The 114,280-nt window shown below is 58.7% G+C and carries 113 protein-coding genes, 1 tRNA gene and 1 pseudogene (2 of these 115 only partly in view); 55 read left to right on the top strand and 60 right to left on the bottom strand.

Translation table 11 applies throughout. The features are described 5' to 3' along the window. Both WDN02_RS14820 and WDN02_RS14815 read left to right on the top strand, forming a co-directional pair. On the top strand, positions 1–632 hold the 3' portion of the coding sequence (locus WDN02_RS14820) for a DUF3891 family protein (protein ID WP_337294224.1). 163 nt of this gene lie to the left of the window's left edge; the window shows 632 of its 795 coding nt (coding positions 164–795); its start codon lies beyond the left edge, outside the window; its stop codon occupies positions 630–632. A 41-nt stretch (positions 633–673) separates the two neighbouring features. Further along, the gene (locus WDN02_RS14815) at positions 674–1,621 is read left to right on the top strand and encodes a hypothetical protein (protein WP_337294223.1); all 948 of its coding nucleotides are present in this window, start codon (positions 674–676) and stop codon (positions 1,619–1,621) included. A gap of 77 nt (positions 1,622–1,698) precedes the next feature. Here the strand turns inward: WDN02_RS14815 and WDN02_RS14810 are convergent, their stop codons facing one another. The 5 genes from WDN02_RS14810 to WDN02_RS14790 all read right to left on the bottom strand — a co-directional run bounded on the left by WDN02_RS14810 (position 1,699) and on the right by WDN02_RS14790 (position 6,399). Further along, positions 1,699–2,496: an ABC transporter ATP-binding protein gene (locus WDN02_RS14810; protein ID WP_337294222.1), complete on the bottom strand. Its 798-nt coding sequence runs from the start codon at positions 2,494–2,496 to the stop codon at positions 1,699–1,701. A gap of 37 nt (positions 2,497–2,533) precedes the next feature. Continuing rightward, the gene (locus tag WDN02_RS14805; protein WP_337294221.1) at positions 2,534–3,568 is read right to left on the bottom strand and encodes an ABC transporter substrate-binding protein; all 1,035 of its coding nucleotides are present in this window, start codon (positions 3,566–3,568) and stop codon (positions 2,534–2,536) included. 66 nt (positions 3,569–3,634) lie between these two features. Next, the gene (locus tag WDN02_RS14800) at positions 3,635–4,399 is read right to left on the bottom strand and encodes an ABC transporter permease (RefSeq protein ID WP_337294220.1); all 765 of its coding nucleotides are present in this window, start codon (positions 4,397–4,399) and stop codon (positions 3,635–3,637) included. 109 nt (positions 4,400–4,508) lie between these two features. After that, on the bottom strand, positions 4,509–4,871 hold the full coding sequence (locus tag WDN02_RS14795; RefSeq protein WP_337294219.1) for a Rieske (2Fe-2S) protein: 363 nt from the start codon (positions 4,869–4,871) through the stop codon (positions 4,509–4,511). Beyond that, positions 4,858–6,399 carry an amidohydrolase family protein gene (locus WDN02_RS14790; protein WP_337294218.1) on the bottom strand — a complete coding sequence of 514 codons (1,542 nt, stop codon included), beginning with the start codon at positions 6,397–6,399 and terminating at the stop codon, positions 4,858–4,860. Before WDN02_RS14790 ends, WDN02_RS14795 begins: the two co-directional genes overlap by 14 nt. Positions 6,400–6,596: 197 nt before the next feature. Here WDN02_RS14790 and WDN02_RS14785 point away from each other — a divergent pair, with 197 nt between their 5' ends. The 18 genes from WDN02_RS14785 to WDN02_RS14700 all read left to right on the top strand — a co-directional run bounded on the left by WDN02_RS14785 (position 6,597) and on the right by WDN02_RS14700 (position 23,388). Next, positions 6,597–7,343, top strand: coding sequence for a glucose 1-dehydrogenase (locus WDN02_RS14785; protein ID WP_337294217.1), 747 nt, complete (start codon positions 6,597–6,599; stop codon positions 7,341–7,343). Positions 7,344–7,437: 94 nt separating this feature from the next. Then, on the top strand, positions 7,438–7,698 hold the full coding sequence (locus tag WDN02_RS14780) for a GntR family transcriptional regulator (RefSeq protein WP_337294216.1): 261 nt from the start codon (positions 7,438–7,440) through the stop codon (positions 7,696–7,698). A 334-nt stretch (positions 7,699–8,032) separates the two neighbouring features. Then, positions 8,033–9,466 carry an IS4 family transposase gene (locus WDN02_RS14775; protein ID WP_337294215.1) on the top strand — a complete coding sequence of 478 codons (1,434 nt, stop codon included), beginning with the start codon at positions 8,033–8,035 and terminating at the stop codon, positions 9,464–9,466. A 118-nt stretch (positions 9,467–9,584) separates the two neighbouring features. Continuing rightward, positions 9,585–9,938, top strand: coding sequence for a transposase (locus WDN02_RS14770; protein WP_337291549.1), 354 nt, complete (start codon positions 9,585–9,587; stop codon positions 9,936–9,938). Further along, the gene (tnpB, locus tag WDN02_RS14765; RefSeq protein ID WP_337292070.1) at positions 9,935–10,279 is read left to right on the top strand and encodes an IS66 family insertion sequence element accessory protein TnpB; all 345 of its coding nucleotides are present in this window, start codon (positions 9,935–9,937) and stop codon (positions 10,277–10,279) included. The genes WDN02_RS14770 and tnpB (WDN02_RS14765) overlap by 4 nt, the downstream gene beginning before the upstream one ends. Before the next feature lie 73 nt (positions 10,280–10,352). Then, the gene (locus tag WDN02_RS14760) at positions 10,353–11,951 is read left to right on the top strand and encodes an IS66 family transposase (RefSeq protein ID WP_337294214.1); all 1,599 of its coding nucleotides are present in this window, start codon (positions 10,353–10,355) and stop codon (positions 11,949–11,951) included. A 147-nt stretch (positions 11,952–12,098) separates the two neighbouring features. Then, positions 12,099–12,920 (top strand): cytochrome c oxidase assembly protein, encoded by an 822-nt coding sequence (locus WDN02_RS14755; RefSeq protein ID WP_337294213.1) that lies wholly within the window; start codon positions 12,099–12,101, stop codon positions 12,918–12,920. After that, positions 12,917–13,873, top strand: coding sequence for a cytochrome c oxidase subunit II (gene coxB, locus WDN02_RS14750; protein WP_337294212.1), 957 nt, complete (start codon positions 12,917–12,919; stop codon positions 13,871–13,873). Before WDN02_RS14755 ends, coxB begins: the two co-directional genes overlap by 4 nt. Positions 13,874–13,883: 10 nt before the next feature. Then, entirely contained in the window at positions 13,884–15,824 is a 1,941-nt protein-coding gene (gene ctaD / locus WDN02_RS14745; RefSeq protein WP_337294211.1) for a cytochrome c oxidase subunit I, read from the top strand. Next, complete coding sequence (locus WDN02_RS14740; protein ID WP_337294210.1) at positions 15,821–16,435, top strand: cytochrome c oxidase subunit 3; 615 nt, start codon at positions 15,821–15,823, stop codon at positions 16,433–16,435. Before ctaD ends, WDN02_RS14740 begins: the two co-directional genes overlap by 4 nt. Before the next feature lie 5 nt (positions 16,436–16,440). After that, positions 16,441–16,890: a hypothetical protein gene (locus WDN02_RS14735; RefSeq protein WP_337294209.1), complete on the top strand. Its 450-nt coding sequence runs from the start codon at positions 16,441–16,443 to the stop codon at positions 16,888–16,890. Beyond that, entirely contained in the window at positions 16,887–17,255 is a 369-nt protein-coding gene (locus WDN02_RS14730) for a c-type cytochrome (protein ID WP_337294208.1), read from the top strand. The genes WDN02_RS14735 and WDN02_RS14730 overlap by 4 nt, the downstream gene beginning before the upstream one ends. Before the next feature lie 37 nt (positions 17,256–17,292). Further along, positions 17,293–19,062: a methanol/ethanol family PQQ-dependent dehydrogenase gene (locus WDN02_RS14725; RefSeq protein WP_337294954.1), complete on the top strand. Its 1,770-nt coding sequence runs from the start codon at positions 17,293–17,295 to the stop codon at positions 19,060–19,062. Next, on the top strand, positions 19,037–19,615 hold the full coding sequence (locus WDN02_RS14720; RefSeq protein ID WP_337294207.1) for a c-type cytochrome: 579 nt from the start codon (positions 19,037–19,039) through the stop codon (positions 19,613–19,615). Before WDN02_RS14725 ends, WDN02_RS14720 begins: the two co-directional genes overlap by 26 nt. A 32-nt stretch (positions 19,616–19,647) precedes the next feature. Beyond that, complete coding sequence (locus WDN02_RS14715) at positions 19,648–20,421, top strand: substrate-binding domain-containing protein (RefSeq protein ID WP_337294206.1); 774 nt, start codon at positions 19,648–19,650, stop codon at positions 20,419–20,421. Positions 20,422–21,376: 955 nt separating this feature from the next. Next, positions 21,377–21,886 (top strand): ATP-binding protein, encoded by a 510-nt coding sequence (locus tag WDN02_RS14710; protein ID WP_337294205.1) that lies wholly within the window; start codon positions 21,377–21,379, stop codon positions 21,884–21,886. Positions 21,887–21,899: 13 nt separating this feature from the next. Next, positions 21,900–22,358, top strand: a complete 459-nt coding sequence (locus WDN02_RS14705) for a response regulator (RefSeq protein WP_337294204.1) — start codon at positions 21,900–21,902, stop codon at positions 22,356–22,358. A gap of 22 nt (positions 22,359–22,380) precedes the next feature. After that, positions 22,381–23,388, top strand: a complete 1,008-nt coding sequence (locus tag WDN02_RS14700) for a PP2C family protein-serine/threonine phosphatase (protein WP_337294203.1) — start codon at positions 22,381–22,383, stop codon at positions 23,386–23,388. Between the two features lie 69 nt (positions 23,389–23,457). Here the strand turns inward: WDN02_RS14700 and WDN02_RS14695 are convergent, their stop codons facing one another. The 22 genes and pseudogenes from WDN02_RS14695 to WDN02_RS14590 all read right to left on the bottom strand — a co-directional run bounded on the left by WDN02_RS14695 (position 23,458) and on the right by WDN02_RS14590 (position 44,301). Beyond that, complete coding sequence (locus WDN02_RS14695; protein WP_337294202.1) at positions 23,458–26,211, bottom strand: ATP-binding protein; 2,754 nt, start codon at positions 26,209–26,211, stop codon at positions 23,458–23,460. A 4-nt stretch (positions 26,212–26,215) separates the two neighbouring features. Beyond that, positions 26,216–27,325 carry a chemotaxis protein CheB gene (locus WDN02_RS14690; RefSeq protein ID WP_337294201.1) on the bottom strand — a complete coding sequence of 370 codons (1,110 nt, stop codon included), beginning with the start codon at positions 27,323–27,325 and terminating at the stop codon, positions 26,216–26,218. Continuing rightward, on the bottom strand, positions 27,315–27,740 hold the full coding sequence (locus WDN02_RS14685) for a chemotaxis protein CheW (protein WP_337294200.1): 426 nt from the start codon (positions 27,738–27,740) through the stop codon (positions 27,315–27,317). Before WDN02_RS14685 ends, WDN02_RS14690 begins: the two co-directional genes overlap by 11 nt. After that, positions 27,733–28,728: a protein-glutamate O-methyltransferase CheR gene (locus tag WDN02_RS14680; protein WP_337294199.1), complete on the bottom strand. Its 996-nt coding sequence runs from the start codon at positions 28,726–28,728 to the stop codon at positions 27,733–27,735. Before WDN02_RS14680 ends, WDN02_RS14685 begins: the two co-directional genes overlap by 8 nt. Positions 28,729–28,748: 20 nt before the next feature. Beyond that, a complete protein-coding gene (locus tag WDN02_RS14675; protein WP_337294198.1) occupies positions 28,749–29,846 on the bottom strand; it encodes a methyl-accepting chemotaxis protein in 1,098 nt (365 codons plus the stop codon). Between the two features lie 67 nt (positions 29,847–29,913). After that, a complete protein-coding gene (locus tag WDN02_RS14670; protein WP_337294197.1) occupies positions 29,914–31,581 on the bottom strand; it encodes a Na/Pi symporter in 1,668 nt (555 codons plus the stop codon). 75 nt (positions 31,582–31,656) lie between these two features. Continuing rightward, complete coding sequence (locus tag WDN02_RS14665) at positions 31,657–31,980, bottom strand: STAS domain-containing protein (RefSeq protein ID WP_337294196.1); 324 nt, start codon at positions 31,978–31,980, stop codon at positions 31,657–31,659. 370 nt (positions 31,981–32,350) lie between these two features. Beyond that, a complete protein-coding gene (locus tag WDN02_RS14660; protein ID WP_337294195.1) occupies positions 32,351–33,934 on the bottom strand; it encodes an IS66 family transposase in 1,584 nt (527 codons plus the stop codon). 73 nt (positions 33,935–34,007) lie between these two features. Continuing rightward, a complete protein-coding gene (gene tnpB / locus WDN02_RS14655; protein ID WP_337292070.1) occupies positions 34,008–34,352 on the bottom strand; it encodes an IS66 family insertion sequence element accessory protein TnpB in 345 nt (114 codons plus the stop codon). Further along, on the bottom strand, positions 34,349–34,702 hold the full coding sequence (locus tag WDN02_RS14650) for a transposase (protein WP_337291549.1): 354 nt from the start codon (positions 34,700–34,702) through the stop codon (positions 34,349–34,351). Before WDN02_RS14650 ends, tnpB (WDN02_RS14655) begins: the two co-directional genes overlap by 4 nt. A gap of 422 nt (positions 34,703–35,124) precedes the next feature. Beyond that, the gene (locus tag WDN02_RS14645; protein WP_337294194.1) at positions 35,125–35,496 is read right to left on the bottom strand and encodes a hypothetical protein; all 372 of its coding nucleotides are present in this window, start codon (positions 35,494–35,496) and stop codon (positions 35,125–35,127) included. Between the two features lie 61 nt (positions 35,497–35,557). Next, positions 35,558–35,839, bottom strand: a complete 282-nt coding sequence (locus WDN02_RS14640; RefSeq protein WP_337294193.1) for a hypothetical protein — start codon at positions 35,837–35,839, stop codon at positions 35,558–35,560. Beyond that, complete coding sequence (locus WDN02_RS14635; protein WP_337294192.1) at positions 35,839–36,513, bottom strand: hypothetical protein; 675 nt, start codon at positions 36,511–36,513, stop codon at positions 35,839–35,841. The genes WDN02_RS14640 and WDN02_RS14635 overlap by 1 nt, the downstream gene beginning before the upstream one ends. Positions 36,514–36,516: 3 nt before the next feature. Then, positions 36,517–37,920 (bottom strand): APC family permease, encoded by a 1,404-nt coding sequence (locus tag WDN02_RS14630; RefSeq protein ID WP_337294191.1) that lies wholly within the window; start codon positions 37,918–37,920, stop codon positions 36,517–36,519. A gap of 2 nt (positions 37,921–37,922) precedes the next feature. Beyond that, positions 37,923–38,084, bottom strand: a complete 162-nt coding sequence (locus WDN02_RS14625; protein WP_337294190.1) for a hypothetical protein — start codon at positions 38,082–38,084, stop codon at positions 37,923–37,925. Between the two features lie 30 nt (positions 38,085–38,114). Then, positions 38,115–38,540, bottom strand: a complete 426-nt coding sequence (locus WDN02_RS14620) for a hypothetical protein (protein ID WP_337294189.1) — start codon at positions 38,538–38,540, stop codon at positions 38,115–38,117. A gap of 10 nt (positions 38,541–38,550) precedes the next feature. After that, positions 38,551–38,856, bottom strand: coding sequence for a hypothetical protein (locus tag WDN02_RS14615; RefSeq protein ID WP_337294188.1), 306 nt, complete (start codon positions 38,854–38,856; stop codon positions 38,551–38,553). Between the two features lie 688 nt (positions 38,857–39,544). Continuing rightward, positions 39,545–40,168: a response regulator gene (locus WDN02_RS14610; protein ID WP_337294187.1), complete on the bottom strand. Its 624-nt coding sequence runs from the start codon at positions 40,166–40,168 to the stop codon at positions 39,545–39,547. Then, positions 40,168–41,223: an ATP-binding protein gene (locus tag WDN02_RS14605; RefSeq protein WP_337294186.1), complete on the bottom strand. Its 1,056-nt coding sequence runs from the start codon at positions 41,221–41,223 to the stop codon at positions 40,168–40,170. Before WDN02_RS14605 ends, WDN02_RS14610 begins: the two co-directional genes overlap by 1 nt. Before the next feature lie 577 nt (positions 41,224–41,800). Then, the gene (locus tag WDN02_RS14600; RefSeq protein WP_337294953.1) at positions 41,801–42,214 is read right to left on the bottom strand and encodes a CAP domain-containing protein; all 414 of its coding nucleotides are present in this window, start codon (positions 42,212–42,214) and stop codon (positions 41,801–41,803) included. Between the two features lie 66 nt (positions 42,215–42,280). Then, positions 42,281–43,624: pseudogene (locus WDN02_RS14595) on the bottom strand (IS5 family transposase); the annotation flags it as partial. Positions 43,625–43,947: 323 nt separating this feature from the next. Then, positions 43,948–44,301, bottom strand: a complete 354-nt coding sequence (locus tag WDN02_RS14590; RefSeq protein ID WP_337294185.1) for a hypothetical protein — start codon at positions 44,299–44,301, stop codon at positions 43,948–43,950. A 217-nt stretch (positions 44,302–44,518) separates the two neighbouring features. On the opposite strand from WDN02_RS14590, the gene WDN02_RS14585 reads away from it, so the two are divergent. After that, positions 44,519–44,731 (top strand): hypothetical protein, encoded by a 213-nt coding sequence (locus tag WDN02_RS14585; protein WP_337294184.1) that lies wholly within the window; start codon positions 44,519–44,521, stop codon positions 44,729–44,731. A gap of 160 nt (positions 44,732–44,891) precedes the next feature. Here the strand turns inward: WDN02_RS14585 and WDN02_RS14580 are convergent, their stop codons facing one another. Together WDN02_RS14580 and WDN02_RS14575 are read right to left on the bottom strand one after the other, a co-directional pair. Further along, positions 44,892–45,218: a hypothetical protein gene (locus WDN02_RS14580; protein WP_337294183.1), complete on the bottom strand. Its 327-nt coding sequence runs from the start codon at positions 45,216–45,218 to the stop codon at positions 44,892–44,894. Positions 45,219–45,307: 89 nt separating this feature from the next. After that, positions 45,308–45,778, bottom strand: a complete 471-nt coding sequence (locus WDN02_RS14575) for a DUF308 domain-containing protein (RefSeq protein WP_337294182.1) — start codon at positions 45,776–45,778, stop codon at positions 45,308–45,310. Positions 45,779–46,143: 365 nt separating this feature from the next. Between WDN02_RS14575 and WDN02_RS14570 the strand changes: the two genes are divergently transcribed. After that, positions 46,144–46,335 (top strand): hypothetical protein, encoded by a 192-nt coding sequence (locus tag WDN02_RS14570; RefSeq protein WP_337294181.1) that lies wholly within the window; start codon positions 46,144–46,146, stop codon positions 46,333–46,335. Between the two features lie 41 nt (positions 46,336–46,376). Here the strand turns inward: WDN02_RS14570 and WDN02_RS14565 are convergent, their stop codons facing one another. Further along, positions 46,377–46,700: a hypothetical protein gene (locus tag WDN02_RS14565; protein WP_337294180.1), complete on the bottom strand. Its 324-nt coding sequence runs from the start codon at positions 46,698–46,700 to the stop codon at positions 46,377–46,379. Positions 46,701–46,802: 102 nt separating this feature from the next. Continuing rightward, positions 46,803–47,561: a metallophosphoesterase family protein gene (locus WDN02_RS14560; RefSeq protein ID WP_337294179.1), complete on the bottom strand. Its 759-nt coding sequence runs from the start codon at positions 47,559–47,561 to the stop codon at positions 46,803–46,805. A 267-nt stretch (positions 47,562–47,828) separates the two neighbouring features. Between WDN02_RS14560 and WDN02_RS14555 the strand changes: the two genes are divergently transcribed. From WDN02_RS14555 to WDN02_RS14540, 4 genes are all read left to right on the top strand, one after another. Then, entirely contained in the window at positions 47,829–50,027 is a 2,199-nt protein-coding gene (locus WDN02_RS14555; RefSeq protein ID WP_337294178.1) for a TonB-dependent siderophore receptor, read from the top strand. After that, positions 50,028–50,846, top strand: a complete 819-nt coding sequence (locus WDN02_RS14550) for a substrate-binding domain-containing protein (RefSeq protein ID WP_337294177.1) — start codon at positions 50,028–50,030, stop codon at positions 50,844–50,846. Positions 50,847–51,088: 242 nt separating this feature from the next. Then, entirely contained in the window at positions 51,089–52,663 is a 1,575-nt protein-coding gene (locus WDN02_RS14545) for a 2-isopropylmalate synthase (protein WP_337294176.1), read from the top strand. 136 nt (positions 52,664–52,799) lie between these two features. Beyond that, positions 52,800–52,875 (top strand) — tRNA-Lys (locus WDN02_RS14540). Positions 52,876–53,067: 192 nt separating this feature from the next. Here WDN02_RS14540 and bcsS read toward each other — a convergent pair. From bcsS to WDN02_RS14525, 3 genes are all read right to left on the bottom strand, one after another. Then, positions 53,068–54,537: a cellulose biosynthesis protein BcsS gene (gene bcsS, locus WDN02_RS14535; protein WP_337294175.1), complete on the bottom strand. Its 1,470-nt coding sequence runs from the start codon at positions 54,535–54,537 to the stop codon at positions 53,068–53,070. A gap of 106 nt (positions 54,538–54,643) precedes the next feature. After that, on the bottom strand, positions 54,644–54,985 hold the full coding sequence (locus WDN02_RS14530; RefSeq protein ID WP_337294174.1) for an HdeA/HdeB family chaperone: 342 nt from the start codon (positions 54,983–54,985) through the stop codon (positions 54,644–54,646). 290 nt (positions 54,986–55,275) lie between these two features. Continuing rightward, positions 55,276–55,485, bottom strand: a complete 210-nt coding sequence (locus tag WDN02_RS14525) for a hypothetical protein (protein ID WP_337294173.1) — start codon at positions 55,483–55,485, stop codon at positions 55,276–55,278. A 179-nt stretch (positions 55,486–55,664) separates the two neighbouring features. Here WDN02_RS14525 and WDN02_RS14520 point away from each other — a divergent pair, with 179 nt between their 5' ends. After that, a complete protein-coding gene (locus WDN02_RS14520; RefSeq protein WP_337294952.1) occupies positions 55,665–56,192 on the top strand; it encodes a 4'-phosphopantetheinyl transferase superfamily protein in 528 nt (175 codons plus the stop codon). A gap of 16 nt (positions 56,193–56,208) precedes the next feature. Beyond that, positions 56,209–60,228, top strand: coding sequence for a Pls/PosA family non-ribosomal peptide synthetase (locus WDN02_RS14515; protein WP_337294172.1), 4,020 nt, complete (start codon positions 56,209–56,211; stop codon positions 60,226–60,228). A gap of 613 nt (positions 60,229–60,841) precedes the next feature. On the opposite strand, the gene WDN02_RS14510 is transcribed toward WDN02_RS14515, so the two are convergent. Continuing rightward, complete coding sequence (locus tag WDN02_RS14510; protein WP_337294171.1) at positions 60,842–61,294, bottom strand: hypothetical protein; 453 nt, start codon at positions 61,292–61,294, stop codon at positions 60,842–60,844. Between the two features lie 406 nt (positions 61,295–61,700). Between WDN02_RS14510 and WDN02_RS14505 the strand changes: the two genes are divergently transcribed. The 4 genes from WDN02_RS14505 to WDN02_RS14490 are packed head-to-tail and all read left to right on the top strand — an operon-like array spanning position 61,701 to position 66,446. Beyond that, positions 61,701–61,904 (top strand): YtcA family lipoprotein, encoded by a 204-nt coding sequence (locus tag WDN02_RS14505; RefSeq protein ID WP_337294170.1) that lies wholly within the window; start codon positions 61,701–61,703, stop codon positions 61,902–61,904. A 1-nt stretch (position 61,905) separates the two neighbouring features. Then, the gene (gene mdtN / locus WDN02_RS14500) at positions 61,906–62,958 is read left to right on the top strand and encodes a multidrug transporter subunit MdtN (RefSeq protein ID WP_337294169.1); all 1,053 of its coding nucleotides are present in this window, start codon (positions 61,906–61,908) and stop codon (positions 62,956–62,958) included. Then, positions 62,936–64,918: an FUSC family protein gene (locus WDN02_RS14495; protein WP_337294168.1), complete on the top strand. Its 1,983-nt coding sequence runs from the start codon at positions 62,936–62,938 to the stop codon at positions 64,916–64,918. Before mdtN ends, WDN02_RS14495 begins: the two co-directional genes overlap by 23 nt. Next, entirely contained in the window at positions 64,905–66,446 is a 1,542-nt protein-coding gene (locus WDN02_RS14490; RefSeq protein ID WP_337294167.1) for a TolC family protein, read from the top strand. The genes WDN02_RS14495 and WDN02_RS14490 overlap by 14 nt, the downstream gene beginning before the upstream one ends. A 154-nt stretch (positions 66,447–66,600) precedes the next feature. Here WDN02_RS14490 and WDN02_RS14485 read toward each other — a convergent pair whose 3' ends face one another. From WDN02_RS14485 to WDN02_RS14470, 4 genes are all read right to left on the bottom strand, one after another. Continuing rightward, complete coding sequence (locus WDN02_RS14485) at positions 66,601–67,695, bottom strand: IS5 family transposase (RefSeq protein WP_337292413.1); 1,095 nt, start codon at positions 67,693–67,695, stop codon at positions 66,601–66,603. An 88-nt stretch (positions 67,696–67,783) separates the two neighbouring features. Next, the gene (locus WDN02_RS14480; protein WP_337294166.1) at positions 67,784–68,290 is read right to left on the bottom strand and encodes a copper chaperone PCu(A)C; all 507 of its coding nucleotides are present in this window, start codon (positions 68,288–68,290) and stop codon (positions 67,784–67,786) included. 89 nt (positions 68,291–68,379) lie between these two features. Beyond that, on the bottom strand, positions 68,380–68,721 hold the full coding sequence (locus WDN02_RS14475; protein WP_337294165.1) for an antibiotic biosynthesis monooxygenase: 342 nt from the start codon (positions 68,719–68,721) through the stop codon (positions 68,380–68,382). A gap of 48 nt (positions 68,722–68,769) precedes the next feature. Further along, on the bottom strand, positions 68,770–70,995 hold the full coding sequence (locus tag WDN02_RS14470) for a TonB-dependent hemoglobin/transferrin/lactoferrin family receptor (RefSeq protein ID WP_337294164.1): 2,226 nt from the start codon (positions 70,993–70,995) through the stop codon (positions 68,770–68,772). A 248-nt stretch (positions 70,996–71,243) separates the two neighbouring features. Here WDN02_RS14470 and WDN02_RS14465 point away from each other — a divergent pair, with 248 nt between their 5' ends. From WDN02_RS14465 to WDN02_RS14450, 4 genes are all read left to right on the top strand, one after another. Continuing rightward, the gene (locus WDN02_RS14465; protein WP_337294163.1) at positions 71,244–71,411 is read left to right on the top strand and encodes a hemin uptake protein HemP; all 168 of its coding nucleotides are present in this window, start codon (positions 71,244–71,246) and stop codon (positions 71,409–71,411) included. 72 nt (positions 71,412–71,483) lie between these two features. Further along, positions 71,484–72,302, top strand: a complete 819-nt coding sequence (locus WDN02_RS14460) for an ABC transporter substrate-binding protein (RefSeq protein ID WP_337294162.1) — start codon at positions 71,484–71,486, stop codon at positions 72,300–72,302. Positions 72,303–72,346: 44 nt separating this feature from the next. Then, the gene (locus WDN02_RS14455) at positions 72,347–73,384 is read left to right on the top strand and encodes an iron ABC transporter permease (RefSeq protein ID WP_337294951.1); all 1,038 of its coding nucleotides are present in this window, start codon (positions 72,347–72,349) and stop codon (positions 73,382–73,384) included. After that, the gene (locus WDN02_RS14450) at positions 73,381–74,205 is read left to right on the top strand and encodes a heme ABC transporter ATP-binding protein (protein WP_337294161.1); all 825 of its coding nucleotides are present in this window, start codon (positions 73,381–73,383) and stop codon (positions 74,203–74,205) included. The genes WDN02_RS14455 and WDN02_RS14450 overlap by 4 nt, the downstream gene beginning before the upstream one ends. Before the next feature lie 12 nt (positions 74,206–74,217). Here the strand turns inward: WDN02_RS14450 and der are convergent, their stop codons facing one another. Then, positions 74,218–75,618 carry a ribosome biogenesis GTPase Der gene (gene der, locus WDN02_RS14445; RefSeq protein ID WP_337294160.1) on the bottom strand — a complete coding sequence of 467 codons (1,401 nt, stop codon included), beginning with the start codon at positions 75,616–75,618 and terminating at the stop codon, positions 74,218–74,220. 2 nt (positions 75,619–75,620) lie between these two features. Beyond that, complete coding sequence (locus WDN02_RS14440) at positions 75,621–76,280, bottom strand: tetratricopeptide repeat protein (RefSeq protein WP_337294159.1); 660 nt, start codon at positions 76,278–76,280, stop codon at positions 75,621–75,623. Positions 76,281–76,456: 176 nt separating this feature from the next. Here WDN02_RS14440 and WDN02_RS14435 point away from each other — a divergent pair, with 176 nt between their 5' ends. Then, on the top strand, positions 76,457–77,263 hold the full coding sequence (locus WDN02_RS14435) for a DUF72 domain-containing protein (protein ID WP_337294158.1): 807 nt from the start codon (positions 76,457–76,459) through the stop codon (positions 77,261–77,263). Between the two features lie 74 nt (positions 77,264–77,337). After that, positions 77,338–78,372, top strand: coding sequence for a bifunctional DNA-binding transcriptional regulator/O6-methylguanine-DNA methyltransferase Ada (gene ada / locus WDN02_RS14430; RefSeq protein ID WP_337294157.1), 1,035 nt, complete (start codon positions 77,338–77,340; stop codon positions 78,370–78,372). A 3-nt stretch (positions 78,373–78,375) separates the two neighbouring features. Here the strand turns inward: ada and WDN02_RS14425 are convergent, their stop codons facing one another. Continuing rightward, on the bottom strand, positions 78,376–79,764 hold the full coding sequence (locus WDN02_RS14425) for an MFS transporter (protein WP_337294156.1): 1,389 nt from the start codon (positions 79,762–79,764) through the stop codon (positions 78,376–78,378). 2 nt (positions 79,765–79,766) lie between these two features. After that, the gene (locus WDN02_RS14420) at positions 79,767–80,702 is read right to left on the bottom strand and encodes a LysR family transcriptional regulator (protein ID WP_337294155.1); all 936 of its coding nucleotides are present in this window, start codon (positions 80,700–80,702) and stop codon (positions 79,767–79,769) included. Between the two features lie 93 nt (positions 80,703–80,795). Between WDN02_RS14420 and WDN02_RS14415 the strand changes: the two genes are divergently transcribed. Beyond that, positions 80,796–81,515, top strand: a complete 720-nt coding sequence (locus WDN02_RS14415; RefSeq protein WP_337294154.1) for an SDR family oxidoreductase — start codon at positions 80,796–80,798, stop codon at positions 81,513–81,515. A 6-nt stretch (positions 81,516–81,521) separates the two neighbouring features. Here WDN02_RS14415 and cynS read toward each other — a convergent pair whose 3' ends face one another. The 3 genes from cynS to WDN02_RS14400 all read right to left on the bottom strand — a co-directional run bounded on the left by cynS (position 81,522) and on the right by WDN02_RS14400 (position 83,445). After that, entirely contained in the window at positions 81,522–82,004 is a 483-nt protein-coding gene (cynS, locus tag WDN02_RS14410) for a cyanase (RefSeq protein ID WP_337294153.1), read from the bottom strand. Beyond that, the gene (locus WDN02_RS14405) at positions 82,001–82,597 is read right to left on the bottom strand and encodes a TetR/AcrR family transcriptional regulator (RefSeq protein WP_337294152.1); all 597 of its coding nucleotides are present in this window, start codon (positions 82,595–82,597) and stop codon (positions 82,001–82,003) included. Before WDN02_RS14405 ends, cynS begins: the two co-directional genes overlap by 4 nt. A gap of 98 nt (positions 82,598–82,695) precedes the next feature. After that, positions 82,696–83,445: a glucose 1-dehydrogenase gene (locus WDN02_RS14400; RefSeq protein ID WP_337294151.1), complete on the bottom strand. Its 750-nt coding sequence runs from the start codon at positions 83,443–83,445 to the stop codon at positions 82,696–82,698. A 91-nt stretch (positions 83,446–83,536) separates the two neighbouring features. Here WDN02_RS14400 and WDN02_RS14395 point away from each other — a divergent pair, with 91 nt between their 5' ends. Continuing rightward, positions 83,537–84,448 (top strand): LysR substrate-binding domain-containing protein, encoded by a 912-nt coding sequence (locus tag WDN02_RS14395; RefSeq protein WP_337294150.1) that lies wholly within the window; start codon positions 83,537–83,539, stop codon positions 84,446–84,448. A 34-nt stretch (positions 84,449–84,482) separates the two neighbouring features. On the opposite strand, the gene WDN02_RS14390 is transcribed toward WDN02_RS14395, so the two are convergent. Then, on the bottom strand, positions 84,483–84,839 hold the full coding sequence (locus WDN02_RS14390; RefSeq protein ID WP_337294149.1) for an ArsC family reductase: 357 nt from the start codon (positions 84,837–84,839) through the stop codon (positions 84,483–84,485). Between the two features lie 67 nt (positions 84,840–84,906). Continuing rightward, on the bottom strand, positions 84,907–85,821 hold the full coding sequence (locus WDN02_RS14385; RefSeq protein WP_337294148.1) for a LysR family transcriptional regulator: 915 nt from the start codon (positions 85,819–85,821) through the stop codon (positions 84,907–84,909). 120 nt (positions 85,822–85,941) lie between these two features. Between WDN02_RS14385 and WDN02_RS14380 the strand changes: the two genes are divergently transcribed. From WDN02_RS14380 to WDN02_RS14370, 3 genes are read left to right on the top strand one after another with little or no spacing between them, the layout of a single operon-like run. Further along, complete coding sequence (locus tag WDN02_RS14380; RefSeq protein ID WP_337294147.1) at positions 85,942–86,331, top strand: DUF427 domain-containing protein; 390 nt, start codon at positions 85,942–85,944, stop codon at positions 86,329–86,331. A gap of 23 nt (positions 86,332–86,354) precedes the next feature. Then, complete coding sequence (locus WDN02_RS14375; protein WP_337294146.1) at positions 86,355–87,101, top strand: SDR family oxidoreductase; 747 nt, start codon at positions 86,355–86,357, stop codon at positions 87,099–87,101. Positions 87,102–87,129: 28 nt separating this feature from the next. After that, a complete protein-coding gene (locus WDN02_RS14370; protein ID WP_337294145.1) occupies positions 87,130–87,873 on the top strand; it encodes a 3-oxoacyl-ACP reductase family protein in 744 nt (247 codons plus the stop codon). A 50-nt stretch (positions 87,874–87,923) separates the two neighbouring features. Here WDN02_RS14370 and WDN02_RS14365 read toward each other — a convergent pair whose 3' ends face one another. Continuing rightward, positions 87,924–89,522, bottom strand: a complete 1,599-nt coding sequence (locus tag WDN02_RS14365) for an oleate hydratase (protein ID WP_337294144.1) — start codon at positions 89,520–89,522, stop codon at positions 87,924–87,926. A 151-nt stretch (positions 89,523–89,673) separates the two neighbouring features. Between WDN02_RS14365 and WDN02_RS14360 the strand changes: the two genes are divergently transcribed. Beyond that, positions 89,674–90,303, top strand: a complete 630-nt coding sequence (locus WDN02_RS14360; RefSeq protein ID WP_337294143.1) for a helix-turn-helix domain-containing protein — start codon at positions 89,674–89,676, stop codon at positions 90,301–90,303. Between the two features lie 3 nt (positions 90,304–90,306). Next, complete coding sequence (locus WDN02_RS14355; RefSeq protein WP_337294142.1) at positions 90,307–91,626, top strand: dienelactone hydrolase family protein; 1,320 nt, start codon at positions 90,307–90,309, stop codon at positions 91,624–91,626. Between the two features lie 9 nt (positions 91,627–91,635). On the opposite strand, the gene WDN02_RS14350 is transcribed toward WDN02_RS14355, so the two are convergent. After that, positions 91,636–92,673: an aldehyde reductase gene (locus WDN02_RS14350; protein ID WP_337294141.1), complete on the bottom strand. Its 1,038-nt coding sequence runs from the start codon at positions 92,671–92,673 to the stop codon at positions 91,636–91,638. 77 nt (positions 92,674–92,750) lie between these two features. On the opposite strand from WDN02_RS14350, the gene WDN02_RS14345 reads away from it, so the two are divergent. Beyond that, positions 92,751–93,140, top strand: coding sequence for a MerR family transcriptional regulator (locus WDN02_RS14345; protein ID WP_337294140.1), 390 nt, complete (start codon positions 92,751–92,753; stop codon positions 93,138–93,140). 67 nt (positions 93,141–93,207) lie between these two features. Then, positions 93,208–94,749, top strand: coding sequence for a cation:proton antiporter (locus WDN02_RS14340; protein WP_337294139.1), 1,542 nt, complete (start codon positions 93,208–93,210; stop codon positions 94,747–94,749). Between the two features lie 39 nt (positions 94,750–94,788). Here WDN02_RS14340 and WDN02_RS14335 read toward each other — a convergent pair whose 3' ends face one another. Then, complete coding sequence (locus WDN02_RS14335; protein WP_337294138.1) at positions 94,789–96,180, bottom strand: NAD-dependent succinate-semialdehyde dehydrogenase; 1,392 nt, start codon at positions 96,178–96,180, stop codon at positions 94,789–94,791. A gap of 203 nt (positions 96,181–96,383) precedes the next feature. On the opposite strand from WDN02_RS14335, the gene WDN02_RS14330 reads away from it, so the two are divergent. The 4 genes from WDN02_RS14330 (at position 96,384) to WDN02_RS14315 (ending at position 99,157) form a co-directional block, all read left to right on the top strand. Beyond that, the gene (locus WDN02_RS14330; RefSeq protein ID WP_337294137.1) at positions 96,384–97,094 is read left to right on the top strand and encodes a glutathione S-transferase; all 711 of its coding nucleotides are present in this window, start codon (positions 96,384–96,386) and stop codon (positions 97,092–97,094) included. Between the two features lie 270 nt (positions 97,095–97,364). After that, complete coding sequence (locus WDN02_RS14325) at positions 97,365–98,108, top strand: lytic murein transglycosylase (protein WP_337294950.1); 744 nt, start codon at positions 97,365–97,367, stop codon at positions 98,106–98,108. 7 nt (positions 98,109–98,115) lie between these two features. After that, on the top strand, positions 98,116–98,625 hold the full coding sequence (locus WDN02_RS14320) for a hypothetical protein (protein WP_337294136.1): 510 nt from the start codon (positions 98,116–98,118) through the stop codon (positions 98,623–98,625). A gap of 196 nt (positions 98,626–98,821) precedes the next feature. Next, entirely contained in the window at positions 98,822–99,157 is a 336-nt protein-coding gene (locus WDN02_RS14315; protein ID WP_337294135.1) for a glutathione S-transferase C-terminal domain-containing protein, read from the top strand. A gap of 27 nt (positions 99,158–99,184) precedes the next feature. Here the strand turns inward: WDN02_RS14315 and WDN02_RS14310 are convergent, their stop codons facing one another. The 3 genes from WDN02_RS14310 to WDN02_RS14300 are packed head-to-tail and all read right to left on the bottom strand — an operon-like array spanning position 99,185 to position 101,377. After that, positions 99,185–100,078, bottom strand: a complete 894-nt coding sequence (locus WDN02_RS14310) for an alpha/beta hydrolase (RefSeq protein WP_337294134.1) — start codon at positions 100,076–100,078, stop codon at positions 99,185–99,187. Positions 100,079–100,130: 52 nt separating this feature from the next. Next, entirely contained in the window at positions 100,131–100,508 is a 378-nt protein-coding gene (locus WDN02_RS14305; RefSeq protein WP_337294133.1) for a hypothetical protein, read from the bottom strand. A gap of 56 nt (positions 100,509–100,564) precedes the next feature. After that, on the bottom strand, positions 100,565–101,377 hold the full coding sequence (locus WDN02_RS14300; protein ID WP_337294132.1) for an SDR family oxidoreductase: 813 nt from the start codon (positions 101,375–101,377) through the stop codon (positions 100,565–100,567). A 277-nt stretch (positions 101,378–101,654) separates the two neighbouring features. On the opposite strand from WDN02_RS14300, the gene WDN02_RS14295 reads away from it, so the two are divergent. Beyond that, entirely contained in the window at positions 101,655–102,290 is a 636-nt protein-coding gene (locus WDN02_RS14295; protein ID WP_337294131.1) for a TetR/AcrR family transcriptional regulator, read from the top strand. A gap of 127 nt (positions 102,291–102,417) precedes the next feature. On the opposite strand, the gene guaA is transcribed toward WDN02_RS14295, so the two are convergent. Further along, positions 102,418–104,013: a glutamine-hydrolyzing GMP synthase gene (guaA, locus tag WDN02_RS14290; protein ID WP_337294130.1), complete on the bottom strand. Its 1,596-nt coding sequence runs from the start codon at positions 104,011–104,013 to the stop codon at positions 102,418–102,420. Positions 104,014–104,193: 180 nt separating this feature from the next. On the opposite strand from guaA, the gene WDN02_RS14285 reads away from it, so the two are divergent. Next, positions 104,194–104,409 (top strand): hypothetical protein, encoded by a 216-nt coding sequence (locus WDN02_RS14285; protein WP_337294129.1) that lies wholly within the window; start codon positions 104,194–104,196, stop codon positions 104,407–104,409. On the opposite strand, the gene WDN02_RS14280 is transcribed toward WDN02_RS14285, so the two are convergent. Beyond that, the gene (locus WDN02_RS14280) at positions 104,381–105,670 is read right to left on the bottom strand and encodes an RsmB/NOP family class I SAM-dependent RNA methyltransferase (RefSeq protein ID WP_337294128.1); all 1,290 of its coding nucleotides are present in this window, start codon (positions 105,668–105,670) and stop codon (positions 104,381–104,383) included. The genes WDN02_RS14285 and WDN02_RS14280 overlap by 29 nt on opposite strands. Then, positions 105,667–107,157, bottom strand: coding sequence for an IMP dehydrogenase (gene guaB, locus WDN02_RS14275; protein ID WP_337294127.1), 1,491 nt, complete (start codon positions 107,155–107,157; stop codon positions 105,667–105,669). The genes WDN02_RS14280 and guaB overlap by 4 nt, the downstream gene beginning before the upstream one ends. 270 nt (positions 107,158–107,427) lie before the next feature. Between guaB and WDN02_RS14270 the strand changes: the two genes are divergently transcribed. After that, positions 107,428–108,864, top strand: coding sequence for an MFS transporter (locus WDN02_RS14270; RefSeq protein WP_337294126.1), 1,437 nt, complete (start codon positions 107,428–107,430; stop codon positions 108,862–108,864). Here WDN02_RS14270 and WDN02_RS14265 read toward each other — a convergent pair. From WDN02_RS14265 to WDN02_RS14255, 3 genes are all read right to left on the bottom strand, one after another. Then, positions 108,861–109,559, bottom strand: coding sequence for an RlmE family RNA methyltransferase (locus WDN02_RS14265; protein WP_337294125.1), 699 nt, complete (start codon positions 109,557–109,559; stop codon positions 108,861–108,863). The two genes, WDN02_RS14270 and WDN02_RS14265, sit on opposite strands and share 4 nt — an antisense overlap. Next, the gene (locus WDN02_RS14260; RefSeq protein WP_337294124.1) at positions 109,556–110,614 is read right to left on the bottom strand and encodes a Ppx/GppA phosphatase family protein; all 1,059 of its coding nucleotides are present in this window, start codon (positions 110,612–110,614) and stop codon (positions 109,556–109,558) included. The genes WDN02_RS14265 and WDN02_RS14260 overlap by 4 nt, the downstream gene beginning before the upstream one ends. Positions 110,615–110,955: 341 nt before the next feature. Then, positions 110,956–112,641: a caspase family protein gene (locus tag WDN02_RS14255; protein ID WP_337294123.1), complete on the bottom strand. Its 1,686-nt coding sequence runs from the start codon at positions 112,639–112,641 to the stop codon at positions 110,956–110,958. 161 nt (positions 112,642–112,802) lie between these two features. On the opposite strand from WDN02_RS14255, the gene WDN02_RS14250 reads away from it, so the two are divergent. Next, positions 112,803–114,280, top strand: the 5' portion of a protein-coding gene (locus WDN02_RS14250) for an ABC transporter permease subunit (protein WP_337294949.1). Its footprint extends 256 nt past the window's final position; 1,478 of the gene's 1,734 nt are visible here — the first part of the coding sequence; the start codon lies at positions 112,803–112,805; its stop codon lies beyond the right edge, outside the window.

Here is a 114,280-nt window from a genome sequence, read left to right as displayed (position 1 = left end):
GGAATCGATACGAATCCGCACCGACTTATGATCCGAAAACCAAAACTGCTCCGACATTTTTCGAGGTGCCCAATTCCGATGCGCAGCTGACTGAGTTTGGCAACGCAATTCATTGGATGATGAATATCGACGAATATGCGGGGCTGCTTATGAGCCGGCATCGGACAGGGCTTTGGCGTCAGCGCTATGGACTCGTTAGGCAACCAACGCCGCTGAATAAAGCGATCGTCGAACCCCAAGTGCAGGCATTCATCGCAAAATTCGAAGCGGAACAAGACGCTTTCATGGGCAAATATGACAGCCAGGAGTTTTTGACGAATTATCGGCTGCTACAGTTTCTCGACGTCTTCTCATTGGCATTTTGCGTGAAGGAATTCACGGGTGCGACCTTCGATCCTGTCCCGCTAGGCTATGGGGATACGTCGAAGACAGTCCAGATCGATATGTCCCTCCACCCGGATGGCGCCGTTGTGGCCTCGCCTTACCCGTTCGACAAGACCGAGCTTCGTTTTAGCTATGTATTTCGTCATCTTCCGCGTTCGGATTTTGTGAGCGAAGAGGCTTTCCGCGAGGCCTATTTTGGAGCGCCCCTGCAGCTCAAAGAGATGACCTTCATTGCACCCGCAATTTAGCCGAGACCGACGCGACCTGCCCAATATAGCTGAGGATTACTATGTCTTTGATATTGACGGCCGCCTGCGACCCCTTCGAGATCGCGCGAGCTTTGGAAGATGGCTCCGTTCGCCCGCGTGACGTCGAGCTTCGGTTTCAGCCCGAAATGACAAATCCGGCACGCCATAAAGCCATGGTGCGCGATTTGGCTTTCGATATCTGCGAACTCAATATTTGCACATATCTGATAGCGCGCGAGGCCGGCGTACCAATTACTGCGTTGCCTATTTTCTTATTCCGCAAATTTCGCCACGGAAGCATATTCGTCAATCCAGCCGGACGCGTAAAGCAGCCGACTGATCTGGCACATGCGAAGATCGGCTGTCCCAATCTTCAGGCCGCTGCTGTCGTGTGGGCGAGCGGTGTTCTGAACGACGATTTTGGCGTCAATCAACGCGCGCCGACATGGGTAACGGAACGCGATGAGGACATTGGCTTTTCCGCCCCTGCCGATCTTAAGCTTGCGCGCGCCCCGGCGGGGACGAATGTCGTTGAAATGCTGCTACGCGGCGAAGTCGACGCAGTCATCACTCCACAATTACCGGAAGTCTTTACCAGAGGCGATCCGAATATCGTGCGGCTCTTTCCGGATTATGCCGAGCGTGAGCTTGCCTATCATCGGACGACAAGCCTATTTCCTATTATGCATGTCACCGCCATCAAAAGCACGCTGATAGCAGACAACCCGTGGTTGACTGGAAGCTTGACCGCGGCATTTGAAACGTCGAAGCGCTACGCTTACGATCGAATGCGTCGCGATCGTACTATCCCTCTCGCCTGGTTCGGCGCACGATGGGAGGAGGAGCGTTGCATTCTTGGCGACGACCCCTGGGTTTATGGTCTCGGCGATCAAAACCGGAATAACATTGAAACGATCGCGCGCTACACTCAAGGACTAGGCCTTATTTCGTCGGTACCCCCGGTCGATGAACTCTTCGTCAGTACTTGATAGACCTGTCTGAATATGCAGGTTTGGCTCGGTGCATGTTGACGCCGTTAGTTTTGCAATGCCACCTTTTCATAACGTTAGTTTTGTTTGATTTCACCTTTGAAGTGTTTCCATAAGGCGGCGTAGGTTTCGTCGAATCCCGGCTCTAGAAATATCTCGAAAACATTGCGCGGTCGCTTCAACGGTACTTTGACGATCTCTTTAATCCGCGCGGGCCGGCGTGTCATGACGACGACCTGATCCGACAGAGTGATCGCCTCGACAAGGTCATGAGTGATAAAGAACATCGTATTCCGGCGGTTATGCCATAATTGAAGAAGTTGATGATGCAAAGACATTCTCGTTTGCGCATCCAACGCGCCAAACGGTTCGTCGAATAGGACAACCTCCGGCTCGTAGACTAGCGTTCTGACGATCGCCGCCCGTTTCTGCATGCCGCCAGAGAGTTGCGACGGATAATGGTTTTCAAATCCGTCGAGGCCCACCATCTGCAGCCAAGACATTGCGCGCTCGCGCCGCTCCTTCTTCGGCACGCCCCTGATCGCGAGCGGAAACTCGACATTACCCAAGGTCGTCAACCACGGAAAAAGGTTGCTTTCCTGTGTGACGAATCCGACTTTTGTATTCAGTCCATCGATCACACGACCATGTTGCAGAACGTGGCCGCCGGATGCCCGGATAAGCCCCGCCGCCAGACGCAGTAGCGTCGTTTTTCCGCATCCTGACGGCCCCACCACCGTCGTTATTTGTCCTGGCATCACATCGAAACTGACGTGATCGAGAATGAGCGCATCGTTCCCTTGGCCGCCGTAGGCGAGCTTCACGCGGGAGAACGCAAGTGCAGGATCTTCGTTTGATGCTTCGATCATCGTCATCAAATAATATTCCTTGCGGGAGAACCAGCGCCTCCCACTAAACGGTGAACTTGTTGGTCCAGAAAGTCCCCTCGCGCGTGGGAAGTGGTGCGGTGATCATTTTGAGATCCGTCGCGACCTTGTTCATATTTACCCACATCGCCTCAGTCATGCGACCGCCCGGCGGGAAACTCGACTTGTCTCGTTCAAGCGCGCGCTCGATAGCCCGAGGGTCAACAGATTTATAAACACCGCGCATGACGTCCACGACCTTGCCGAAATTAGCGTGGTAGTAATTATTCGCCTGACCGATTGTATGCGCGATACGCCTTACGACATCGGGGCGCTTGTCTGCGAACTCCGGCGATACGGACAGAATCGTGTAAGGAAATTCCGAGTAGATCGGAACGTCCTGGCTGCAGTTGATGAACAGATGCCCAAAGCCATCGAGTTCGACCTGGTCAGCCTCTGGCGCATCGCCAACTGTGATATCGACTTGATTCGTGCGCAAAGCCGCGACGCGCGAAGGGCCAAAGCCTACCGCCAAAATTTTGACATCCGTATTCGGATCCACTCCCCCCTGGCGAATGAGATATCGCGCATATTGCGCTGGACCGCCGCCAATCGTGGAAGCGCCCAAACGCGCGCCCTTGAAAGCCTTCAATTTTTCCGAAAGTGGGCTGCTCGGGGAGACGCCCTGTCGCGCAAGCCAATCGTTACGCGCGGTGAATTGCATTGCAAGGCGCCCGGTGAAGGCGGCAACCGTCAAGGTCTCTATGCCCTTCCCCCATCCAATAACCGGATCACTTGACGCGATCCCGCAGAACTGCGCATCCTTATTCGTAAGCGCGGCCATGGCGAGAGGGCCGCCCTGTACTCTCTGCACCTTTGCCTCGAGGCCATTTTTCGCCCACAGCTTTTCTGCGTCCGCGATATAAAGTCCGGAATAGGTGATCCCCGGCGCCGAATAGACACCCTGCGTTGGCACCAGAGCAGATTGAGCTGAGGCCCAACGTCCCCAGGTCGGCATCGCCAAGCCGATGGATGCAACGGCTGCAGCACCCTGCTTCAATACAAGCCGACGTTCGATCATTTCTTCGCCCCTCAGAATGCCACAGCGCATCCTATACGGTCGGTCGAATCCGGCCGTATAGAACAATCAGATTTGAACGGTTTGGCCTTGCTGCGAACTCCGCCAGCGAATGATGCGTCCCTCAAAGGCTGAGAGGATGCTATTCGCTATGAATACGATCGCGACTAGGATGATAATTCCTGAGAATAGCGCCGGAGTGTCATAGGTCTGGGAAGCATAGAGTATGAAATATCCCAGCCCCTCGCTCGATCCTATATATTCGCCAATTACCGCGCCTATTACAGCGTAAGGCACGGCTGTCTTAAGACCAATGAATATCTTGTCAGCCGCCGCTGGCAGAATGATCCGAACGACCGTTTGCGGCCACGATGCGCCCATGATACGTGCAAGCCGCACCAACTCTTCGTTTATGGTTTGTAGGCCGGAATACGTGTTGAAGAAAATCAAGAAGAAGCTCGAAAGGAAAACAACCGCCACCTTCGAGCTCAACCCAAGCCCGAGCCAGACAATAAATAGAGGCGCCAATGCGATTTTTGGAACGCTGTAGAGCCCCATGATAAAGGGCTGGAGTATATCCGACAGAATTGCCGATCGGCCCAGAATGAAGCCAAGCGAAAGCCCGACGACGGCCCCCAACAAATAGCCGAGCGCGATCTCGACAAACGTCACCCATATGTCGCGATAGATTTCACGACCGCGCAATAAATCTACCAACTTGCGCGCCACCGCGTCCGGGTGGCTAAAATATGGGACCGCGTTTTCGGGTACAAGAAACTGCCATGCGAGAATAAACGCCGACATGATTACAATCTGCGCGGCAAGAATCTTCATTCGTCTACTTATGTGCGGCCGCCGATGCCTCTCGGCGGCCGTGACATTGATATCTTCCACACCCGCAACCGCCATCTTTATGTCGCCCCTACTCGACCCCGTCGTGCTTTTAGTCCGCGGCCCGCGCATACAATGCGCCCTCACGTTCTTCGACCTCATAAATGTCCAACTGGAACCCAGGACAATTGACACCTTTCCCATCGGAGAGCCGGAACGTGAAGACATGGAGCGGGCAACGCACCATCGTTTCATTCACCGCGAGCTCGGCCTTCAACATCGTCGCGAACATATGCGGGCACGCGCGGCTCGTGCCGCGATACCCGTGCTTGGTACGGAAAATCACGATTGACTCGCTTCCGTAGCGGGCACGCGCAGGAAATACTCCATTCGGATCAACTTCCACCAGGTGCTGCCAATTCTCGACGCCTGCAACCGCACCTGCATCCTGCTCTTGGCTGCTAGTTGCTTGCATGAGAGACCTCTTGGATTTTGCTCGAAGCAAAATTCTTCATTTCTGCAATTTCCTTCATTCGATTGACGGCAAATGCGCGATCGAGACGCATGAGAAACAGCCCGATCTGCATCGTGAATTTTTGGTCGATAAAGCTGTCATAGACAGCATTGAGTCCGTCACGCAGTGATAAGCCATTTTTCTCAAGCGTAGCGTGGAACGCAGCCTGCAATTCTAATGCCTTTTCGACATCAAGATATTCCGCGGAGGATAAAACCCAATCGCGGGTCGAAAGCACGTCTGCAAGGGAACCGAGGAATTCCCTTTGCTGCACGTTCAGGGTTGTTGCAGCTCGCGGGACGTGATCCTCAGCCACCTGAAGAAACCAATTCGATTCGTCTTGCCCTTTCGCCATATCGACGTCGAACCGCTTGCCATTTTTGAAGGTCATCACGGGGACGATCTGCCGCCGCGCAGTTCGCGTGCGGGAGTAACAATCGCTCAACTCGAATTCGCCGTCTTCGACTTTGAAGATTGTGATGTCCGCCGGGAATCCCTCGACGAGACCGCCGGCCCTGTCATTCAACGATATTGCTTGCGCAGCATTTGACGTCACGCAGGCAATGAGCTGCGGCAAAGTCATGCCGAGATGCATCATCACGCTCAGCACGTTCGCGAGTGACTTTGCCGGCCGCACGACATTGAACTGCTGCAGGTCCGAACTGATCGTATAAGGCAGGAGCCCCTCGGCGTAGGCCTGTTCCGCGACGTCCCACGAGAAATTATAACCGCCGAAGCCGAGATCAAAGAGCACACCGCGGCGTTCAGCCTCTCGCACGACCGGATAAAGCTTACCTTTTTGGTCGACGACCCGGCCGAGATTCCCGTGATAAATATGCGTGATCATATCGCCGGGCTCGGCGATCTTGAACGCTTCATATGCAAGGAGAACTTCGGGCTTCTGATTCTGGAATTCGCCGATATGCATATAGAGGGGCAATTTCAGAATCTGCGCGAGCCCCTTCGTCACGTTCAAAGTGCCCGGACCATAATCACCCATCGCATTGCACTTCAGATAACGTAGGATATCGCGGTGTTCCTGGGCAAAGTCGATCCATTTGGTGATCGGTACTTCACCAAGTGTTCTGACATTGCCTTCAATGAAATTCAGGCCCAGCAGGCCCATTGGCCGAATGAATGGCCCGACATAAAGGCTGGTTTCGAGTCCGTCCATCAGCGCGACAAACTCGTCAAGCGTCCCGATACCGGGACCGCCCGCTTCCACAAAGCTCGTAACGCCTTGATAGACGCCGACACTATCAGGATTGGCAAAACCAAGCGTGCCATATGCGTGGACGTGAATATCCACCCATCCCGGGGAGAGGTAGAATCCCGCAAGGTCGATAACCTGCGCCTCGGCTTCGTTGACGTCCGCGAGGGAGCCAATTTTCCCGTCGCGAATGACGATGTCCTTTACACGATCGATTTTATGCAGGGGATCGATGACATGGGCATTCCTGAGAATGATGACATCTTTAGTTTTTTGCATCAGTCGTCCCGTCTCAGACTGCATTATTGATATGGCAGTAAAACATCACAGATATAGAAGAGTCAATTGGAGCTGAACGTAAGGAATTAAAAAACAAAACCACGCGGTTCGTCGCAGATGAAATATGCGGCGGCTATCGCATACAAAATCGGCAATTCGCTCGCGCGATGGGCGCCTCTACTGACGGAAGGAAGGTCATGGATAATCCGGTTGTCTTGATCACTGGCGCGCTCACGGGTATCGGCCGCGCTACGGCATTGGCATTTGCAAGCGAAGGCGCTCACGTCGTGGTTTCTGGGCGCCGCGACGAAGCTGGCACCGAATTGGCTGCCGAATTACACAGACTGAGCGGCGATTCGCTCTACATCCACGCCGATGTGAGCAGCGAGGCAAATGTTGAGCGCCTCATCAACGAAGCCCATACCCGTTTCGGGCGAATTGACGTTGCGGTGAATAATGCCGGCGTTGAGGGGAGGCTCGGGCCTTTGATCGACCAGACGGTCGATAGTTATTCCTCAACATTCGGTACGAACGTGCTTGGGACTATATTGAGTTTGAAGCATGAGCTTCTGGTTATGCGCGCGCAAGGACACGGCAATATAATAAATATCTCGTCCACGCTCGGCCACAAAGCCGCGCCGGGCACTTCGATATATGCGGCGAGCAAACATGCCATTGAAGGGTTGACGAAAGTCGCCGCTTTAGAGGCCGCGACCTTTGGTGTCCGCGTCAATGCGATCGCGCCAGGGCCTGTTGAGACAGAGATGCTTCATCGTTTTGCCGTCACACGTGAGCGGCGCGACGCCATGCTTGCAGGCGTGCCCTTGAAACGCGCCGGAATGGCCGAGGAAATCGCCCAGGCGATCCTTTTCATCGCCTCGGATAAAGCCGCGTTCGTCACCGGCCATATCTTTGCCGTAGACGGCGGCCGTTCGGCAACATGACCCAGGAGGGAGATATGCGAGCCGTAGACGAGCATAATCCTTCACACAACTGGCAGATCCAAACATATATCGCTGCAACATTGTCTGAGGCACGATGGATCTCAAAATTTTGACCCAAAGCATTCAGACTCAGGCCGTGCGAAACCTTCGCGAGGCAATTATTTCACGCGTGTTTCAGCCGGGTGATCGTCTCATCGAAGCGGATATTTGTGCGCGTCTTGGCGTGAGCCGCCCCTCCCTGCGCGAAGCATTGCGAAGCCTCGAGGCTGATAGGCTGCTCATCATCGTTCCAAGCACGCGGCCAATCACGTCGTTGCCACCGATGATATCCAGTTCACCGCCGCTGATGGCATAAGTCCCGATACCACCCTTGTTGCCGATGTTGATTGAGGCGCAGCTCCCAACAACGCCGCACAAAGGCGTCACGACCACAGTGCCGCCAGTCTGATTGACGGCGCCCTGGCCGCCGAAATCGCGCACCATGGACTCCGGCCCTTTCCCGCAAGAATGGGGCGCGTAGGCTTGAACAGCCATCCCGTTCGCTGTTGAAACGTAAGCGGCAAGGTGATCTTTCAATTACCCATAAATTAGCGGCCGCTCTGCGCAGGGTATCCCGGGCGGGATCTTGTATTGGCGGAATCTGTTGTGATTCATTGTTGAGCACCTGATTCGAAATCACGGGGTGCTCAATGGGTTTGAAGTTGAAGGAGCGCGGGGCGGCGTCTATTCAACGACTGACATCCGATATCGAGACGTGGATTGATCGGGAAGTTGCGGGATGCGAGTTTAAGGACGAGCGTCTTGGGCGACGGTTTTGCAAATTGCTCGGGCAGATCGGGAGCGACATGGGTCAAAGCATCCCGCAGATTTGCCGGGATTGGGCCAACACGAAGGCTGCCTATCGCTTTTTCTCCAACGAACGGGTCAACGAGGCGGATATTCTTCGCGGCCATTTCGAGGCGACGCGTGGGCGCGTGACCGAGGCAGAGGGACCGATCCTCGTCCTCCATGACACGACGGAATTCAGTTTCAAGCGCGAGAAGCCGGATTTGATTGGCTTTACGGGTAAGACGGCAGGGCGCACGCAGTGCGGTGTTCTCATGCATTCGAGCCTGGCCGTGACGACCGAGGGGCTTCCGTTCGGCCTGACTGCCATCAAGTTCTGGACGCGCAAGAAGTTCAAAGGGACGACGGCGCTGAAGCGAAAGGTCAATCCGACGCGGGTTCCGATCGAGCATAAGGAGAGCATCCGCTGGTTGGAGAATTTGCGGCAATCGACCGACCTTCTCGCTGCCCCCGGACGATGTGTTCATATTGGTGATCGCGAGAGCGACATTTATGAGCTGTTTTGCTTGGCTGAGGAGGTTGGAACGCATTTTCTTGTGCGAACCTGTGTTGATCGGCTTGCCGGGGACGGCAATCATACAATTGCCGACGAAGTGGACGAGATTACGATCAAAGGCCTACATCGGATCGAAGTCAAAGACAGCAATGGTGATTCAGATGAAGCACTTCTCGAAATCCGTTTCTGCAAACTTCGAGTCCTCCCACCAATTGGCAAGCAGAAGAAATATCCAGCGCTTAATCTAACCGTGATCCATGCTCAAGAGCGAGGAATGCCAAAGCGACGAAAGAAGATCGAGTGGAAACTTCTCACCAATCTCCCAGTTAAATCGCGTAAGGACACCATCGAGAAGCTCGAATGGTACGCGATGCGGTGGAAAATCGAGGTCTTCCATAAAATCCTCAAATCAGGCTGCAAGGCGGAGGAGTCGAAACTGCGGACCGCTGAGCGTCTAGTGAATCTGATCGCGGTTTTCTGTATTGTGAGTTGGCGCGTCTTCTGGATGACGATGCTCAATCGTTCCACGCCGAATGCGCCGCCGCAAATGGCGATGACCGAGATCGAAATTAAGCTTCTCGATCATCTAGTGAAAGATCGGAATGGTGATAGTACTCGGCGAAAAACGCTCTCGCACTACGTCGTTAAAGTAGCGCGGCTTGGAGGATACTTAGCGAGAGCCAGCGATCCACCTCCGGGAAATATCGTGATATGGCGCGGTCTATCCAAGCTAACGGATATCGAATTGGGTGCTGCGATCGGGACAAAAATTTATGGGTAATTGAAAGCAAGGTGATCCCATCTGGCATGGGATTTTGGGAGCAGTTATTGATGCTGGATCACAAGCATTGATGTGAGCTTCTATGTCTGCGCCTAGTTCTAGTGATAGAAGCTTCCATATGATCGAGGCGGTTGCGGAACGTCTTGAGGGCGCTCCGGTTCGTCTGCGCCGGCGATGGTCAGATGAGCTCAAAGATCAAGCGATAGCCGACTCTCTGGTGCCTGGCGCGAACGTGTCGGAGATCGCGCGTCGCATCGGTATTGGCCCTTCGCAGCTCTTCGATTGGCGTCGGAAGGCGCTGCGTAAGGGATCGGTCAGCCTGACGGCGCCGCAGCTGGATGCCTCGCCTGAACCCGCGACGTCCGCGTCGGCATTTATCGAAATCGTTGTCGGCGATATTGTCATCCGTGCGGACGCCATGGCTGATGAGGCACATTTGCGGCGCGTGGTGCGCGCGGTTCGCTCGGCATGATCCCGTCCGGCGTCAAAGTTTTTCTGGCCAGTCATCCGATCGATTTTCGAAAAGGCATGGACGGGTTATTGTCGCTGGTGCGGGACGCCGGCAGTGATCCGTTCGACGGCGCTCTTTATGTTTTTCGTGCCAAGCGGGCCGACAGAATCAAGATCGTCTTTTGGGACGGGTCCGGGGTTGTTCTTTATGCGAAGCGCCTGGAGACAGCGCAGTTCTGCTGGCCGAAGATCGGGCATCATCGGGTTCAACTCAATCAGGCGCAGCTGATGGCGCTTGTCGACGGCATGGATTGGAAGCGGGTTCATGCGGTGACAGTGAAGCCGCCTGAGTTTGTTGGGTAAATCGCTGCGGCAGAGTGAATCACGCGGCCGAAAATGCGCGCCACCGGGGTGAAAATATGCTCTGATCTGCGTCATGCCGGCGCCGGTTTTCGATCTCCCCGACAATGTTGATGCGCTCAAAGCCATGGTGCTGGCCATGGCTGAGAAAACGGATGCTCTCAAGGGTGAAGTTGCCGAACTTCAAGCCCTGAATGCGAGCGCCGAAGAACGGATCGCGCGCCTGACCTCGATCCTCAAGACGCTGGAGCGGGCAAGGTTCGGGCGCCGCTCCGAAAAACTCGGCTCCAATGCGCTTGACGATGAACAGAGTGCCTTCGTCTTCGACGAGGTTCAAACCGGGCTCGGGGCCATCCAGGCCGAGCTCGATAAACGGCAGGACCCTGACAAGGCCAAACGAGCCGCACGGCCTCGCAAGGGTTTTGCGCCGCATCTCGAGCGGGTCGAGATCGTTATCGAACCGGCTGAGCTTCCGGAGCACGCCGGCAAGCAGAAGATCCTGATCGGCGAGGATGTCTCGGAGCGGCTCGATGTGGTCGCGGCGAAGTTCCGTGTCATCGTCACGCGCCGGCCGAAATACGCCTTCAAGAACGAAGATGGTGTCATTCAAGCCCCGGCGCCGGCCCATATCATCGAGGGCGGCATCCCGACCGAAGCGCTTCTGGCGCAGATCGCGGTCTCAAAATATGCCGACGGCCTGCCGCTCTACCGCCAGGAAGCGATTTACGCCCGCGACAAGGTGGACCTCGACCGAGCCCTGATGGCGCAATGGATGGGCAGGCTCGGATTTGAACTCGATATCCTCTCCGAACATGTCCTCACGCTGATCAAGAAGGCCGAGAGGATCTTCGCCGACGAAACCACGCTGCCAACCTTGGAACCAGGCTCCGGCAGCACCAAGACAGCCTATCTCTGGGCTTACGTGCGAGATGACCGGACCTTCGGCGGCAGCGGTCCGCCGATGGTTGCCTACCGCTTCGAGGATAGCCGGTCGGGCGAATGTGTCGCCCGCCATCTCGACAATTATCGGGGCATCCTGCAGGTGGATGGGTATACGGCCTATAATCGTCTTGCGCGGCCCGACCGCGGCAATGATGCCATCACGCTCGCGGGATGTTGGTCCCACGTTCGAAGAAAATTTTACGAACTGCACATCGCCGGCAGTTCCAAACTCGCGACCACGACAATCGAACGCATGACCCAGCTGTGGGAGATCGAGGAGAAGGTGCGCGGCAAAGATCCAAATGCACGCGTCGCAGCCCGCCAGGAAACCTCGGTCGCGATCGTCGCCGATCTGTTCAAGCTTTGGCAAGACGCGCTTCCACGTATCTCCGGCAAGTCCAAATTGGCGGAGGCAATCCGCTACGCCATCTCACGGCGGGCGACGCTCGAACGCTTCCTCACCGATGGCCGCGTCGAGATTGACTCCAACATTGTGGAACGTGCCATCCGGCCGCAAACAATCACGCGAAAGAACTCGCTCTTTGCCGGCAGCGACGGCGGCGGACGAACCTGGGCAACCATAGCGACATTGTTGCAGACGGCAAAAATGAACGATGTCGATCCGCTCGCCTGGCTCGCGCAGACGCTCGAGCGTCTCGCCAACAGCTGGCCCAACGCCGAGATCGATGCTCTCATGCCCTGGCGCTTATACAGCCTGAACGGCCGCGGCTAACCGCTTACCTTGCAGCAAGCGTCTGGCGCGGCTCTCCCCCGTCGCGTTGCGCCAAATCGAGCATCTTATTGAGAAACTTTCCGCGCCGTGCCGAGTTTGGTCACTGTTGACATCGTGTGTTGCAGCTCCAGTTCGGATTTATAGTGTATGTCCACGCAGGTCCTGCAGACCCCTTATTGTGGTCTACCGCCAGCGCCCGCTGACCTTTGGGCTCGCTGGAATTTTGATCCGATTCTGATTAGCGTGCTTGTTGTCTGCGCCGCTGCCTATGGGTGGAAAGCGACCGCGGCACGCCGTCAGGGCCAAGCAATAGCTGCTTGGCGGCAGGCCTCGTTTTATGTCGGCTGGGCGATTACGGCTCTCGCATTAATCTCACCGCTTTGTCCCCTATCTGTGTCCTTGTTCGCCGCCCGCGTCGGCCAGCACATCATTCTGGCGCTGATCGGTGCTCCTCTTGTTGTGACCGGTCGTCCCTTCACGCGCGTCGAAAATGTCTCAAACCCAGCAACTAAACCGAGGGGCATTGCGCCGCTCAGTGCGGCGGCGTTGTTTGCAGCTAGCATCTGGTTCTGGCATGCGCCGGCGCCCTATGCTGAGACGTTCCGCAGCAGCTTCGTCTATTGGTCCATGCATGTATCCGTCTACGGCGCGGCGCTGTGGCTTTGGGCCAGTCTGATCGACGCGCCTCCCGCGAAAGCGATGCACGTCGTCCTTGCCGGCCTGTTCTCATCCATCCAAATGGGCTTCCTCGGTGCGCTCATCACCTTTGCGCCGCGCGCGCTCTATACGCCGCATCTCCTCACCACGGTCGTGTGGAATCTGACGCCGCTCCAAGATCAACAACTCGGCGGTGCCATCATGTGGGTGCCGGGCTGTGTTCTCTTCTTCATTACCTCGATGCTCATCCTCTGGCAGGAGATCATTCGCAGCGAGATCGCACCGGCCCGCGCGAATGCGGTGTCCCGATGACTCCGTTGTCGTATCTGACGGGTTACGGCACCAAAGCCTATCCGGTGACTGCGCTGACGTGGGGGCTGTTGATCATCTCGATCGTCGTCGTCGTGATCGTCACCGGCCTTGTCGTGGTGGGCGTCATAACTCGGCGGGTGCGGCCAGAAACGCCGCTAGGCGAAGTTCCCGTCGATAGGCGCGGCTCGGGCTTGGGCCTGCTTGGCGTGGGCGTCGGCATTTCGACGTTTGTGCTGATGATTTCTGCGGTCTGGACCATGGCCGTCATTGCGAAAATCAACGCACCACCGCCGGGCCAGAAACCGCTGGTGATCGAGATCACCGGCGGCCAATGGTGGTGGAAGGCGCGCTATCTCAACGACGATGCGAGCAAGGTTCTCACCACAGCAGATGAGTTTCACATCCCGGTCAGCCGGCCGGTTCGTATCGAACTTATTGGCGCCGATGTCATCCATTCCTTCTGGGTACCTGCGCTGGCTGGCAAGACCGATACAATTCCCGGCCAGACGAACGAAACCTGGCTGCAAGCCGACAAGCCAGGACGCTATCGCGGCCAATGCACGCAATATTGCGGCGAGCAGCACGCGCATATGGCATTTTACGTCATTGCCGAGCCGCCTGCCCAATTCGAGCAATGGTTGAAGGATCAGTTGCAACCGGCGGTGGCGCCGACGTCTCCCCTGATCGCGCAAGATGAACATGTCTTCGTCGAACATTGCGGCGCTTGCCATACGGTGAGAGGCAGCACGGCCGGCGGTTCCGTCGCACCCGACCTTACGCATCTCATGAGCCGCCAGACACTCGCAGCCGGGATGCTCGAGAACACGCCGGGTGCGTTGGCCGGCTGGATCGCTGAGCCATCGGCGGTGAAGCCCGGCACGAAAATGCCCGATCTTTATTTGTCCGGGCCGCAGCTCTCCGCGGTTACGACCTATCTGGAAACATTGAAATGAGGCCGTCGCCATGACTTTCGAGCGTGTCCCGGCGACCGGCACCGCATCGCCGGGCTATCTGGAGAGATTGACGAAGATCTGGGAGACGGAGCCCGGCATCCTCGGCTGGTTCTCGTCCGTCGATCATAAAGAGATCGGCATCCGGTACATTTTCACGGCTTTCATCTTCCTCGCACTGGGTGGTGTCGAGGCTCTGATCATGCGCGTTCAGCTTGCACGGCCGGATCAGCATCTTCTGACACCGGAGCAATACGATCAGCTCTTTTCGACGCATGGCATGACGATGATCTTCCTCTATGCCATGCCGATTCTGTCCGGTTTCTCCAACTACCTCTGGCCGCTTCTGCTCGGCGCGCGCGACATGGCCTTTCCGCGTGTGAATGCGCTGTCCTATTGGCTCTTCGTCGCCGCTGGCATCTTTATGTATACGGGCTTTGCGATGGGCGCGGGGCCAAACGACGGCTGGTTCAATTACGTCCCTTATGCGAACAAGGAATATAATCCCGGCCTCAACATGGACTTCTACGCGCTGGGGATGATCTTCCTCGGCATCTCGACGACCGTTGGCTCGGTGAATTTCGTTGTCACCTTCCTGCGTCTGCGCGCACCCGGCATGTCGATCAACCGCGTGCCGATTATGATCTGGGGAACATTTACCGCCTCAGTCGCCAATATCCTCGTCGTCCCTAGCGTCAGCCTCGCGTTCTTCCTGCTGTGGATGGATCGCAATTTCGGCACGCATTTCTTTGATGTCTCGGCGGGCGGCCAGCCGCTGCTGTGGCAGCATTTATTCTGGATTTTCGCGCATCCCTGGGTTTACGCGATAGTCCTGCCTGCGATGGGAATGGTCTCCGACGCACTGCCGGTCTTCTGCCGCCGTCCGCTCGTTGGCTACACCGCCGTGGTTCTCTCGACGCTCGCGACGATGACGCTCGGCTTCGGTGTCTGGGTGCATCATATGTTCACGACGGGCTTGCCGACTTTGGCGTTGTCGTTCTTTAGCGGTGTGTCGATCATCATCGCCATCCCGAGCGCCGTCGCTGTCTTCGCCTGGACATTGACGATCTGGCTCGGCCGCCCGGTCATCACCACAGCGTTCCTTTATTTCGCCAGCATGATCGTTCTGTTCGTCATTGGCGGCGTCAGCGGCTTTATGACAGGCTCCGTGCCCGTCGATTGGCAATTGCACGACACCTATTTCGTGGTCGCGCATATTCATTACGTGCTGATCGGCATCAATCTCTTCCCGGTCATTGGCGGCCTCTACTTCTGGTTCCCGAAATTCAGCGGCAAGATGATGAACGAGACGCTCGGCAAATGGAGCTTCTGGACATCGTTCATCGGCTTCAACGTCGCCTTCCTGCCGATGCATCTGACCGGCCTCCTCGGGATGCCGCGCCGGGTCTATACCTACCCCGCGCATATGGGCTGGGACACTCTCAACATGGTGACCAGCATCGGCGCGTTCGTCTTCGCGATTGGTATCGTGCTGACGTTCATCAATGTACTTGTGAGCCTGCGCTCTGGCAGAATTGCGGGGCCCAACCCCTGGGATGCACCGACGCTCGAATGGTCGATGTCCTCGCCGCCGCCGCCTTACAATTTCGCCGTCCTGCCGACCGTCGCCAGCCGCCACCCCTTATGGGAGCAGCGGCTGGGCGACAGCCACGGCACGTCCACGCTTGACGAAGGATTCACGCTTGACGACAAGCGCGAGACGATCGGCACCACCGCGCTTGACAGCGAGCCCGACGTAATCCTGAAAATGCCGTTCGACAGTCCGGCCCCATTCATTCTCACCGTCGGCACGTCATTAATCTTTGCTGGCATGCTGATTCCGTCGCGGCTTTGGGCTGTGACCGCGGTCGGCTGCCTCGTCGTGATCGCGGCCATTCTCATCTGGCTTTGGCCGGAACGTGAACTTGGGCAAAGAGTGGAGTCGTCACAATGAGCGACGTGCCTATGCACGAGACCACGCCGGTCCAGCGCGCCCTGCCCATCGGCACTGTCGCTTATCACGCCTCCGGCTGGTACGGCATGCTCGGCGTAATTGTGACGGAAGGTGCGCTCTTCGGCTATCTGCTGTTCAGCTATTTTTATTGTGCCGTGCAATTGCCGCCGTCATGGACGCCGGAGCCGCATCCAAGTCTCACCTATGCGCTGCCGGCCACCCTTGTGATGTTTCTGAGCAGCACAGCCATGTGGTGGGCTCAACGCGGTTTCTATCTCGGCGCAGCGCCCCGGTATCGTTTTGGTCTCGTTGCCGCAATACTGTTGGGGCTCGTGTTCGTTGCGCTCGAATTGCTCGAATGGAAAAGCAAGCCTTTTGCACTTACCGACAGCCTTTATAGCTCGCTGTATTTTACCACCACGGGCATCGATCTGGTTCACCTTATAGTAGGAATTATTGCTGTCGCCGCCGTCCTTGCCTGGTCGCTGCTTGGCTATGTCGATGCAAGGCGAGATACACCGACCCTCATCGTCGGCGCCTATTGGCATTTCGTGACCTTGGCGTGGCTCGCCGTTTTCGTGACTTTCTACATCTCGCCGTATCTGAGGTGAGTACGATGCAGAACGGCACATCACTTTCAGAAGCAGAACACCCCGCCCCGCAGCGCGGCAACGTGTCGACCGTTGCGCTTCTCGGGGCGCTTTTCGCAGGCCCGGTTGTCTGGGGCCTTCAACTCATCATCGATTACAGTTTGGCGGCCCACGCATGTTATCCCGGAGACATGCCGTTGCATGAGGTCGCGCCCGGATTCCACTCGGCGCGAACGATTGTTCTGCTGTTGAATCTCCTTGCGGCTGTTCTTGCGCTCGCGGGCACGGGCCTCTCTTATCAGCATTGGCGCGCAACGCGGGCGGAGCAACGTGGTGATGCTGAGCACGCCGTCGAGTCCGGCGAAGGACGCACCCGCTTCCTTGCGCTGTGGAGCGTGATGGCTGGACTCGGTTTCTTCATCGGCATTCTCTTTAACACGCTCGCTCTCCTGATGGTGCCGACATGCGCCGGATGATCGCCATACTCCTACTTCTTGCCGCGGCGCTCGTGCTCGCGGGCTGCGATTCCAGACAGGGCACAGCCGAAACCTCGCCGGTCGGTGGAAACCCGCGGCACGGCGCGGACCTCATCGTCAAATCGAACTGCGGTCTCTGCCACGAAATTCCCGGCATCGCCGGCGCCGAAGGTCATGTCGGGCCCTCGCTCGACCATATGGCGATCCGTACGATCATCGCGGGCTTTCTACCGAACACCCCAGAAAACATGCGCGCGTGGATCAGGAACCCGCAAGCAGCCGTTCCTGGCAACGCAATGCCGAACATGGAGTTGAAGGACGATGAGGCAGAAGACATCACCGCCTATCTCTACACGCTGCGCTAAAAGCGCGGCCGGCTTTGCGGCGTGTGCGCTCCTGAGCCTGCCAAATCTGGCGTTCGCGCAGAATAGCGCGGCGTCCGCGCTGCCGACTGCGCCCATCGCAGCCGCGCCCGCTGACGATGGCCAATGGACCATGCCAACCAAAAATTACGCGGCGACGCGTTATTCGACGCTCGACCAAATCAACGGCAACACCATCAAGAACCTGCGTGTCGAGTTCACTTTCTCGACCGGCACGACGCATGGCGAGGAAGCCGCCCCGATCGTCGCAAACAATACAATGTATATTGTCACGCCTTGGCCGAATTGGGTCTATGCGCTCGATCTGACCAAGCCCGGCGCGCCGATGAAATGGAAATACGAGCCGCCGCCGGTCGCGGCCGCACAAGGTGTTGCCTGCTGCGACACCGTCAATCGTGGCGGCGTCTTCACAAACAACAAATTCATTTTCAACACGCTTGACGGGCGCACGATCGCGATCGACGTGAATGCCGGCAAGGCGCTGTGGACCACGCAGCTTGGTGACATCAGCAAGGGCGAAAGTATTACCGGCGCGCCGTTCTTGGTCAAAGACAAAGTGTTCGTCGGCGTCGCGGGCGGCGAATTCGGCGTCCGCGGCTGGACACAGGCTCTCGACGTCAACACCGGCAAGGTGGTCTGGAAGGCATTCCACACCGGGCCGGATAAGGACGTGTTGATCGGTCCGGACTTCCATCCGTTCTACGCGCAGGACCGCGGCAAGGATCTCGGCGTTTCGACCTGGCCGCCGGATGCGTGGAAGATCGGCGGCGGCACCAACTGGGGTTGGATGGCCTACGATCCGGACCTCAACCTGCTCTATGAGGAAGCGGCCAATCCCGGTCCGTGGAACCAAGAGCAGCGGCCCGGCGACAACAAATGGACCGATGGCATTTTCGCGCGCGATCCGGATACCGGCGCGGCGAAATGGTATTACCAGTATAACCCGCACGACGAGCACGATTACGATGGCATCAATGAGATCATTCTGCTCGACGTGCCTGTCAATGGCAAAGTGCGCAAGGTGCTGCTGCACCCGGACCGCAACGGCTATCTTTACATGCTCGATCGCGCTACCGGCGAGATCGTCTCCGCGCATCCTTACGGGTACGTGAATTCGATCAAGACGATCGACAAGAAGACCGGCCGCCCCGTCGTCAATCCGGAGAAGAACACCAGGGTTGGCACGATCGTCCACGACATCTGCCCGACGGCGTCCGGCGCCAAAGACTGGGAACCGTCGTCGTTCTCGCCACGCACCGGCTATCTTTATATTCCGCATGAGAATCTGTGCATGGATTGGGAGAATGTGCAGGCGAATTATATCGCCGGCACGCCGTATGTCGGCGCCAACGTCGTCATGAAACCCGGCCCTGGCGGATTCCGTGGTGAGGTCAGCGCCTGGAATCTCGAAACCGGCAAGCCGGCCTGGCAGATCAAAGAAGATCTACCGGCGTGGAGCGGCACGCTCGCAACCGCGGGCGATCTCGTCTTTTACGGCACGATGGATGGCTGGTTCAAAGCGGTGGACGCGAAGACCGGCGCACTCAAATGGCAGTTCAAGACCGGGTCTGGAATCATCGGCCAACCCGTTGCCTATCGGGGCCCAGATAAACGCGAATATATCGCCATTCTGTCCGGCATCGGCGGCTGGTCCGGCGCCATCGTTCCCGGAAATCTCGACGCGCGCGACCCGACGGGCGCGCTTGGCTTCGTCGGCGCCGTTGCCGATCTGAAGCAGCGAACCGCAGCAGGAGGGACGCTTTATGTCTTCGCACTTCCGCCAACTTAATCCACGCGGCCCGGCGTCTCTGCTTGCACTGTCGCTTGTTTTGGCTGCGGTCAATTATGCGGACGCCGATCCGGCACCGCCGGCCGCGGCGCAGCCCGCCGCGCAAGCGGCGCCGGATGGCGGTGTGGAAAATGTGCCGGTCACAGGCCTCTTCGTCAACGGGCAGAAGGAGCCGCCGCTGAGCCAGCTTGGCAAGCAATATGAAGGCAATGTGCAAGCGATCGCCATCGGTGCCACCTTGTACGATTGGTACAATTGCTCCGGATGCCATTTCCACGGCGCCGGAGGCATTGGGCCTGCCTTCGACGATTCGGTCTGGCTTTACGGCGGCCGCATCGATCAGATCTACGATTCGATCTATCAGGGACGTCCAAACGGCATGCCAATGTGGGGCAAGCTTCTGCCGAGTTCAGCGATCTGGCAGCTCGCGGCCTATGTGAAATCGCTTGAGACCGAGGCGGCAAAGAAACCGATTCCGACAAAGCCCGTGCCTGCCGCGCCCGGCCCGGCGAGTCTCGAGACGGATCCGCAGGAAGGCGCGCCGAATCCATGAGAACAGCGCGCTTGGTCTTGGGAAGTTTTTGTTTGGCGCTGGGCTTCGGCAGCGCTTTCGCGGATGTGCACGCCGCCGAGCTGCGCGTCTGCGCCGATCCCAACAATCTGCCATTCTCGAACGCCAAAGGCGAAGGCTTTGAGAATAAGATCGTCACGCTCGTCGCCAAGGACATGGGCGCGACTGTCTCCTACACGTGGTGGGCGCAGCGCCGTGGCTATGTGCGTAACACGTTGAAGGCAGGTCTGTGCGATCTTTGGCCGGGCGTCGCGACGGCGGTCGATATGCTCGCAACGTCGCGGCCCTATTATCGCTCGGGCTATGTTTTCGTGACGCGCGCCGATCGGCATCTGAAGATCGCCTCCTTCGATGATCCGCAACTCCGTGGCTTGAAGATCGGCGTGCAGATGGTCGGCAACGACGCGATGAACACGCCGCCCGCGCACGCCCTGGCGCGGCGCGGCATCATCAACAATGTACGCGGCTACATGCTTTATGGCGATTACGAGAAGCCCAATCCGCCCGCGGCCATCGTCGATGCCGTCGCTAAGGGCGACATTGATGTTGCCGTCGTCTGGGGCCCGCTTGCCGGCTATTTCGCCGCGAAGGAGCCGAAAGCGTTGACGCTGACGCCGGTCGAACCCGCGATCGACGGCGCGCAATGGCCGATGGTCTTCGACATTTCCATGGGAATGCGCCGGCACGAGCGACCGTTCAAAGATAAAATCAACGAGATTTTAGAGCAGGAGCGGCCACAGATCGACGCCATTCTCGCCGCATATCATGTGCCGCGGATGGGCGGCTGACTTGGCAGGCCGACTCGGCCGCACCCGCGACGAATCCACACGGCGGCTTGGAACGACCGGGAGGGGCGCATAGCGGCGACGACCAGCGCGCGATGCGTGGCCGCGATAGTAGAGAATCGTCGATTCGCGGCATGAAGCGCAAATCCGCACGTATAGCCGCGCCCGATCACGCTAACTCGAATAAGCGCGGGGCTGTGTATGAATAATAAGTCGCGGAATGGCCTGTCCCGGGTGTTTTGCCGGGAGTCAGCCCGGCCCGCGCGATCCAGGCCAGCGTGTCAGCCGTGCCTGCTTGGTTAGGAATGTGAGAGCGGGAGGAGCCCGCTTTAGTTACCTGAAATCACTCGGTATAATGCAAGTTGCAGGAGCCCGTCGGCTTGCGACAAAAATGTGGCTGCCGACGCAGTTCGGTTCGAACGAGTCTCCCTGTTTTGCCCTGTTTTTCTGGAAAAACAGGGCGCCTTCGAACATGAAAGCGATCTTCCTATCGCATATTCAAAGGCTTATCTGCCAACGAAACGCGGTTAAGAACAGGGTGGCCGTGATGCGATAACAGGGAAGAGATAGGTTCGTTGGAGGGAGAACAAGGGGAGAAGAACCCCTCGGCACCTCGCGCAGCTTTGGCGAATCTCAGTCGAGTCGGACACGCGCGAAGCCTAGGCTGATGTAGTGTGGTGGGCATGCCGAGGCGCCCAACCGTCTCAAGGCGGAATGGCAGCGCTGGATGAACGTGCTGGCACGCATTCTGGATGATTGGAGCTGACCGAAAGCAGAAAGGCAGCTTTCGAGCATATGGTGGCAAAGCGGACGATAAAACGACCAAGTACGATCTCGTCCTAACTAAATTTAGCCGGTTCAATAAACGGTTGAAACGCGAACTGGGTTTTCGCAAGTTGTGTTCGTCAGTCGGCCCGCGTGAGCAACTTTATGGGCGCGCCTCTCAACGGAAATTTTTGTGAACTTCGGCGATTGGGGCCGAGAACAACTATGGGGCCGGGCGGGATCTCCTACGCGACTTATGTTGACCATGGGGCAGATATTGGATGATAATTTTCGCGTAGCGGTCAAAAGTCTCAGTGAGATTGACGACGTTCTTGCGTCAATCGAGGAGTTTGGCCAATGGCACAAGTTGCCGGTTGAAATTGTCTTTCATTTGCAACTTGCCTGCGACGAGCTCTTAACAAATGCGGTGTCCTATGGTTTTCCTGACGGCCACCCACCGCAAATTTATCTTTTAATCTCTCGCAAGAACAATACGATTGAGGCTGAGATCGTTGATAATGGAATCCCGTTCAATCCGCTTGCCCAATCCGAACCCGATCTGACCTCTTCGCTCGATGACCGCAAGATCGGCGGTCTCGGAATCCATTTCATTCGTACCGTGATCAGCGACCTGAAATATCATCGAACTGAGGGGTGGAACCATATAGAAATGGTGCTGCCTATACCCTCAGATTTTCCATAAAGAGCGATAATTCATGGGCCACCCAATCCTGATTGTCGATGATTCCGGCTTTATGCGGAACGTTATCAAACAGATTCTCGCGGTTGACCCTGACCTTGAGGTCGTGGGTGAGGCTGAGGATGGTCAGGTCGCGCTTGAAAAGGAAAAAGCCTCGAAGCCGGCTGTTATCCTTCTCGACATCGAAATGCCGCGACTTGACGGCCTCAGCGCGCTGAAGCGCCTGAGACTCGTCAGTAAGGCAAAGGTCGTTATTCTGTCTTCTGTCGCGCAATTGGGCTCACCTGCCGCGATCGAGGCTCGCCGCCTCGGTGCCTTTGATGTAATTGCCAAGCCATCCGGCGCTATCAGCCTCGACCTCAAGGCTAAGCGCGGACACGAAATATTGACTGTCGTTCGCGCCGCGCTCAGCCTGCCGCCGCTCGACGTTTCTGCGATAGCACGCCGCTCACAGCCAAATGACCAAAGCCGATGACTTTGAGCTTCGAGTTCAAGGAATGAGCACGTCCGACCCTCTCCGTCATATAGCAATCTCATTAGCGGCCATTTTGGAGGATGGTCCGCGTAAAATGTTTTTGAACGATTTGAATGGTTCAGACGCCGATGCCTTGACGGTGCTCGAAACACTTGGACGGCACTTGCACGCCCGCAACTCCGAATTGTTAAAGCAGATTGATGAGCGCACGTTTCAACTTAATCTCGCTCTGAGTGTTCTGCGAAACCGCGACAGCCACGCAGCCGAACAGGCGGGATGGGATTTCGCCACTGATCTGCAATATTCCGCTCTTCCTCAAGATTTCCCGCCTTTCCCCGACCGCCATGAGTTTGACCTGCATGCGGGTATGGTTACAGCGAAAGAAGTCGGTGGTGATCTCTATGATTTTTTTCTGCTGACGCCGACGCGGCTGGGGTTCGTCATCGCTGATGCCGCGGGCAAAGGCCTTCCCGCAGCAATCTTCATCACATTGACGCGCACATTATTGCGTGCGGCGGCTGAAAAGCTTGAGCAACCCGGCGACTGCTTACGTATTGTCAACGAGATGTTGTGTATCGACAATCCGACCCTGATGTTTACAACGGCTTTTTATGGCGTACTCGATACCGAGACGGGTGAAGTCCATTACGCCAACGCTGGCCATAATCCGCCCTATATTCTCCGCACGAATGGTGATGTGAACGCGCTTCCCCGCGATGGCGCTATCGCACTCGGTGTCATAGAGGCTTTCAAGTATCAGACATGGCGCATGAGATTGAACCCAGGCGATCTTCTCGTCTGTTTTACCGACGGTGTCACGGAGGCGATTAATTCTGCCGGCGCGCTCTATGGCGATCTTCGACTTATCGGCACGCTCGCGGGGAGTGCGGGCCAACATCCGAGCGTAGTGCTAGGGACCGCCATCGCTGATGTTGATTCTTATATGGGACTCACGCCCATGGTGGACGATGTGACGCTCCTAATCGTCCGTTATAATGGCGCAAAGAACACAACCGCGATGGGCGGCTGAACAATCGCCCCCACAGCGATAATCGGTTGCCCAAAGACATCACAAAAACCGAGTAGAGCTGCATCAATGCTATACATTGCCATTGATCATTTCGGTGCCTGCTAAAGATCTCGGATCTAACACAAGCACCGGCCGCCCATCGCCAAGCACGGCCGCGCCAACGACAGCGGGAAGCATCGCCAAAACTGGATGCAACTCTTTTAAGAATAAATCCTGGAACGTCAGGATCCGGTCAACACGCAGGCCAAGCATATTCGTACCTGCGAGAACGATGACCATATGCACCGTCTCTTCTGGCAACAGCGGCCTCGCGGCAAAACCAAGCGCGCATCGGAGGTGATATAACGGAACCTGGGTTTCGCCGTGAAGGGTGACACTTCGGCCGCCTGCGACCTCAATCTCGTTCGCCGCGGCTTCACGAACCGCGATGACCTGACGCTCGGGAAGAGCAAATATCTGGTTATCGACTTCGACAAGCAAAGTGCGAAGCAGTGCCGCCGATATTGGAAGTTTCAAAGTAAATTTCGTGCCGATATCAGACGACGATCTGACTTCGATCGTGCCTCCGAGTCGTTGTAAACTTCCTTGAACCACATCCAGACCGACGCCGCGCCCGGAAACTTCCGTAACCGAGTCCGCCGTCGAAACACCGGCCCGGAAAATTAACGCGTCGACGTCATCATCCGTCATCCGCTCTGCGTCATCAGCCGAAATGATACCAAGGCGAATGGCTTTCGCGGTGATCTTGGACCGATCCAAGCCACGGCCGTCATCGGCAATAATTATTTCGACGTGATTGCCGCTCTCCAGCGCTGCAATCGTGAGAGTGGCACGGGCATGTTTATGTGCCACCGCTCTTAAGGCTGGCGCCTCGATGCCATGATCAATGGCGTTGCGCACCATGTGCATCAAAGGATCAGTAAGTAAATCCACAACACTTTTATCGACGCGAACCTCGCGGCCCTCAACGACGACGTTGATTTCTTTTCCGAGCTTTTCGGCAAGATCACGCGCGGCGCGTGAAAGTCTGCCAAACAGACCATCGATCGGAATAACACGCAACTTCAGGCCAACATCCCATATCCGGTGGTGCGCACCTTCGAGCTTATCTCGCAACGCGCGGATGTCGTATAAATCGGTGTCAACCGCGCCGATATATTCGCGCCAAATAGCATTATCAGCCGCGGTACCAAGCACCGAGCGTCCGCTCTTCCGCGTCGCTCTGGCAATTTCTCCATTCTGCAAGATCTCCGCAAGAGCTGCCAGGCTGGATCTCATTTCTCCAATCTCAGCCATGAGGTCGTCAATTGTCTGGCTGGGTACTCGGATAAGCGGCGTTTGTAATGAAGCGATCGGCGTGACATCGTTGACTTGCACAGACGCGACGGGCACCGCTCCGACAAACTCTCTCACGCCGCGTAGACAAAAGCCCTCCGGATCAAGCGCAGCCGTCTCCGAACTGATCCAATCGAGCGGATGTTCGGAGGCGATCAGAAAATCAAAACAATCCGCGCCGCGGTGAAGCGCGGTATGGCTGGTGATGGATTGAACACCTGCCGAAAGCCACCCGAGTACATCTGCGGCAATGTCGGGGTTGCGTTCGAGATCTAACGAAACTTCGTACAAACGATTGCCATCGGCGATGGCCTTCTCGAGCTTAAAATGCTGCTCCAGCGACAGTGTTTCGAGAAATTCCGGGCTCAAGCGCGCCGCGAGACCGTCCTCCAAGCTGGTATCACCCGGTCCGGCGCGAAGTATCTCGGCCCATCGCGCTGCTAACACGTCGGACTGGTTTGCCGTGATATCGGCCCCTGTGTCTAGCGAATGTCTCAGTAAGTTTACCGTCCCCTTGATGAGATGAGATATCTTCGTTTCATCGGAATATCGCTGCATTCCTACGTGTGACGCTTCTTCCAGAAGCAAGAGAAGACGCCCCGCCCACTCGAAGCCTTGGGACATAGCGAGGACCCGTACGGAAACCGACATGTCGCCTACAGCGGATAGACCAGAAATCGCCGCCGCTTCAAGTGCGTCAAGGCCCCCCGAATAGTCAGGCTTTAGCTGCGGTATAAGTGCTTCCGCGAGTAAGTCTGCGCCGGATCGATTGCCGGTCAGTTCTTCGATAGTTTTGACTCGTTCACGTATCTCGCCGAGGAGGTAAACTAGACGTGCGCGATCTGAAGTCCCCGCCGTCGCCTCAACCGCGAGCGTCTCAAGATGGCCAGACAAGGCGTCGAAGCCCATCATGCCCGCGCCGTGGGCAAGCTCAGAGCATGTTTCCGTCGCCGCGGCGCGATCACCCGCAAATTCCGATAGAGCTTGGGCCGTCGAAGGAAGTCTCTGCTCCAGCAGCTCGCTGTAGATGCCTAGCATTTCGGCGTCGTCGTGAAGCGCTATGCTTTGCGGTACCGCGGTTGGGGAAATGGCTTCCTGCGTTTTGTCTATAGCGACGTATGTCTCAAGCTCAGAGATAAGGTCTACCGCCGGTCGTGCGTCCTCCCGCGTCGCCAAGACATTGTCGCGCATGCTTTTGAGCGTGTCAGCGGCGCGGAGCAACACCCTTACGGAAGAATCGCCAAGCCCTGCCCTTCCCTCGCGCACGAGGCTGAGGATGTCCTCACAATGGTGGGCAACGGCCTCAACGTTGTTGAACCCCATGGCCAGAAAAGTGCCCTTCAAAGAATGAAAATATCGAAACAGCGCACCGATTTCGGCCGGCGACCAGTCGCCGACATGATCCGACAGCAACCTCGATAGACTATCGAGATGATCTTCGGTCTCGGCAGCAAATTCGCTCCAAAGTGCGTCGAGTTCTGAAGCCATGGCGTTAAGACCTGGTATTCCGCGCGACATCAGATGACAATTCGCCCGTCGCGTGGCCGGACCATTTTTGGATGCGGCCGGCCATCCGTTCAATCGTCAGAACTTCGCAACCCGCCGCCGCCGCGAGAGCGGCCTCAGGCATGCCTGCGACAATACAGGTCGCGGGCGCCTGAATAAGAACGGGGACGCCCTTGCGGCGCAACGCGGCCGTCCCTTTCGCCCCGTCGTCGCCCATACCGGTGAGGACGATCCCCGCGGGCGCAGAGGCGACAAGAGCAGCGGATTCAAAGAGTGCGTTGACCGACGGATGCAAATTGCCGCTGCCGTTGACCAGGCGCAATTCAAATCCCCCAGTCTGGCATGGAGCAATAATGCCATCTCCTGCGCCAGGGATGAGCGTCACGCTGCGCGGAGTCAAAGCGAGACGATGCGACCCTTCTTGTACGTCCTGCCTCGTGTCGTGCGCAAGAACCTGCGCCAGGCTCGCGGCGAAAAAGTCGGGCATATGCTGCGCGATAACGATTGGCATCGAGGCCGGCGCGTGGTTTGCTAAGAGCAAAGTTAGCGCCTGCAAGCCCCCGGTCGAAGCGCCGATAACGATGAGGTTGGGACGCCACCCAGCGCGTTCGTCAGTCGCGCGCGACTCGTCAAAGTCATCTTGAGGAAGCGCTCGCGGCTTTACCCATGCTCGCACTTTGAGACGCAGTTCGGAATCGATATGCGCAAGATCCGTCGTTGCGAAGCCAGAAGACTTCGAGACAAAATCGACCGCACCGAAACGGAGCGCTTTCACTGCCGCGTCAGCGCCGGCCTGGGTGTGAGCACTGACCATGATGATGACAGGACGCGGGCTGGCATCGCGCAAGATTTCGGTACAAGCCTGAAGCCCATCCATGTTCGGCATTTCAACGTCAAGCGTCACCGCATCTGGTTTCAGCTCGCGTGCCATCTTTACAGCTTCGATGCCGTCTCTGGCTTCCCCGATAACATAAATATCGCCGTCAGCTTCCAGAATTTGTCGAAGCGCAATTCGCATAAAGCTCTGATCGTCAACCACAAGCACGCGGATGGGCGTTGTCGACCTGTCACCGGGCTTGGGCGTTTCAGTTTGCATCGCGCTCGACATCGAGCGGGAGCGAACCTGATGTGCGAGGGCCGTTGCGACGCACGCATGCGACGAGTTCCGTGATATCAACGATTTGTGCAGCCACACCCAAAGAGGCGATGACGCTCTCGTCTGCTATCCGCAGAGCGCGATCGGCGCGCACGCCGTAATCTTCATCCTCGTATTTCAAAAGTACGAGTTCGCGAGCGTCGCTATCCGCGTTGAGCAGAGTCAAGATGGGTATGACTTTCCCACCGACCGCCGCGATGCCATCTACGCCCTCTGGCAAAAATGGGAGGGATGTGACGGGGGGCATAGGGATAATCTTGATAACGTTATCCATCGCGACGGCGAAAATGGTGCCGCTGAGAGAAAAAAGAAGCCGAGAAACGGAGTTGCCCGGCATCGATTTTTGCTCAGGCATCGCCGATCCTCCTCCGGTAAATAATCGCACCCGGCGCCCACAGGGTTTCATAGGCATCGACGTGCGCCAAAGGGTCAGTTGGTCCAAGCAGAAGCAATCCGCCGGGCCGGACGGCTTGATCGAACCGGTCTTGTGCGTGGCGTCGTGCACGGTCACTGAAATAAATGAGGACGTTCCGACAGAACACGGCATCGAACAATGGGGCGGGCACCTCTCCATCCATGATGTTAAAGCGTTCGAAACGGACAACTCGTCTCAAAGTCTCGCTGGCGACCCGTGACATCCGGCCCGTCTCTTCCCGGCTGGGTGTGGACGGAAAATGATGCAGTAAAGGGACTGATTCCGCCCGAAAGGATGACAGCGGACCCGTTTCGTAGACACCTTCAGGTGCTCGAGCCAAGGCCTGTCGAGAGATATCGGACCCAATCACCTCAAGCTGCCAGGGCCGCGATAAAGTTATTCCGTCATCGGTCGCCGTGGCTCTTCCCGCTGCGACCATCGCATCCAATGCCAACGCGGCAATAGAATAGGCTTCCTCGCCGGTTGCACAGCCAACCGACCAAAACCTCAGGTGATAGGAGCGCGCCGATGCTTGCTCAATCATCTCCGGCAGAAGAGCCGAGAAGAACGCAAACTGATGCGGGTCACGCATAACATAAGTCTCATGTACCGTGAGACTTTCTATCAAGCGCAGCCACTCTGGATCGACGGCAGGTAAAGACTCGAGCCTCGTAGTGTAGGCGTCCAAATCAGCGGAACTCTTGTTTTGGAAAGTGAGAAGTAGCTTTTCCGCGTTTGAGCGAGAGACATCGATGCCGGCGCGCTCTTCCGCGGCAATTAACAAACGAAGCACAAATTCATGGCGGCGATCGCGATGCCCGGAGAATTCAAAGAGCACTCGCCTCTCCGGTTCGCGCGCCAAGTCGTTGCGATGAGCATTCATCGCACTTTGCAATTTCGCGAGCGTTCTCTCGATCGGTTGCGCCATCGGCGACACCTGGCCGGGCCCTACACCCAGATCTCCTTGAATTTGTCGAGTTCGCTGCGGGAATGTCCAGCGAGCTTACTGAGGTCCAGCATCGTCGCCGTAATCTCCTCGGCGGCCGTTGCGTTTGATTGTCCGATCCGCGTCAATTCGTTGAGGCTCGCGTTTATCTCGGATATTGTCGCCTGTTGTTCGGCCATAGCCGTGGCGATTGAGCCGATCAATTTGTCGCTTTCGCGAGCAGCGTCTGAGATGCGCCGCATCTTGTCGTTGACTCCGCCCGCCATCGCGACCCCATCTCCCGCTTGGGCTGTGGACCGGCTAACCAGTTCGCCGATCTCCTGCGCGAGCGAGGCGGAATTCTCCGCTAGCTTACGCACTTCCTCTGCCACCACAGCAAAACCTTTGCCGTGGTCGCCTGCCCGCGCGGCCTCGATCGCCGCGTTCAGAGATAGCATGTTTGTCTGGCTTGCAATTCGCGCGATCGCATCCGCGATGTAACGAACTTTACTGCTGCTTTCCGCAATGACATTCACGATCACGACCATGTCCGACATGCGGTTCATTCCGTCCGCCGCGAGTGCCACGACGGCGCCAGCCTGTTCACTGGCGAGATGCGTGTTTTTGGCGACATCCGCGATTGCCAACGTGCTTTGATTAACCGCGCCGGCGGTCTTTCGCAGTGAATTAAGCTGGATGTTCGAGCCGTCCGAAACCTGGCTCACCGCATTGCTCGCCTGCCCCGCGGCGATGGCGATCCGGCCCACATCATGAGTGACCTCGGCCGTCAAGGCGTCGGCGGCCACGGCCTGGCGCTGGAAACTTTGGATCGCTTGCGCCATTTCGCCCAACTCGTCATCACGTCGGTCTGGGACGGGTGCCTTAACGTCACCTTTGGCCAGTCGCTGGATGGCGTCCGCCACCATGCTCAGCGGCCTTGTGATGGAATGGCTTACGAAAAATATCACCCAGGCGGTGGCTGCCACCGCAGCGACGAAGGCGCCAATTCCTAGGATGTGTAATTGTTGTTGATAGAAAGCGGCGGTGATGCTCACACCCGCGATCGTCGCGGCAAGTGCGAGGAGAGCCATCATCGATAGGATTTTAAGCCCTAGCCTCATCACGTCCTCTCCGGATATAGCTTTTATGATGATATTATACTGCTAGAGAATAATCCGCATCCATTGCTTATGATTGTGCCATCGCGTGGCCCTGCGTCTCGAGTGTAGCCGTCGGCTCTTCGCGGTCCGCATCGACGACAAGCAAGGCCCCGAAGCGCCGTAACATCCAAACGATACGCTCGAACAGGCTTGTGATCGCATACAATGTCTGCTGGTCCCGCGCCGATAGGGATTTGTCTGCCGAAACAACCCGACGCCGCATCTGATCGACGAGGCTGTCACGATCAGCAGTCAATTTTTGCAAAAGCGCGAGATCGTCGGCATCGCCATCGCGCACAGCTTCGTAAGCCACCATCAACAACGCCGCGAGCCCTTCGGAAAGATTTTCGGCAAGCGATTTCAACGACGGCAATTCGAACGGACCCGCCAGCGCCTCGCCAAGCTCGTGCAGAGCTTCGTGAAGTGATTGTAAGAAGGTACTGCGCGCTTGACGGTTTGCGATCGCGACCTGAATGTTACGACTCGCGCCTGCGTCTGCCAGTTCAGTCAAGAAACGTGTAACTGCCTCGTCAAGCGAGGTTGCAGCGGCGAGAATCGTGTGCCGATCGCGGATCGTCTCTTCACTTTCCAGCCGGTCAACGACGTCTAAATGGAGGGGCAAAAAGCCGAAAATTCGGACCTGCTCTCGATCGACCAGGGCTAGAGCGGTTTCAGGCTCCGCAAGCGCCTGCTCGTAAATATAGCGCGGCTTGGAGGCGGTTTCCTCAAGGGAGGGTGGCGCAAGCCGGCTAAGCAAGGGTTGAAGCGCACGATCGAAAAGAACCTGAACGATCACCGCCGCGATCTGGCACGTCAAATAGACGAGCGCGACCTGCTTCGCTACGTCTCCTGCGATCACCCGATATAAATGGGCCAGAAGAGGGACGTGCAAGGTACGCTCGACGACAACCAGAAGCACCAAAACCGCGACGGCGAGAATTTTAATAAGCGCTTGAAGAATTGCGAGCTGACGCGAAGATCCCTCCATGCCGGAAGAATCGAGATAGATGCTGACTCCAGAACCGGCGGTCGCCCCCAAAACCGTGAGCATTGCCTGCTCCAGCGTCAATAAACCGGCCGCAGACATTGAAATCGCAATGACAGCGACCGTCGAGGAGGATTGCAAGGCCAGCGCAAGCACGGCGCCGATTATGAAGGCTGAGATAGTCCACCGCGCTGACATCTCGAAGAATTCTCGCACCCATTCAATATTGCGCAATTCATGATTGCCGCTGTGCATCAGTTGCAGGCCAAGAAACAGCAGACTGATCGCCAGGAGGGCAGCGACGAACGGGCGCCACCGCGGCGCGCGGTCGAGATTTAGATAGTAAAACATTCCCGTCGTCGCCGTGAGCAGCAGAACGAAAATGTGAATGTCAATAGCGACGGCGAGCACCAAGATTGACGTCCCGACGTTGCTCCAAACTAGAATGGGGCGAGCCCGGCTCGGCGTAATAAGATCCGCTTTCACCATGCTCATCAGAATGACGGTGATCGCGTTCGCGCTCTGGACGAGAGCGCCAGCAAGGACACCGATAGCCGCGCTCATCAGATAATTGCCCGTCGAGCGAGCAACCCACTGCCGCAAGCTCCGGCCCGCAAGCTGCCCGAGGTTCGCTGCTAACCCCTTGGTGCCGACAGAAAAAAGCCCGAGACCCGCGAGAATAGTTGCGAAGGTATCAAGGGTCAGCATCATTTATCGCTATTTGGACGAGACAAAAGATTTGCGACACAGGCGGAGCGTTGCACAAGCCGCCACCGCGCAAACACTTCACGTTGTCGAGAGAATTGAAAGAGCGGCATCACGAGACGGCAGAATATCAAGGATGCGGCTAAAGCCGCTGATCTCGAAGACTTCATTGATCTGCGGATTGAGCGAACAAAGAACGAGCCGGCCACCGGCGGATTTCATGCGTTTCGCAGCAAGCAAAACGATGCGCAAACCGGCGCTGCTAATATAGACGAGGTCTGCAAAGTCGAGGAGCAAGCGTCTATGACCGCCTTCGATCTGCTGCAGGACATCTCGCTCAAATGCCGGCCCGGTGGCACTGTCAATGCGTCCCTGGGGCCTCACCTCGCATACATCATCGCTCATGCTGCCCAATTCCGAATGTATTGTGGTGTTGAAGCATTATATTGATTCGGAATCATAACTACAAAAATTATGAACTACAAATATTATCAAAGATCGTAATGTTGACAGAAATTTAAACAAGCTGCGGCAATTGAGTCGAGAAATCAAGTAGATTGCATCAATAGCGTCTACACCTTGAGTTTAAATCCGCGCCACCGGCAAGGATAGTCTGGCCGATTTCGGAAGCGGCTTTTGCCGCCCTGGATGGCGTGGTTGGGCGCGAGTCTGAAGTCCAGCGTTTCACACCCCCTGTTCCCACTCTTGTACGTACGGCCGTTTTTGGGAAGCCCCGTGCCGACTTAAATGACTGTAAGCGGTTAGCCGCGGCCGTTCAGGCTGTATAGCGCCAGGGCATGAGAGCATCGATCTCGGCGTTGGGCCAGCTGTTGGCGAGACGCTCGAGCGTCTGCGCGAGCCAGGCGAGCGGATCGACATCGTTCATTTTTGCCGTCTGCAACAATGTCGCTATGGTTGCCCAGGTTCGTCCGCCGCCGTCGCTGCCGGCAAAGAGCGAGTTCTTTCGCGTGATTGTTTGCGGCCGGATGGCACGTTCCACAATGTTGGAGTCAATCTCGACGCGGCCATCGGTGAGGAAGCGTTCGAGCGTCGCCCGCCGTGAGATGGCGTAGCGGATTGCCTCCGCCAATTTGGACTTGCCGGAGATACGTGGAAGCGCGTCTTGCCAAAGCTTGAACAGATCGGCGACGATCGCGACCGAGGTTTCCTGGCGGGCTGCGACGCGTGCATTTGGATCTTTGCCGCGCACCTTCTCCTCGATCTCCCACAGCTGGGTCATGCGTTCGATTGTCGTGGTCGCGAGTTTGGAACTGCCGGCGATGTGCAGTTCGTAAAATTTTCTTCGAACGTGGGACCAACATCCCGCGAGCGTGATGGCATCATTGCCGCGGTCGGGCCGCGCAAGACGATTATAGGCCGTATACCCATCCACCTGCAGGATGCCCCGATAATTGTCGAGATGGCGGGCGACACATTCGCCCGACCGGCTATCCTCGAAGCGGTAGGCAACCATCGGCGGACCGCTGCCGCCGAAGGTCCGGTCATCTCGCACGTAAGCCCAGAGATAGGCTGTCTTGGTGCTGCCGGAGCCTGGTTCCAAGGTTGGCAGCGTGGTTTCGTCGGCGAAGATCCTCTCGGCCTTCTTGATCAGCGTGAGGACATGTTCGGAGAGGATATCGAGTTCAAATCCGAGCCTGCCCATCCATTGCGCCATCAGGGCTCGGTCGAGGTCCACCTTGTCGCGGGCGTAAATCGCTTCCTGGCGGTAGAGCGGCAGGCCGTCGGCATATTTTGAGACCGCGATCTGCGCCAGAAGCGCTTCGGTCGGGATGCCGCCCTCGATGATATGGGCCGGCGCCGGGGCTTGAATGACACCATCTTCGTTCTTGAAGGCGTATTTCGGCCGGCGCGTGACGATGACACGGAACTTCGCCGCGACCACATCGAGCCGCTCCGAGACATCCTCGCCGATCAGGATCTTCTGCTTGCCGGCGTGCTCCGGAAGCTCAGCCGGTTCGATAACGATCTCGACCCGCTCGAGATGCGGCGCAAAACCCTTGCGAGGCCGTGCGGCTCGTTTGGCCTTGTCAGGGTCCTGCCGTTTATCGAGCTCGGCCTGGATGGCCCCGAGCCCGGTTTGAACCTCGTCGAAGACGAAGGCACTCTGTTCATCGTCAAGCGCATTGGAGCCGAGTTTTTCGGAGCGGCGCCCGAACCTTGCCCGCTCCAGCGTCTTGAGGATCGAGGTCAGGCGCGCGATCCGTTCTTCGGCGCTCGCATTCAGGGCTTGAAGTTCGGCAACTTCACCCTTGAGAGCATCCGTTTTCTCAGCCATGGCCAGCACCATGGCTTTGAGCGCATCAACATTGTCGGGGAGATCGAAAACCGGCGCCGGCATGACGCAGATCAGAGCATATTTTCACCCCGGTGGCGCGCATTTTCGGCCGCGTGATTCACTCTGCCGCAGCGATTTACCCAACAAACTCAGGCGGCTTCACTGTCACCGCATGAACCCGCTTCCAATCCATGCCGTCGACAAGCGCCATCAGCTGCGCCTGATTGAGTTGAACCCGATGATGCCCGATCTTCGGCCAGCAGAACTGCGCTGTCTCCAGGCGCTTCGCATAAAGAACAACCCCGGACCCGTCCCAAAAGACGATCTTGATTCTGTCGGCCCGCTTGGCACGAAAAACATAAAGAGCGCCGTCGAACGGATCACTGCCGGCGTCCCGCACCAGCGACAATAACCCGTCCATGCCTTTTCGAAAATCGATCGGATGACTGGCCAGAAAAACTTTGACGCCGGACGGGATCATGCCGAGCGAACCGCGCGCACCACGCGCCGCAAATGTGCCTCATCAGCCATGGCGTCCGCACGGATGACAATATCGCCGACAACGATTTCGATAAATGCCGACGCGGACGTCGCGGGTTCAGGCGAGGCATCCAGCTGCGGCGCCGTCAGGCTGACCGATCCCTTACGCAGCGCCTTCCGACGCCAATCGAAGAGCTGCGAAGGGCCAATACCGATGCGACGCGCGATCTCCGACACGTTCGCGCCAGGCACCAGAGAGTCGGCTATCGCTTGATCTTTGAGCTCATCTGACCATCGCCGGCGCAGACGAACCGGAGCGCCCTCAAGACGTTCCGCAACCGCCTCGATCATATGGAAGCTTCTATCACTAGAACTAGGCGCAGACATAGAAGCTCACATCAATGCTTGTGATCCAGCATCAATAACTGCTCCCAAAATCCCATGCCAGATGGGATCACCTTGCCGCTTACAAATGACTTGCCTAGACGCAAAGCGGTCGGCGCGAAGTGGCCGATGCGGCAACGGGTAATTGGCAGCACGAGATGAACGCGCCAGAAGACCGGAACTGGCTGAAAGCCGTCAATCTGCTTTGAATAGTCTGAGTGCAGAAGCGAAAATTCGCTCAGCTGCGGACTTCCGCCCCGATATTAATTAAACTGACCCGAGAGCATACTTGGCGCTGGCGGGGTAATACGAGCTCCGCGTCTTCAACAGCGACGAAGGCGCTTCAACAGGCTTGTATTTTGTGCGTTACCCTCAATCGGGCAGGAAGCTCAGTTAAGATTAACGACCGTCGGTAAATGCAGTTTTGAAAGAGACGTCTCTCCTGCCGGCGTTTTGGTCGCGCTTTTATCTTCCCGCGTCTCTCGCTGGGCTCCCGAGCGCTTGGCTGTTGTAGCAATACGAGCGGATGAAATCGCCTGCAATAGACGGGGGCCGGTGAACGGCAACTGGCCGGCGGCAGTTATTACAGCGAAGCAACCGATGGCAAGCATCAGGTCTGCAAACCATAAAGATAATTCGCTTCCCTGAGCACAGCAGTTTTCGCCGAAGACCTGGCTGTCTTCGTCAACGAAGGCGTTAGAATCTTGGGTGCTTGTCTCGACTTCCGAAATATTCGCCTGGGAACGTCGGATCGACCGCATGAGGCATCAACCCTTATTTGAAATAACTCGGAGGCTCTGATTCCTTTCGATATTCCGTATCCTATGTCTGAGCCGCAGCGACCAGTCGTAGCTTCGCCAGTCGATAGGCCTCTGGAATGGACACCGTGTAGACAAAGAGGCCGCCCGCAAGCCGGCCGACCAGGCTTTGCGCTGGCGTCGTCAAATGCCAGGTGATCATCGCCATCAGGATCATGAACATCTGCATGGTGAAGCCACGTTTCTGTTGGCCGACGAGCACATGCCCCATACCGGGCAAAATGACCGCGACGGCCAAAACGAAATAAGGATTGGGTTCGCCCAACAGCCCGCGCAATTTATTCATCACGCTGCCTCGGATTCTTTGGCAGGCGCCGCATCAAGAGTCGCGGCGATGGCGATCAACCGGTCGAGCAGCGCCTGCACCAAAGCGGGATCGACGCTTGGCTCGGTGAAAGTTGCCTGGCGCAGCACGAGATAATCGGCACGTTCGGCCTGCGCCGCCTGATAGACGAGACGGATGCCATGTGGGGTGACAACGAGCTCTTTGGTCTTCTGATCGTCGAAGACCTCAATGTGCGGTGTGAGTTGATCGAGTGATGGAATAGCCGCGCCAGGCAAAGTCGCAAGCAGGGCATTTTGCGGCCAACTAGCGGGAACCCGCAAGTGCTCATGAAAATCATAGGACGGCGAATAGAATTCGACGCCTTGCGGCCGCACGAGGAAATCGAGCATACCGCGCGTCGGGTTCGGCACCAGCAATGACGCTTTGAGCCAAAGGGATGGCAACTTGCGCCAGCCCATATTGTCGATCACGGGCTCAAGGCGCACAGACAAGCCCTGATAGCGTGCCTCAAGGACTGGATAGTTCATTCCCTCTTGCGTCACCCGGTAGGTTTCGAAGAGCCGCGTGCTATTGGCGAAGAATTCGCCGCGGCGCTGGCGCGCCCGCCGTGCGTCCCTGGCATAAAACCAGGGAAGAACGGCCAACGCCGCCAAGGTGAGGAGGAAAGCCACCATCGCTCAATATCCAATCGGCTTCGGCCAGGACATCGTAAACTGTGCTCCGCGACGCACGTAACGATAGCGGTAGAAGGCGAACCAGACCGAGGCGATGATGTAGAATGCCATCATCGCGAGCAGCTGACGGCCGTAGCCGAGGTACACGGCGAAGAACGTCGTGATGCAGAGGAACATCAGCGTAAACGCCGGCACCGGATGGAACGGATGCTCGAAGCCGCGACGGATTGTGCCAAGCGGCCATTTGCGCCGGAATGCCCACATGTTGAGCGGCATGAACGTGTAGTTCAACAGCCCTGACAGGATCGAGAAAGTGATGATCTCCGCGAGCGGAATATAGAGGGCAAAGACCACCGCAATCGGCGTCAGGAACAGGATCGAGCGGAACGGCGTCCGATATCTCGGATGCACGGCGCCAAACCATGTCGGCAAATAACGATCCCGGCCCATCGAAAACCAGGCGCGCGCCGAGTCGTTGATGCAGCCGTTCGCCGAAGCGATCGCCGACAATAAGGTCCCGATGAAGAGCAGCACCGTGAGGAAATTACTGCCGGTCACACGGGCCGTGTCGTAAAGCGGCGCGAGCTCATTATCCCAGCCGATATATTCCCAAGGCAGCAGGCCGCAGGAGACATACCAAGTGATCGCGGCTGCGATAAGCAGAGTAATCATGCCGCTCATCGTGCCAAGCGGCAGAGCCCGCCCCGGCGAGCGTACTTCCTCGGCGGCCTGGCAGGTGCCCTCGATACCGAGGTAGTACCAGATGCCGAAATGCAGCGCCGCGATCACGCCGAGCCAGCCGTAAGGTAGGCCGGTGAGCAGATCCTTATGCAGCAGCATCGCCGTAGGATTCCACGGCTGTATGCCGATGAAGAGGATGATGATTGTGGTGAAGGCCGCGGCCGTGATAATGAAGTTGACTGTCAACGTCGCAAAGACGCCGCGATAATTGAGCCACGTTAATACCGCGAGGCAAAGCACAGTAAAGGGCTGCCAGGGGATATCGTGTCCCAATTGCTGCGCACCGATCTGCACAAGTTGCCCCGCCACTTGAATATCGCTGGCGTTCAGCATCGTATAGGTTAGCACCATGAACAAGCCGACGTTGAAGGCCATCAATGGCCCGATTGTATGCTTGGCTTGCGCATATTGACCGCCAGCCGCGGCCACAGTGGATGTGATCTCGGAATCGATCATCGCCACGCAAGTGTAGAGAAGGCCGGAGACGAAGCAAGCGATCAGCGCGCCGAACGCGCCGCCCTTGCCGACACCATAGTTCCAGCCCATGAACTCGCCGACGAGGACGATGCCGACGCCCAGACCCCAGACGTGGATCGGCCCCAGAACCTTGAGCAAGTTGATGTCATGTCCGAAGGACGGCTGCGGAGTTGCTGCAATATCGGACATGATTATTCCCCCGGCTCGGTCGGAAATAGCTCATCGACGCCCTCGCGCGAGCTGAGCAGAACGTCTTCGTTATATTTGAGGTTGACGCGGAAAAAGTCCCACACCAGCCAAATGAAAATGGCAGCGGCTATAATCCACGCTACCCATCCGGAGATCGCCCACATGTGCTACCCTCAATTTGATCGAGTGGCGGTTCAGTCGAATTTCTCGGCGATGACTTGTTTGTATTCTCGCCCAGACATGACCATCAGGAATATAAAATAGCCCAAGATGACTGCAGCGGTGACAAGCACGCCGATCGTGTCGACGTCGTAGTAGAACGGCATGGTAATAATGTCGGCGGCACTCTCTTTGGTATAGCCAAGCTTTTTCCACTGCCGCACCATTACTGGATTTTGCCCGAGAGATTCCCAGGTCAGGCCTTTCCATACCTTCGTCGTCTTGTCGGCGGCCATCGTATAGCTAACGCCCGTCGGCAGTTTTTCGACACGCGACGGTACGGCGATGCCGAGCCAGATCGGCAGGAATAGGGACGCGAAAACGAGCGCGAGCAGAAAGCCAACATCGAACAATTGACCGAAAAGGCCTTGCTTCGGCGGGATGTAGGTGGTCGTTGCCATCGGATGCTCCTCAGTGACCGGCGTCGAGATGACGAATGTCGATGGCGTAGATGTGCGCTTTGTCTTCTCCGTAGTGCTTGATCATTGCGATGATCGAGCTCGTGTTGAAGATCAATAAGAGCGCAGCGCCGATCCAGCAGACGACCTCAACAGACTTCTCCGCGATGAAGCCGCGGACGGCGAACATGACGAAGAAAACGGTGAGCCAGAGGACGACAACGAGGAACCCTGCGGTCAATTTATCACGCGTGAACATCGCCTCGATGCGGTCTTGCATACTTTGGGAAGTGGGAAGGGATTCCGTGCTGATCGTCATATGTGGCACTTTCTTCGCGGAGTCGGGAAGCTTACGAAGCAGTTCCTCCAAAGAAACTGATTTTCTCCTAAAACAAACGCCGTGCCATGTTCTGGGGCTCTCTGACGCGCGAGAAATTCGGAGATTGAGACCTGCCCTACTTTGAGGCAACTGCCTTAGTGAATTGCAATCACTGCTTAAATCTCGCTCATAAATTATACGACAGTATATTGAAAGTGCTCTCTATGGACGCATTGCAGCACAATTATTGCGCCGCAATATACTAACGTATAGCGTGGACTAGGCCGCTTTTGGATACGTTCTGGCAGAAGATTTGCGTGCAAACCTGCGCTTCTTCGGGTGCGGGTTAATTAAATTGCTGACTAACAGGCAAATCGAAAATCGGTCTGTCCAACCAAGCTGCGTTCTTGAGAAAGCCCTTATAGCGATACTGGCTAGCATGATCTTTCTTCGAACTATGGACACCTTCTCCCCGGTGCCGAGCCGGGATCTTGGCTGCACCCCAAAGCTCGCTAGCCGCGCTGTGGTTCTTTGCGCGACGCGCGACATTCCGCAATGAAATGCCTGCTCTCGGCGGAGTCGCCACCCAAAAATGGTGCCTACTGAACTCGTGGTCCGCTTTCCCTCAGGCCGAAGCGGCGCATGATTTTACATGCAACGCATTTGCTATAACTGATGCTCAGCGAGACTATTTCGCGAGAAGCAGATCAATGCCCTGGATCTTCTTGACCAATTCAGCGACGGAGCGAGTCTTCATCTTCCGCATCGCGTTCGCGCGATGCACCTTGATAGTGACCTCTTGAAGGCCAAGCTCTTTAGCGATTTCCCTGTTCGTGAGACCACAGCAGACATAGGACAATATTTCGCGCTCGCGGCGGGAGAGCAGGCTGACGCAAGCATGCACGTCTGCGGCGTCTTGTTCTGCCTGACGTCGTGAACAATCCTGATCTATGCCGTCGCGAATCGCATCAAGCAAATCCTGCTCGCGAAACGGCTTGAGAAGAAAGCTTATCGCGCCGTTCTTCATAGCACGCACAGACATTGGAACGTTTCCGTGACCTGTGATGAATATGATAGGAATATGGTCTTGGCTCTTATGCAGTTCCCGTTGAAAATCGAAAGGGTCGCGGCCTGGCATTCGAACATCGAGAAGAAGACACGATGGCGTCGCAACGCGCGAGTGCTTGACGAATTCGTCAACTGACCCAAAGCTAAGTGCTTGGCAGCCAATCGACCGTAGCCAACTATGAATGGCCTCTCGAAAGGCACTATCATCATCAACAATGTAGACGAGCGGTGCTACTTCAATCATCAACCATGGCTCGATCTGGCAGGCGTGGGAAGTCGGATAGTGATGATGGTTCCAGTAGGTTTATTGTGCGAAGCTTGGATCGAACCGCTATGTGACGTGACAATCGAGCGGCTGATAGCCAATCCGATACCCAATCCTCGCGCTTTGGTCGTATAAAACGGATCAAAAATCTGCTCAAGATGTTCTGAAGATATTCCGGCGCCAGTGTCTTGTACCTCTATCGAAACCAAGCCCCCGGAAGCACTCGTTAGAAGTGTCAAATTACGGTTCTCGCTTTTGTCATGGCTCATTGCCTCGATGGCGTTGTTGATGACGTTGATAAGGAGTTGCTGAATCAGCGTGCGATCCCCGTCAATCAAAAGTGAGTTCGGATGTAAACGCATGCTCACGCGAATTCTATGTTGCTCGATCTCGTCAGAAAGAAAGGCAATCGCCTCTCTCATCAGCTCCGCGACATCGAATACATTTCGATCTGTTAATGAAACGCTGGAAAGACGTCGAAGCCCTTGAATGACGCTTTCAGCACGCTGGGTATTGAGAGTTGCGGAGTCAATCGCCGCCCGGGCTTCGCGAAAGTTTGCGGGCGTCATGTCCAGCCAACGTCGAGCAGCAGCGTTGTTCATGGCCGCCGCGCCTATTGGTTGACTAATCTCGTGAACTACGGATGTAGCCAACTCGTTTATCGACACGTTGAGCATGGTTCGAGCAGCTTGATCGCGCGCTTTGCGCATACTCGCTTCAGAATGTACAATCTTGATGCTCAAGTAAGTCACACTCGCGATAGCGAAAAGACTTATAAGAACGTCGATCAATCCCGCCTCATTGAACTTTGTGATGTTGAAGCCAGTGCCCTTCCAGTAGCTCGCGATTGTCAAAATGCAACAGGTCAAGCCGGCGATTAAAATGTCTCTGGCGGTACCAGATCGCAGAACGATCATTATCAACGTTACGTACAATACAGAAATTGGGATATCGACGCTTGTGACCGCGTCTAAAGTAAATATTGCGACCGCTGTTGCACAGAAGAGAAACCAGACAAAACGACGCTTTGCCATCTTTAAGTCTCAGCCATTTTATGTGCCTAACTTGCCAATAGACACTTGACGCCGGAACTTCCTAACGTAAAGGCGGCATCTTTGGCTCTACATATGGGCGCAACGTTAGCTGAGCCGCGAAAGTTTTCTAGCCTCTCGCAAGTCCTTGTAATTGCTTGCAGTAATTTTCGCGATATAAAATTGTTAGACGCTGCTCATGTCGTTCGCACTACGGCGGCGAGCCACTCTTCGTGCTTGGGCTTCCTTGAGATGTATACTTGGGCACGTCTTACCTTCCGCGTCGGCGGAATCCGCCCCGCCCCCACGATGCCAGGCGGTAAGGGAGGATCCGGCAGCAGACCAAGCTCTCTTGCCGCCTCGATCGCGACAAGTCCAAGCAGATAATGCAGTACGGCAAGCCGGTGAGTAAACTCGCAAGCGCGCTCCGGCGCGCCGCGGCGGCGCATGGCCAACACGAGAAGCGGATCGGTCGACAAGATGCGAATTGGCCGGATTGGTACGCTGACTATATCGTTCGAGAGCAAGCGGGAGAGCAACTCCCGTCTTGAGCGGTGGTTTTTGTCGCTCGTCTTGCCGGCTAATTGCTCATATCGAGTGCCCAGAAGACGAGATAACGCGTGCCAGGTGCGTAGGCAGTCGCAATGCCGAGGTGCCGCATCTTGGTGGCAAGAAGGTTGGCATTATGCTCCGGCGAATTACGCCAGCCAGCGAGTGCGGCCGGTAGAGAGAAATAACCGGCCGAGACATTCTCGACCGCGGTGGTTTGCGCGAGGCCAACTGCATCAAACCGCGCGCTGAGCGTGCCGTCGATCGTATGGCTGAGGACGTTGTGCGCAGCCATTGAATCGGCTTGCGCCTGCGCCAATCCTTGCAGGATCGGGTCAGGCGTGACAGCGCCCAGACCATGCGTATCGCGATATTGCGAAATCAGGCTGGCGGCTTGTGCCGGATCGACGCGAACGTCACGCGCAGCGCGTTCCCGATCGGTCAAGTTGTCGTCTGTGAAGAAGGCGTCCCAAGCGGTTTCGTAATGTGTTTCCGGGGCGTTTGCGGGGCTGATGGCGATCCAGATTGCGGACAACAAAAGGTTGAACCAGGCCAAGAGGCGGCGGAAGTTGTAGCCAGCGGCGGCGAGCACGGCGTTGATCGCGTCGCCGGCCTGTCCGGCAAGATAATTGCGGCCCATGCGATGTTCAGATTTGGCATGGCCGATGACCGGCTCGACGGCCGAGCGTCTTCGCATCTCGCGCTTGATGGCATCGGTCATGCGGCGCTTTTGGCCGGCGGTATAGACCTTGAAGCGATGTTCCTGCGGCGCATTGTGACCTTTGTAGCCGGCGTCGGCGATAATGCGCTGAAGGGCGGCGCCGACGATGCGTTCGATGGCGGGAATGACGGTGGCAAGCGTATGGCCGTCATAGGGTTTGCCGGGCAGAGCCTTGGCGTGAACGATAAATTGGCCGCCTTTCGAGTGCGCGAGCGTCGTCGCGACCGAGACCTTCACGCCGAACTCGTAAGGCTTGTGCGCCTTGCCTTTGCCGATGCATTCGACCTCTGGCGCATGCAGGCTGAAGACGCGGAGATCGGCATCGGCCGGGGTGCCTTTGATGCGGCGCAGGTTCCTGTTCTGCGCGTGAACCCGGCGCGCCAGCATCAGCTCCTTAGCGAAGGCGTCTTCGAGCGGCGCGTGGGCTTTGATCTTGCGGGCGATGTCGCGGATGGTGCGGCCGAGCTGGGTCTTCAACGTCTTCAGCGCCCGCTTTGCCCGCTTGAAGTGCTTGGCATGCGCATAGCGCTGCTGCTGGATCAAAGCGAACTTGCCGACGCGCACATAGGATTGGCGCAGCCCGACGCCATGTTTCTTGGCGAGCCGCACCAGCCGCTCGCGCGCACGATGCATCAACCGCGCATCGGTCGGGAAGGCGACCGCCTTCGGCTGCACCGTCGTGTCGACAATGACCTTGGTGAAGTCGGCGGGTTTTGCTGCGCCAACGCGCGTCGCCGTTGCAAGGCTCTCCTGCAAAAGCGCGACGAGCCTTTCTTCACCCATCCTTTGCCGCCAGCGCGTGATCGAGGAGCGATCGAAGCGAAGCTTGTGGCGGAAAAACTCCTCGCCACAGAACAGCTGATAATAGGGGTTCTCGACCCAACGATCACACAAAACCTCGTCGGAAAGATCGTGCATGTGCTTCAGGATGGCGAGCCCCGCCATCAGCCTGGTCGCCAGCGGCGGATGTCCCGGCTTGTCGCTGTAAGCGGTACCGAAGCTTGTTTCGAGAAAGCCCCAATCGATCGCCCCGGCGAGCTTCGCGAGCGGATGGCTCATGTCGACGATCTGGTCGAGCCGGGCTTTGAAAAGATCCTTCTGCCCAGTCTCGCGCTGCTCTTTCGGCCGCATCAGAATCACCCTCCGCTTCGTCCCCGAAACGAAGAGAATCACGAGCAGAGCCGCCGATCAATTTGCAAGAAAACCCATCCCCAAGCCGCCAAATCCGGCAAAAACCAATACTGGCCGAGACCCAAAAATCACTCTTAATCAGTAGCTTGGTTGTTCTTCACGGACGACCAAGTTGACTGGTGGCTCCGCGACCGGCTGAGACGGCGGCGGTGCGCAGGCGGCGAGCGTGAACAGCGCGGCGAAGGCGATCTTGCGGCTATATATGTGTGGCATCGTGGATTTAAACGCGGAAGGGTATCAGCAACGCTCTACACCAAGAGGCCGTGTTACGCGAGCTTACGCAGCAAGTCCGTGACTTGTGAAGATTGATAGGGCTTGGGAATAAACGGCACGTTGCGCAGACGCGCCGGCATATCTTTGTCGCGCGAGATACCGCTTATGAATGCAAAGGGAACGCCGTGATCCTGGAGGATTTCGGCAATCCTGTAGCTTTTGCCGTCGGTCAAATTGACGTCGAGAAAAGCAAAATCGAAATAAGGATGCAGCAGCGCATGTTCAGCGGACGCGACCGTGGGCGTGACTACGACATCGGCCTGCCGCACATGTTCAAAGATCATCGATTCCAAAACGATGGCCATCAGCGTTTCGTCTTCGACAACCAAAATGCGCGGTCTGGTCATTGCCCTCTACCCGCAATTTTTCTCCACAGCGACTGTGGACGACGTCTAACGGCATAGTTTCAGCTGACATCGCAATGCCGTATATCGTTCTAATCGCACGCATTGAGCTCAGTTCCATATTCCCTTCTTAAGTCGCGACCATGACGCTTTGCAGCAATGGGGAACTGCAATGCAAAAGCGGCGTTAACCAGTCGAAATGCAGAGATGGAGCACGGCCATGGAGCACAAATCTCCCAAAAGTTTTCGCACCGTCGATTATGTGATTTCGCCGGAAAAGCGTGAGATCAAGCATGAGGCGACGGGAATTTCTTTTCGTTTCAATCACAGCCGCGGCCTCGCCATGCTGAGCCGGCCTGAAAGAAATTTCGAGGAAGAAATTCAGGCCGAATTCGGCGCGCGCACGGCTCTCGATCGCCTGAGCGCCTGGTAACACGAGGGCGTACACTTCGCCCGATTGGCGGCGATCAAGGGGCGCCCATATCGCTGCGAACAGAGTTGAGCAGCTCAATCAGACTGCCCTGTTCGAGGGACTGATCGAAATCCGTTTCGACTTCCGCCATCCAACGCGGTAGACCCGGCAAGGCTCCCGATCAGAAGCTCAACCCCATGCTCGGCGTGAAACCGCCGCCCGGCTTGCTCGGGGCCGGGGCGCCGGGGCCGCCATTGTCCATCGTTGTCGATTGCTCGAAGAATTTTTTTCGCCCCTCCGAGACCGGATCGTCTTTGCCAAGGTCGGTTGTTTTGGACGAATTCGGCGCCGCAATGTCCCAATCTTCGACGCTATCGTTGGTCTTTGGCAGTTTCTTCGCATGCGCCTTATGCGCAGTGTGAGTCGGCACGCCGCTGCTTTGCGCGAAAGATGCCGTGCTCAAAGCACAAAGAATGACGACAGCGATCCCAATGCGAAACTGAAGCATCACGCTTCCTCAAGAGAAATGACCACCGATCTTTTAGCGCAAATCAGGCCCCGATGCTCTCAAATCTCGGAGAGCACCATTGCCCCGTCTCAGCCGCTGATCGCCAAAGCCCCCTTACGCGCCTCCAGCGCCATGACGACGAGCGTCAGGCCACCCAACGCCAGATCCAGGCCGACAAGCAGGGCAAGCGCCCAGAGCGCCGAATCCGGCAAGCCTGTCAGAAGGAAACCGGCCAGCGCGAAATCGACGACGCCATGAACCAAAAGCAATTCCCACCAGCCTGATTGCTCGCGACGATGCGAAACCGCGTAGACGATCATAAAGAAGCCGTCGACGATGAAGAAAAAGGTCAGCACATGCGCCAGCGTTGTCAGGTTGTGAGGCAGTGAAGCGAGACTCTGGAGCGGATTCAAAAGCAGGAAAGCCGCGACCAGCAGGGCCACAACCGCCGAAAGCAGCGCCCAACCGAACCCTGGCGCGTTCCGTCCCTGCAGCGTCGAGATCAGCCCGACGACGCCCGCGAGGAGGAAAAAACCATCCGAGGAAGAAAATCGATACATTGCCGGCGATAAAGGGAATGGCGATTGCCGCCAGCCCAAGCACGAGTAGTGCGGCGCCTTCAGCGAGAAAAAGCTCCCAATGATCGTGGATCGCGCGCGTTGCGTCCGCATCAGTCGATGATTGAAACGTCACCGCCCCCTCCTCCATCAATTGAATTGTGAGCGCCTCTATAGCATCGCTCCGAACCTCAGCCATCCCGAATTGCGCGGAGGCCCGGGCATGCGGCATATCGGCAACAATGAATCTTGACGGTATTGCGGAGGTCCGCGGGATATTCTTCTCCGTGAGGAGCGGCCTCTTGCCTTGCGCAAAAATCGCCGTAGGGTCCCGCCCGGCTGTTCGAAAAGGCCCACAAGGAGTTCCAATGCCCAATGCTGCCGCGCTCGCCGCGCTGGATCAGGAAATCGCCGCCGTTCGTGAAAATATTCGCGATCTGACAGAACAGTCCGCTGCCTATTCCGGCGCCGAGGACGACGCGCTCACCTCCGACCGTCTGGCCGAACAAGAGGCCTTGCTCGCACGGCTTTTGAAAGACCGCGAGGCTGCGGCGAATTAGATTGACGGATATCCCGCCCTAGTCTTACTGCGTCAGAAAGACTAGGCCTTGCCGGCCACTTTGAGCCATCGCAGATCGGTGTACTGCTTCGCTTCCATTGCAATGGCGCGTTGGAGCGCCTCGATATCCGGGTCCGTCTGCGGCTCCCAGCCACACGGACAATCGTCGTTGCATATGTGCGCCGTAGCGACGTCCTTATAGATCGCCCCGATAGCGGACGCGGCAAGGCCCAGCACGGCCATCGGTTTCAAGCCTGTCGTCTGCACAACATGGCAGAAGGCACACAGCACCGCGTGACGCATCTTCTCGCGCGCCATCGCCTCCCGTGTCTCCAGAACGTCTTTATATTCGCCTTTGAATTGCATAATTTGCTCCGTCGCCGCGCCCCGCATCAACGAATAAGAGCCTTATATAATATCTACAAGCCTATGATTTTATTTGATAAATAGAATAATTTGAAACTGCTGTCATGCCGCTTGGACATCGGTTTTTGCGGTATCGATGATGCGCAGGCCGCTGTCCTCGATGACGAGCGCCGTGAGCTTGCCGGTCGCGTAAGCCGCTGTGTCGATGGCAATGCGGTTGAGATGATATTCCACGTCATGGACGGGGCTGTGCCCGTGGATGACGATTTTGCCGAAATCGCCGCCGTGGCGTAGAAATTCGTGCCGTATCCAGATGAGGTCCTCTTCCGCCTGAAGCGGGAGATCGATGCCGGGCCGCACCCCGGCATGAACGAAGAAGAAATCGCCCTCGCTGTAGGAAAGCTTCAGCTCGCGGAAAAATTTCCGGTGGCTTTCTGGCAGTGCCGCCGCAAAGGCGCGTCCGAGATCGCTGAGCCGGCTACCCGCGACGGTCGCCGACGTCAGCCCATAGGAGGCTAAGGTCTCGACTCCGTGCATCATGAGCCAGTCACCCATTGCGGCAGGATCATCGATCGCCTGAAGCAAGAGCGCATCGTGATTGCCCTTGAGCGCAACAAGCTCATGCTGTTGCGCCCGCGCCAGAATCAGATCGATCACTTCGCGCGACGCAGGCCCGCGATCGACGTAATCACCGAGCATGACCTGAATCGCGCGCTCCACCGGGCGTTGCTCGAGATCGGCATCGATCAATGCGAAAAGACGCTCCAACAGGTCCGCGCGGCCGTGCACGTCCCCGATGGCATAGATGCGCAAAACCTTCAGCGAGTTGCGGCACGTGATCTTCCCAATTCGAGCCCCCAAGAATAGCGCGATTCGGTCCGCTCGCCACCCCACGATATGAGGAGAACGCAGGTCAGCATTGAGCTAAGCGTCTGGGTCTAAAGAATAATTTAATTGCTATACCCTCGTGTATATAGCTAGCTCTGCCGGCGTGTGCTGCACGGCTTGCATAAGCCTGCAAAATCTCAGAACGCAGCGGCCGGGGGGCCATCCTAAATGCTGTTAAATCGGATGCGCGCGCCGCGAGGCCGCGTACAAAGAGCCTTTGCGCGTTTCGCCGACTTTAGCTTGATCTCCGCTTTACTTGGTTTCGTGAATTGCTCCGCTCACGCCCAGCAGGCGACAGCGCCTTCCGCGTTGCCGACGATCAATATTCAGGGCGCTCAGGCAACGAACGTCGCCAATCCCATTCCAGCGGATGCTTATCGCGCGCCCTATCAACCACCGCCGGCCGATCTCGGACCGTTGGGCAGCAAACAGAGCGTGGCTGATACGCCGCAATCTGTGACAATCGTTCCCGAATCCTTGATCGAGAATGCGGAGGCCCAATCGGTCAACGATTGTCTGCGCTATTTGCCGTCGGTCGAGGTTCGGGATCAGCAAGGTCTTGAAGTGTCGCGTCCGCAGTCGCGCGGCTTCGAAGGCTCGATCGTCCAGAATGTCCGCCTCGACGGCCTCAATTATATCGGCACGTCGGCCATTGATTGCGAAAACCTTCGCGGCGTCGAGGTTCTGAACGGTCTTGCTGGCGCGCTCTACGGACCAGAATCCCCTTCCGGCGTGTTCAATTACCTTCTCAAGCATCCGACCGATCAGAGCTTCTTCACCTATCGAGAAGATTACGATTCACAGAGCATATTCACCGAGCAGATCGATGCCGGCGGCCGCGTCGGGCAGGATGGTCGCCTAGGCTACCGCGTCAATATCGTCCATGGCTCCGGCGAGGGCTATGTCGACGAAAGCAGTACGGACCGTACGCTCGGAAGTATCGATCTCGACTATCGTTTCGACAACAACACCGACGTTGAAGCCTATTACAGCCATTACGCCACCGACGTTACCGGGATGCCCGGTGAACTCGTCTTCGGCAGCAGCCAGACGAGTAAAACGAACCACAGCACGTTTTTGCCGCAGGCGGTCAATCCTACGCAACCGGGCTTAGGACAGCCGGGTGCTGGCGACAACCTCGTCAGCGATACGGGCATGCTCAAAATTCGGCATCAGATCAATCAGGACTGGACCTTCGAGGCTGGTGGCCTTTACGAGAACGCCAATCGCGGCCTCTTCGGCATTACTGACGTGCTGCAAGACAACAGCGGCAATTACAATGTCGTAAAAAACTTTACCGCCGTTCCGCGCTTTACCGTTGGGAGCAACAGCGCCTATCTCAATGGCCGTGTCTGGCTCTATGGGATGGAAAACGACATCGCGCTCGGCACAAACGGTTTCATCAACGGCCAGTACAATTACAATCCGGCAGTGGCGACGCCGACGATCGGCACCGGAAATCTTAATGCGCCAAGCGCGCTTGCCTCGATTCCGGGCTTCCCGGCGCACGGGCCGCAATACGAAGCTGGAAAGATATTCTCACAGTCGATTATCACCGGGGATACGCTCCATTTCAATCGGCAGTGGGCGCTCCAGGCTGTATTGAGCACCGCATGGATCCACTCGTCGAGCTTTAATCCGACAGGCGCGACCACAAGTTCGACGGGCGCCAACGCGACTCTCAGCCCGACCGTAAGTCTGATCTATAATCCCATCTCGCCGCTGACGACCTATTTCACCTGGGCCAACAGCACCGAACTCGGCGATCAGGCCCCGAGCGCCGGCGTCACCAATCCCAACGTGTTTATGTCGCCCTATCACGACACGATGTACGAACTCGGCGCCAAATACGCCTTCAATCCGAACTTCCTTGTTACGGTCGATGGCTTTCGCATGACACGGCCACTCGCAGAAAGCGTCGTGACGAGTCCGACCACAAGCGTGTTCGAGGTGACCGGAACTCAAACCAATTGGGGCGGCGAAGTCTTCGCGCAGGGCGATATCACGCCCGAGATCAGCGCCTTCGGCGGCGTCACCTATATCGACGCGCGGCTGGTCAATACCGGCAATGTTGCAACGAATGACATGCTCGTCATCGGTGTGCCGCATTGGAAAAGCGACATCGCCATTGATCTGCACCCGGATTATTGGCGCGGCTTTGCTGTCACCGGCACGGTTCATTACGAAAGTGCCCGCGCGGCGAACAACACCAATACGACGTTTGCCGATTCCTATACGACGCTCGATCTTGGCGCGCGCTATTCGACGATCATCTACGGCCATCGGACGACAGCGCGTTTCCAGGTCGTCAACGTGACCGACAAATTCTATTATTCCTCGATCGCCGATGGCGCCTCTATCGTTGGTGCCAATGGCGGCAACACCGCCTGGCTCGGTACGCCAAGAACGTTCGAAGCGAGCGTTGAGGTGAATTTCTAGATGTTCATTCGTTGGGCCGGAGCACTTTCATCGGCGGCAATGTGGGCAATCGGTGCGGCGGCTGCCACGGCCGATCCGGCGCCCACGCAGACAGTGACGATCTATGCCGCCGGTTCGTTGAAGACTTTTGTCGCTTCATTGGCCGAAGAAAAGAGCCCGCTCGCCGGCCTTAATTTCAAGCCAACGTTTGCCGCGGCCGGCCTGCTGCGGGCAAAAATCGAGGCTGGCGCGAAGGTCGATCTTTTCCTCTCCGCCGACATGAATTCGCCGCGCAAGCTCGCGGCGGAAGGCCAGGCATTTTTGCCGCCCGTCGCCTTCGCGCGCAATCGGATGTGCTTTTATGCGCCTCGACGATTTGGTGTGACTGCCGACAATCTCGTCGCTCGCCTGCTGCTAGCCAGTCTCAGGATCAGGGCATCTGCGCCCGGCGCTGACCCGAGCGGCGACTATGCCGTCGCGATATTCGATCGCCTAGACCGGCTGCATCCTGGCACCGGCAAAATTTTGCGCGACAAGGCCGATGTGCTCCGCACAGCGCTGAAGGGCGACCCGCCCGGCGCATTTGCGGCGGAGTTCAAAGCAAATCGAATCGACGCGATGATTGCCTATTGCAGCGCCGATGCCGCACTCGAAAAAGACGTGCCAGATCTCGAAGCGACGCCATTTCCAACCGCGCTGGATCCGGCCCCCGTTTTTGGGCTGGTCGTCCTTACTGATCGGCCGGCGGCCCTTAAGACAGCTCTTTTCGTGCTGTCCGAGCCGGGTCAGGCGCTTTTGCGCCGCGCCGGCCTCATCCCCCTGCTCGCGCCCAACCCCTGAGCCTTCAGCCACTTGCCAGCCACCGGCCCTTAGATTAGTCTGAGCGCCTCAATTGTTTACGCGAGGCACGTGTGCGTTTCGGCGCCGGACATCTGCAGCGAAAGGAACTGGCGCTTCTGCCGGCTTCGCTGCCGCTCAGCCTGCTTCTGCTTACCTGCCCCTGAGCGCCGGCCGGGTCATACCCGGGCACTCAGGGGAGCGTTGCACCAGCCTTTCGCCAATCTTCAACTTTGAGCAGTCCAATGACCGAGTCCGTTCAATCCAACGGCGCCAAAGCCGCCGATAAAAACCGTGTTTTGATTTTTGACACCACGTTGCGTGACGGTGAGCAATGCCCCGGCGCGACTATGACCTTCGAGGCCAAGCTCGAAGTCGCCCACCTGCTAGATACGATGGGTGTCGATATCATCGAGGCCGGCTTCCCCATCGCCTCCGAAGGCGATTTCGAGGCCGTCTCCGAGATCGCGCGCCGCACGAAACATGCCCGCGTCGCCGGCCTCGCCCGCGCGATGGAGCGCGACATTACCCGCGCTGGTGAGGCCGTGCGCCATGCCGCCCAACCACGCATCCATACGTTCGTCTCGACCTCGCCGATCCATCTCGAGCATCAGATGAATAAGAGCGCGGAAGCCGTGCTTGAAATCATTGCGAAGACGGTGACGCAGGCACGCAATCTCGTTGATGACGTCGAATGGTCGGCGATGGACGCGACGCGCACGCCGATCGATTATCTCTGCCGCTGTATCGAGGCGGCGATCAAGGCCGGCGCGACGACAATCAACCTGCCCGACACGGTCGGCTATGCCACACCTGCCGAATATGCGGCCATGTTTGAGACAGTACGCAATCGCGTCCCGAATGCCGATAAGGTCATCTTCTCGGTTCATTGCCATGACGATCTCGGCCTCGCCGTCGCCAATACGCTCGCTGGCGTTGCGGCGGGCGCGCGGCAGATCGAATGCACGATCAACGGCCTCGGCGAGCGCGCCGGCAATGCCGCGCTGGAAGAGGTCGTGATGGCGTTGAAGACGCGTAGCGACAAACTGCCCTATCACAGCAATGTCGATGCGACGATGCTCATCCGCGCGTCGAAGCTCGTCTCGGCAGTCAGCTCCTTCCCAGTGCAATACAACAAGGCGATCGTTGGCCGAAACGCTTTCGCGCACGAAAGCGGTATCCATCAGGACGGCATTTTGAAGAATGCGCAGACCTACGAAATCATGACGCCGGAGAGCGTCGGCCTCAGCAAAAGCTCGCTCGTCATGGGCAAGCATTCTGGTCGTCATGCCTTCCGCGAGAAGCTGCGCGAACTCGGCTACGAGTTGGGCGAGAACGCGCTGCAGGATGCCTTCACCCGGTTCAAGAACCTCGCCGACCGCAAAAAGACCGTCTACGACGAGGATCTGGTGGCGCTTGTCGATGACGAGCTCGCCAGCGCGCATGAGCGGATCAAGCTCGTCTCGCTGACCGTGATGGCCGGCACCGGCGGTCCGCAATCGGCGGCGCTGACACTCAATGTCGAAGGCACGCAGAAGACGCATCAGGCGACGGGCAACGGCCCCGTCGATGCCATCTTCAACGCCGTCCGCGCGTTGGTTCCGCACGAAGCCGCGCTCGAACTCTATCAGGTTCACGCCGTCACGCAGGGCACAGACGCCCAGGCGGAAGTCACCGTGAAGCTCGCCGAAGGCGGCCGCTCGGTGACGGCGCGTGGCGCCGATCCAGATACGCTTGTGGCTTCTGCTCGCGCCTATATCGCCGCGCTCAACAAGCTCGCCGCCCTGCATCGCGGCAATCAGGCGAGCAAGGCCAGTTAGTCGCCATCGCGGGTCGCGCGTCCGGAGGCAAATAACGCCTCCGGCGCGGTTCCGGCTTGCACAGCGCGCAATGTTCGCTTACATGCTGCCGACGCGTTGCTTCCAGCGGCGCAGGTGGTCTGCCTCACAGGCGTGAGGGCGCATAGCTCAGTTGGTAGAGCAGCTGACTCTTAATCAGCGGGTCCAAGGTTCGAGCCCTTGTGCGCCCACCACAAAATCAAAGACTTAGCCGAGATTTCCAGCGCGCGTTAGACGCTTTTTCGGCCGTGTGGACTCAGGTTTGTCCCGGACTTCGTTCCGAGCTTGTCGAGCACTTCACGCATCTTCGATGTCACATCGCCTGTCGATAAATATCGTTTTGATTTAGCGGACGTCGACGCGACCCTTGCCATCTACCTTCTTGCTCAGAAGGCGGTGCTCACTTCAAGTCGTCCAAATCCGCCCGGCCCAACCACGCTGTCATTAGCGTAGCCGCCTGAGAGATCAATTTCGACATTCTTTATTTTCAGCCCCGTGACACTTATGCCGGCGCGCAGCTGAGTGAAGCGTTCGTCACCGAGCGTGCCGATGTCTGGACCAATGAAAATGGCCTTATTGAAAAAATCGTAACCGAATGAGCCGTTGCCGTAATAGGTGAGGAACGCACTCGAGAATTCGGCTTCCGCGTGAAGCTGAGTTCTGCTCGTCGGGTTATACCAATCGTCGGTGCGAACCTTCACGCCGAATTCGGTCCCGACAACTTTATTTGTTGGGTCGGCCGCGGATAATGTGTCGTTCTCGGCATTAAAGCCGCCGAGAAAATTGAGCGAATAATTGTCACCTTCAAATGCATAGCCGCCCAAAAAATCTCCCGAGAGCGAAACGCCCTTAATACCGTTGCCTGCGCTATCGAAATATTTATACCATCCACCGTCACCAAGTATGTAAAGGCGGAGCCCTGATGTATCGAGATCCTTGAAGGGCGCTACCATTCCGCCGGCATAAGCGTCGAAGCTGAGTTTGCTAACGTCAACGCCGGTGAAGGCGATGACGTGTTTGGCTGAATCATCCTCGGTGTCCGCGCTCGGCGATGCCGCTGCATCAGCGAGCATGCCTGTGTTTCCAGACGGGCCAAAACCAATAAACTTATAATTCACGCCGACTTTGACGATATTCACTTTCTGATAGATTTCTTCAGTGAAAAAACCATTGGCGCCATCCGAAAACGGAACAGATCGGCCGCCGAAATTCATAAAGTCGTATTCGCCGAAAACCGACCAGTTGCGGGCGATCTGATATTCGATGCCACCGCCCACTGTCCATCCAAAGCGCGTGTCGTTCGCGTTGAACGGATCACCGCATGCCGCTGTGATCCCGCCGCTGCGCAATGGCTGCGTGCCGTGGCAAGTAGCAATATCAGTGTAAGAATCTTCCACCCAGGCCGCGCCGCCTTTTCCATAAACGGCAAATGGGCCGAAGATCGCGCCGACATGGCCCGTTGCCGTCGCAAACCATTCGGGATGTGCAGAACAATCCTGATCACCAAATGAGAAGCACGAGAACGAGTCGTTCTTTACACCGGACCAGGTGAAATCGCCCTGGACGCCAACCAGAAGCCAGTTGAAATGATAATCATATCCTGCCTGCAGGCCGGCAAGGCCGCCGCCGACGGAAGGCCGCGCATCGAGCGCCAAATCGGGCGTGGGAAAATTGTCCAGAAAAGTTTTTGAGCCCCATCCGTAGCCGCCATGGGTACCAAAATAGAAACCGGTCCAGGGATCAATCGGCAAAGGGGGCGGCGTCTTATAGATCGGTAAGTCAGCCGCCTGGGCTGCCGAAATTGATACGGCCATTCCAATTGCGAGCGCGTAAAAAGCCGCCGCGAATCGTGCCATGACGTCCCCCGTACGTCATATTCCCTGATCACTTTGGGGACGACTAGTGCTAAATTGGCACAACTAGTGTCATTTTTATGAAAGTTAGCAACGGACCGATGAATTGCTACTGGCGGGAAATCGTTGAAGAGGTTGCCGTTGCGGCACCGTACTTCTTATCCATGAAGATAGCGGACACGCTGATGAGGTCGGCATCGCCATGATCCGCGCAGTACTCTTTTATCTGCCCTTCTTTCAGTTTCACCTTCTCATTGTCGACAACGGCCTTATCATCCTCATAAGTGTAATACCCTTGGAGCCAGGTCACGATATTAGCCGCCGCCGGCTCAGTCGTCTTGAGAAAGTCGGCACATTTAACGGACGCCAAATCCGTTTTCTGAGCGAGAGCCGTTTGTACGGAAAAGACACTTAGCGTTGTGACAAGTACAAACGATAATTTGGGCAACATGGCTGCCTCCTGAAATTAGAGGTTAGAAAAAAGCAATCCAGATTAGAGATAAAAAGTGGATTGCTCGCGTGGCCGCCCTTTATCAATGCGCCAACCGAATCAACCTTAATAATACACCATAATTCCATGCGCCGGTTGCTACGAACAGGCATGGCGAATATTTGGCAAATTATCTACTTTTGCACACATCAATATCAACTCTGCCAATAAATATTTTCTTTACGTTCGAGCCTTCGGTCAACGCAAAAGATGCGTGGCGCGAGGCGATTGAGAAAAACCCATGCATCTCGCTAGGTTATTTCCAACCGTTCCGGAATGCCGCCCGCGCCGATCAGCTGAGCGCATTGAACGCCGATCGCCGACACGGCCGCGCTTCGCGCAGGGGTGGCGCAAGGAATTCGTTTCCAAGCCGCCAGTTGCATCCCGCAAGCTAAACGACGAGCCTGGTCTCGTTGAAATTTGGACTGCGTCAGCGCGCTCGCTTTTGAAGGCACGCTCATGCCTGCAAGTCCTTGACGATAGTGACCGCACAGAGCTTGGCGCGATCACAAATATTGATACGCTCGAAACCGCTCTCGCAGCGCGCATCTTGTTGCGCTTGGCCTTATCTCGCGCTTCCAACCATAGTATCGCGCCGTCCTCCTGGCGCTTCGCGCGCCTCGAATCGGGACAATTGGAAGTGGCCGAGGGGCTCCCGCAAATCCGCTTTAGCATATCTCATTGTGATGCGTTGGTTGGCGTCGCGGCGTCTTCGACTTTTGATGTTGGATTGGATGTCGAAAGCGTGGATTCGCCGATGAGCCACGCCGTCAAGGATTCGTTTCTGACCTACCCGGAACGGCAGAGGCTTGCGGGACTCGGAGCGATGCACAGCGCGCGAGGCGCAATTCGCATCTGGACTTTGAAGGAAGCATTTTCAAAGCTTCTTGGATCTGGCTTTGCCAGCGAATTTCAGCAAATGGATTTTTGCATTTTCCCGGAGCCTAAACTCGCCTGCGAGCCAAGTTTCAGCGCCACGCATGCGCATTTTGAGTCGTTATACATCGATGCTCAGGACAGCCTTTGTCTGGCGACACTTGCTGTCGGCTCGCAATCGCGGTTCGGCGGCGGCGAAATACAATTCTTGAATTTAATCGAACAGGAACGCGAACATTCAAGCCGCGTTGGTCCGGCCCCTTCCGTCGCGGCCTCTTTGAGAGAGATGTAAGTAAGGGAGACGGAAAATGACGTTTGCGCTTGAAAGAAAATTCCAATCTCCGGAGCGTACGATCGACGAACCGAGATTGATCCATGAATATTTCGAGCGACAGGCGGACCGGCGGCCCAATCATCCGGCGCTAGAGTGCGAAGACCGCATTCTGACCTACGCTGAGCTCGAGAAGTCCTCGAACAAAATCGCCCGTTTTCTGCGAGCCCGGGATGCTGGTCCCGGAAGCTTGATCGGAATATATTTCAACAGATCCTGCAATCTGTTTGCGGCCATTCTCGGCGTGCTTAAAACCGGCGCCGGCTATGTGCCGATCGATCCGCAAATTCCCGTTGAACGGCTTTCGCAGATTGTTAGCGACGCAAATCTCTCGATCCTGCTGACCAATGATGCCCTCGCGGAACCTATCCGTTCGCTCATAAGCTGCTCCTTAGTCACGCTCGATCGACAGAGGTTTGAAATCGAGTCCTTTTCTTCCGCGCGGCTCTCTTCCCCAGCAGCCAGCCACGATGATATCTGCTACGTGATTTATACCTCTGGATCGACGGGGCGCCCCAAGGGCGTTGCGCTTGAGCACAGAAATGTCGCGAATTTTATCAAAGCACTCAGGACCGACTACGGCCTCAAACCTGGTGATCGTGTCTACCAGGGATTCTCTGTCGCGTTCGATGCCTCTGTCGAAGAAATCTGGGCCGCATTCTCACTCGGCGGAACGCTTGTCGTACCATCGGACGATGTCACAAAATCGCCCGAGCACGTCGCGTATTTCATAAACAGGAGGCGAATTACCTATTTTTCAACTGTCCCAACCTTTCTCTCTCTTATTACCGATGATCTTCCAGGTGTAAGGCTTCTTGTGGTCGGCGGAGAGGCGTGTCCTCCCGCGCTTGTCGGTAAATGGGCGACGCCCTCACGCCGGATGCTAAATACCTATGGTCCGACCGAAACCGCGGTCGTTGCCACTCTCTGCGACTGCGTAGCTGGCGGGACTGTAACGATTGGGCGCCCCCTACCCGGCTACGTTTGCCATGTCGTCAACGTGGATTTGCAGGAAGTACGCGTTGGAGAAGTCGGCGAGCTTTACATCGGCGGCGAGAGCGTCGCGCGCGGATACATGAATTTGCCGGAAATAACGGCTCAGCAATTCGTCGAGAATCCATTCCCTTCGACAGCGACGGCCGCGCCACGCCTCTACCGAACCCGGGATTTGGTTCGCACCAGGTCCGACGGTGCATTCGAATTTGTCGGGCGTAGCGATGACCAGGTGAAAATTCGCGGCTATCGGATCGAATTGTCGGAAATTGAATCCGTTCTTCTGGAGCATCCTTCGGTTCGAACGGCCGCAGTGATCGTCCACGAGCGGGAGAACTTCAAGGAAATCGCAGCCTATATCGTTCCCGCAGGCAGCTTCGGCACGATGCAGATGCGGAGCGTTGCCGAACTTCTCTTAAATCGCCTGCCAGAATATATGCAGCCGAAATACCTCGAGATTCTCGATGAACTTCCCAGAACGACCGGCGGCAAAATCGATCGCAAGGCGTTGCCGGCGCCAACGAGTGCCTTCCTTATTCAGGAACGTCCGTTTAGCGCGCCCGAAAATGATCTTGAGGCAAGGATCGCGGGTGTATGGAAGACACAGTTGAATATTGGACCGGTTTCGGTCGATGACGATTTCTTTCGAGACCTTAAGGGAAATTCCCTCTTGGCTGCACATGTCGTAACCGAATTGCGGACACGGCTCGGCACGCTGAACATTTCAGTCAAGGATATTTACGAGTATAGGACGATAAAAAAGCTCGCATCACACCTGCGCGAACATGGATTCGCTTACGACGAACAATCAGAAGACGCACCGGCAACGACCGAAAGCACATCCGAGACGCACATTCATGTAGGCGTTTTGACCCGCTGGCTTTGCGTCTTCCTCCAAACTTTATCATTGGCGATCTATTATGCGGTTCTTTCCGCACCGCTTGTTTGCTTCATTCTTATCTGCGAGCGCTTTTATTCCGGAAGGATGGAAATCGCCGTGGCCGGGCGCCTCTCGACGCTCCTCGGTTTCGCAACATGGCCCGCTTGGTTGCTCATTGGCATCGCGGTGAAATGGCTGGCTGTCGGGCGATACAAAGCCGGACGGTATCCGGTTTGGGGCATCTACTATTTCCGGTGGTGGCTTGCGAACCGTTTCCAGTCGCTCGGCTGGCCGGACATGCTGATCGGCACACCGCTCATGAGCATTTTTTATCGCGCGATGGGCGCGCGTATCGGCAAAAACTGCGTCATCGGAACGTCGCTCTGCGGCGCTTTCGATCTTGTCTCCATCGGCGACAATTCCAGCGTCGGGCCCGACGTTCAATTATTAGGCTACCGTGTTGAAAATGGATGGCTGATGCTCGGCACCGTCGACATCGGAGCCGAATGTTTCATCGGAATGCACACCGCGATCGGCCTCAATATCGTTATGCAGGATCAATCCTGTATTGATGACGATTCGCTTTTACCGGATGGATCGATCTTGTCGCGCGGCGAGCAAAGAGCCGGTTCGCCACCCATGAAAGCCGAGGTCTTGCATTCCGAAGGTCGCGAGTGCCCGAGGAAAACACGCGCGTTTCTATTCGGATTAATTCATCTCGGCTTGATCTACCTTATGGGCTATTTTCTTATCGCGAGCATACTGCCAAGCGTCGCTTTAGTTTGGTATGTGCTGCAGCGTTGGGGTGTAGCTCCGGCCATAGCTTCCGTCTACATCGCTGCACCCCTGACGACAATTTGGTACGCGGTTCTGACGATCCTCGTCAAGCGCCTGTTTATCGGACGTGTAAAACCAGGCGTCTTCCCGGTCGCAAGCTCACGCTATTTGCAATATTGGTTTTTGCATTACTTGATGAGAAACACGAGACAGCTTCTTCTGCCACTTTATGCGACGCTGTTCCTGCCAACGTTCCTTCGGTTCATGGGAGCCAAGATCGGCAAACACGTCGAAATCTCGACTATCACCAACGTTATTCCTGACTTGCTCGAAATCGACGATGGCTGCTTTCTCGCGGACGGATGTATCATAGGTGGTCATCGAATCTATCGTGGCGTTGTGGAGGTCCGCGGCAACAGGATCGGCCGGCGCTCTTTCATCGGCAACAGTGCCCTCGTACCTGGAGGAGCAAATGTCGGTAGCGACGGCTTGATCGGCGTCATGTCAAAGCCGCCTATCGCATACGTTCAGACGCCCGACGGGACACGCTGGCTCGGATCACCGAGCTTCGAAGTTCCCAAAGCGAAAGAGGCGTCCTGCTTCCTTGAATCGCAAACCTACCGGCCGAAGCTTTCGGCAAGGTGCTGCCGAACGTTCCTTGATACAATGAGAATACTGCTTCCAAGCATGTTTGTTGCGACAGACATTTTAACCTTCGGCGTTGTCGTTATCGCATGCGACCACTTTCTTCCCCTTTGGAGCGTGCTCTTGGTGGCACCTCTTTTGGCACTCTACCTGTCGCTAACAACGATTGTCTGGGTCGCGCGCGTCAAATCGTTGCTGATTGGGGAGTTTAAGCCGACAGTGAAGCCTTTGTGGTGCAGTTTCGTCTGGTTGAACGAAGTCGTAAACGGAATCTATGAGACGGCCGGCGCAACCGCATTGACCCCTCTTATGGGAACTCCTTACATCTCAATATACCTGCGTAAATTAGGATGTCATATCGGCCGGTGGGTGTTTTTGGAAACAACCCTCTTTTCCGAGTTCGATCTCGTCGAAATCGGAGACTATGCTGCGCTCAATATGGGATGCACCGTACAGACCCACCTGTTCGAAGACAGGGTCATGAAGTCTGATCGTTTGAGAATTGGCGCGGGGTGTACTGTCGGCAACATGGCCGTCGTCCTTTACGGCACGGAGATGCAATCCGGCTCGACGTTAGCGCCCCTCTCTGTGCTCATGAAGGGTGAGGTTCTACCGCCGAACACGCGATGGCGGGGAATCCCGAGCGAGCCGGACCCAGAACGGCAAACCTATGCCACGTGCTCTGGCCATGCTCAAACATAGCATTCGCAGCGAATACCATGCATACCACGGCCTTTCTGTCGGATTCCGCCGGTTATCCGCGCTGTCAAGGCGATTGAAAACGTGATGGCCACTACTCGGTAAGGGGAAAGAGTCAGACGCATTCAGGGAACCCTAGTGACGCCGCGAGGTGAGATGCGCGTTCCAAATGATCGGAAGTGGCTGAAAGCGGAATGTCCGCTCCGAGGCGCGATAATATGAATTCCTTCGGTGCCGTTGTTGATCGGGGGCCTTATCTTGCTCATCCATCTGGCCCGCGCTGCGCCAATCGGCGCCTTGAGGGAAGCTGCAACGCGAGCAAGCCTTTGACTTTCATCTCGAGCTCCGCGAACCCAAGCGAGCTATTGTTGAAGACACAGATCTTGATGGTCAGCTTCGCCAGAACGAAGGTCAGGAGATACTGACATTAGCGCGAGACGAGTCGCCCCTAACGTTTTAGTCGATCATGCCCCGTTGCACACGTCCGATAACCGTAACATCTTGTTTTCTTGGCCATGGCTTCAGACTCTTAAAGCCGGTAACTGCGGCAAAACCTTCAACGGCGCGAAATAGCACGCTTTGCTTCTCACCTTATGCCACGCTGGCCGCGGCATATTCAGACCGGCGTGAGGCCTTGCAATTCCTCACGCGCGGCTACGGCGAATTCCTTCAGCGGGTCGATGCCGGCACCGTTTTTCAAAGTATCGTTCAGCTCAGAAAAGGTCTTATTCGGCAGGAAATATGTGTCGATGGTTGTGTGCAGAACCTTGTCAGCGCATTCAATCGTCTTGGGCCTCGACAGGACCCGCATCCTGCTGACCAAACCGTAAAGCTCCACAAGCTCCTGGATTTGGGGTTCGTCAGTGACGATCGCCTCGCCATAAGCCTTGGACGCGGACACTATAAAATCCCTGTAGAGGTCCTGGCGCCGGGAAATATCCCTCGCGAGCCAGTTCGCTTTCGCTTCCGCATGTCGATTGAGCCACGTCGTCAGCCCAGAGGCGAGACCGCCAATGACGGAGCCGGCGAGCGCCGATAGTGCTGAAATATACGCAACGTCCGTGGCCACCTTGATCTCCACCCGAAATGGACGACGCCGACCCCTCACCGACTGACGTCGAACTATTTTCTATATGACCGACTGATCGTTGCAAGGTGGCCAGCCCATCGAAAATATTAGACATCCGCGGAATTTCGGCATCGAAATTCACAGCAAATGCCAAAATATGCGGCGGCGTGATTTCGTTTTGTGCAAATTATACGTTATTATATTTCGGCTATTCTTTATACATTCGGTATATAGCTAGCTATACATTATTTCTGACCTGCCATATCGATCATGATGGGCACTGGCCTCCATGACACAAGGCGGAGAAATATCGTCACATCCCATAATTTTGCTGGTCGCCGCGATTGAACTGTGTTGGTTCTGAAGACAAAATCTACGTCGAAATTTTCCCGGCCGCTTGAGTGTCATGGCGCCTGATATCTTTTTATTTGGGACGTTTTTCCCGGCTTGGATGTTGTGCGCCATCATCGCAATTTTCTCGGGCATTCTCATCCGTGTCCTTTTCGTCGCGTCAGGCATCGCGCGCGTCCTTCCATTTCAGCTTTTCGTCTGCACAGCGGTGGGGGCCATCGCGGGCGCGCTGACCTGGTCGATCTGGTTCGGGCCTTGAGATGAAGGCTGTCAAACCCCGCCGCAAACCGCTCCTCGGAACGCTCGTTTCGCTTCTAATCATTGCCGCCGCCATTGCATTCGGCGTCCACACGATCCGGCAAGTCTGGCGCTATCCGTCGACCGACGATGCGCGGATCGATGCCGACGTCGTGCATATCGCCGCGCTGGTCGGCGGCCGGATCGTCACCATCGCGGTGACTGAGAACGCCCGTGTTGCCAAGGGCGATCTGCTGTTCCAGATCGACCCGGTGCCGTATCAACTCAGCGTCGCGCAGGCTGAGGCCGATCTGGCGCTCGCCGAAGCCACGCTCGATTCCAAGCGGCGACTTGTCTCGACGCAGAAATCTGCCGCGACGATCGCCAGCGAGCAGACCAAGCGCGCGGTGACGAATGATGAACTTGCCACTCGCACAGTCGCGCGGTTGAAGCCGCTTGCGGCGAAGGGCTATATCCCCGTGCAGCAGCTCGATCAGGCGGAAAGCACTTCGCGCGACGCGGCAACCTCGCTGCAGCAGGCGCGTGTGCAAGAAGTCGCCGCTTTGAATGCGATCGATACGATTGCCGGCGAGGAAGCCGCTGTGCGCGCCCGCAAGGCGGCGCTGGCGATCGCGCGGCGCTCTCTCGACGACACGACGGTACGCGCGCCAACGGACGGCCGCGTCGCCGGCCTCACAGTGCTGTCCGGAGAAATTGTGGCGCCGTCGCAATCTATCTTTACACTCATCGGCACCGACGAATGGTTCACCGACGCCAATTTCCAGGAGACCGTATTAAACGCGATCAAGATCGGCGATTGCGTGACGGTCTATTCGCTGATTGATCGCAGCAAACCGATTAAGGGCATTGTTGATGGCATCGGCTGGGGCGTCGCTGACGAGGACAAGCTGAATCTGCCGCGCTCGGTGCCTTATGTCGAGCCATCGCTGAATTGGGTGCGCGTGGCGCAGCGTTTCCCGGTGCGCATCCGGCTGGAAGACCCGCCCGAGCCGCTTATGCGTGTTGGCGCGAGCGCTGCCGTCGAGGTGAAGCATGGCGCTGCCTGCCACCGTTGAGGCGCCGCGGCGCCTATTGCCCGATATTGCGCAGCTTCTGGCGCCGTTTCCGGGACGGCTCGAATTTGCGCTCCGGGTTGCGCTAATTTGCGCTCTGACAACGCTTGTCGCGGAGATCTACCAGACGCCGGAACCCGCGCTCACGGCCTATGTCGTCTTCTTTCTGAACAAGCCCGACCGCGTTGAGAGCACGGTCCTCGCCATCGCGTTTCTGATCATTATCACGCTCGTCATCGGTTTGGTCTTTCTGGCGGCAAATATCGTAATCGACGAGCCCGCGCTGCGCGTCACCGCCATGACCCTCATTTCGTTCGTCCTTCTATTTCTCGCCTCGTCGAGCAAGCTGAAGCCGCTGGCGGGGATCATCGCGCTGATCGTCGCCTATGCGCTCGATCTGCTCGGGGGCGTGCCGGTTTCCGAGGTCGCGACCCGCGCGCTTTTCTATGCCTGGCTCTTCGTCGGCATTCCGGCGTCGGTTTCGATTGTCATCAATCTGCTTATCGCGCCGGCGCCGCGGCGTCTCGCCGAGCGGGCTTTGGCGGAACGACTTGAGCGTGCTGCCGAATTGCTCGAAGCGCCGTCCGCGCGGACCCACGCGGCTTTCGCCGAAGCTCTGAACGAGGGCATGATGGAGATTGGGACCTGGCTGAAACTCGCGGGCCTCGAGCACACCTCCTCCGCTGAAGACATCAACGCGCTGACGCAGGCGGCCGCGTCGACCACGGAAATTCTGCTCCTCGTGGATATGATCGTTCGCGACGCGCCGACATTTCCACCTGCGCTTCGCGAAAGCGTCGCTGAAACATTGGAGGACATGGCTGCGATCCTGCGTGCCGGCGGCTATCCTGAGGACATTTCTCTTGATGCATCCGAGGAGGAAGCTTCGCTGTCATCCCTCGACCGCACGATCTTCGAGCGACTCAAGGCGGCGGTCACGGGCTTCTGCGAGGTGCCGGCCGGTCCGGCACCGACGCTCGCCAAGAAAGCCAAGGGCAGATTTTTTCTCCCCGATGCTTTCACGAATGTCGATCACGTTCGCTATGCGCTGAAGACGACCGGCGCGGCGATGTTCTGCTATCTGGTCTATTCGCAGCTCGACTGGTCGGGCATCCACACCGCGCTCATCACCTGCTACATCGTTTCGCTGGGAACGGCGGCCGAGACGATCGAGAAACTCACGTTGCGTATCGTCGGATGCATGGTCGGTGCCGCCGTTGGCATCCTCACGCTCGTCTTTGTCATCCCGCATCTGACGACGATCGGCGCCTTGATGATCCTCGTCTTCGTCGGCGCTCTGGCCGGGGCGTGGATTTCGGGGGGGAGCCCGCGCATTTCTTATATCGGCTTCCAATTCGCCTTCGCCTTTTTCCTCTGCGTCATCCAGGGCACGAAACCCGGCTTCGACATGGTCGTGGCGCGCGACCGCGTCATCGGCATACTGCTCGGCAATTTCGTCGTCTATCTTCTCTTCACCAATGTCTGGCCTGTCAGCGTTAGCTCGCGGATCGACCATGCGATCGCGTCCCTGCTCCGTCATTTGAGCGCGCTCGCCTTGGCCGGAAATCTGACTGCACGGCGCGCGCTCGCAGCGCAGGTACAGGCCGATCTTGGCGGTCTGGAGCGCAACCTCGCCCTTGTACCCTATGAGCCGGCGGCGATCCGCCCGGATGCGGATTGGCTCGAAACGCGCCGTCGCGCCGCAGGCGAAATCGCGGCACTCGAAGCGCCCGTCCTGCTTTATTCTGGCGATGGCGCCTCGCGGCTCGCCCGCCAGTTCGATGCGCTCGCAGACGATCTAGCTCCGCAAGAGGCGCCAAACGATCAAGCGGCCCAGACGTCGCCAGCCGGCCCGATCCCGCCGCGCTTGCAGGATATCGTCACGATGCGGCTCGCAAATTTGGAGCGCGCGTTGAAGCCGCTCGGATCCGTGCAGGAGGTCGCAGCCAATGCGCCGGCCTGAGTTCGCCATCGCGCTTTCGTTGTCGTGCGCCGGCCTTGGCGGCTGCGCGACGTCGTCGCTCGACATGGCGCCCGATCGTCCGGACAAGCCCTGGACGCCGACGACGAGCACGAATGGCGAAATCGTTCCTGGTGCCAAGACACCCCCGCAGACTCCGGCGGCTTCGACCTATGTTCTGCCGTCCAATGCCGAACTTTCCGACCCGCCGCCACCGCTGCTTTTGCGTCATGACAAAAGCTATTCGCTTGCCGAGCTGATCGACATTGCGGAAACAAACAATCCCGTGACGCGGACCGCCTGGAACGCCGCGCGCAGCGTTGCTCTGGCGGAAGGTATTGCCGAGAGCACCTATCTGCCGCGCCTCAGCGCAAGCGTCATCACAGGCTATCAGACCAGCAACGGGCAGAATACTGCGCTCGGCTTCAACCTCGGCCAGGCCGACGAAAATGCGCACGGGACAATTTCGGTCGTATCGCTGGAATGGCTTCTGTTCGATTTCGGCGAGCGCGATGCGATTATCGCCGCGGCGAAACAGGCTTCGGTCATTTCGAACATCGCTTTCACCGCCGCGCATCAGCAGGTCATCTATGATGTCAGCGTCGCGTTTTATCAGGACGCGGCGGCGCGCGAGCGATTGGAGACGGCCAGAGAGTCCTTGCGGAATGCGCAAAAGGTTCAGGCGGCGGCCGAAGACAGATTCAAGCATGGCGTCGGCACGGTCGTCGAGACCGCACAGGCGCGTCAGGCGACCGCACAGGCGCAGTTGATTCTCGTGCAGTCGAGCGGTGCGGCAAAGGATAATTATCTCCGGCTAATCTCGGCGATGGGAATCTCGCCGTTGACAGAAATCAACGTCGCGAGCGTTGGCGGTCGGCATCTGTCGGCGCCGATGTATGGGTCCGTCGAGCAGATCATTCGCGACTCTCTGGCGCGGCGTCCGGACGTTCTCAGCGCCTTCGCCGCCGAAAAGGCCAGCGAAGCCAATATTCGCGCGTCCGAGGCTGAGTTCCTGCCGAAATTCTTCGTTGCTGGTAATGGCGCTTACAACAATGGCAATCTTGATGTCACCGCCGTGCCGTCGGTCGGGCAGCAATTGCCGACCGTCAACCTCACGAACAATCAATTGGGCGCGACCGTCCTCGCCGGCGTAACCGTCCCGCTCTATGACGGCGGCATGCGCCTTGCCCAATTGAAACAGGCGCAAGCGAATGCCGACAACGCAAACCTCGCCCTGCTGCGCACGCGCGACGAGGCGGTCCGCCAGATCGTCCTCGCCGACAATGCGCTGCATACAAGTCTGGCGGCCTATAGCGCCTCGATCCAGCTCGCGCGCGCGGCGCAGACGACCTTTGATGCTGCCCTTGCCGCTTATCGCAATGGCGTCGGCTCGATCACTGACGCGACGCTCGCCGAGACACAACTTTTGCAAGCGCAAGATGCCCGCAGCGACGCTTACAGCACGGCGCTTTCCGCTGCCGCGACTTTGGCCCTGTCCGCCGGTGCGTTGGGCGCAGCACCAGCGCAATAAAATCGAAGGTTGTGCGATGCGGATGCTCTAGCAGGCTGCTGAAAAATTGCGGTGCTTCAGGCGCGGAGAGAGTTGCTGCTGACTTTCCGAGAATGGCTTTGTCGATGATGACGGTCGGCGGATGTGGCTGTGATGAGCGACGCCTTAGGTGGCATCATGGTGTCATCTCCTCAATCAATTTCGGTAGTCTGACGAGGTTGTAGGCTGCGGCGGCGAAGGCGAAGGCCCAGCCCACGCGATCGACGCCGCGAAACTTCGTCTTGCGCTGCCCGGCGATGGTCTTCATCCAACCAAAGGCCTCCTCGATCCGTTTACGAATGCGCTGGCTCGCCGAATAGGCCTGATGGCGCGTTGTTCGCCGGTCGATGGTTGAACGCCGGCCGCTGATATTTTGCGCGATGTGCGGACGCACATTCATGGTTCGCAGTTCATTGACGAAATCGGCCGCGTCATAACCCTTGTCGGCGCCGAGCGTGATGGCTTTTGGCCGATCGGCGCGCGGCTCGATCATGGCCAGCGCCGCGATGCGTTCGCCATGGCCGTTGGCGGGCGTGAGACAGGCATCGACGATGAGGCCGCAACGGTTCTCCATCAAGGCGTGGCCGAGGAAAGCGAGTTTTGCTTCCATGCCCGGCCCCTTGCGATAAAGTCGGGCCTCGGGGTCAGTGGTCGAGGCATGTGTCTCGTTCGAGCGCTTCTCACCCTTGAAATCCGCCTCGGCGTTGCGGCCAGGACCTGACGGCGGCTGATCCCCTGAATCGTCCTTCGGCTTGAAGCTTTTCATCGAGGCCCAAGCCTCGATCAGCGTGCCATCGACGGAGAAATGATCCGACGAGATCAGCCTTTTGACGCGCGGCTGGGCCAGCACGGCGGCGAGGAACTTCGCGGCGATCGCCCCATCGAGCAGACGATCGCGGTTCTTGGAAAACACCGTCGCATCCCACACCGGATCGTCGATGGTGAGCCCGACAAACCAACGAAACAGTAAGTCGGTATCCAATCGCTCCATCAACTGGCGTTCCGAGCGAACTGAATAGAAAGCCTGCAACAGCATCGCCCGCAGCAGCCGTTCCGGCGGGATCGACGGACGGCCGACCTTCGAATAGAGCGCCGCGAAATCCGCCGCCAGGGCTCCGAGCGCCTCGTTGGCGATCGCGCGGATCACTCGCAACGGATGATCACGGCGCACCCGCGCCTCCAGATCAACATAACTGAAAAGCTGTCCCGAACCTTCGTCACTGCCGCGCATGCTGCTGTCTCCCAACGAAATGGAATCACGATCAGCCCCGCAAAGGAAGAGGGTTTTTCAGCAGCCTGCTAGGCGCGGCGGGAAGCCGCTATTGCATTTTCATGCCGCTCATGCCGCTGCTTGGCGCCACAGCACCCGGATTGTCCGCTGCTGGAAAATCGACCGCGATCTTGCCCGCCTTGTCGAAAGTCAGAATTGCGTGAATTGTGTCGCTCGGTTTGACGGCATGTCTGATGCCAATGAACATGACATGATAGGCGCTGGGCTTGAAGGCGACGGTTGCGCCCGCAGGGACGGCAAGTCCTTTCGGCAATTCGCGCATCTCCATCATGCCGTTTTCCATCTTCGTCTCATGGATTTCGGATGTCGCGGAAATGTCCGAGGTCACGCTCTCGAGCCGGTCGTCGACCTTCCCCGTGTTCGTAATCATCATATAACCGACGGCGACGCTGGCACCGCCCAGCGTCGGCCGCGTAAAAGCATTTTCGATTTTGATTGGGCCGGCCACGGCGACGCCAGCGTCGATGAGCGCAAAGAATTGCACCATCAGCGCGATCAAAAAAATCGGCGCTGTCCATTCAAACCGGCGTTGCAATCTTGCTCTCATCGCGTCCGCAATCTAGCGGCGATTCAACCCCGGTCAAGCACATGTGGCGCGGCACCATTCACACGTGCGAGACTGCCCTATTCCGCCGCGTGCCGCTTAGGATTATCCACCGTCTGGATAACCTCAAAGCCCTCGAACTCCGGGTGGCCGAGCGTCTTCGGCTTTTCGTCGCCGGCGCGCGCATGCGCGGCGCGAAACTGTTCCGAGTTCGTCCAGGCGGTGAAAGTCTCTTTATTCGCCCAGATCGTGTGCGAAGCATAGAGGATATAATCCTCGTGCTCCGGTCCGCGCAGCAGATGAAATTCGATAAAGCCTGGAACTTCATCGAGACGCGATACACGCGTGAGCCACACCTGCTCGAAGGCGTGAGCTTGATCTTTGATGACCTTGAAACGGTTCATAGCGATATAGTTCGACATGCGTTTATCCTCCAAACTGCTGCGGGCTAATCGCCGCCCCATTCTATATCACTTCGATGCGAACCGGACCGTCACCGAGCCAAGGACTTGTAGCCCCGGATTGGCCTCGTTGTCCAAATACTGCGTGTATTCCTTGTTCAGAAGGTTCTTGACCGTCAGGCTCGCGCTGACATCGTCATTATACTTGTAAGACGCGAAGAGATCGACAAGCGCATAACCTGCGGTCGGCGGAAAAGTCGTGCTGCTGCTCGATTCGTCGCCCGAAGAATACGGGAACTGCTGGCTCGCCTCGACGAGCGTCAAACGGCTACCGACGACCAACTTGCGATCGAGGAACCTCAAGCCGAGCGTGCCGCTGATGCGGTCCGGTGGAATGGAATAAAGCGGTGTCGACGGGTCCGAGACGCTCTTGCCGTTGATATGCGTTCCCGCGACCGTGATATAGCCGCCGCCCCAATCATAAGTGCCCTCGAGCTCAACGCCGGAAATCTGCGCCTCGCCGATATTAAGATATTGAAAGTTGGTGATCGGGAAGCAGGCACCGGGAATGAACTGGCACAACTCCCCTGCGGGAATACCGGGAATGCCTCCCGGAATGCCGGATGTGAGATACGGCGCACCGACCGGCTCGAAGTCGACGTAATCGTGGATCGTATTGAGATAGGCATCCGCCTTGACGCGAATCTGGTCGTCCGGACGAAGGATGTTGTTGAACTTCAGATTGACGCCACCCTCGACATCGTTCGCGACCTCGGGGCGTAGATTCGGATTGGGCAGAATGTCGAAGGCAGGAAATGGATGTGCCCCATCGATCAAAGTTTCCGTGACCGACGGCGCGCGATAACCATCCGCATAAGTCGCGTAGAATTGAACACCCGCGATCGGCGTAATACCGACCGTAATCTTCGGCGACAGATGTGTGCCGCCTGAGCTCGTGCCACCGCCGTTCAAGCTGTAATGGTCGAAGCGCAGCGCGCCCAAAATGTCCAGCCACGTCGAATAGCGGACTTCGTCCTGAACAAAAGCGCCGTTCAGCGAGCGCTGGCCGCTCGGTGTCGTCGCGGAAATGTAGCCGCCCGCGTCATCCTGTGTGTTGACGAAATCCCAGACCCCGTCGCCACCAAAGGTCACGGCATGATTGAACATGGCGGTGTTGAATCGTGCGGTGTCATGAACGTCGAAGCCATAGGTGTGGATCATGTCGTAGAGGCTGTCGCCCGGCAGAGCGCCGATCAGCGCGTAGGTCTCGCTGCCCGCGTCGCTTCCCGAATCATCGCGCAGCGTCTGCTGATTTTCGGTCTGCGAGGCGTAGGCCTTGATCGAGAAATCGAGCCAGGGAATATCGGGACGCACCGCCGTATAGCCTAAAGTAAACTGGCTCGTATTGACGTCGTTATTCCACAGCGGGCCGGAGTCCGCCGTACTGTTATTGTCAAAGTTGAATTTCTGAATCAGGGCCGTACCCGTAACCTGTTGGCCATCGGCCGGCCGAACATTGATTTTGAGCAGGCCACCCGCAAGCTCGCTCCCTGTTCCCGAAATCAGATTGCCCGATCCGTCGTGATACGAGGTCGTGTCACGATAAAGAAACTGACCGTAGATATCGCCAGCCGTTCCGCCCGGCCCCATCCGCGCCGCGCCCGCGACGCTGTTGACGACACCTGCGCCGTTCGAGCCATAGCCGACCGTATCTATGGCGCCGTACGACTCATTGGGAAGCAGAACGTCATCGACACCGCGCGTCGTGAACGAGACGACGCCGCCAATCGCGCCTGAGCCGTAAATATTCGAGATCGGCCCGCGTACGATATCGATGTCGCTGACGAACATCGGATCGAGATAAAATGTGCCGTTCGCGTTGTGGCCCGAGATTTGATAATCCTGACGCGCGCCATCGACGAGCACGTTGACCCGGCCGAAATCCTGTAAGCCGCGAATATTGATCGACTGTCCGGGATCGCTCGGTGACATTTGCATCGTAACGCCGGGAACGTCCTGCAGAACCTCATTGAAATTCTGCGCATGGAACGTCTTGATCTTATCTTCGGTGACACTGCTGACGCCGCCCATCGCATCGATCACCGGCTGTTGCGTCATGGTCGCGGTGACGGAGATCGTGTCGAGCGGAATGCTGCCGTCCTGATTGACCGGCGAATTGGTGGCTTGCGGCGCGGCCGGTGAAGTTTGCGTCGGCGATGCGCTCTGCGCATACGCAGGAGAGATCGCCAAGAAAGACACGCTGGCGAGCAGCGCGCGCGTAATCATAGAAGACATGAAGAGCCCCGCCTTGTTGCATTTTGCTGGCTGGCTGGCTCTGCGCGTTTGCGCTCTGGCTGGCTTGCTGATTGGACGCCGTTAACCCCGACGGCGACTTGACTGTCTGTAGTAAATGGATGATGAGGGGTCAAGCAACGTATTGTTTTTATTATATTATTATGATTCTAAATTCTAAGTATAAATTAGTTCCATTCTAAATTTTCGACGTCTGATCCTACGGAAGTGTGACATTTGGGGTTTATGGGATGGCTGATGAAAAGGACAGAACGCCTTCGAGCGAAGAGCCGAAGCGGCCGCCCGAAATCGACGTTCAAGAACTGCTCGGCGATGCGAAAGAGGTGACTCTCCTCCACGGCAGCGAACGCTACCGGCTGCGCATCACTGCGAACGACAAACTCATCCTCACCAAATAAGCACGCGCAGCATCCATGTTGAAAACATCGACTCTCAAACGGCAACTTTTCGCGTTTATCGCGATAGCAACAATGTTTATGCCCGCCGCGGCGGCACCGAATGTCCATCCGCCTGCGCAGCGAATCGTTGCCATCGGCGGCGCTGTCACCGAGATCCTCTACGCGCTCCGACAAGACGGGAAAATCGTCGGTGTCGATACGACAAGTCTCTATCCGCCGCAGGCGCTGAAATCCAAGCCGAACGTCGGCTATTTCCGCGCGTTCTCGCCCGAAGGTGTGTTGTCGCTCAATCCAACATTGATCATTGCGTCCGATGGGGCGGGTCCGGCGGACGCCATCAAACTGCTGCGACAGTCCAAGGTCCCCGTCGAGAAATTACAAGACGATTTCACCGCCGCCGGCATCGTGGCGAAGATCGAAACTATAGGCTGCCTTACCCACGCCGAATCGAAAGCCGCCGAATTGGCCAAAGGCGTCAGCCAAGGATTTGCCGATGTGGCAGCCTTGCGCCGCAAAGCCGACGGCAAGACGCGTGTTCTCTTTATCATCGCGATGCAGGGTGGCCGGCCGCTCGTCGCCGGCAGTGGAACGGCCGCCGATGCGATGATCAGGCTTGCGGGCGGCGTCAATGTCGGCGCCGGCTTTGCCGGCTATAAGCAGATGAATGACGAATCCATCGTCGCGGCCGCGCCCGATGTCATCGTCATGATGGCCAATGGCAAGCAGCCGGGCAAGAACGAGATTTTCGGCCTGCCCGCGTTCAAGACTGTACCGGCAGCAGCGCATCAGCGCCTTGTCGCGATGGATGGCCTGTATCTTCTCGGCTTTGGCCCGCGTACCCCGCAGGCCGCCAAAGATCTCTTTGCCGCTTTTTATCCAGGTCTCAAATGACGCTGCCCCGGGCGGTGGTGGACACGCCGCGCCGGCAGCGGCGCATGAGCCGCCGCGAACGGGCACTTCTTTTACTCCCTACCCTCGCAACGCTCCTGTGCGTACTAGCCATCTTTGCGATCGGACACGGGCCGCTGCCGATTGCGCCGCATCGCGTCATCGGGATCATCATCGGCGCCTTGCGTGGTATGGACCAATCGTCCTCGCGCGAGGCGCTTGTCGTACTCGACATCCGGCTCCCGCGTGTCTTGCTGGCAATCATGATCGGCGCCAATCTCGCGGTCTCGGGCGCCCTGATGCAAAGCCTGTTTCGCAATCCTCTCGCGGATCCTGCCATCGTCGGCGTCTCGGCTGGCGCGGCCCTGGCCGCAGCGGGTATCATCGTACTCGGCGATAAATATCTCGCCGCCGGTCTTCCATTCGTAACGCTGCCCGCGGGCGCGTTTTCCGGCGCGCTTGCCACGACGCTCATTCTCTATCTCATCGCGACGCGCGACCGGGAAACGTCCATCGCCACGCTGCTGCTCGCCGGCATCGCGCTTGGCGCTTTGGCGGGCGCCGTGACCGGGCTGCTGACGTTCGTGGCGGATGATCGTCAGTTGCGTGACCTCACATTCTGGTCGCTTGGCAGCCTTGGCGGGGCGACATGGGACAAGGTTGTGGCCCTGGCCTTCCCCTTTGTGCTGCTGCTCGCAGCTCTGCCATTTCTGGCGCGCGGGTTGAACGCCCTCGCGATCGGAGAAGCCGAAGCGTTCTATCTCGGCATCCCGGTGCAACGTTTGAAGATCGCGGTGATCGTCCTCGTCGCGCTGGCGACGGGCGCCAGCGTTGCCGCTGCCGGCATTATCGGATTTGTCGGAATTGTCGTGCCGCAACTCTTGCGGCTCATACAGGGCCCGGAGCATCGTCTGCTACTGCCAGCCTGCGTGCTGCTCGGCGCCCTGCTGCTGCTCGCCGCCGACACCTGCGCACGCACGATCGTCGCGCCGGCCGAATTACCCATCGGAATCCTCACGGCGGGAATCGGCGCGCCGTTCTTCCTATGGATATTGCTGCGCCGTCGCCAGGGATTCGATGGATGATAAGCGTCGCCGTCAGAGCGGAGAACGTGTCTTACTCTATCCGCGGCAAGGAGCTCATCGCGGGGGTTTCGCTGGCTTTGGAGCGCGGCCAAATGACTGCGGTGATCGGGCCGAATGGCGCCGGTAAATCGACTCTGCTGCGAATCCTTGCCGGTGACCTTGCGCCTGCGCGTGGGCTCGTTTGCTACGCAGATATAGACGCGCGGTTTCTGCAACCCTGGCAACTTGCGGCACGCCGCGTCGTGATGGCGCAAACAACGCGCCTGGCCTTTCCGTTTTCGGTTTGGGAAGTTGCCGCGCTTGGCATCGATGGGCTCGGCCGCAGATTTTCCCGCAGCCGACGGCAAGATTTGATTATCGCGGCGCTCGAAAAGGCTGAAGTCATCCATCTCGCCGAGCGAATTTATCAGACGCTTTCGGGCGGTGAGCAGCAGCGTGTGCAATTTGCGCGCGCACTTACGCAATTATGGGCCACAGACGCCCCGAACGTCACGCCCGTTCTGTTCCTGGATGAGCCCACCGCGCATCTCGACATGAGCCATCAATGGATGCTGATGGACGAGGTCCGCGCTCTTGTCGCAAAGGGCGTCTCGGCCTTTGTGACGGTCCACGATCTCAATCTGGCGGCGGCCTATGCCGATCGTATCATCATCATGAGCCGCGGCCACCTCGTCGCACAGGGAACGCCCGCCGAGGTGCTGAGGAGCGAGTTGGTCGCCACGGTCTTCGGCATAGACAGCCAAATAGGCGAAGCCGCACCCGAGGGGAGCGCATTTATTCTGCCGCACCGACATGCGCAAAAGAAACGGCGGGCATCATGACAAAGAGCGCGGCTAGCTGTGCTTCTTTTTATCGTAAGGATTTTCGCCGGTTCGCACGGAAAGCCGGATTGGCACGCCCTTCAGATTGAAGGTTTCGCGGATGCCATTCATCAGAAAGCGCCTGTAGCTCTCCGGCAAATGATCAAGCTGATTCCCGAAGATCACGAAATAGGGTGGCCGCGCCCGCAATTGCGTCATGTAGCGGATTTTGATGCGGCGTCCAGAAACCGCCGGTGGCGGATTGGCGGCGAGTGCAGCAGCCAACCAGCGGTTCAGGCGTCCGGTCGCGATACGTATGTTCCAGGTCTCATGAACCGCGAAGATCGCGCTCATCAGCCCGTCGATCCCCTCGCCCGTCGCGCCGGACACCGGGACGACCGGCATGCCCTTGATCTGCGGCAAGAGACGCCCGGCTTCCTCGCGGAGTTCCTTCAGCTTGGCGCTGCGATCCTGCACCAGATCCCATTTGTTGACGCCGATGACGAGCGCCCTGCCCTCGCGCGCAATGAGATCGGCGAGAGTCAGGTCCTGCTTCTCAAATGGTGCCGTTGCATCAATGAGCAGAATGACCACTTCGGCGAATTTCGCCGCCCGCAGGCCATCGGCATTGGCGAGTTTCTCAAGCTTCTCATCGACGCGCGCACGTTTGCGCAGGCCCGCGGTGTCGAACATCTTGAGCTTGCGGTCGCGCCATTCGAGATCGACGCCAATGGCATCGCGCGTAATCCCCGCTTCCGGGCCTGTCAGCAGTCTGTCTTCGCCGAGGATGCGATTGAGCAGCGTCGACTTGCCCGCGTTCGGACGACCGATAATGGCGACACGCAACGGCTTTGTGGGATCAAGCTCCGAGCCGTCTTCCTCGTCACTGAGCGGTTCGTTCGCCGCGGCGGCGTCCAGCTCTTCTTCGCTTGGTTCCACATCTTCCGGCAAAACCTCGCGCAGCGCGTCGTAAAGATCGCTGAGGCCTTCGCCATGCTCGGCCGAAAGCGCGATGGGATCGCCGAAGCCGAGGTCGTAGGCCTCCTGTGCGCCCGCACCGCCGGCCCGGCCTTCGGCCTTGTTGGCGACCAGAATGAGCGGTTTGTCGGCGCGGCGTAGGAGCGCGGCGAATTCGCGATCGTCCGGCACAATTCCGGCGCGCGCATCGACCATGAACAGAATGGCGTCCGCGTCCGCGATGGCAGCCGCCGTCTGCGCTCGCATCCGTCCCGCAAGCGTCGCCGGCGCGCCGGTCTCCAGCCCGGCGGTATCGATGATCGTAAAGGTTAGATCGCCGAGGTGCGCGACACCCTCGCGGCGATCGCGCGTCACGCCCGGCAGATCGTCGACCAGCGCGAGTTTTTTTCCCACAAGCCGGTTGAACAGCGTCGACTTGCCGACATTTGGACGCCCAACGATGGCGATTTTGAACATGGCTATTTCGTCGGCACGGGGCCAGCCTGAACGATCGTCAGGAACGCGTCGGCGCGCGCCCGCAAGGCTGGCGGCGAAGATGGGTCAGCCGCGGCGAGTTCGAACCAATGCGCGGCGCTGGCAAAATCTCCGCGGCGTGTATCAGCCAGCGCCAGAAGTTCGCGATAGGCATTGCGATAGGGCGAATCCGGCCCTGCATAGGCCGCGTAATGCTGCTCGAACGCCTTCGGCTCATCGCTGTCGACGCGCAGATAGGCGCCGCGCAGCCGCGCGACCTCCTGATAGGCGGGATCGACCGCGCCGTTGGCGGCGACCTCGTCATAGGCTGCCGCCCCTGCCTTGGGATCTTGCGCTGCGAGCGCGTCGGCGCGGGCGAACTGCGCCAAGGTCGCATAACCTGCGGGTGCGTCTGCCGCGACCGCGGCGAATGCGGCGGCGGCCTCGGAATTCTTGCCGGCGCTCAGCAATTGCTCCGCCGCGGCGTAACGCCCCCCCGCCGCCTCGGCCGACTTAAGCCGCTCGTAGTCATAGAAGCGCCAGCCGCCGGTGCCGAGAACGACCAGGACTGCCGCGCCGATGATCCAGTTCTGATACCGTTTCCAGATATCCAACAACTGGTCGCGGCGGACGTCTTCATCTACCTCGCGGAAAAAATCGGCCATTTATGTCTCTTCTCGGCTTTTGCGCTCCGTGAGCTAGCACGGCTTTTCGCGAAACGCGACCCTTAGGGCCCTGAGGGCGGCGAACCGCCATGAGATTCCCCTGCGTTCACACGGCAAACGCACTATCTTACGCCAAATAAGCGGATTACGGCATCGCGGCGGCGCGAGGAGACGGTATGCCACGAAAACCCCGCATCTTCATTGGCGTCGGCGGATGGACCTACGAGCCGTGGCGCGGAAGCTTCTATCCGGAGAGCCTGCCCCAGAAGCGTGAGCTCGAATATATGAGCCGGGCGCTGACGTCGATCGAGATCAACGGCACCTATTACGGCTCACAGAAGCCCGAAAGCTTCATCAAATGGCGGGAAGAGACGCCGGAGGATTTCGTCTTTTCAGTCAAAGGCCCGCGTTTCGCCACCAATCGGCGCGTGCTGGCCGAATCCGGCGAATCCATTGAGCGGTTCTTCGGAAGCGGCGTGCTGGAGCTGAAAGACAAGCTCGGACCAATCAACTGGCAATTTATGGCGACGAAAAAATTCGACGCCGAAGATTTCGCAAAATTCCTCGCGCTACTGCCGAAAGAAATCGGCGGCCGGACGATCCGCAACGCCATCGAAGTCCGGCATGACAGTTTTCGCTCGCCGGAATTCCTGGCGCTGGCGCGCGAACATGGCGTTGCCGTCGTCATCGCCGGAGATTCTGAATTTCCACAAATCGCCGATGTCACGGCGGATTTCGTCTATGCGCGGATCATGGGGACGAAAGAAAAGCCGAAGATAGGCTATCCGGCCAAAACGCTCGATCAATGGGCCGAACGCGCGCAAATCTGGGCCGAAGGCGACACGCCGAACGATCTTGAGACCATTTCCCCGAAGGCTGCAAAGACACCGCGCGACGTCTTTCTCTATGTCATCAGTGGCTTCAAGGAGCATAATCCGCACGCCGCGATAGCACTCATCGAGCGGGCTGAGAAAAAGATTTGACCGCAAGAATCAGAGTGCGCACGCCACCACGGCGCATTATTTCTGGCAGCATGGAAACGACAGACAAAACTTTGATGCGGGACGAGCAGCGGTGGGCCGCCGTCTCCGCGCGTGACCGCGCCTTCGACGGAGACTTCGTCTTCGCCGTGAAGACAACCGGCATTTACTGCCGCCCGTCTTGCCCCGCGCGCCATGCGCAGCGACGCAATGTAATCTTCTTCCTGACCGGCGAGGCGGCTGAACGCGAAGGTTTCCGCGCCTGTCTGCGCTGCCGGCCAAAAGAAGCCCCCAACCAGCGGCAACGCGCAGCCGTCGCTACAGCTTGTCGTGCGCTTGAAACCGATGAGCCGCCAACACTCGAAGTATTGGCCGCGAGAGCCGGATTAAGTGCGTTCCATTTCCACCGTGTCTTCAAAACCATGACCGGCGTGACGCCGAAGGCTTATGCGAAGGCGCATCGCGCCGCGAAAGTGCGGCAAGAACTCAGCGAGGCGACGAGTGTGACAGAAGCCATCTATGCAGCCGGCTACAACACCAGCTCTCGTTTTTATGAAAACGCCGACACGATGATCGGCATGACGCCAAATAAATTCCGCCAACAGGGCAACGATGCCGAAATCGTCTATGGCATGGGCAAGTGTTCGCTTGGTACGATCCTCGTCGCGCGCAGTGACAAGGGCATTTGCGCCTTGATGCTTGGTGACGATGCTGCAGAACTCGAGAACGAGATTAAGCTGCGCTTCGCGAAAGCAAAGTCGATCAAGGACGACGAATCCTTTTCGGCGCTGTTGACCCATGTCATCGTGCTTGCCGACGAGCCATCGAAGAAATTCGACCTGCCGCTCGACATTCGCGGCACGTTGTTTCAGCAGAAGGTCTGGGCAGCGTTGCGCGCCATCCCGGCCGGCGAGACCGCGAGCTATACCGAGGTCGCGCGGCGTATCGGTTCGCCAAGAGCAACGCGCGCTGTGGCGCAGGCATGCGCGGCCAACAAGATCGCTATCGCGATCCCCTGCCATCGTGTCGTTCGCAGCGATGGAGCGCTATCCGGCTATCGTTGGGGTCCGGCGCGCAAACGCGCCCTGCTCGATAAGGAGCGCAAAAAATAGGTCTTATTCGTCGGCGTGCATGACACCCGGCCGCGCGGGGCGTAAGCCCTGCCGACTGAATACGCGCGACAGGCTCGCCAGAGCGGCAAGCGCCGCAAGCACGGCAGCGATCGCCAATCCGGCAGCGCCGCTTTGAATCGTCGAGCGAAGGCAAATGGCGGCAATCGTCGCACCTGCGGTTTGGCCGGTGAGCCGCGCGGTCGCCAGCATGCCGCCTGCGGCCCCGCTCCGGTCCATCGGTGACGAGGACAGCAACGTTCGATTATTGGGTGCCTGAAAAAAACCGAACCCCAGCCCGCACAGCGCCATGCGCCAAATGATCTGAAGTGCCGAAGCCTGAGGGGAAAGAAAAGCGAGTGATGCAAGTCCGATTGCCAGAACAGTCAGGCCCACGCCGCTGAGGATCGCCGACGGGAACTTATCGGCCAGGCGCCCCGCGAACGGAGCGCTGAGGCCGACAGCGACTGGCCAAGGTGTCATCAGGAGGCCGGTCGCGACCTGATCGCGGTGCAGAATTCCCTCGAAGTAAAACGGTAGCGACACGAAGGCCAGCATCTGCGCGCTGAACGATGCGACCGACGTCGTAATCGACAGGCTGAACTCGCGGTTCTTGAGAAGATCGAGCGGAATGATGGGCGAGGTTTCGGTGCGCGAGCGCAAGACGAGTGCGACCGCGGCAATCGTCGCCGCAACCACGCAGATAATACCAAATCGATCAGAGGCGCCTTGCGTCCATGCATTGATCCCGATGAAGCCCAAGCCGAACATCAGCACGTTCAAAATGGCACCGAGAATATCGAGCGAGCCCGATCTCGGACTTTCAGGCAACGACTTACGCCCGATCAAAAAAGCGAGAATGCCGATCGGCACATTCACCGCAAAGAGCCAGTTCCATGACGCGACGGCGAGTATCGCCGATGCGATTGTCGGGCCGAGTGCGGCCGCGGCAGAGATGACAAGCGCATTATACCCGACGCCACGGCCGAGCAGGCGCAGCGGATAGGTGTAGCGCACCAGCGCGCCGTTCACGCTCATGATGCAGGCGGCGCCGAGGCCTTGGATCACCCGCGCAGCTGCGAGCTCCGGCAGCGAGTGCGCAAAGCTGCAACCGAGCGAAGCGGCGGTGAAAAGTGCAACACCAACCTGGAAAATGTTGCGATAGCCGACCATCTGCCCAAGCGTCGCGAGAGGCAAAAGCGAGATGACGATCGTCAGTTGATAGGCATTGACCACCCAAACTGATTCAGCCGCGGGTGCCGAAAGATCACGCGCAATTGATGGCAATGCGACGTTGGCGATCGAGCCATCGACCGCCGCAAGCGCCAGCGCGAGCCAGATCGTCGCCGCAGACCAATAGCGTTGCGGGGCTGGCAAACCGTCGAATGAGGCCAAGTTTACTCCGGCGGGGTCATGGTTGGAGACGCGGGTAAGCCCGCGAGCGCCGTTACCACGAAATCGAGAAACGCACGAACTTTCGCTGGCGGTAGATGCCGCGACAAATAATAGGCGTAAAGCGGATAACGCTCCTCGGCCCAGTCCGGCAGGATCTGAACCAATTCGCCGCGGGCGATAAAATTTTCGAGACCGAATTCGACGGCCTGCGCAATACCAAGTCCGGCAACGCAGGCAAGAAGCTTGGCCGGCAGATCGTTGAAGATCAGCCGGCCGCGCGCCTTCACCTCGATAATCTCGCGGCCGTTATGAAATTCCCAAGCGAAGGGTTTTCCCGTGGCCGGATCGCGGAACATCAGACATTCGTGATTTTCGAGATCGCGTGGATGGCGTGGCGTGCGGTGATGCGCAAGATAGGCGGGCGCGGCGCAAGCGATGATCCGCGTATCCAGAAGTTTGCGGGCAATAAGTCGGCCCGTTTCCGGCTCGCCGAAGCGTACGGCGACATCAAAACCTTCGTCGACAAGATCGCCAAGTCGATCCCGAACGATGATTTCAAGCGAGAGGGCTGGATATTTGGCGAGAAATTCGGGCAGGCGCGGCGCCAGAACCAACCGCGCAAATGATGGATCGACATTGATCTTTAGCCGCCCTCGCGCCGCCGCTTTCGTGCCGGTCGCTTCGGCTGCGGCCTCCTCCAGGCCAGCGAGCAAGGGCGTGACCTGCGCGTAAAAACGCCGACCCTCGCCGGTCAGGGTAACGGCGCGCGGCGTCCGGTCGAACAACCGCACGCCAACCTGCGTTTCGAGGCGCGCAATTGCTCGGCTTACGCCAGAAGCCGTTAGGCCCAGCGCATCCCCGGCGCGGACGAAATTGCCGCTTTCGACCACCGCGGCAAAAGTCCCGACCCCGGACAACAGCCTTCCATCAAACGCCATGATGATCTCCGCTCACTATTAAAGCGACAAAGATGCGTTAGCAGCAAGTCTCCTTGGCGTGCAATTTCGCGCCACCAACCAAGGAGAAACATCATGATCCTCGAAGGAAAGCGGATCGTCGTCCTCGGCGGCAGCTCGGGCATCGGCCTCGCAATTGCGCAGGCAGCGGCCGATGAAGGCGCCAAAGTCGTCATCGCCTCGAGCAATCAAGCCCGTGTGAATGAGGCACTCAAAAGCCTGCCAGCCGACGCCGAAGGCCACGCGGCCGATCTCGGTAGCGAAGCCGCGATCAAGGCGCTGTTCGATCGCGTCGGCTCATTCGACCATCTCGCCTATACGGCCGCCGACAAGCTTCAGCTCAATCGCATTGCCGAAACCGATTTGACGAAGGCGCGTAAATTTTTTGAATTACGTTACTGGGGCGCGTTGGCGGCGGTGAAATATGCCAGCCCGCACATCCGTCCCGCCGGATCGATCGTACTCCCCTCCGGCCTCGCCGGGCTTCGCCCGCATCCCGGCTGGGCACTCGGCGCCAGCGTTTGCGGCGCGATGGAGGGCCTGACCCGGGCGCTGGTCGTGGAACTCGCGCCGATACGAGTCAACGTCGTCGCGCCTGGCGTCGTCGTCAGCCCACTATGGGACGATATGACGAAGGAAGCGCGCGAGGCCCTCTATCGCCAGATGGCAGAGCAATTGCTCGTCCGCCATGCAGGCGAGACAGAAGAAGTCGCGCAATCCTATGTTTATCTGATGCGGCAGACATTCGGCACTGGCATTGTGCTACGTGTCGATGGCGGTGGCGCGCTCGTTTGAGCGCGCTTACTCCTCTTTGTAGCCAAGCGCCTGATTGTTGCCGGTCGCCCCATAATATTTGAACGGCAGAAATTTGCCGGACATCGTCAGCTTGACGCGATCACCTTTGGGATCTGGCAGCCGTTCCATCTGCAGATCGAAGTCGATCGCCGACATGATGCCATCACCGAATTCTTCTTCGATCAGCGCCTTCCATGCCGGCCCGTTGATCATGACAAGTTCGTAGAAGCGGTAAATCAACGGGTCGGTGGGCGGCATCGAGGTGCCGCGCAACGGCACTTCGTTCAGTAGGCGCTTTTCACTTTCGGTGAGGCCGAAAAGTGCGGCGGCTTTCTCGCATTGCGGTTTCGTCAGTTTCATTTGGCCAAGAAGCGCGCCGACGATCAGCACATCGGACATGCCGCCGATCTCACCGGTGATGAACTTCCAGCTCCAGCCTTTGTCGCGCTTGATGTCGAGAATTTTTTCGGTGAGATCGCTGCGTTTCATGATGTGCCTTTCTTGGGGTGAATGGTTTTGCCTTGCTTGGGCAAAGCAAGATTTTGCGCGAGCCGACTGACAGCGCGATTGAAAACGGCATCATCGTCAAGCGCGCGCGCCAGGACCAGTGCGCCTTGAATGCCGAGAACGGCAGCTTCAGCCTGAGCGCGCGCCGTGGCCGGCGCTAGGCCAATGCGCCGCAGCGCGCTTGCCAGCGCATCGATCCAACGGGCGAAATAGACACGGATTGCGGACGCGAAACGATCGCGCGTCGCGTCAAGCGCGAAAGCGCCGACGAGACAAATTCGTTGACCGGAGCGAAAGTAAGCGGCGACCTCGCCCCACATTTTCGCGATGGCCGCGCGCGGCTCGCCGTGTTCAAGCGGCTCATAGACATTGCGCACGAACCAGCCGTCGACGTCAGCGAGGACAGCGGCGGCCATTTCCTCTTTGCCGCCCGGGAAGAAATGATAGAGGCTACCTTTGCCGAGGCCCGTGCGCTCGGTGATCCGGCTGAGCGTCGCGCCCTCATAGCCAAGCTCGCGAAACGCTTCGGCAAGCAGCGGCACGACATCGGCTTTTTCAAAAATAGTGCGAGTCATCAGCCGGGCCGCATCAGTCTTTACCGACCGGACATTTGTGTACCGGTTGAAGACCTAATGCAAGAAGGCCCGCGTTCCGCGGGCCTTTGTTTTATATGTTAGCGCAAACCACCGGAGGCCGTAATGACGTCACCGGTGATCCAGGCTGATTGGTCAGATGCCAGGAACACTGCGACCTTGGCGATGTCGTCCGGCTGGCCAACACGGCCAAGCGGCGTCTGCGCAAGGGCGTAAGCTTCAAAGTTCTTTGCGATGTCGCCCATCGCCTCGTAGCCTTCCGTGATTGTCACGCCGGGCGCAATCGCGTTGACGCGAATTTTCTTGGGGCCAAGCTCGGCGGCGAGCACGCGGGTGAGCGAGTCAATCGCCGCCTTGGTCGCCGAATAGACGACGGAGCCGGGAATGGCGCTCCTGCCGGCGACCGACGTGATGTTGATGACGCTCGCGCCCTCGGCAGGAAAATGCTTCACCGCCTCTTGAATGGCGAGGATCATGCCCAGCACATTGATGTCGAATTCACGGTGAAACTCGTCTTCGGTGACGGCTTCCACCGGATCGAATTTGAATACGCCCGCATTGTTGACGAGAATGTCGAGGCGGCCAAAGCTCGCGAGCGTCGTCTCGAAAATCTTTTTGACGTCGGCTTTCTTCGCCACGTCGCCGTGGACGGCGATGGCCTTGCCACCCTTGGCGGTAATTTCCGCGACAACCTTGTCCGCGCCTTCCCGGCTCGATGCATAATTCACCGCGACAGAAGCGCCGGCCGCAGCGAGATGCTTCGCGATCCCTGCGCCGATGCCTTTGGACGCTCCCGTGACGATCGCGACCTTACCTGTGAGTTCACCCATTTGACCCTCCTGTTGATAGTCGGGCCCAAGGTGGCTATTCGCCTGTCAGGGGGTAGCGTGTCTCGCCAACTAATATATATTCATAATCCGAATGAGTGATCGACTTTCCGCCCTGCGTCTCTTCACCCGCGTTGCGCGCACGAGCAGTTTTTCTCAGGCGGGGCGCGAGTTCCAGCTCTCGCAACCCTCCGCCTCGCGCATCGTCGCCGAATTGGAACGTGAAGTTGGCGTGTCACTTTTTACGCGCACGACACGCGCGGTCACGCTAACGGAGGCCGGCGCCGAATATCTGGCACGGATCGAGCCGATCCTGGCCGAACTGGAAGAGGCGGATCATGTGGCACGCGGAACCGGCGAAATCCGCGGCCTCTTGCGCATCGGCCTTTCGTCAAGCTTCGCGGTGCGGGCCGTTATTCCGCTTTTGCCACCGTTTATGGCCTGTCACGCCGAGCTGCGGATCGATCTTCTGATGAACGACCAGCGCCAAGATTTACTCGGCGATGGCGTCGATATCGCTCTGCGCTTCGGCCCACTTCCCGACACGAGCGCGACGGCGCGGCGTATCGGTTCGGTTCCACGGCTGCTGGCGGCTTCCCCCGCTTATCTCGAACGAGCCGGCGCACCCAAGACGCCAGAGGATCTCGCTGACCATGCGATCATTCTGGGGCCGGCGGGATTGGACCCCGGCGCCTGGACTTTGCGGCGCGGTAATCACGTTGTAACGGCCCGCGTCGAAGGCCGGCTCAGGATTTCCGCGAATGAAGGCGCGATTGCCGCGGCGGTCTCTGGTCTCGGAATCGTTTCGACAGGCTGGTGGGGCTGCCTCGCCGAACTCCGAAGTGGCGCTCTCGTCCGTGTGTTGACGGATTGGGAGATGGAGACAGCGGACGTCCACGCTGTCTTCCCGGCCGGCCGCGCGACTAAGCCCGCGGCGCGCGCCTTCGTCGATTATCTGATGCGGGAACTCGACAAAGGTGCGGCAGGCCACGCGGTCTGCATGTGACATTTAATGGTCATCGGCCGCGCGGCCACGTCGATCAGCCGCCCAATCCCGCGTTTTCATAGGCCTCGGGTTTGAAGCCGACAAGGATCTTGCCGCCGCCGATTTCGAGTACGGGGCGTTTGATCGCCGACGGATATTCGAGCATCAGCGCAATCGCATTTTGCTCATTAAGGTCCGCCTTGCCGGCGTCGGGGAGTTTGCGGAAGGTCGTACCGGCACGGTTGAGCAATGTTTCCCAGCCGGTTTTCTTCACCCACTTTTCGAGATGTCCGCGATCGATACCTGCGGCCTTGTAATCGTGGAAGGCATATTCGACGCCGTGCCCTTCAAGCCACGCACGCGCCTTCTTCATCGTATCGCAGTTCTTGATGCCATAGATCGTGATCGTCATCTTGGAGAATCCAGCCGTTGGTCGGGCGGCGTTTCATAGCGTCTGCCGCCGCGAAGTCCAAACGGCTTTACTTCGCCGTTAGGCGCAGCTTCTTCCTCACGCGTTCGATCAGATCGTTGCTGCGCGACAGGAACAGCTTGAGGATCGGCGACGTATTCGCCTTGTGATAACCCATGACGAGATCAATCGTTGGCGGTTCACCGGCCAGCGGCCGGGCGATGACGGACCAGGGCAGGAAATTCTGCGCATAGGCCGGCAGCAGTGTCACACCGCGCGTCGAGGCGACGAGCGACATTGCCATGCCGAGATTGTCGATCTCGTGACTCGCATGAATGTCGAGACCAACGCGCTCAAAATAATCGGCCATGATTGCCTGCAAAACCGGCGCTGTCTTCGACATGCCAAGAAACGTCTCCTGCGCGATGTCCTGGACCGCGATAACTTTGCGCGTTGCCAGCCTGTGATCGCTCGGCATGACGACGACGAGAGGCTCAGTCGTTACGACCTTATAGGCGAGGTCCGGAAGGTTTGGTTCGGGCCGCATGAATGCAAGATCAAGCTTGCCGCGCATCAAGGCGTCCGCGAGCAGCGGTGAATATTGACTCGACACGGTGACGTCGATGTTTGGCAATTCGTCGCGCAGAATGTGCATGGCTTCGGACAGCCAATCCATTTCCTGGCCAGTGAGGAAACCGAGCGAGAAACTCGCCTTGGCAGGCTCGGCCGCACGGCGCGCGGCAATGGTCGCGGCCTCGACCTGCGCCAGTGCCAGCCGCGCATGATCGAGAAAAGCCCGGCCGGCCGGCGTCAGATCGACGCCCTTCGCGCTGCGTAGGAAAAGTTGCGTGCCAACCTCGTATTCGAGGTCGCGCATCTGCCGGCTGAGCGAGGGTTGCGCCGTGTGCAGCCGCTTTTCCGCTGCCGTCGTCAGGCTCCCCTCTTCCGCCACGGCGACGAAAAATCTCAAATGACGCAATTCCACCTGTCATGCCTCCAAAGCATGACCGGCAACTTACAAAGTCTTTCTCGTCAGCGCTAGCAGAGCATAGATGAACGCCATGCCGGAGCAATCGCTCCAGGGTTCATACCTCTAGGTGATAAAATGACCGCAGCAGCCAAATCGATCAAAATCCCCGGCCCCGACCATCCAATTACGACCGCGCATAATCCAAACCGCGTGATCGTGAGTTTTGCCGGCCATGTCATCGCTGAGACGCAGGATGCCCTCACTCTGAAAGAAGCGAACTATCCGCCGGTGATTTATGTCCCGCGCAAGGACGCGAACATGGCGCTGCTGAAGCCGACCGAGCACACGACCTATTGCCCTTACAAGGGTGATGCCAGCTATTTCACCATCTCGGTTGATGGACGCGAGTCCGTCAATGCCATCTGGAGCTATGAGCATCCGCATCCGGCAATGACGGCGATCGCGGACTACCTTGCCTTCTATCCCGACCGCGTCGACGCAATCGAAGAACGCGCCAGCGTCTAACCGCACGGAAAGGACATCAGACCATGAGCAATCTGTCCGGTAAGACCGCGCTCGTCACGGGCGCCTCGCGCGGAATCGGCCGCGCCAGCGCCCTTGCCCTCGCGAGGCAAGGCGCGCAGGTTCTCGTGCATTATGGCCGCGCGGCAGGCGAAGCCGAGTCCGTCGTTGCGGAAATCCGCAAGGCCGGAGGCCGTGCCGAAGCACTTTCTGCCGATCTCGCCAAACCCGACGCGCCGCACAAGCTCGCCAAGGACGTGCGTGCGATCGTCGGCGAACGGCTCGACATTCTCGTCGCAAACGCCGGCATTTCCAAAGCTGCGAAAATCGAAGACACCACGATCGAGGATTTCGACAATCTCTTCGCCGTCAATGTCCGCGCGCCGTTCTTCCTCGTGCAGCAATTGCTGCCGATCCTCGGCCAGGGTGGCAGCGTGATCTTCGTCTCGTCGGTCGTGGCACATGCTGTCGTCGGCCCGCTCTACGCCTATGCGGCGACCAAGGGCGCGGTCGATACGCTCGTCAAATATTTCGCCGCTTCGCTCGGCGAGCGCGGCATTCGCGTCAATGCCGTCGCGCCCGGCGTTGTCGATACGGATATGTCGAGCTTCACCAAGACGGAGGCCGGCCGCAATACGGCAATGAGCCTGCAAGCATTGAAGCGCATTGCGGGCCCGGACGATATCGCAGACGTCATCGCTTTTCTTGCCTCGGACGAGGCGCGCTGGATTACCGGCGATATTGTCCGGGTCGATGGCGGCTCGAAACTGTGAGCAATAAATCTCAAAACGGAGAATGATAATGTCCAGGAAACTTGAAGGTAAAGTCGCGTTCGTCACCGGTAGCTCGCGCGGCATTGGCGCTGCAATCGCCAAACGTCTCGCGGCAGATGGCGCGAAGGTGGCGATCACTTATACGAAAGGCGCTGATGCTGCGGCCGCGGTCGTCGCTGAAATCGAGCGCGGGGGCGGAAAGGCCATCGCCGTTCAGGCCGATGCGACCGATGTGCGCGCGGTCAATGCCGCGATCGAAAAGACCGTCGCGACCTTCGGTGGTCTTGACGTACTGGTGAATAACGCCGGCACGGCCATTCCAAGCAAGTTCGAGGACGCCACGATCGAAGATCTCGATCGCGTCATCGATCTCAACATCCGCGGCGTGTTCATCGCAACGCATGCGGCGCTGAAGCATCTCAACAGCAATGGCCGTATCATCAATATCGGCTCCTGCGTCGGCGAACGCAATGTAACGCCGGGCCTGGCTGCCTATGCCGCCACCAAAGGCGCGGTGAAAATGTTCACGCAGAGCCTCGCCAGAGAAGTGGGCGACCGCGCGATCACGGTCAATAACGTCCAGCCGGGCCCGATCGATACCGATTTGAATCCCGCCTCGGGAGATTGGGCGACGCCGCAGAAAGCCAACACGGCGCTCAATCGTTACGGTACGGTGGATGAAGTCGCAGCGCTCGTGGCCTTCGTCGCGAGCCCGGAGGCATCCTACATCACCGGAGCCAATCTGACCGTCGATGGCGGCACCAACGCTTAGGCCAATACCCGGTGCCGCGGAATATCTGCGGCACCGGCACCGGCTTCGACTTATTGAAACGCCGCTTTCAGGGCCTTGAGACCGGCTTTCGGGTCCGTTAGGCCATGATAGATCGGCGGGATTTGCTTATCGACGCCATACAGATGATACACCGCGTGCATGGCGCAGTGGACGGAATATTCTACGGTGAAGACCGTATCTTCCGGCAGTTCGACGAATTGCCCTAGAAAGGCGAAATTGGCGCTGCCTTTCGGGATCACCAGCGGTCGGTCCGCGGGAATGCGGCGGCTGAACAAGGCTGAAGCATAAGGCATCATCACGCTGGTTACGTCGGTCGAGGCCAGAACAGCGTCGCGAATATCGTCGAAGCCGAGCTGGCCTATCAATTCGGTCAGGATTTCCTTGCCCGTCGATTTCGCCATCGGCTTTTTGACGTAATCGCCGACGTCGTCGATGAAGAGCCCATATCCCCAGAGCGTATAAGTATCAGTGGGCATGTCTGGAAAATGCGGCTGATGCGGCACGACGATCGACATCAGCCACCCAGAATCCACAAAGGTCATCAGGCCGCCGGTGCCGGGCTCGTTGCCCGAATAGGTGATGAGCCGCTTCAGCAGCAGATTGCCATGCATGGTGAGCGTGAAGGATTCCCATTTGTTTTCGTCGATGTTGCCGTCGAACGTGTTAGGGCGCCCAAAGTCGCTCGCCTTTTTCGCAATCGTCTCCCACAGCGCCCATGCGCCATCGCGGCGGTCGCGGATCAGCTCGGGCACCGTGTCATTGCCGGCATAAGTGGCATCGGCGGTGATTGAGCCCAGCGTCAACATGGCGATATCGTCCGGGGCAAGCTCAATCGTCGAGTCGCCGGATTTGTCGCGGACATGAAGCCGCGTTACCAGCCGCTGCGACGGATCGACCTGATCGAAATCGACATCGGTGACCCGGACGCCGAAACGGACATCGACGCCCCGCTCAAGCAGCCATTTCTGGATCGGCCGGACGATCGAGTCATATTGATTGTACTTTGTCCGGCGGACACCGGAGAGCGTATGCATGCGCGAGAATTCCTGGATGAAGCGCAGAAAATAGCGCTTCAACTCGATGGCGCTGTGCCAGTTCTGGAAGGCGAACATGGTGCGCCACATCTGCCAGAAATTGGTCTCGAAGAAATGCACCGAGAACAGATCGTCGATGCGTCGCGCGCCGAGGACATGTTCGGGCGTCGCGAGAACACGCAACAACTCCAATCTGTCCCGCGCGTTCAAACCATAGATGCTGGCATTGATGATCTTGTGGTCACGGCCGATCAGCCGCGCCTTCGAATAAGACTTTATCATCTTGTTGAAATCGCGGATTTCCTGCCGCACGCTCACCTTCGGGTCTTCAAGAGACGGAATGGTTTCGAGCAGGTTCCATAGCGTCTGATAGGCTTCGTCCTCCAGCATCCGCCCGCCACGCGTGACATAGCCCTTTTGCGCCGGAGAAAGGGCGCCGTCGAGCGCCCCGCCTGCGATGTCGAGTTCTTCAAGGATATGGATGTTGGCGCCCGGCACGCCCGCATCGCGGATCAGGAATACCGCCGCGGCCAAAGAGGCGATGCCGCCGCCGACGAGCCAAACCTGACTGGCCTTGGGATCTCGATCAAGCATGGAACTCGTCCTTCTCTAAAAGCCGCGCAATACGCTTATGCGCTGGTACCGGCGTCCGTGGCGGCCCGCCTTGCGCCGGGTCAAAATCGTTCTGCGCCCTTCCCGCCGGCCAGAGATTGACTTTCGGGAGTTTGCAAACCTATATGTACCTATGGTACACACCACCGGTACAAGCCTTCAAGAACGCGCCCGCCGGCTCGATTCGGCAGTCCGCGACCGGCTTTTTGGCATCGCCACTGAGGCCTTCGTCCAGCATGGCTATGATGGTGCCTCGCTCAATGCGATCCTTGCGGCGGCGAAAATGGGGAAAAGCTCGTTCTTCTATTATTTCCTCGACAAGGAGGATCTGTTCGCCTCGGTCATTGAGGCCGCGGCGGCGCGGGTTGGGGCTGCGGCAGGTCTGCATACGCTCCCGGCCAAACCCGCGCGATTCTGGCCGGAGACGCTAGCCATTCTGGAACATTGGGGCGCGGCGGCGGAACGCGAGCCTGGCTTCGTCGGGCTTCTGCGCGCACTCCAGCCTTTGCGTCGCACGGCCAACCCGCGTCTTGTGCACGTTTTCGATGACGTTCATCGGATTCACAGATCGCTTCTTCAGCGCGGCATCGAACTCGGCGTCGTGCGAAACGATCTCGGCATCGACACGCTGATGGCTCTCATCGACGCCGTCGATCTCGTCTTGGACGATGCATTCCATCGCGATCCCGCGCCCCGCGAGGATGCGCTCGCAGCACACCGCCAGCGCGTGATCGATACAATTCAGCGCATCGTCAGGCCGTAGCGCATGCAAATCAAACTTGGCTCCAAAGGCGCGGCGGGCAATTTCGATTTCGAAGCCATGCGCTGCCTCGGCATCGCCTCGATGGGTGCCGCAGGCGTCGGCGAATGTTTAGCCGCCGTCGCGCAAATCCGCCGCGGTGATATCGAGAGCTGGACGCGCGCCTTCGGCGCGCTGGCGGCGCGCCTTGTTGGCGAGGCCGAGCGTTCGCTGGAAAGCGGCGACAGCATTTCCGCCGCCGAGCAGTTGAAGCGTGCCTCGACTTATTATCGCACGGGCGCTTTCTACACGCTGCCGGCCGATCGCCGCCGGCACGCGCACCGCCGCTCAAGCCGCGAGACGTTTCATCGCGCCCTCGCCTGCGTGCCGGAGCGGACCGAGATTATTGCGATCCCGTTTGAAGGTGCGAGTTTGCCCGGCTATTTCGTCAGCGCCGGCGAGAGGCCGGGGCCGACATTGATCGTGCTCGGCGGCTACGATTCCACTGCGGAGGAGCTTCTGCTGTGGCTTGGCCAGGCCTGCGGCCCGCGCGGCTGGAATGCTCTGGTCTTCGAAGGCCCCGGCCAGCCGGGCGCGCTTGACCTGAACCCCGGCCTCGTCTTCCGGCCCGATTATGAGGCCCCTGTCGGTGCGGCCATCGATTACGCGCTCTCGCGGCCCGATGTCGATCCGCAGCGGCTTGCCATTATCGGCTATTCGTTCGGCGGCTATCTGGCGCCGCGCGCCGCCGCCTATGACCCGCGTATCAAAGCCGTGATCGCCGATACCCTCGGCGTCGATATCGCCGGCGCCTTGCGCATGGCGTTGCCGCCGATCCTCTGGAAACTTCCGCCGGGGATCCTCGATGCAGGTTTCGATGCGTTCTGCCGATTCAGCGTCACGACGCGGTTTTTCTTTGAGAGCGCGAAGGAGGCGTTCGGGATCGAGACGCCCGCGGAATTTCTCCGCGTGTGGGAGCCATACAATCTTTGGAGCGTACAGGACCAGCTTGACGTGCCGCTGCTCGTCCTGATCGGCGAGGACGAGATTGCCGAAGCGCCGAAGCCGCTGCTGAAGGATACATTCGATTTTCTGCGCGGTCTCAAGGCACCAGTGGCGATCCGTGCTTTCGCGCGCGAAGACGGCGGCGCGGCGCATTGCCAACTCGATTCGCCGGAATGTGTGCCGCCCGTGGTCTTCCCCTGGCTAGATCAGATTTTTAATCAGGCTCCCGTTTCAGACGCAGCCAAAGACGCGGATTTTATGAAAGCCGTTGCGCTCATCAGGAAGCATCACGGCGACGAACTCGCCACGATGTTGAATGGCATTCGGAGAAAGCCGGGATAACCAAGCGTATCAAGATCTGCGCGGCTTCACCACGCCGAGCCGCAGCAACGACTCGCCGGTCGCGGCGATCGCCTCCTCGTTCGTCCGTGGCGACCAGCCAAGGACCTGACGAGCCTTTTCGTTCGAGGCGCGTCGCAGGATGCCGAGTTGCGGCACGATCTGACGCAGCATTGGCACGAAAGGCGCGAGCAGCCGGACAACCCAATTGGGTATCTCCCGTCTTGGCGCCGCCGCAGCCGCCGTGCCGAATTTTTTATGCAGCACGCGCGCCACGTCGATCATCCACAGCGGCTCGCCCGCCACGGCGAGAAAGCGCTCACCCTTAGCCTTGGGATCGGTCATCGCGCGCAGATGCAGGTCGGCGACATCGCGCACATCGACCAGGCCGAAGCCCATATGGGGGGCGACGCGCATATGACCATCGAGCATCATCCGGATAATCCGCACAGAGCTTCCCGCGCCCGGCCCAAGCACGGGCCCGAAGACGGCGACCGGATTGATCACGGCGAGTTCCAGCGCTACACCCTCGCTCTGGATAAAGTCCCAGGCGGCGCGCTCGGCAATCGTCTTCGACTTTGGGTAAGCGCCGACTTCGGGACTCGCCAAATTTGACCAGTCGGCCTCGGTGAAAGGCTTCGCGCGATTGCCGTGGCCATAGCCGATCGCGGCAAAAGACGAGGTTAGCACGACGCGTTTCACGCCCGCATCGCGCGCGGCCTTGAGCACACGCAGCGTCCCGTCGCGCGCGGGGCGGATCAGATCCTCTTCATTCTCCGGTCCCTCGAATGGCAGGGGCGAGGCGACATGCTGAACATAATCGCAGCTTTGCACCGCCTCCGCCCAGCCTGCATCGTGGTCGAGATCGGCCACGACGAAAGAAAGATCGTGCTCCGGATCGGCACCGCCGCCGCGGACATTGGCCTTCACTTCGTCGGCGCGCGAAAGATTGCGCAGGGTTGCGCGCACCTCATGACCCGCTCGTAGAAGCGCGACGATAACATGACCGGCGATGAAGCCCGACCCACCCGTCACCAGAACTCTGCTCAACTTCACGCTCCATCTTGGCATCGCAAGGCAAGCAGCCTAAACCTTCAACCTTGGTTGAAGGTCAAGAAGGTTCCGCAATGAGGATCGGCGAAGTCGCGCAACGCGCTGGCGTAAGTACCTCGCGGCTGCGCTTCTATGAGGCCAAGGGCCTACTGCCACTCGCAAGCCGGAGCGCTAACGGTTACCGCGACTACGAATTCCGCGCGGTGAAGATCGTCGGCATTATCGAACGAGCACAAAGCCTCGGCTTTTCGCTGAAAGAAATCAGCGCGCTCCTCGCGATGCCATTCGAGCAATTGGCGAAGCCGGAGGTCATCATTCCACATGTTCAGGCGAAGTTGCGTGAGATCGAGGCGCATCTGCGCGAGGCCCAAAAACGCCGCCGTGATCTTCAAGCCCTGCTCCGCGATCTGATTATAGAAAGCGAAGGCGGCAAAAGTCCCAAACGCCTTCGAAAACAAATTTGAAGATGATCTATCATTCTAGCAAGCGGCGACGTCGCTGTTGGCAGTCGCTCATGTGGAGGAATTTGGTTTGACGTTTTTCGAGAGCCTGCTGGCGCTTATGGCGGTTGCGATCCTGCTGCTGCAAGTGTCGCGGCGGCTCGCCATTCCGTACCCAACGATGCTGGCAGCCGCAGGCGTCGGCTTGGCGCTGATCCCCGGTGCGCCGAAGATTGGGCTCGATCCGCACACGGCCCTCGTGCTTTTCATTGCCCCGGCGATCGTTGATGCGGCCTTCGATTTTCCGCTTGGGACGATCCGTCGGCTCTGGCGCCCATTGATTGCGCTGGCCATCGGGGCCGTGCTTATGAGTGCCGCCGCGGTTGCGTGGCTTGGCGTCGCGATGGCCGGACTGCCGCTCTATGCCGCGATTGCGCTCGGCGCAATTGTCGCCCCGCCCGACGCGGCGGCCGCGACGGCCGTTCTCAGCACCGTCAACATGCCGCGCCGCTCGATCGCCGTGCTGAAGGGCGAAAGCCTTCTCAATGACGCATCCGCCCTGCTCCTTTTCAGCGCAGCGACATCCGCCCAACATCTCGGCGGCTTCGATGGCGCGTGGGCGCTGCGGCTCGCGATTGCGGCGCCCGGCGGCGTTTTGCTCGGAATTCTGTTTGCGAAACTCTATCGATACGTCGTTCCCTATGTCACTGGAACGCTCGGCGGCAACCTGCTTGAATTCGTCACGTGTTTCGGCGTGTGGATTATCGCCGATCGGCTCGGTCTGTCGGCTGTCCTCTGCCTCGTCGCCTTCACCATCACCATCGCTCGCTACGCCGCGGTTATGGTGCGGCCACGCATGCGCATCCATTCTTATGCGGTGTGGGAAAGCGCGGTGTTTCTGCTCAACGTGTTCGCCTTCCTGTTGCTGGGCTTTCAGGCGCGCACGATCGTCGGCGGCATGGCCCCTGCGCACTTGCGCGACGCGGCCTGGTTCGCGCTCGCCGTCATCCTGTGTCTGGTCGTCGTGCGGATGGCGCTGGTACTCGCTTACAATCGCCTCGCCATTCACTACCGCGTCTTTCGCGCCGATGCGAAGCCGGCGAACTTGCGTCAAGGGATTTTGGTCGGATGGTCCGGCATGCGCGGGCTTGTTACGCTGGCCACAGCCTTCGCGCTGCCGGCCTCGTTCCCGCAGCGCGATCTCATTGTGCTCACCGCCTTCGCCGTCGTGCTGGCAACACTTGTGATTCAGGGGCTGACGCTGGGGCCGCTCGTCCGTTTGCTTCAGCTCGATGGCGACGATGGCCTCGGTGAGGAACTTGATTCCGCGCGCGTCGATCTGGCGACCGTTGCGCTCGCATCATTGGATGGCAAGGACGGCCCCGCCGCCGATTACTGGCGCTACGAGTTCGAGACGCTGCGCGATGGCGCAATCCTCGAAGGCGAGCGGGCGCCGCTTGAGATGAAGCGCCAATATGGCCTCGCCGCCGTGCGCAAACAGCGCAAACGGCTGGACAAGCTCCGCGTCGAAGGACACGTCGGTGCCGATGCTTTCATCGTCTTGCAAGAGGAACTCGATTTCGCCGAGGTCGCGCTCAACCTTGAGACGGACCAGCATATAGAAGAAAGCTGAGGGGCGCGAGATCGGCATCGCACTGAGATTATCGACGCATCAGAACGGTGCGTCGATATCGACGATATCAATGAGCTTGTGATTGACGAACTCCTTGATGCCGAGACCAAGCAATTCGCGGCCGTAGCCTGAATTGCGGATGCCGCCAAAGGGTAAGTCGGCTTTCACCATCGTCGGATGATTGACGAAGACCATGCCGGTCGAGATTCGTTTGGCGACCTTCGCCCCGTGTTTGGGGTTGGAGGTGAATACCGATCCGCCTAGCCCGAACGGGGAATCGTTGGCGATCCGCACAGCATCGTCCTCGTCCTCGGCGCGGAACAGCATCGACACCGGACCGAAAAACTCCCAGTTCCGCGCTGGATTGTCGTCGGTGATATTGGTCAAAATCGTCGGCTGTACGAAGGCACCACGATTGGGCACTTTAGGCCCCACTTCGGTCGCCGTCGCGCCATGCGCCACAGCCTGCTGTATCCTTTCTTTCAGCTCGTCGGCGGCGTCTTGCGAAGAGAGCGGCGCCAGTGTCGTTGCGGGATCGAACGGATCGCCCGCCCGCAAGCCCGCGACGCCGACGGTGTAGCTCTCAAGAAAGCGATCGTAGAGATCCTTGACGATTATCATCCGCTTGGATGAGACGCAGACCTGTCCGCCGTTCCAATGACGGCCGAAGACCGCCCATTTGACCGTCTTTTCCAGATCTGCATCGGCGAGCACGACAAAAGCATCCGCGCCGCCAAGTTCCAAGGTCGATTTCTTCAGCGCCTGCCCGGCTGATACAGCAACCGAGGCGCCGGCGCCCTCAGACCCGGTGAGCGCGACGCCGCGCACGAGCGGATGCTGCAGGATAAGATCGATCTGCGAATGCGCGGCATAAAGATTCTTGAATGCGCCCTCCGGCAATCCCGCTTCCAGCATGAGCTTTTCGCAGGCGGCTGCGGACTGCGGCACGATCCCCGCATGTTTCAATAGGATCGTATTCCCCGCCGACAATTGCGGCGCGATGATACGCGCGACCTGATAATACGGAAAATTCCACGGTTCGACGGCCAACAAGACGCCGAGCGGTTCATGCACCAAGACGGCCTCGCCTTCGGCAAGATCGGCCACCGGCAGCTTTTCCGGCGCGAGCAGGGTTCTTGCGTTGATGGCATAGTATTCGAAAATCTTAGCCGAAAGTTCGACCTCCGCCTGCGCCTCCGAGATCAGCTTTCCCATTTCAAGTGTGAGAAGCTTTGCATAGGCGTCGCTGTCCCTGCGCAGAATCTCCGCGGCCCGCTGCATGATCTTCGCTCGCGCCGGAAATGATGTCTTCTTCCACGACAGAAATGCTTCGTGCGCTTTCTCGATGGCCTGGACGATGTCCGTGTCCGTGGCGTCGTGAAACGTCTTCGTCACTTCGCCGGTGTAGGGGTTGGTGCTCGTATAGGCCATCGCTCATCTCCGTCGCGAAATAGCATAAGATCGGCGTCGCGCTGTGCGCAGGCCCGCCAATTCACTTTTACAAATGCACGAAGATGTCCGCGCCGCTTTAATCTGGATCAACGGACACGCCTCGTTTGCGATGATCGAAGGCAATGCGGTCGAGGCCGGCACGGGCTAATAAGAATTGAAATTCATCAAACTACGTGGGCTCTATGATGACTGATTATAAACTCTACTACTGGTCCGTGCCCTTCCGCGGCCAGTTCGTGCGCGCTGTCTTGGCCTATGCCGGAAAGACGTGGACGGAAGCCGGCGACGCGGCCATCTCAAAGCTGATGGACAGCCCGGTGAGCAAAATGCCGGTCCCTTTCATGGGGCCGCCGCTGCTCATCGACAAAAAGGCGGATTTCGCCATCGCGCAAATGCCGGCCATCGTGCTTTACCTGGGCGAGACGCTGGACCTCATACCCGCCACCGCCGCCCTGCGCGCGCTGACCATCAAGACCGTCAATGACGCCAACGATGTGATCGACGAGATCACCCTCGATGGCGGCCGCGAGATGTGGACGGAAAAGCGTTGGCGCGACTTCACCCCGCGCCTGCAAAAGTGGATGTCATTCTGGGAAGAGACCGGCCATCGGCATGGGCTGAAGGCCCAGTCAGGCTTCCTGCTCGGTGGCGAAAAACCCGGCATCGCCGACATCGTGACCGCGACGCTCTGGTCGACCATGACCGACCGCTTCCACGAGATTGAGATATTGCTCAAGGAAACGGCGCCCCTGACGGCCGCCCTGACGCGGCGAATTGCCAGCCTGCCGCCGCTAGCCGAACTGGCCGCGAAGGCGCAAATCGATTATGGAGATTCGTATTGCGGCGGACAGATCGAGGCTTCGTTGCGCAAAGTCCTCGGTGCAGAGCGCTAGAGCATCGGACCGAAAAGTGCCTTACGATCTCGCTGTTGCGATAGATCGCCAGCGATGCGGGTTTTCGGACAAATCCGATGCGGTTAAAAAGATATAAGAACGCTGGGCGATTCCATATGAACGTCCTCTGCTCTGGTTTTTGTTTCAACGCGTTTTCTTCACGCGAACCGGTATCCACTTCGCTCGAAAACGCTCTAAACAGGAGGTTCAATGTTCAACTGCGGCCGGCTCACCACAAGCTTAATCGCGGCCTTTGCCGCCCTGCCCTTGATGGTGCGCGCCGCAGAGGCCGCCCAGTGCGGCACCGGCCCTGGCGGGTTTGAGGCCTGGAAGAGCGCCTTCGCCGACGAGGCGAAAGCCAAGGGCATTGGCAGCGCCGGGGTCAGCGCCCTGATGGAGACCCACTACAATTATCCGACCATCGCCGCCGACCGTGGGCTGAAAAGCTTCCGCCTGTCGCTTCCTGCCTTCATGGCCAAGCGCGGCGCCTCCATCATCGCGGCGCGCGGCCGCAAGCTCAAGCAATCGCATGCCGACCTCTTCGCCTCGATCGAAAATCAATATGGCGTCCCGGCCGGGCCGCTGATCGCCATCTGGGGCATGGAATCCGGCTTCGGCACCCAGCACGGCAACCAGCAGTCGCTCTCGGCCATCGCGACGCTCGCCTATGACTGTCGGCGACCGGAGCTTTTCACCGATCAGCTCTATGCGGCGCTGAAACTCGTCGATGACGGGCGCATGTCGGCCGAGACGCGCGGCTCCATGCATGGCGAAATCGGCCAGACGCAATTTCTGCCCAAGACGATGCTCCAATTTGGTGTCGGCGATCTCGACACACCCTCGGGGGCGCTGAACTCGACCGCGAATTACCTCAAGGCGCATGGATGGAAGCGCGGCGCCGGCTATCAGCCGGGCGAGCCCAATTTCGTGGCGATCCAGGCCTGGAATGCAGCGACCGTCTATGAACAGACCATCGCGATCGTCGGCAAAGAGATCGACGGCGGAGATGATTGAGGGCTGAGTGACACCCTCACCCATCCGGACCGCGACATGCGCCTGCGGTCGCGTTGAACTTGAAGCGATCGGCAAACCGATCGTGAGCGCCGTCTGCTATTGCGACGATTGCCAGAAGGGCGCCCGTCAGATCGAAGCTTTGCCGAATGCGGTCATTGTGGCTGATCCCGATGGCGGCACCCCCTACATCCTTTATCGCAAGGACCGCATCGCCTGCACCAAAGGCGCGGACCTGCTGAAAAGCTATAAGCTCAAGGAAATGTCGGCCACGAACCGGGTTGTCGCGACGTGCTGCAATTCGGCAATGTTCGTAAATTTCGACAGAGGCCCGTTCTGGGTCACGGCCTATCGCGCGCGATTTCACGGCGACGTCTCGCCGCTGCAACTTCGGATCTGCACGAAGTTCAAGCCAGCCGGCACCGTGCTTCCCCGCGACGTGCCGAGCGCCGAGCGCTATCCGCCATTACTGGTCATCAAACTCCTCGCAGCGCGCGTGGCGATGTTGCTGGGGCGATAGACAGGGATTTCAGGTCGGGGCATTTTGATTTTGACAACTGAGCCGCCGGCTCTAGTGCCGACATTGGTGCTGGAGGATGGCACCGCCATCGGTGAGGTGCCCGCCATCATGCGTTATCTCGACGAAGCCTTCCCGGAAAAGCCGCTGCTGGGCGCAACGGCGAAAGAAAAGGGCGTCATCGCCATGTGGGAGCGGGATGGAACTCGAAGGCTTCGCCGCCGTCATGGAAGCCGTGCGCAACGCCGTGGCTGGCCTGAAAGGTAAGGCTTTGGCCGGGCCGCATGCCTATGAGCAGATTCCCGAACTGGCCGAGCGCAGCCGGCAGCGGGTCTTGGATTTCTATGCCGATCTCGACACGCGGCTGGGCGAAGTATCCTTCGTGGCGGGCGAGAATTTCTCCGCCGCCGACATCACCGCGCTAGTGGCGGTCGATTTCGCCAATGGCGCTCTCAAAATGGGAATTCCGGAACAAGCGATCAACGTGGCGCGCTGGTACGAGGCCGTATCGAAACGCCCGAGTGCCGCCGCCTAAGCGGCATATGCATCGGCCCGTCGTTCTTCAAGCAACGGTAGGTGCCGTTGATAATGTCTCAATAAGAATCCGAGCGAACTCTTCTGGCCTTTCCAGCGAAGCAATATGGCCCGCGTCCTTGAGGACGAGCATCTTTGCGTGTTTGATCCGAGCGAGGTTTGCTTCGCGCTCGGCCGCCCGTGACCAATCATGATCGCCATAGACCAGCGTGACCGGGACGTCGATCTGAGCGTAATAGGCTCTCGCCGCGACATAGCTCGGAAGGCCTCTATAAACAGCACGCGCAACGCTTGAATAACCCGGCCGTTTCCCGCCCTTCGCCAGTTCGTCAATAAAGTCCGACGGCATGCGGCGCGGGTCGTAGAAACCACCTTTCAAAATACCGGCGAGAGTGGCCGGGCTTTCCATGGCGGCGAAAACCGGCCCGATAAGCGGCACGCGCACGCTCTTGATAATGACCGACGCGAGGAGATTCGCCCGCTCCACACCCGGCAGATAGTCATAAGGATTGAAGGCAACGACCTGTTTCACGCGGTCGCCGAGCACCGCTGCCGTCGTCAGTGCCAGTGTGGCGCCCAACGACTCGCCGACCAGCGTGACGTCGCGCAAGTCGAGCCGTTCGATGAAATCCACGACATGCTGTCTCATCGCCGGCTCCCGATAGTCGGCTCCCGGCACGATTTCCGACCAGCCAAACCCCGGATAGTCGAACGTGTAAACGGTGAAGTGATCGATGAGCCTTGGGATCACCCGTTGATACAAGTCGAGCTGCGTACGGATCGAGTGCAGCAGGACTAGCGCCGGGCCTTGACCCGCCTGCAGATAGCGGACCTTCGGCCCGGTGGGCTTTAACGACAGAAACTCAGGTTTCTGATCCGGCCACCAGTGGCGCGTATAATCGAATCCATTTTGGTCAACCATGATCACCCTCGCATTTTCACGCGCTCTGCTGACGGCAGAGCGCCAGATGTGATCAAAATGAGTGAAGGAGATAGACGGCATAGATCACTACGATAACCAAATCGATGATTACGATTGGGCGCATGCCGGCGGTATGTGGCTTATTCCAATCGGCTACGATCAAGCCGACCAGCCCAGCCTTCTCGATGCCGGCAGCCAGCATCAACGGAGCACGAAGCTCTGGATGCCAAGCAGCGTAGATCAAGAGCGCTCCCAGGCTCGACGCCAGCATACTCCAATGCCGCGTCAGCAGGCCTCCGACCCCATCGGGCGCGTCGACCCCGAACAAGAGTCTGGGCCCGCGCGTCGGCAGTAGAAGCACAAGAATCGGCACCAATGTAAAAACGCCGCTGACCAATAGAACGGTGCGAATGTGGTCGACGATGATCACGGTAATTCTCCAAATCAAGCCGGCGGCGCGGCGTTCCTATGAATGGGCTTGAGAGATCAAGGGAAAGCGCGTCGCATGAATTGCTCGAACAACGTGTCCGGCAGCCAGCCTTTCAAGCGCGGTATCCAGCGGGCGAGCGCGCCGACGCGGTAGCGCGGCGCCGGCGCTCGGGCGTGCACTGCCTGCACGACGGCGGCGGCCACATCCTCCGGCCGGGTGCGGCTGGTGAGGGCGTCGCGGCGCATGCGTTGGACCAACTCGGCTCGCCGCTGGGCGAAGGGGTTGTCGGCCGCGCTGACTTCCCGGATCGATTGATCATGAGGGCCGGAGGCAACCGGGCTCGGACTGACGGTGCAGGCATACAGGCCGAGCGGCAGTAGCTCCTGCCGCAGCGACTCGGTGTAGCCTTCGAGAGCGAACTTGCTGGCCGAGTAGGCTGCGTTCATCGGAAGGCCAACCTCGCCCCCGATCGAGCTGATATTGATGATACGCCCCGACCGTTGCTCGAGCATGCGCGGCAGCACGGCCTGGACCATCCGCGCCGCGCCGAGAAAATTCGTGTCCAGCTGGTCCATGAAGTCATGCCAAGGGGTTTCGAACACGGCGCCATACAGGTCGTAGCCGGCGTTGTTGACCAGCACATCGATGCGGCCTTCGCGCCGTAGCAGTCCGTGCACACAAGCTTCGACCGATGCGGCGCTCGTAACGTCGAGAGTCAGTACCTGTACGCCATCCTGTTGCCCGCTCTCGACTTGGGCGCGCTGGGTCACGTAAACGCGATGGCCACGTTCGTGGAGCTGCGCCGCGATCGCCGCGCCGATGCCGCGGGTGCCCCCTGTGACGAGTATGACTAGCGATTCGTTCTTCAAAGTCCGGCTCCTTCGGCACGAAGTTGCTCGCGTGTTACAGTGCGTCCAAAAGGAATCGATGGCCCGCGTGGTTTTCCGCGGGCCGTGACCATTGAGCGGCGATGCTCTTCAGACGCGAAGCTGGTCGTCTCTCTTCAGCAGCACCGACCGTTTCTGGATGGGCTGAGGGCATTGGTCTAAGGGACGTAAATCGCCGGAGGGCCTCTCCGGCAGCAAGAAGTTATAAGTGTTAACTAAGCCGCAAAATCCACGATGTCAACAGCGTTAACATCCCTTCATGAACAAGTCGTCTGATTCTCCCGCCGCCGGGCGATATCACCACGGAGACCTGCGACGCGCCCTGCTTGAGGCAGCGGCGCGGGCGCCGGACATTGAGAACATCTCGCTCCGCGAGCTGGCTGCGGGGCTGGGCGTCAGTGCCGCTGCGGTGTACCGCCATTTTGACAGCCGCGAGGCCTTGCTGGCGGAGCTGGCCGCCGTCGGGATCGCTCAACTCCAGCAGCACTTTGCCATCGCGTTCGACCTTCACGCGCCGGCCGCCGACGCACGGGAGGCGATCGCGCGCCTGCACCAACTGGGCGTGGCCTATCTCCGCTTTGCCGATGAGCAGCCTGCCATGTGGCGCCTGATCTTTGGTACGTACGCAGTGCAGACTCGTGCCGACGCTTTGCGATCGGGCGCGCCGACCGCCTATTCATACCTGCCGGCAGCCTTACAGGGGCTATACAGAACCGGCGTCATTGCGGCGCCACCGGAGCCGGGCGACTTGCTGTTCGCGTGGAGCACCATCCACGGCGCAGCAGCACTGCGGGTGGGGAACGTAGCCGCAGCTCAGGGCGAGGTGGAGAGGGTTGGGGCCGAGATGGTGCAGCGTATCTTGCGCGGAATAGGCGCCGCACATCCGTCGTCCTGAGCACGGCAGGGTCCCCTCACCAGCGCCAGACATTCGCGCGTGAAGTCGTCGACCACACACCTGGACTCGGAAACGGAAACACGGTGTAGTTTACTGCCAAAACTACGCTGTCGCCGCGCTTACCCTCTCACTCCCACTCAATCGTCCCCGGCGGCTTGCTCGTCACGTCATACACAACCCGGTTGATGCCGCGCACTTCGTTGATGATGCGCGTTGCGGCGCGGCCGAGGAAATTCATGTCGTAGTGGAAAAAGTCCGCCGTCATGCCGTCGGTCGATGTCACGGCGCGTAGGGCGCAGACGAAATCGTAGGTGCGGCCGTCGCCCATGACGCCGACGCTTTTCACCGGCAGCAGCACGGCGAAAGCCTGCCAGATCTTGTCGTAAAGCCCGGCCTTGCGGATTTCGTCGAGATAGATCGCGTCGGCCTTGCGCAGGATCGCGAGCTTTTCCGCCGTCACGCCGCCCGGCAGGCGGATCGCGAGCCCCGGTCCCGGAAACGGATGCCGGCCGACGAAAACCTCCGGCAGGCCGAGTTCGCGGCCGAGCGCGCGCACTTCATCCTTGAAGAGTTCGCGCAGCGGCTCGACGAGTTTCATCTTCATCCGCGCCGGCAGGCCGCCGACATTATGATGCGACTTGATCGTGACGCTCGGGCCGCCCTGGAACGAGACGCTTTCGATCACATCGGGATAGAGCGTGCCCTGCGCGAGAAAGTCCGGCGCGCCACGGCCATCGGCGGCGATTTTCTTCGCCTCCGCGTCGAAGACATCGATGAACAGCTTGCCGATGATCTTGCGCTTCTCTTCCGGCTCCTGCACGCCATCGAGCGCTGTCAGGAACGTCTCGCTCGCATCGACATGGACGAGCGGGATGTTGTAATGGCCGCGAAACAGCGAGACGACCTGCTCGGCTTCGCCTTCGCGCAACAAACCATGATCGACGAAGACACAGGTGAGCCTGTCACCGATCGCCTCGTGGATCAGCAGCGCCGCGACGGATGAATCCACGCCGCCGGAAAGCGCGCATAGGACCCGCGCATCCCCGACCTGCGCGCGGATCGCCTTGATCGCCTCGGCGCGGAAGGCCTTCATCGTCCAGTCCCGGCGAAAACCGGCAATCTTAAACAGGAAATTTCCGATGAGCTGCGGCCCCTCGGGCGTGTGATGCACCTCGGGATGGAATTGCAGTCCGTAGAAGCGGCGCGCTTCATCTGCGATGACGCAAACGGGCGCATTGGGCGAGTTTCCGATGCTCTGGAAGCCAGGCGGCAGTTTCGTCACGCGGTCGCCATGGCTCATCCAGACAATGTGGCGGCCCTGCTCCCAGACGCCCTCAAGCAGCGGCGATTCCGCAATTGCCTCGACCTCCGCGCGTCCATATTCGCCGTGATGGCCGCCCTGCACCTCGCCGCCAAGCTGCGCCGCCATGAGCTGCTCGCCGTAGCAGATGCCAAGGATCGGCACGCCAGCCTCGAAGATTGCTTGCGGCAAACGGGGCGAACCTTCCTCAAGCACCGACGCCGGGCCGCCGGACAGGATCACCGCCTTGGGCTTTAAAGCCGCGAACGCGGCCTCCGCCTTCTGATAGGGCGCGATCTCGCAATAGACCCCTGCCTCACGCACGCGGCGGGCGATCAATTGGGTGACCTGCGAACCGAAATCGACAATCAGCACTTTGTCGTGGTGGGTGACGATGTCGTGGTGGAAAGGATCTTCGGCCATTGAGATTTATTGTGCTCCTGCCGGCAAAAATTCGAATTAAGAGATTGCACCCCGCGGCGCAAGGAAGCGCGAAGCTTTACCTGAATGCTTTCCAACGCATTTGAACGGTCTGGTTGAAGGCCGGGCAATCCCTCTGCGCTAGTCTTTCGCTATGCGTACAACGGCATAGCTGAGGCTAAGATGGAACGTGTGGTCCGGGTTTTCGACCCGCAGCGGCAAATGCCGGTCGCGATCCGTCTTGCCGACATTCCGAGCCTCTTTTCCGAAGGCGTGGAGCCGGACGCCGCCGATCAGCAAAGCCCTAGCCTGGAAGCTGTCAAATCGCGGGTCGGCCAAATCCTGCGGCACATGCAGATGCCCCGCACATTCACGACTCCCGTCGCAAACTCGCAATAAAAAATCCGTCCGTGCCGCCGGTCAGCGGCGAAAGCCGCAGGCCGTCGCCTTGCGCAAATTCTGCGAGTTGGGGTAGCTCGGCGGCCTCGACCACCTCTAGCGCGCTGCTGGCCGCGAAATCTTCGTGGCGCGTCAGAAAGGCCGTGATGCGGTCTTCGTTCTCGTCGAGCAGCAGCGAGCAGGTCACATAGACGATCCGGCAGCCGGGTTTCACGAACCGCGCGGCCGTGTCCAGCACTTCATCTTGCTCTTTGATCCGCTGTTCGAGCGCGCCGGGCCGGATGCGCCATTTGGCATCCGGGTTACGCCGCCAGGTGCCCGTGCCCGTACAGGGCGCATCGACCAGCACAAGATCGCAGCGGCCTTCGAGATCGGCCAGCACATCCTGCCCGCGGCGCGGCGTCCTGATCTGCACGTTGCGGGTGGCGGCCCGCTCCAGCCGGGCGTAGAGCGGCGCGAGACGGCGCGCCTCGCTGTCGGTTGCGTAGATCTGGCCGCGATTGTCCATCGCCGCCGCCAGCGCGAGCGTCTTGCCGCCGCCGCCGGCGCAAAGGTCGAGCACCTGTTCGCCCGGCTGCGCCGCGCAAAGCAACGCTGCGAGCTGCGAGCCTTCGTCCTGAATTTCGACAAGCCCTTTGACATAAGCCGGCTCGCCAGCAAGCGAGGGCGAGCGGCCGTCGTCGCTCAAAGGCAGGCGCAGGCCGAGCGGCGAGAGCGGTGTCGGCTGGGCGTTGAGATGCGCGAGGGCCGCCAGCGCCTTCTCCCGCGTCGCCTTGAGGCGGTTTACCCGTAAATCAAGCGGCGCGCGGGTCGCGAGCGCCGCGCCCTCCGCCGCTGCGCTGTCACCGAAGGCGGCAGTGAAAGCCGGCGCCAGCCATTCGGGATAATTGCCGCGCACATGATCCGGCGCGCCATCGAGCATGGCTGTTTCAAGCCGCGTGCGCTGGTCATCCGACAAAGGCGCAGGCGAATGACCCTCGCCATTACAGAGCGCGGCAATCTCATCCGGCGAAAGGCCGCGCATTTCGCGCAAGCTGCCGACGACGATTGCGCGCGGCGTCTCCACGCCCATGATCCAGGCGGCGGAGGCACGGCAGCGCAAGGCATCGAAGACGAGCGAGGCTAGCGCGGCGCGATCTTTCGACCCGGCGAAGCGATGCGAAAGGCCCCAATCCTTCAACGCATCCGCAGCCGGGCGATGACGCGTCTCAATGTCGGATAAAATCTCGATCGCCGCCGCGATCCGGGCGCCAGGGGTCATACGCCGGTCGGGTAATTGGGGCTCTCGCGGGTGATCGTCACGTCATGGACGTGGCTCTCGCGCAGGCCGGCGGCGGAAACTTTGACGAAGGTCGCGCGCTTCTGAAAATCTTCGATATTCGCCGCGCCGACATAACCCATCGCGGCGCGCAGACCGCCCGCCAATTGATGCAGAATGGCGCCCGCCGGACCGCGATAAGGAACTTGTCCTTCAATGCCTTCCGGCACGAGCTTCAAGCTATCCTTGATGTCCTGCTGGAAATAGCGGTCGGCCGAGCCGCGCGCCATCGCGCCCACCGAGCCCATGCCGCGATAGGATTTAAACGAGCGGCCCTGCAGCAGATAGACTTCGCCGGGACTCTCATCGGTGCCGGCGAGCAGCGAGCCGATCATGGCGCATTCGGCGCCGGCCGCGATCGCCTTGGCGAGATCGCCGGAATATTTGATGCCGCCGTCGGCGATGACCGGGATGTTGCGCTCCCGCGCGACTTCGACGGAATCGAGGATGGCTGTGAGCTGCGGCACGCCGACGCCCGCGACGATCCGGGTTGTGCAGATCGAACCCGGACCGATGCCGACCTTCACGGCATCCGCGCCCGCATCGATGAGCGCCTTGGTGCCGTCGCCGGTTGCGACATTGCCAGCAATGATGGCGACCTTGTTCGAAATACGCTTGATCCGCGCCACCTGGTCGAGGACCGATTGCGAATGGCCGTGTGCGGTATCGACGACAATAGCGTCCACACCCGCATCGATCAGCGCCAGGGCGCGATCATAGCCTTTGTCGCCGACGGTCGAGGCTGCGGCGACGCGCAGGCGGCCTTCGGCATCCTTGCTGGCATTCGGATGCTGCGTCGCCTTTTCGATGTCCTTGACCGTTAAAAGACCAACGCAGCGCCCTTCCTCATCGATAACGACGAGCTTTTCCAGCCGGTGCTGATGCAAGAGACGGCGCGCTTCGTCCTGAGGCACGCCTTCCGTAACAGTGATGACCTTCTTGGTCATGAGCTCGGACACCGGCTGATTAGGATTGTCGGCAAAACGGACGTCGCGATTGGTCAGGATGCCAACAAGCCGCGCCGGTATTCCGATCGGTCCGTGCTCGACGACGGGAATGCCGGAAATGCCGTGCCGCTTCATCAGCGCCAGCGCGTCGGCCAGCGTCGCATCGGGGACGATGGTGATCGGGTTAACCACCATGCCGCTCTCGTAGCGCTTGACCTTGCGGACCTCTTCGGCTTGCGCCTCGGGTTCCATATTGCGGTGAATGACGCCGATGCCGCCCGCCTGAGCCAAGGCGATGGCGAGCCGGGCTTCGGTAACGGTATCCATGGCAGCGGAAATGATCGGCAGGCTCAGCGTGATTTCGGGGGTAAGCCGCGTCCTGAGGTCAGCATTGCTCGGCAGGATTTCGGAATGCCCCGGCAGGAGCAGGACGTCGTCAAACGTCAAGGCTTCCTTGATAACCCCACGCTGCAATGCCGCCATAGCCAACTCCCGACAGCGCCGCAGGGCGCCAAATGAAAAAACGGCCGCGACTCGATAGCGATGCGCGGCGGACCCAAGTTGGCAGCGGCTCTTAGCACGCCACTGCCGCAGTGCAAAGGAAACAGGAGCGCAGGAGGGAAAGCCGCCGCGCTCACGGCTTAGAAATAGGGAGAAGATGTGGAAAACCCAAGTCGGCGGCGGCTCTATGAATTTCAGCCGGGTGCGTTTAGATGACAAAAATCACGACTGCCGCCTCATGAAAGATGTCCCTTGCCGCGCTATGGCCTGACGGCGTTCATCGTCGCGTGCGCCCTTTTCATGGAAAACCTCGACGGCACGGTGATCTCGACATCGCTGCCGGCGATCGCGGCCGATCTGCATCAGGACCCCATTTCTCTCAAACTTGCCCTGACCTCCTATCTGCTTTCGCTGGCGATCTTCATCCCGGCGAGCGGCTGGGCGGCGGACCGGTTCGGCGCCCGCACCATCTTCCGGACGGCGATTGTCGTCTTCACGCTCGGTTCGATTTTCTGTGGTTTCTCCAGCACGCTCTGGCAATTCGTTTTGGCGCGAATTGTCCAGGGTGTGGGCGGGGCCATGATGGTACCCGTCGGCCGGCTCGTTCTGTTACGGACCGTGCCGAAGTCGGAGGTCATCAACGCCCTCGCGTATCTGACGATTCCGGCCCTGCTCGGGCCGCTATTCGGGCCACTCGTCGGCGGCTTCATCACGACATACTTCCACTGGCGCTGGATCTTCTTCATCAACGTGCCGATCGGGGCGATCGGGATCGTACTCGTCAGCCTGCACATCAAGAACCTGCGCGGCGACTATTGGCCACTCGACGTATCGGGTTTCCTGCTATCCGGCACGGGTCTCGCTACACTGATTTTCGGCATGACTCTCTTCGGGCGCAGCATCGTCAGTCTTGAGACCGTGCTCGCGCTGATGGGCTTCGGAGCGCTCCTGCTCGTTGTCTATTATTTTCATGCGCGCCGCGCAAAATTCCCGATTCTCGATCTCAGTCTGTTGAAAGTACCGACCTTCCGCGCCTCGCTCACCGGCGGCTCGCTGTTTCGCGTCGGCGTCGGCGCGACGCCGCTGCTCCTGCCCTTGATGTTGCAGATCGGCTTCGGTCTGAATGCGTTCCAATCCGGCAGCATCACCTTCATCACGTCAATCGGCGCGATTGCCATGAAAACGACGGCCGCGCCCATCCTGCGCACGTTCGGCTTCCGTCACGTTCTCCTGTTCAATTCAGTTCTGAGCGCCACCATTCTCGGCTGCTATGGATTTTTCACGCCCGCGACGCCGCACGTCCTGATGATGGGGCTCCTGCTCTTCGGCGGTTTCTTTCGTTCGCTGGAGTTCACGTCAATCAACGCGATAACCTATGCCGATATCGACCACAGCACGATGAGCCGTGCGACAAGCTTTTCCTCAGTCGTTCAGCAATTATCACTGAGCGTCGGCATTACGATCGGCGCTTTCGTACTGCAAACCTCGGAAGCCATTCACCATACAGCGCATGTCACGGCGGCGGATTTCCGCTGGGCCTTTCTCGGCATCGCTTTGATCTCGGCAAGCTCGGTGCTGGTGTTCCGCACGCTGCCCGCGAATGCCGGAATCGATCTCGCCGGGTCGCGGCAGAAGAAGAAACCCGACCCGGAGAAGGAATTCGCGGAAGCGGAAGAGACAGAAGGCTAGTCCGCGCGTCCGCGAAAGCCTGTCGCGAGCACATAAAGCTCGGACGAATCCGCCCGGCTTGCCTTGGGCTTGACGTGCCTGACCTCAGTGAACTGCCGCTTGAGCGTCGCAAGCAGACTGGTCTCCGTGCCGCCCTGCAGAACCTTGGCGAGAAAGGCGCCTCCCGGTGCCAAAATCTCGGCGGCAAAATCGGCGGCAAGCTCGACCAGCCCGACGATCCGCAAATGATCTGTCTTGCGATGGCCGGTAGTGTTCCCGGCCATATCGGAGAGCACCACGTCGGCGGGACCGCCAAGCCAATCGGTCAGGATCTGCGGCGCTTCCGGAATAAGGAAATCAAGCTGACGAAAATCGACGCCCGGAATCGTTTCGACCGGCAGAAGATCGATGCCGAAGACTTTGCCGGCGCCGTCCGTCGCGCCGACCTTGGCGGCGGCGACCTGCGACCAGCCACCCGGCGCTGCGCCAAGATCGACGACTTTCTGCCCACGCTTGAGGATGTGGTAACGCGAGTCGATCTCGACGAGCTTAAAAGCGGCGCGAGAGCGATAGCCTTCGGCCTTGGCGCGCGCGACATAGGGATCGTTGAGTTGGCGCTCGAGCCAAAGCGTCGAAGCGAGCGAACGCTTGCGTGCCGTTTTCACTCGCGTCTTGAGCGACGCGCGACCGGTGCCAGACGGCTCTTTCGCATTCATCGCGAGGATCGAGCCTGTTCGGTGTCCATCAATTGCAACAGGATACCTTCCCGTAGACCACGATCGGCAATGCGGACGCGGCGCGCCGGAAAGGCGCGGCGGATCGCTTCCAATATGGCGCAGCCCGCGAGTACAAGATCGGCGCGCTCCACGCCAATACAGCCATTGGCGGCGCGTTCGGCATAAGACATATGTCGCAGCCGCTTGACCGTCGTATCGATCTCGGCGTCCGACATCCAGAGCCCGTCAACGCGGCGCCGGTCATAGCGTGCGAGGTTCAGAAAAATGCCGCCGATCGTCGTGACCGTGCCTGACGTGCCGAGCAGGTGAAACCGGCCGCAACGTTGATAAGGCAGCGATTGCGCAACGAACTCCTCGAGCCCGGCCGCAACATGCGCAACCATCGCCTCGAAGGTCGCATGAGAGACATCGACGCCGCCGAACTTTTCGGCGAGCGTCACCACGCCAAGCTTCAGCGAAACCCAGAAACGGATTCTGTCGTGACCTGCGCCCGCGGAATCGTGTGTCTGACGCCCCAGCCAGATGACCTCCGACGAGCCGCCGCCGATATCGAAAAGGACCACGGATTCTGCCTCGGCATCCGCCAAAGCCGCACAGCCCGTCGCGGCGAGACGTGCTTCCGTCTGACGATCAATAATCTCTAATTCCAGGCCGAGCGTTTCGCGGGCGCGGTCTATGAATTCCTGACCGTTTTCCGCCATCCGGCAAGCTTCCGTCGCGATCAACCGTGCGCGGGTTACATGCCGGGCTTCCATTTTTGCACGGCAGATTGCCAGCGCCTCCAACGTACGCTGGATGGCCGATTCCGCGAGGCGGCCCGTCTGCGAAACCCCTTCGCCAAGCCGCACAATACGGGAAAAGGAATCGACGATCCTGAAACTTGCGGTGCCGGCACCAGAATAAGACGGTCGGGCAATCAGCAATCGGCAATTGTTGGTGCCGAGATCGAGCGCGGCAAAAGTCGGCGGCGACGGCGGAAGCTCATCAATTCGCGGCTGCGGCCGCGCGGCGGGATCGAGAGTGGCCCGACCCATGGAGGCGCTCATGATTTCAGCCGGCTCGGTCCCCCGCGCCGACAACGCGGCGTCTTCAAAATTGTTAAGGCTCGGCATTTCGCCCCAAATTCTTTCGGCGCCCTGGATAGATAGAAATGCCGATCCGCCGAAGACCATCGTCATCATCGGCCGAAACGCTATCTGCTCAAACAGTTATACGCCCGCTGATAGCAGCATAAGCAAAGGCGAGCTACGGGTCCACCGTCATTCGCGAGGCGCGATCGGGGCAACAAAAGGTCATTTCCGAGGCGCCCACAGGAAAGTGAACGATTCCACCACGGAATTTTGCCGCCGCCCAGAGCCGCCGCATCGGGTCACAATCACCTGTGATTCTTTTTCTTGCCATGCGATTTGGGTTTCGCGTGCGGCTTCGTCTTTTCGTGCGCCGGACTCGCGCGACCGTGCTTGGCGTGCTTCGGCGCCTTCGCCGCGCTATGTTTGGCGTGGCTCGCGGGCTTTTCATGCTTCTGCCGCTTCGGCGCGCTTTCTTTCTTCGCGGAATGCTCTTTCTTCGACGGACGTTTAGGCGGCAGAGGCGCATTCGAGGGTTTTGGCGGGGAGGCGATAATGGCGGGTTGTGGCATCGGCGGCACGCCGATGACCCTCACGGCTGGCGCGGGTGCAGGTGCAACGGCGGGCGCGGGAGGCGAATTGGCCGCGAGTGCCGGACGCAGGGCCTTCGAAAAGCCTAGAGAAAGCGCCGCCGGGACTGGCAAAAGACCAGAGCCGCCCGGGCTCGGCGGCAGCAGATTTTCGAATTCGACGGGACGCTGCGGCAACAGATCGGCCGCAGACGGCGGTGGCGGATAGGACGGATCGTCGAAAGTCAGGACCGGCTGGTCGAGACTCTCGAGTTCGATTTCGTTCGGACCGGGAAGACCGCTGAACGGATAGGGGTCGAAACGCGGCGGCGGATCGAGCGGTGCCGCCAGTCCGGCAAGCCGGCGTCTTGCATCCGGAAAATGCGGCCCGCGCGGATAGCGTCGCATGTAGGTCCAGATCGCCTGCGGTGTTCCCGCGTCGAGGGCAGCCTGCCAAGTCAGCGCCTCACGCCGGGCGGCGAGCAGCGCGCGAATACGCAAGGTCAGCGGATCGTTCGGAAAGGCGGCGCAAAATCCGGTGTAAGCCTCAAGCGTATCGCTCTGGATCGCCTGAAGATAAGCTTTCGCGGCTGTCAAACCCGCGAAGGATGAGGAGGAAGCGAGGGGCCGCAACGGCGGCGCCGTTTTATCCCGAGTATAAAGCGCGAATGGCGCGACAAGGTGCCCTTCGTTCCAGGGCACGATAATGCCGTTGCTGAGATCATTCGCGCGCAGTCGCGCTGCGACGAAGGCCTCCGGGACGTCGAAGCCTTGCCGGAGCATTTCGACAAGCGCCTGCGCATAAATTCCGTAAGGCCCCGGCTCATCCGGCGACACGGCACCCGGCGCTTCGTTGAAAGCATAGATATTATTCGCCGCTGCGTGTTCGATCCCCAACCCACTGGCGAAGGGGGCGCCCTCGGTCGCGAAATGCAAAATCCGCGCGCCGTCGAGAACAAAGATACGTGCGGCAGCCGGGGCTGCGGCGAGTTTGTCGAAATAATCCGAGAGCCGCACCGCCGCGAGCGGGACATCGGCTTCACGCTGCACGAAGCCGTCGACGGGCACGAAGTAATTTTGTCCTGCGAACTGCATCCCGCGACCCGCGAGATAGATAAAAATGACCGCGTTCGGCCCCGCCTGCTCTGCCTTGCCGACGAAATCGTGCAGCGCCTTGCGCAAGTCGGCGCCGTCGAGGTCGGCCCCTTCGGTCACGGCGAACCCTGTTTCCTTGAGCGCCCCGGCGACAAGGCCCGCGTCGTTCACCGGCGTCAGCAGCGGCGCAATTTTGTAATGCGCTTCGCCGATGACGAGCGCCAACCGCGGCTGTGAGCCGTCTGCAGTCGCGCGCGCGGGAAATAGCGACGCCATCACAAAGCAGAAAACAGCGCCCAGAAAGCAGAAAATAGCGCCAAATCTATACATCGAAAGCCTCAAAGGACGCTCTTTTCCGTGACCGAAACGCGGACCGAACCCCGGGGCACGAGGCCGCAGCGCCATGCCTCATCAAAACTCGCATACCGCACTTGAATGTCGCCCCGCTTGATGACAAGAGAGCGGCGATCGTCCTCCAGCCCCGTATCTCCATGTCGCGATTTGTCACTCTCGCCGCGCGGGGCCGTAGCGCGCTGCCCAACATCTTCGATTTGATCGCTTTCGCGCTGATTTTCGGCGTCTTTATCGCAATTGTCCACGGCTCGCGGGGCATGACGCTGCCGCTCCAGGCGCCGCAATCCACGAACATTTCGCTCGATTACGCCAACCTGCCCTATTACGCGCTGCGCACGACCTTGCGAATGTTCGCGGCGATGATCGCCTCGCTCATCTTCACATTCACCTATGCCACGTTCGCGGCCAAGAGCCGGCGCGCCGAACGGTTCATGATCCCCCTGCTCGACGTGCTGCAATCGGTGCCGATCCTCGGTTTTCTGTCCTTTACGGTGACCTTTTTCCTCGGTCTGTTCCCCGGCTCGATACTGGGCGCGGAATGCGCGGCGATCTTCGCGATTTTTACGAGTCAGGCCTGGAACATGGCCTTCTCTTTCTTTCAATCGCTACGCACGGTTCCGAAAGAATTGAGCGAGGTGGCGGACAGCTTCCGGCTGTCGCCCTGGCAGAAGTTCTGGCAGCTCGAAACGCCTTTCGCGATGCCCGGCCTCATCTGGAACATGATGGTATCCATGTCCGGCGGCTGGTTCTTCGTCGTCGCGTCGGAGGCGATATCGGTCGGTAATACGACGATTACGCTGCCCGGCGTCGGCTCCTATCTCGCATTGGCGATCGACCATAAACGGATCGATGCCGTTGTCGCGGCTATCGTCGTGATGCTCGTCGTCATCATCGCTTACGACCAATTGCTCTTCCGGCCGTTGGTGGCCTTCGGCGGCCGCTTCCGTTTCGAACTTTCCGCGTCGCAGGAAGAAGAACGTTCCTGGGTTATTCAGCTTTTTCGTCGCACCAAATGGCTGCGGACCGTGACCGATGTACCGGCGCACATTTTCCAGAACATTGCGCTTTGGCGGCTCGATCTGCCGATCAAAACCGATCTTAGCCCGCAAGCCAGCGAATGGCGCGAACGCATCCTCGATTTCGTCTCCATCGTCCTCGGCGGCGCGGCTGGCATTTACACGCTCTGGCTTGTCATCCATTTCGTCGCAAACTCGCTTACACCGACGGACATCTTGCACGCCTTTGTGCTGACCTGTTTCACTTTGATCCGCGTGCTGCTTCTGATCCTGCTCGCATCGCTCGTCTGGGTGCCTCTGGGCATTTTGATCGGGCTTAATCCACGGCTGGCGGAACGCGTTCAGCCTCTGACGCAGTTCCTCGCCGCCTTCCCGGCGAACGTCCTTTTCCCGATTGCCGTCGTGCTGATCGTCCGTTGGGCGCTCAATCCTGACATCTGGCTGAGCTTCCTCATCGTCTTCGGCACGCAATGGTACATTCTGTTCAATGTCGTCGGCGGTGCGAGTGCTTTCCCGAATGATCTGCGCGAAGCGGCAGCGGCCTTTCACGTCCGCGGTTGGGACTGGTGGACGAAGGTGATGCTGCCCGCCGTGTTCCC

Origin of the sequence: Methylovirgula sp. (genome assembly GCF_037200945.1) — a bacterium.
GTDB lineage: Bacteria > Pseudomonadota > Alphaproteobacteria > Rhizobiales > Beijerinckiaceae > Methylovirgula.
The sequence above is the reverse complement of the archived record's forward strand: the minus strand, read 5'-3'. Positions and strand labels throughout refer to the sequence as shown.

Bases quoted from the DNA above. Each gene is read 5' to 3' on its own strand.
- WDN02_RS14635 (WP_337294192.1), bottom strand. From the start codon at position 36,513: ATGGTGGCTTTCCTCCTCACCTTGGCGGCGTTGGCCGTTCTTCCCTGG.
- WDN02_RS14550 (WP_337294177.1), top strand. From the start codon at position 50,028: ATGTTCATTCGTTGGGCCGGAGCACTTTCATCGGCGGCAATGTGGGCA.
- ctaD (WP_337294211.1), top strand. From the start codon at position 13,884: ATGACTTTCGAGCGTGTCCCGGCGACCGGCACCGCATCGCCGGGCTAT.
- WDN02_RS14325 (WP_337294950.1), top strand. From the start codon at position 97,365: ATGGTGCGCGCCGCAGAGGCCGCCCAGTGCGGCACCGGCCCTGGCGGG.
- WDN02_RS14490 (WP_337294167.1), top strand. From the start codon at position 64,905: ATGCGCCGGCCTGAGTTCGCCATCGCGCTTTCGTTGTCGTGCGCCGGC.
- WDN02_RS14800 (WP_337294220.1), bottom strand. From the start codon at position 4,399: ATGAAGATTCTTGCCGCGCAGATTGTAATCATGTCGGCGTTTATTCTC.
- WDN02_RS14705 (WP_337294204.1), top strand. From the start codon at position 21,900: ATGGGCCACCCAATCCTGATTGTCGATGATTCCGGCTTTATGCGGAAC.
- WDN02_RS14390 (WP_337294149.1), bottom strand. From the start codon at position 84,839: ATGACGATCACGATCTATGGCATCAAGAACTGCGATACGATGAAGAAG.
- WDN02_RS14475 (WP_337294165.1), bottom strand. From the start codon at position 68,721: ATGTCGAACTATATCGCTATGAACCGTTTCAAGGTCATCAAAGATCAA.
- WDN02_RS14330 (WP_337294137.1), top strand. From the start codon at position 96,384: ATGATGACTGATTATAAACTCTACTACTGGTCCGTGCCCTTCCGCGGC.
- tnpB (WP_337292070.1), bottom strand. From the start codon at position 34,352: ATGATCCCGTCCGGCGTCAAAGTTTTTCTGGCCAGTCATCCGATCGAT.
- WDN02_RS14610 (WP_337294187.1), bottom strand. From the start codon at position 40,168: ATGATTGAAGTAGCACCGCTCGTCTACATTGTTGATGATGATAGTGCC.
- WDN02_RS14310 (WP_337294134.1), bottom strand. From the start codon at position 100,078: ATGGTTGACCAAAATGGATTCGATTATACGCGCCACTGGTGGCCGGAT.
- WDN02_RS14435 (WP_337294158.1), top strand. From the start codon at position 76,457: ATGCCACGAAAACCCCGCATCTTCATTGGCGTCGGCGGATGGACCTAC.
- WDN02_RS14395 (WP_337294150.1), top strand. From the start codon at position 83,537: ATGAGTGATCGACTTTCCGCCCTGCGTCTCTTCACCCGCGTTGCGCGC.
- WDN02_RS14590 (WP_337294185.1), bottom strand. From the start codon at position 44,301: ATGACCAGACCGCGCATTTTGGTTGTCGAAGACGAAACGCTGATGGCC.
- WDN02_RS14785 (WP_337294217.1), top strand. From the start codon at position 6,597: ATGGATAATCCGGTTGTCTTGATCACTGGCGCGCTCACGGGTATCGGC.
- WDN02_RS14665 (WP_337294196.1), bottom strand. From the start codon at position 31,980: ATGAGCGATGATGTATGCGAGGTGAGGCCCCAGGGACGCATTGACAGT.
- WDN02_RS14285 (WP_337294129.1), top strand. From the start codon at position 104,194: ATGGAACGTGTGGTCCGGGTTTTCGACCCGCAGCGGCAAATGCCGGTC.
- WDN02_RS14450 (WP_337294161.1), top strand. From the start codon at position 73,381: ATGATAAGCGTCGCCGTCAGAGCGGAGAACGTGTCTTACTCTATCCGC.
- WDN02_RS14805 (WP_337294221.1), bottom strand. From the start codon at position 3,568: ATGATCGAACGTCGGCTTGTATTGAAGCAGGGTGCTGCAGCCGTTGCA.
- WDN02_RS14790 (WP_337294218.1), bottom strand. From the start codon at position 6,399: ATGCAAAAAACTAAAGATGTCATCATTCTCAGGAATGCCCATGTCATC.
- WDN02_RS14455 (WP_337294951.1), top strand. From the start codon at position 72,347: ATGAGCCGCCGCGAACGGGCACTTCTTTTACTCCCTACCCTCGCAACG.
- WDN02_RS14700 (WP_337294203.1), top strand. From the start codon at position 22,381: ATGAGCACGTCCGACCCTCTCCGTCATATAGCAATCTCATTAGCGGCC.
- WDN02_RS14810 (WP_337294222.1), bottom strand. From the start codon at position 2,496: ATGACGATGATCGAAGCATCAAACGAAGATCCTGCACTTGCGTTCTCC.
- WDN02_RS14465 (WP_337294163.1), top strand. From the start codon at position 71,244: ATGGCTGATGAAAAGGACAGAACGCCTTCGAGCGAAGAGCCGAAGCGG.
- WDN02_RS14675 (WP_337294198.1), bottom strand. From the start codon at position 29,846: ATGAGGCTAGGGCTTAAAATCCTATCGATGATGGCTCTCCTCGCACTT.
- WDN02_RS14605 (WP_337294186.1), bottom strand. From the start codon at position 41,223: ATGGCAAAGCGTCGTTTTGTCTGGTTTCTCTTCTGTGCAACAGCGGTC.
- WDN02_RS14755 (WP_337294213.1), top strand. From the start codon at position 12,099: ATGTCCACGCAGGTCCTGCAGACCCCTTATTGTGGTCTACCGCCAGCG.
- WDN02_RS14495 (WP_337294168.1), top strand. From the start codon at position 62,936: ATGGCGCTGCCTGCCACCGTTGAGGCGCCGCGGCGCCTATTGCCCGAT.
- WDN02_RS14295 (WP_337294131.1), top strand. From the start codon at position 101,655: ATGAACAAGTCGTCTGATTCTCCCGCCGCCGGGCGATATCACCACGGA.
- WDN02_RS14505 (WP_337294170.1), top strand. From the start codon at position 61,701: ATGGCGCCTGATATCTTTTTATTTGGGACGTTTTTCCCGGCTTGGATG.
- bcsS (WP_337294175.1), bottom strand. From the start codon at position 54,537: ATGGCACGATTCGCGGCGGCTTTTTACGCGCTCGCAATTGGAATGGCC.
- WDN02_RS14660 (WP_337294195.1), bottom strand. From the start codon at position 33,934: ATGCCGGCGCCGGTTTTCGATCTCCCCGACAATGTTGATGCGCTCAAA.
- WDN02_RS14620 (WP_337294189.1), bottom strand. From the start codon at position 38,540: ATGGCAACGACCACCTACATCCCGCCGAAGCAAGGCCTTTTCGGTCAA.
- WDN02_RS14630 (WP_337294191.1), bottom strand. From the start codon at position 37,920: ATGTCCGATATTGCAGCAACTCCGCAGCCGTCCTTCGGACATGACATC.
- WDN02_RS14400 (WP_337294151.1), bottom strand. From the start codon at position 83,445: ATGGGTGAACTCACAGGTAAGGTCGCGATCGTCACGGGAGCGTCCAAA.
- ada (WP_337294157.1), top strand. From the start codon at position 77,338: ATGCGGGACGAGCAGCGGTGGGCCGCCGTCTCCGCGCGTGACCGCGCC.
- guaA (WP_337294130.1), bottom strand. From the start codon at position 104,013: ATGGCCGAAGATCCTTTCCACCACGACATCGTCACCCACCACGACAAA.
- WDN02_RS14685 (WP_337294200.1), bottom strand. From the start codon at position 27,740: ATGCCTGAGCAAAAATCGATGCCGGGCAACTCCGTTTCTCGGCTTCTT.
- WDN02_RS14680 (WP_337294199.1), bottom strand. From the start codon at position 28,728: ATGGCGCAACCGATCGAGAGAACGCTCGCGAAATTGCAAAGTGCGATG.
- WDN02_RS14460 (WP_337294162.1), top strand. From the start codon at position 71,484: ATGTTTATGCCCGCCGCGGCGGCACCGAATGTCCATCCGCCTGCGCAG.
- WDN02_RS14615 (WP_337294188.1), bottom strand. From the start codon at position 38,856: ATGACGATCAGCACGGAATCCCTTCCCACTTCCCAAAGTATGCAAGAC.
- WDN02_RS14570 (WP_337294181.1), top strand. From the start codon at position 46,144: ATGCCCAATGCTGCCGCGCTCGCCGCGCTGGATCAGGAAATCGCCGCC.
- der (WP_337294160.1), bottom strand. From the start codon at position 75,618: ATGTTCAAAATCGCCATCGTTGGGCGTCCAAATGTCGGCAAGTCGACG.
- coxB (WP_337294212.1), top strand. From the start codon at position 12,917: ATGACTCCGTTGTCGTATCTGACGGGTTACGGCACCAAAGCCTATCCG.
- WDN02_RS14565 (WP_337294180.1), bottom strand. From the start codon at position 46,700: ATGCAATTCAAAGGCGAATATAAAGACGTTCTGGAGACACGGGAGGCG.
- WDN02_RS14640 (WP_337294193.1), bottom strand. From the start codon at position 35,839: ATGAATAAATTGCGCGGGCTGTTGGGCGAACCCAATCCTTATTTCGTT.
- WDN02_RS14525 (WP_337294173.1), bottom strand. From the start codon at position 55,485: ATGAGCGTGCCTTCAAAAGCGAGCGCGCTGACGCAGTCCAAATTTCAA.
- WDN02_RS14760 (WP_337294214.1), top strand. From the start codon at position 10,353: ATGCCGGCGCCGGTTTTCGATCTCCCCGACAATGTTGATGCGCTCAAA.
- WDN02_RS14575 (WP_337294182.1), bottom strand. From the start codon at position 45,778: ATGTATCGATTTTCTTCCTCGGATGGTTTTTTCCTCCTCGCGGGCGTC.
- WDN02_RS14780 (WP_337294216.1), top strand. From the start codon at position 7,438: ATGGATCTCAAAATTTTGACCCAAAGCATTCAGACTCAGGCCGTGCGA.
- WDN02_RS14795 (WP_337294219.1), bottom strand. From the start codon at position 4,871: ATGCAAGCAACTAGCAGCCAAGAGCAGGATGCAGGTGCGGTTGCAGGC.
- WDN02_RS14625 (WP_337294190.1), bottom strand. From the start codon at position 38,084: ATGTGGGCGATCTCCGGATGGGTAGCGTGGATTATAGCCGCTGCCATT.
- WDN02_RS14580 (WP_337294183.1), bottom strand. From the start codon at position 45,218: ATGCTTCAGTTTCGCATTGGGATCGCTGTCGTCATTCTTTGTGCTTTG.
- WDN02_RS14545 (WP_337294176.1), top strand. From the start codon at position 51,089: ATGACCGAGTCCGTTCAATCCAACGGCGCCAAAGCCGCCGATAAAAAC.
- cynS (WP_337294153.1), bottom strand. From the start codon at position 82,004: ATGAAACGCAGCGATCTCACCGAAAAAATTCTCGACATCAAGCGCGAC.
- WDN02_RS14405 (WP_337294152.1), bottom strand. From the start codon at position 82,597: ATGACTCGCACTATTTTTGAAAAAGCCGATGTCGTGCCGCTGCTTGCC.
- WDN02_RS14280 (WP_337294128.1), bottom strand. From the start codon at position 105,670: ATGACCCCTGGCGCCCGGATCGCGGCGGCGATCGAGATTTTATCCGAC.
- WDN02_RS14370 (WP_337294145.1), top strand. From the start codon at position 87,130: ATGTCCAGGAAACTTGAAGGTAAAGTCGCGTTCGTCACCGGTAGCTCG.
- tnpB (WP_337292070.1), top strand. From the start codon at position 9,935: ATGATCCCGTCCGGCGTCAAAGTTTTTCTGGCCAGTCATCCGATCGAT.
- WDN02_RS14265 (WP_337294125.1), bottom strand. From the start codon at position 109,559: ATGAATGCGAAAGAGCCGTCTGGCACCGGTCGCGCGTCGCTCAAGACG.
- WDN02_RS14440 (WP_337294159.1), bottom strand. From the start codon at position 76,280: ATGGCCGATTTTTTCCGCGAGGTAGATGAAGACGTCCGCCGCGACCAG.
- WDN02_RS14315 (WP_337294135.1), top strand. From the start codon at position 98,822: ATGGAACTCGAAGGCTTCGCCGCCGTCATGGAAGCCGTGCGCAACGCC.
- WDN02_RS14515 (WP_337294172.1), top strand. From the start codon at position 56,209: ATGACGTTTGCGCTTGAAAGAAAATTCCAATCTCCGGAGCGTACGATC.
- WDN02_RS14775 (WP_337294215.1), top strand. From the start codon at position 8,033: ATGGGTTTGAAGTTGAAGGAGCGCGGGGCGGCGTCTATTCAACGACTG.
- WDN02_RS14470 (WP_337294164.1), bottom strand. From the start codon at position 70,995: ATGTCTTCTATGATTACGCGCGCGCTGCTCGCCAGCGTGTCTTTCTTG.
- mdtN (WP_337294169.1), top strand. From the start codon at position 61,906: ATGAAGGCTGTCAAACCCCGCCGCAAACCGCTCCTCGGAACGCTCGTT.
- WDN02_RS14365 (WP_337294144.1), bottom strand. From the start codon at position 89,522: ATGCTTGATCGAGATCCCAAGGCCAGTCAGGTTTGGCTCGTCGGCGGC.
- WDN02_RS14375 (WP_337294146.1), top strand. From the start codon at position 86,355: ATGAGCAATCTGTCCGGTAAGACCGCGCTCGTCACGGGCGCCTCGCGC.
- WDN02_RS14255 (WP_337294123.1), bottom strand. From the start codon at position 112,641: ATGTATAGATTTGGCGCTATTTTCTGCTTTCTGGGCGCTGTTTTCTGC.
- WDN02_RS14415 (WP_337294154.1), top strand. From the start codon at position 80,796: ATGATCCTCGAAGGAAAGCGGATCGTCGTCCTCGGCGGCAGCTCGGGC.
- guaB (WP_337294127.1), bottom strand. From the start codon at position 107,157: ATGGCGGCATTGCAGCGTGGGGTTATCAAGGAAGCCTTGACGTTTGAC.
- WDN02_RS14355 (WP_337294142.1), top strand. From the start codon at position 90,307: ATGCAAATCAAACTTGGCTCCAAAGGCGCGGCGGGCAATTTCGATTTC.
- WDN02_RS14420 (WP_337294155.1), bottom strand. From the start codon at position 80,702: ATGGCGTTTGATGGAAGGCTGTTGTCCGGGGTCGGGACTTTTGCCGCG.
- WDN02_RS14690 (WP_337294201.1), bottom strand. From the start codon at position 27,325: ATGCAAACTGAAACGCCCAAGCCCGGTGACAGGTCGACAACGCCCATC.
- WDN02_RS14360 (WP_337294143.1), top strand. From the start codon at position 89,674: ATGGTACACACCACCGGTACAAGCCTTCAAGAACGCGCCCGCCGGCTC.
- WDN02_RS14530 (WP_337294174.1), bottom strand. From the start codon at position 54,985: ATGTTGCCCAAATTATCGTTTGTACTTGTCACAACGCTAAGTGTCTTT.
- WDN02_RS14645 (WP_337294194.1), bottom strand. From the start codon at position 35,496: ATGCGGTCGATCCGACGTTCCCAGGCGAATATTTCGGAAGTCGAGACA.
- WDN02_RS14740 (WP_337294210.1), top strand. From the start codon at position 15,821: ATGAGCGACGTGCCTATGCACGAGACCACGCCGGTCCAGCGCGCCCTG.
- WDN02_RS14735 (WP_337294209.1), top strand. From the start codon at position 16,441: ATGCAGAACGGCACATCACTTTCAGAAGCAGAACACCCCGCCCCGCAG.
- WDN02_RS14485 (WP_337292413.1), bottom strand. From the start codon at position 67,695: ATGCGCGGCAGTGACGAAGGTTCGGGACAGCTTTTCAGTTATGTTGAT.
- WDN02_RS14585 (WP_337294184.1), top strand. From the start codon at position 44,519: ATGGAGCACAAATCTCCCAAAAGTTTTCGCACCGTCGATTATGTGATT.
- WDN02_RS14720 (WP_337294207.1), top strand. From the start codon at position 19,037: ATGTCTTCGCACTTCCGCCAACTTAATCCACGCGGCCCGGCGTCTCTG.
- WDN02_RS14770 (WP_337291549.1), top strand. From the start codon at position 9,585: ATGATCGAGGCGGTTGCGGAACGTCTTGAGGGCGCTCCGGTTCGTCTG.
- WDN02_RS14670 (WP_337294197.1), bottom strand. From the start codon at position 31,581: ATGATGCTGACCCTTGATACCTTCGCAACTATTCTCGCGGGTCTCGGG.
- WDN02_RS14815 (WP_337294223.1), top strand. From the start codon at position 674: ATGTCTTTGATATTGACGGCCGCCTGCGACCCCTTCGAGATCGCGCGA.
- WDN02_RS14730 (WP_337294208.1), top strand. From the start codon at position 16,887: ATGATCGCCATACTCCTACTTCTTGCCGCGGCGCTCGTGCTCGCGGGC.
- WDN02_RS14380 (WP_337294147.1), top strand. From the start codon at position 85,942: ATGACCGCAGCAGCCAAATCGATCAAAATCCCCGGCCCCGACCATCCA.
- WDN02_RS14650 (WP_337291549.1), bottom strand. From the start codon at position 34,702: ATGATCGAGGCGGTTGCGGAACGTCTTGAGGGCGCTCCGGTTCGTCTG.
- WDN02_RS14345 (WP_337294140.1), top strand. From the start codon at position 92,751: ATGAGGATCGGCGAAGTCGCGCAACGCGCTGGCGTAAGTACCTCGCGG.
- WDN02_RS14695 (WP_337294202.1), bottom strand. From the start codon at position 26,211: ATGGCTTCAGAACTCGACGCACTTTGGAGCGAATTTGCTGCCGAGACC.
- WDN02_RS14260 (WP_337294124.1), bottom strand. From the start codon at position 110,614: ATGGGTCGGGCCACTCTCGATCCCGCCGCGCGGCCGCAGCCGCGAATT.
- WDN02_RS14335 (WP_337294138.1), bottom strand. From the start codon at position 96,180: ATGGCCTATACGAGCACCAACCCCTACACCGGCGAAGTGACGAAGACG.